This is a genomic window from Oceanobacillus sp. FSL K6-0127, assembly GCF_037983385.1.
GTDB lineage: Bacteria > Bacillota > Bacilli > Bacillales > Amphibacillaceae > Oceanobacillus > Oceanobacillus profundus.
In genome coordinates, this window is sequence record NZ_CP150287.1 from 3,863,986 (window position 1) to 3,979,328 (window position 115,343).

The 115,343-nt window shown below is 38.5% G+C and carries 102 protein-coding genes, 20 tRNA genes, 3 rRNA genes and 1 pseudogene (2 of these 126 only partly in view); 31 read left to right on the plus strand and 95 right to left on the minus strand.

The genetic code is table 11. The features are described 5' to 3' along the window. From MHH64_RS18835 to MHH64_RS18885, 11 genes are all read left to right on the plus strand, one after another. Positions 1-905, plus strand: partial view of a DNA polymerase IV gene (locus MHH64_RS18835; RefSeq protein ID WP_303447486.1) — the 3' portion only. It extends 346 nt beyond the left edge of the window; 905 of the gene's 1,251 nt are visible here — the last part of the coding sequence; the start codon falls outside the window, past its left edge; the stop codon is at positions 903-905. Positions 906-1,028: 123 nt separating this feature from the next. After that, positions 1,029-1,472: a hypothetical protein gene (locus MHH64_RS18840; RefSeq protein ID WP_340002206.1), complete on the plus strand. Its 444-nt coding sequence runs from the start codon at positions 1,029-1,031 to the stop codon at positions 1,470-1,472. A gap of 340 nt (positions 1,473-1,812) precedes the next feature. Beyond that, positions 1,813-1,998: a hypothetical protein gene (locus MHH64_RS18845; RefSeq protein WP_095313259.1), complete on the plus strand. Its 186-nt coding sequence runs from the start codon at positions 1,813-1,815 to the stop codon at positions 1,996-1,998. 12 nt (positions 1,999-2,010) lie between these two features. Continuing rightward, a complete protein-coding gene (locus MHH64_RS18850) occupies positions 2,011-2,265 on the plus strand; it encodes a spore coat protein (RefSeq protein ID WP_095313261.1) in 255 nt (84 codons plus the stop codon). Positions 2,266-2,450: 185 nt separating this feature from the next. Next, positions 2,451-3,335 carry a LysR family transcriptional regulator gene (locus tag MHH64_RS18855; protein ID WP_095313263.1) on the plus strand — a complete coding sequence of 295 codons (885 nt, stop codon included), beginning with the start codon at positions 2,451-2,453 and terminating at the stop codon, positions 3,333-3,335. Between the two features lie 255 nt (positions 3,336-3,590). After that, on the plus strand, positions 3,591-4,379 hold the full coding sequence (locus tag MHH64_RS18860; RefSeq protein ID WP_095313265.1) for an amino acid ABC transporter ATP-binding protein: 789 nt from the start codon (positions 3,591-3,593) through the stop codon (positions 4,377-4,379). A 26-nt stretch (positions 4,380-4,405) separates the two neighbouring features. Further along, positions 4,406-5,083: an amino acid ABC transporter permease gene (locus MHH64_RS18865; RefSeq protein WP_340002207.1), complete on the plus strand. Its 678-nt coding sequence runs from the start codon at positions 4,406-4,408 to the stop codon at positions 5,081-5,083. A gap of 21 nt (positions 5,084-5,104) precedes the next feature. Beyond that, positions 5,105-5,896 (plus strand): transporter substrate-binding domain-containing protein, encoded by a 792-nt coding sequence (locus tag MHH64_RS18870; protein WP_340002208.1) that lies wholly within the window; start codon positions 5,105-5,107, stop codon positions 5,894-5,896. Between the two features lie 18 nt (positions 5,897-5,914). Beyond that, positions 5,915-6,646, plus strand: coding sequence for a glucose 1-dehydrogenase (locus tag MHH64_RS18875; protein ID WP_095313271.1), 732 nt, complete (start codon positions 5,915-5,917; stop codon positions 6,644-6,646). Positions 6,647-6,665: 19 nt separating this feature from the next. Then, a complete protein-coding gene (locus tag MHH64_RS18880) occupies positions 6,666-7,508 on the plus strand; it encodes an amidohydrolase family protein (protein WP_118890329.1) in 843 nt (280 codons plus the stop codon). Between the two features lie 37 nt (positions 7,509-7,545). Further along, complete coding sequence (locus tag MHH64_RS18885; protein ID WP_240033864.1) at positions 7,546-7,800, plus strand: glutaredoxin; 255 nt, start codon at positions 7,546-7,548, stop codon at positions 7,798-7,800. Positions 7,801-7,939: 139 nt separating this feature from the next. Here the strand turns inward: MHH64_RS18885 and ssuE are convergent, their stop codons facing one another. From ssuE to MHH64_RS18955, 14 genes are all read right to left on the minus strand, one after another. Continuing rightward, positions 7,940-8,473 (minus strand): NADPH-dependent FMN reductase, encoded by a 534-nt coding sequence (gene ssuE, locus MHH64_RS18890; protein ID WP_251659421.1) that lies wholly within the window; start codon positions 8,471-8,473, stop codon positions 7,940-7,942. A gap of 62 nt (positions 8,474-8,535) precedes the next feature. After that, positions 8,536-8,793: a glutaredoxin family protein gene (locus tag MHH64_RS18895; protein ID WP_095313277.1), complete on the minus strand. Its 258-nt coding sequence runs from the start codon at positions 8,791-8,793 to the stop codon at positions 8,536-8,538. Between the two features lie 10 nt (positions 8,794-8,803). Further along, positions 8,804-10,135 carry an LLM class flavin-dependent oxidoreductase gene (locus MHH64_RS18900; RefSeq protein ID WP_340002209.1) on the minus strand — a complete coding sequence of 444 codons (1,332 nt, stop codon included), beginning with the start codon at positions 10,133-10,135 and terminating at the stop codon, positions 8,804-8,806. 17 nt (positions 10,136-10,152) lie between these two features. Further along, a complete protein-coding gene (locus tag MHH64_RS18905; RefSeq protein WP_118890327.1) occupies positions 10,153-10,932 on the minus strand; it encodes a transporter substrate-binding domain-containing protein in 780 nt (259 codons plus the stop codon). A gap of 150 nt (positions 10,933-11,082) precedes the next feature. Continuing rightward, positions 11,083-12,087 carry an LLM class flavin-dependent oxidoreductase gene (locus MHH64_RS18910; protein ID WP_118890333.1) on the minus strand — a complete coding sequence of 335 codons (1,005 nt, stop codon included), beginning with the start codon at positions 12,085-12,087 and terminating at the stop codon, positions 11,083-11,085. A gap of 549 nt (positions 12,088-12,636) precedes the next feature. Continuing rightward, the gene (locus MHH64_RS18915; RefSeq protein WP_340002210.1) at positions 12,637-13,698 is read right to left on the minus strand and encodes a tartrate dehydrogenase; all 1,062 of its coding nucleotides are present in this window, start codon (positions 13,696-13,698) and stop codon (positions 12,637-12,639) included. A gap of 170 nt (positions 13,699-13,868) precedes the next feature. After that, positions 13,869-14,543 (minus strand): GntR family transcriptional regulator, encoded by a 675-nt coding sequence (locus MHH64_RS18920; protein ID WP_340002211.1) that lies wholly within the window; start codon positions 14,541-14,543, stop codon positions 13,869-13,871. Between the two features lie 180 nt (positions 14,544-14,723). Then, entirely contained in the window at positions 14,724-15,368 is a 645-nt protein-coding gene (locus MHH64_RS18925; RefSeq protein WP_340002212.1) for an SDR family oxidoreductase, read from the minus strand. Between the two features lie 227 nt (positions 15,369-15,595). Further along, positions 15,596-17,023: an MDR family MFS transporter gene (locus MHH64_RS18930; protein WP_340002214.1), complete on the minus strand. Its 1,428-nt coding sequence runs from the start codon at positions 17,021-17,023 to the stop codon at positions 15,596-15,598. 214 nt (positions 17,024-17,237) lie between these two features. Then, complete coding sequence (locus MHH64_RS18935; protein ID WP_118890323.1) at positions 17,238-18,116, minus strand: TetR/AcrR family transcriptional regulator; 879 nt, start codon at positions 18,114-18,116, stop codon at positions 17,238-17,240. 442 nt (positions 18,117-18,558) lie between these two features. Continuing rightward, positions 18,559-20,010, minus strand: coding sequence for an aldehyde dehydrogenase (gene aldA, locus MHH64_RS18940; RefSeq protein ID WP_340003288.1), 1,452 nt, complete (start codon positions 20,008-20,010; stop codon positions 18,559-18,561). Between the two features lie 397 nt (positions 20,011-20,407). Then, positions 20,408-20,674: a hypothetical protein gene (locus tag MHH64_RS18945; RefSeq protein ID WP_340002215.1), complete on the minus strand. Its 267-nt coding sequence runs from the start codon at positions 20,672-20,674 to the stop codon at positions 20,408-20,410. A 285-nt stretch (positions 20,675-20,959) separates the two neighbouring features. Beyond that, positions 20,960-22,675, minus strand: a complete 1,716-nt coding sequence (locus MHH64_RS18950; protein ID WP_340002216.1) for a GMC family oxidoreductase — start codon at positions 22,673-22,675, stop codon at positions 20,960-20,962. 37 nt (positions 22,676-22,712) lie between these two features. Next, complete coding sequence (locus tag MHH64_RS18955) at positions 22,713-23,492, minus strand: gluconate 2-dehydrogenase subunit 3 family protein (RefSeq protein ID WP_340002217.1); 780 nt, start codon at positions 23,490-23,492, stop codon at positions 22,713-22,715. 393 nt (positions 23,493-23,885) lie between these two features. On the opposite strand from MHH64_RS18955, the gene MHH64_RS18960 reads away from it, so the two are divergent. Beyond that, a complete protein-coding gene (locus tag MHH64_RS18960) occupies positions 23,886-24,206 on the plus strand; it encodes a hypothetical protein (RefSeq protein ID WP_340002218.1) in 321 nt (106 codons plus the stop codon). Positions 24,207-24,278: 72 nt separating this feature from the next. On the opposite strand, the gene MHH64_RS18965 is transcribed toward MHH64_RS18960, so the two are convergent. The 3 genes from MHH64_RS18965 to MHH64_RS18975 all read right to left on the minus strand — a co-directional run bounded on the left by MHH64_RS18965 (position 24,279) and on the right by MHH64_RS18975 (position 27,018). Then, a complete protein-coding gene (locus MHH64_RS18965; protein WP_303447475.1) occupies positions 24,279-24,995 on the minus strand; it encodes an RluA family pseudouridine synthase in 717 nt (238 codons plus the stop codon). A gap of 278 nt (positions 24,996-25,273) precedes the next feature. Next, a complete protein-coding gene (locus tag MHH64_RS18970) occupies positions 25,274-26,416 on the minus strand; it encodes a glycosyltransferase family 1 protein (RefSeq protein ID WP_340002219.1) in 1,143 nt (380 codons plus the stop codon). A 59-nt stretch (positions 26,417-26,475) separates the two neighbouring features. Further along, entirely contained in the window at positions 26,476-27,018 is a 543-nt protein-coding gene (locus MHH64_RS18975) for a phosphatase PAP2 family protein (RefSeq protein ID WP_095313306.1), read from the minus strand. 315 nt (positions 27,019-27,333) lie between these two features. Between MHH64_RS18975 and gvpQ the strand changes: the two genes are divergently transcribed. The 11 genes and pseudogenes from gvpQ to MHH64_RS19030 all read left to right on the plus strand — a co-directional run bounded on the left by gvpQ (position 27,334) and on the right by MHH64_RS19030 (position 32,891). After that, positions 27,334-27,903, plus strand: a complete 570-nt coding sequence (gene gvpQ / locus MHH64_RS18980) for a gas vesicle protein GvpQ (protein WP_095313308.1) — start codon at positions 27,334-27,336, stop codon at positions 27,901-27,903. Positions 27,904-27,955: 52 nt separating this feature from the next. Then, on the plus strand, positions 27,956-28,231 hold the full coding sequence (gvpA, locus tag MHH64_RS18985) for a gas vesicle structural protein GvpA (protein WP_095313309.1): 276 nt from the start codon (positions 27,956-27,958) through the stop codon (positions 28,229-28,231). 74 nt (positions 28,232-28,305) lie between these two features. After that, positions 28,306-28,584 (plus strand): annotated as a pseudogene (gene gvpO / locus MHH64_RS18990) (gas vesicle protein GvpO); the annotation flags it as partial. 19 nt (positions 28,585-28,603) lie between these two features. Further along, complete coding sequence (gvpN, locus tag MHH64_RS18995; protein WP_251659394.1) at positions 28,604-29,518, plus strand: gas vesicle protein GvpN; 915 nt, start codon at positions 28,604-28,606, stop codon at positions 29,516-29,518. Between the two features lie 5 nt (positions 29,519-29,523). Continuing rightward, positions 29,524-30,291 carry a GvpL/GvpF family gas vesicle protein gene (locus MHH64_RS19000; RefSeq protein ID WP_095313314.1) on the plus strand — a complete coding sequence of 256 codons (768 nt, stop codon included), beginning with the start codon at positions 29,524-29,526 and terminating at the stop codon, positions 30,289-30,291. Then, positions 30,288-30,545 carry a gas vesicle protein GvpG gene (locus tag MHH64_RS19005; RefSeq protein WP_095313316.1) on the plus strand — a complete coding sequence of 86 codons (258 nt, stop codon included), beginning with the start codon at positions 30,288-30,290 and terminating at the stop codon, positions 30,543-30,545. Before MHH64_RS19000 ends, MHH64_RS19005 begins: the two co-directional genes overlap by 4 nt. A gap of 9 nt (positions 30,546-30,554) precedes the next feature. Then, positions 30,555-31,358: a GvpL/GvpF family gas vesicle protein gene (locus MHH64_RS19010; protein WP_340002220.1), complete on the plus strand. Its 804-nt coding sequence runs from the start codon at positions 30,555-30,557 to the stop codon at positions 31,356-31,358. A gap of 14 nt (positions 31,359-31,372) precedes the next feature. Then, entirely contained in the window at positions 31,373-31,621 is a 249-nt protein-coding gene (locus MHH64_RS19015; protein WP_095313319.1) for a gas vesicle protein, read from the plus strand. Next, positions 31,611-31,931 (plus strand): gas vesicle protein K, encoded by a 321-nt coding sequence (locus MHH64_RS19020; RefSeq protein WP_340003289.1) that lies wholly within the window; start codon positions 31,611-31,613, stop codon positions 31,929-31,931. The genes MHH64_RS19015 and MHH64_RS19020 overlap by 11 nt, the downstream gene beginning before the upstream one ends. Positions 31,932-31,974: 43 nt before the next feature. Next, positions 31,975-32,295 (plus strand): gas vesicle protein, encoded by a 321-nt coding sequence (locus tag MHH64_RS19025; RefSeq protein WP_118890314.1) that lies wholly within the window; start codon positions 31,975-31,977, stop codon positions 32,293-32,295. A 32-nt stretch (positions 32,296-32,327) separates the two neighbouring features. Next, positions 32,328-32,891: a YtxH domain-containing protein gene (locus MHH64_RS19030; protein WP_340002221.1), complete on the plus strand. Its 564-nt coding sequence runs from the start codon at positions 32,328-32,330 to the stop codon at positions 32,889-32,891. A 207-nt stretch (positions 32,892-33,098) separates the two neighbouring features. On the opposite strand, the gene MHH64_RS19035 is transcribed toward MHH64_RS19030, so the two are convergent. After that, the gene (locus MHH64_RS19035; protein ID WP_340002222.1) at positions 33,099-33,329 is read right to left on the minus strand and encodes a KGG domain-containing protein; all 231 of its coding nucleotides are present in this window, start codon (positions 33,327-33,329) and stop codon (positions 33,099-33,101) included. 590 nt (positions 33,330-33,919) lie between these two features. Between MHH64_RS19035 and MHH64_RS19040 the strand changes: the two genes are divergently transcribed. Genes MHH64_RS19040 through MHH64_RS19050 form a run of 3 tightly spaced genes read left to right on the plus strand, consistent with a single transcriptional unit; the run spans position 33,920 to position 37,447 of the window. Further along, positions 33,920-34,915: a TAXI family TRAP transporter solute-binding subunit gene (locus MHH64_RS19040; RefSeq protein WP_340002223.1), complete on the plus strand. Its 996-nt coding sequence runs from the start codon at positions 33,920-33,922 to the stop codon at positions 34,913-34,915. 19 nt (positions 34,916-34,934) lie between these two features. Beyond that, a complete protein-coding gene (locus MHH64_RS19045) occupies positions 34,935-35,444 on the plus strand; it encodes a DUF1850 domain-containing protein (protein WP_095313328.1) in 510 nt (169 codons plus the stop codon). Then, positions 35,441-37,447, plus strand: coding sequence for a TRAP transporter permease (locus MHH64_RS19050; protein ID WP_340002224.1), 2,007 nt, complete (start codon positions 35,441-35,443; stop codon positions 37,445-37,447). The genes MHH64_RS19045 and MHH64_RS19050 overlap by 4 nt, the downstream gene beginning before the upstream one ends. Before the next feature lie 185 nt (positions 37,448-37,632). Here MHH64_RS19050 and MHH64_RS19055 read toward each other — a convergent pair whose 3' ends face one another. The 3 genes from MHH64_RS19055 to MHH64_RS19065 all read right to left on the minus strand — a co-directional run bounded on the left by MHH64_RS19055 (position 37,633) and on the right by MHH64_RS19065 (position 39,572). Next, entirely contained in the window at positions 37,633-37,974 is a 342-nt protein-coding gene (locus MHH64_RS19055) for a general stress protein (RefSeq protein ID WP_095313330.1), read from the minus strand. Between the two features lie 156 nt (positions 37,975-38,130). Further along, a complete protein-coding gene (locus MHH64_RS19060) occupies positions 38,131-38,289 on the minus strand; it encodes a hypothetical protein (protein WP_158586302.1) in 159 nt (52 codons plus the stop codon). Between the two features lie 20 nt (positions 38,290-38,309). Continuing rightward, entirely contained in the window at positions 38,310-39,572 is a 1,263-nt protein-coding gene (locus MHH64_RS19065) for a hypothetical protein (protein ID WP_095313331.1), read from the minus strand. A gap of 188 nt (positions 39,573-39,760) precedes the next feature. Between MHH64_RS19065 and MHH64_RS19070 the strand changes: the two genes are divergently transcribed. After that, positions 39,761-40,435 (plus strand): DUF421 domain-containing protein, encoded by a 675-nt coding sequence (locus tag MHH64_RS19070; protein ID WP_340003290.1) that lies wholly within the window; start codon positions 39,761-39,763, stop codon positions 40,433-40,435. 79 nt (positions 40,436-40,514) lie between these two features. On the opposite strand, the gene MHH64_RS19075 is transcribed toward MHH64_RS19070, so the two are convergent. The 18 genes from MHH64_RS19075 to MHH64_RS19160 all read right to left on the minus strand — a co-directional run bounded on the left by MHH64_RS19075 (position 40,515) and on the right by MHH64_RS19160 (position 59,794). Next, positions 40,515-41,807, minus strand: coding sequence for a YhfT family protein (locus tag MHH64_RS19075; RefSeq protein WP_118890308.1), 1,293 nt, complete (start codon positions 41,805-41,807; stop codon positions 40,515-40,517). Between the two features lie 17 nt (positions 41,808-41,824). Then, positions 41,825-42,184 (minus strand): DUF2620 domain-containing protein, encoded by a 360-nt coding sequence (locus MHH64_RS19080; protein WP_118890307.1) that lies wholly within the window; start codon positions 42,182-42,184, stop codon positions 41,825-41,827. Next, the gene (locus MHH64_RS19085; protein WP_095313337.1) at positions 42,181-42,564 is read right to left on the minus strand and encodes a PRD domain-containing protein; all 384 of its coding nucleotides are present in this window, start codon (positions 42,562-42,564) and stop codon (positions 42,181-42,183) included. The genes MHH64_RS19080 and MHH64_RS19085 overlap by 4 nt, the downstream gene beginning before the upstream one ends. Before the next feature lie 41 nt (positions 42,565-42,605). Further along, positions 42,606-43,679, minus strand: coding sequence for an amidase (locus tag MHH64_RS19090; protein WP_095313339.1), 1,074 nt, complete (start codon positions 43,677-43,679; stop codon positions 42,606-42,608). Between the two features lie 86 nt (positions 43,680-43,765). Continuing rightward, entirely contained in the window at positions 43,766-44,935 is a 1,170-nt protein-coding gene (locus tag MHH64_RS19095; RefSeq protein ID WP_095313341.1) for a YhfX family PLP-dependent enzyme, read from the minus strand. A 15-nt stretch (positions 44,936-44,950) separates the two neighbouring features. Continuing rightward, the gene (locus MHH64_RS19100) at positions 44,951-46,159 is read right to left on the minus strand and encodes a phosphopentomutase (RefSeq protein ID WP_340002225.1); all 1,209 of its coding nucleotides are present in this window, start codon (positions 46,157-46,159) and stop codon (positions 44,951-44,953) included. A 12-nt stretch (positions 46,160-46,171) separates the two neighbouring features. Further along, a complete protein-coding gene (locus MHH64_RS19105; RefSeq protein WP_340002226.1) occupies positions 46,172-47,281 on the minus strand; it encodes an aminotransferase class V-fold PLP-dependent enzyme in 1,110 nt (369 codons plus the stop codon). Between the two features lie 10 nt (positions 47,282-47,291). Beyond that, positions 47,292-48,176, minus strand: coding sequence for a phosphotriesterase-related protein (locus tag MHH64_RS19110; RefSeq protein ID WP_340002227.1), 885 nt, complete (start codon positions 48,174-48,176; stop codon positions 47,292-47,294). Between the two features lie 59 nt (positions 48,177-48,235). Continuing rightward, on the minus strand, positions 48,236-49,162 hold the full coding sequence (yhfZ, locus tag MHH64_RS19115; RefSeq protein ID WP_340002229.1) for a GntR family transcriptional regulator YhfZ: 927 nt from the start codon (positions 49,160-49,162) through the stop codon (positions 48,236-48,238). 99 nt (positions 49,163-49,261) lie between these two features. Beyond that, entirely contained in the window at positions 49,262-50,623 is a 1,362-nt protein-coding gene (locus MHH64_RS19120; RefSeq protein WP_340002230.1) for an FAD-binding oxidoreductase, read from the minus strand. A 289-nt stretch (positions 50,624-50,912) separates the two neighbouring features. Beyond that, a complete protein-coding gene (locus MHH64_RS19125) occupies positions 50,913-52,760 on the minus strand; it encodes a DUF1343 domain-containing protein (RefSeq protein WP_340002231.1) in 1,848 nt (615 codons plus the stop codon). A gap of 36 nt (positions 52,761-52,796) precedes the next feature. Further along, the gene (locus MHH64_RS19130) at positions 52,797-53,150 is read right to left on the minus strand and encodes a PTS lactose/cellobiose transporter subunit IIA (RefSeq protein ID WP_118890300.1); all 354 of its coding nucleotides are present in this window, start codon (positions 53,148-53,150) and stop codon (positions 52,797-52,799) included. After that, a complete protein-coding gene (locus MHH64_RS19135) occupies positions 53,147-53,896 on the minus strand; it encodes a carbohydrate deacetylase (protein WP_340002232.1) in 750 nt (249 codons plus the stop codon). Before MHH64_RS19135 ends, MHH64_RS19130 begins: the two co-directional genes overlap by 4 nt. Next, on the minus strand, positions 53,896-55,188 hold the full coding sequence (gene celB, locus MHH64_RS19140; protein WP_095313353.1) for a PTS cellobiose transporter subunit IIC: 1,293 nt from the start codon (positions 55,186-55,188) through the stop codon (positions 53,896-53,898). Before celB ends, MHH64_RS19135 begins: the two co-directional genes overlap by 1 nt. 24 nt (positions 55,189-55,212) lie before the next feature. After that, complete coding sequence (locus MHH64_RS19145; RefSeq protein ID WP_340002233.1) at positions 55,213-55,515, minus strand: PTS sugar transporter subunit IIB; 303 nt, start codon at positions 55,513-55,515, stop codon at positions 55,213-55,215. Between the two features lie 32 nt (positions 55,516-55,547). Further along, positions 55,548-56,846 carry a 6-phospho-beta-glucosidase gene (locus tag MHH64_RS19150; RefSeq protein WP_340002234.1) on the minus strand — a complete coding sequence of 433 codons (1,299 nt, stop codon included), beginning with the start codon at positions 56,844-56,846 and terminating at the stop codon, positions 55,548-55,550. A 150-nt stretch (positions 56,847-56,996) separates the two neighbouring features. Continuing rightward, a complete protein-coding gene (locus MHH64_RS19155; RefSeq protein ID WP_340002235.1) occupies positions 56,997-58,910 on the minus strand; it encodes a BglG family transcription antiterminator in 1,914 nt (637 codons plus the stop codon). Positions 58,911-59,065: 155 nt separating this feature from the next. Beyond that, complete coding sequence (locus MHH64_RS19160; protein ID WP_340002236.1) at positions 59,066-59,794, minus strand: HAD family hydrolase; 729 nt, start codon at positions 59,792-59,794, stop codon at positions 59,066-59,068. Between the two features lie 199 nt (positions 59,795-59,993). Between MHH64_RS19160 and MHH64_RS19165 the strand changes: the two genes are divergently transcribed. Further along, the gene (locus tag MHH64_RS19165) at positions 59,994-60,296 is read left to right on the plus strand and encodes a PepSY domain-containing protein (RefSeq protein ID WP_205126996.1); all 303 of its coding nucleotides are present in this window, start codon (positions 59,994-59,996) and stop codon (positions 60,294-60,296) included. Positions 60,297-60,505: 209 nt separating this feature from the next. On the opposite strand, the gene MHH64_RS19170 is transcribed toward MHH64_RS19165, so the two are convergent. The 46 genes from MHH64_RS19170 to MHH64_RS19395 form a co-directional block, all read right to left on the minus strand. Then, positions 60,506-60,596: transfer RNA gene (locus tag MHH64_RS19170), tRNA-Ser, on the minus strand. Positions 60,597-60,599: 3 nt separating this feature from the next. Continuing rightward, positions 60,600-60,674 (minus strand) — tRNA-Asn (locus tag MHH64_RS19175). 10 nt (positions 60,675-60,684) lie between these two features. Further along, positions 60,685-60,758 (minus strand) — tRNA-Arg (locus MHH64_RS19180). Positions 60,759-60,824: 66 nt separating this feature from the next. Beyond that, positions 60,825-60,898 (minus strand) — tRNA-Ile (locus MHH64_RS19185). A gap of 15 nt (positions 60,899-60,913) precedes the next feature. After that, a tRNA-Gly gene (locus MHH64_RS19190) sits at positions 60,914-60,987 on the minus strand. Between the two features lie 16 nt (positions 60,988-61,003). Further along, positions 61,004-61,089 (minus strand) — tRNA-Tyr (locus MHH64_RS19195). 9 nt (positions 61,090-61,098) lie between these two features. Next, positions 61,099-61,174: transfer RNA gene (locus MHH64_RS19200), tRNA-Phe, on the minus strand. A gap of 25 nt (positions 61,175-61,199) precedes the next feature. Further along, positions 61,200-61,292 (minus strand) — tRNA-Ser (locus tag MHH64_RS19205). 20 nt (positions 61,293-61,312) lie between these two features. Continuing rightward, positions 61,313-61,386, minus strand: a tRNA-Ile gene (locus MHH64_RS19210). Between the two features lie 22 nt (positions 61,387-61,408). After that, positions 61,409-61,484 (minus strand) — tRNA-His (locus MHH64_RS19215). Between the two features lie 25 nt (positions 61,485-61,509). Next, a tRNA-Met gene (locus MHH64_RS19220) sits at positions 61,510-61,586 on the minus strand. 10 nt (positions 61,587-61,596) lie between these two features. After that, a tRNA-Ala gene (locus MHH64_RS19225) sits at positions 61,597-61,669 on the minus strand. A gap of 90 nt (positions 61,670-61,759) precedes the next feature. After that, positions 61,760-61,833: transfer RNA gene (locus MHH64_RS19230), tRNA-Arg, on the minus strand. A gap of 81 nt (positions 61,834-61,914) precedes the next feature. Continuing rightward, a tRNA-Leu gene (locus tag MHH64_RS19235) sits at positions 61,915-61,996 on the minus strand. Positions 61,997-62,004: 8 nt separating this feature from the next. Further along, positions 62,005-62,077, minus strand: a tRNA-Lys gene (locus MHH64_RS19240). Positions 62,078-62,090: 13 nt separating this feature from the next. Next, positions 62,091-62,166: transfer RNA gene (locus tag MHH64_RS19245), tRNA-Thr, on the minus strand. A 3-nt stretch (positions 62,167-62,169) separates the two neighbouring features. Next, a tRNA-Asp gene (locus MHH64_RS19250) sits at positions 62,170-62,246 on the minus strand. A gap of 90 nt (positions 62,247-62,336) precedes the next feature. Then, positions 62,337-62,413, minus strand: a tRNA-Met gene (locus tag MHH64_RS19255). Positions 62,414-62,441: 28 nt separating this feature from the next. Continuing rightward, positions 62,442-62,517: transfer RNA gene (locus tag MHH64_RS19260), tRNA-Val, on the minus strand. A 4-nt stretch (positions 62,518-62,521) separates the two neighbouring features. Next, positions 62,522-62,596, minus strand: a tRNA-Glu gene (locus MHH64_RS19265). 129 nt (positions 62,597-62,725) lie between these two features. Beyond that, a 5S ribosomal RNA gene (rrf, locus tag MHH64_RS19270) occupies positions 62,726-62,841 on the minus strand. Positions 62,842-62,906: 65 nt separating this feature from the next. Next, a 23S ribosomal RNA gene (locus MHH64_RS19275) occupies positions 62,907-65,825 on the minus strand. A 258-nt stretch (positions 65,826-66,083) separates the two neighbouring features. Continuing rightward, positions 66,084-67,645: ribosomal RNA gene (locus MHH64_RS19280) — 16S ribosomal RNA — on the minus strand. Together the 16S, 23S and 5S rRNA genes with 20 tRNA genes alongside form the textbook arrangement of a ribosomal RNA operon. A gap of 772 nt (positions 67,646-68,417) precedes the next feature. Continuing rightward, the gene (locus MHH64_RS19285) at positions 68,418-69,092 is read right to left on the minus strand and encodes a serine/threonine protein kinase (protein ID WP_095313905.1); all 675 of its coding nucleotides are present in this window, start codon (positions 69,090-69,092) and stop codon (positions 68,418-68,420) included. Between the two features lie 297 nt (positions 69,093-69,389). Then, the gene (locus MHH64_RS19290) at positions 69,390-71,939 is read right to left on the minus strand and encodes an EAL domain-containing protein (RefSeq protein WP_340002237.1); all 2,550 of its coding nucleotides are present in this window, start codon (positions 71,937-71,939) and stop codon (positions 69,390-69,392) included. Between the two features lie 637 nt (positions 71,940-72,576). Further along, positions 72,577-73,407, minus strand: a complete 831-nt coding sequence (locus MHH64_RS19295; RefSeq protein WP_340002238.1) for a glycerophosphodiester phosphodiesterase family protein — start codon at positions 73,405-73,407, stop codon at positions 72,577-72,579. A 197-nt stretch (positions 73,408-73,604) separates the two neighbouring features. Next, positions 73,605-74,906, minus strand: a complete 1,302-nt coding sequence (locus tag MHH64_RS19300) for a S8 family peptidase (protein ID WP_303451320.1) — start codon at positions 74,904-74,906, stop codon at positions 73,605-73,607. A 289-nt stretch (positions 74,907-75,195) separates the two neighbouring features. Beyond that, the gene (locus MHH64_RS19305; protein ID WP_340002239.1) at positions 75,196-76,863 is read right to left on the minus strand and encodes an alpha amylase family protein; all 1,668 of its coding nucleotides are present in this window, start codon (positions 76,861-76,863) and stop codon (positions 75,196-75,198) included. A 171-nt stretch (positions 76,864-77,034) separates the two neighbouring features. Beyond that, on the minus strand, positions 77,035-77,748 hold the full coding sequence (locus MHH64_RS19310) for an alpha/beta hydrolase-fold protein (protein WP_340002240.1): 714 nt from the start codon (positions 77,746-77,748) through the stop codon (positions 77,035-77,037). Between the two features lie 20 nt (positions 77,749-77,768). Beyond that, positions 77,769-79,337, minus strand: coding sequence for an FAD-dependent oxidoreductase (locus tag MHH64_RS19315; protein ID WP_340002241.1), 1,569 nt, complete (start codon positions 79,335-79,337; stop codon positions 77,769-77,771). Between the two features lie 39 nt (positions 79,338-79,376). Beyond that, positions 79,377-80,897 (minus strand): DUF4127 family protein, encoded by a 1,521-nt coding sequence (locus MHH64_RS19320; RefSeq protein WP_095313894.1) that lies wholly within the window; start codon positions 80,895-80,897, stop codon positions 79,377-79,379. A gap of 15 nt (positions 80,898-80,912) precedes the next feature. Beyond that, entirely contained in the window at positions 80,913-82,580 is a 1,668-nt protein-coding gene (locus MHH64_RS19325) for an ROK family protein (protein ID WP_340002242.1), read from the minus strand. A gap of 62 nt (positions 82,581-82,642) precedes the next feature. Further along, a complete protein-coding gene (locus MHH64_RS19330) occupies positions 82,643-83,467 on the minus strand; it encodes a carbohydrate ABC transporter permease (protein ID WP_340002243.1) in 825 nt (274 codons plus the stop codon). 302 nt (positions 83,468-83,769) lie between these two features. Beyond that, positions 83,770-84,672: a sugar ABC transporter permease gene (locus MHH64_RS19335; protein ID WP_340002244.1), complete on the minus strand. Its 903-nt coding sequence runs from the start codon at positions 84,670-84,672 to the stop codon at positions 83,770-83,772. Between the two features lie 62 nt (positions 84,673-84,734). After that, positions 84,735-86,057 carry an extracellular solute-binding protein gene (locus MHH64_RS19340; protein ID WP_095313888.1) on the minus strand — a complete coding sequence of 441 codons (1,323 nt, stop codon included), beginning with the start codon at positions 86,055-86,057 and terminating at the stop codon, positions 84,735-84,737. Positions 86,058-86,704: 647 nt separating this feature from the next. After that, positions 86,705-87,952, minus strand: coding sequence for a lactate racemase domain-containing protein (locus tag MHH64_RS19345; protein WP_340002245.1), 1,248 nt, complete (start codon positions 87,950-87,952; stop codon positions 86,705-86,707). Positions 87,953-88,114: 162 nt separating this feature from the next. After that, complete coding sequence (locus MHH64_RS19350; protein ID WP_340002246.1) at positions 88,115-89,104, minus strand: hydroxyacid dehydrogenase; 990 nt, start codon at positions 89,102-89,104, stop codon at positions 88,115-88,117. Between the two features lie 248 nt (positions 89,105-89,352). Beyond that, complete coding sequence (locus tag MHH64_RS19355; RefSeq protein ID WP_095313884.1) at positions 89,353-90,039, minus strand: FadR/GntR family transcriptional regulator; 687 nt, start codon at positions 90,037-90,039, stop codon at positions 89,353-89,355. A 70-nt stretch (positions 90,040-90,109) separates the two neighbouring features. Beyond that, positions 90,110-91,465 (minus strand): glucarate dehydratase, encoded by a 1,356-nt coding sequence (gudD, locus tag MHH64_RS19360; protein WP_303448710.1) that lies wholly within the window; start codon positions 91,463-91,465, stop codon positions 90,110-90,112. 197 nt (positions 91,466-91,662) lie between these two features. Continuing rightward, positions 91,663-93,126, minus strand: coding sequence for an alpha-ketoglutaric semialdehyde dehydrogenase GucD (gene gucD / locus MHH64_RS19365; protein WP_095313881.1), 1,464 nt, complete (start codon positions 93,124-93,126; stop codon positions 91,663-91,665). Between the two features lie 9 nt (positions 93,127-93,135). Then, positions 93,136-94,071, minus strand: a complete 936-nt coding sequence (kdgD, locus tag MHH64_RS19370; protein WP_095313880.1) for a 5-dehydro-4-deoxyglucarate dehydratase — start codon at positions 94,069-94,071, stop codon at positions 93,136-93,138. Positions 94,072-94,175: 104 nt separating this feature from the next. Further along, positions 94,176-95,708, minus strand: a complete 1,533-nt coding sequence (gene garD, locus MHH64_RS19375) for a galactarate dehydratase (protein ID WP_095313879.1) — start codon at positions 95,706-95,708, stop codon at positions 94,176-94,178. A 49-nt stretch (positions 95,709-95,757) separates the two neighbouring features. After that, the gene (locus MHH64_RS19380; RefSeq protein ID WP_303448716.1) at positions 95,758-96,774 is read right to left on the minus strand and encodes a mannonate dehydratase; all 1,017 of its coding nucleotides are present in this window, start codon (positions 96,772-96,774) and stop codon (positions 95,758-95,760) included. Positions 96,775-96,938: 164 nt separating this feature from the next. Further along, positions 96,939-97,946 (minus strand): tripartite tricarboxylate transporter substrate binding protein, encoded by a 1,008-nt coding sequence (locus MHH64_RS19385; protein WP_095313876.1) that lies wholly within the window; start codon positions 97,944-97,946, stop codon positions 96,939-96,941. Between the two features lie 54 nt (positions 97,947-98,000). Continuing rightward, the gene (locus MHH64_RS19390) at positions 98,001-99,506 is read right to left on the minus strand and encodes a tripartite tricarboxylate transporter permease (protein WP_316246668.1); all 1,506 of its coding nucleotides are present in this window, start codon (positions 99,504-99,506) and stop codon (positions 98,001-98,003) included. Positions 99,507-99,527: 21 nt separating this feature from the next. Then, positions 99,528-100,043 carry a tripartite tricarboxylate transporter TctB family protein gene (locus MHH64_RS19395; RefSeq protein ID WP_340002248.1) on the minus strand — a complete coding sequence of 172 codons (516 nt, stop codon included), beginning with the start codon at positions 100,041-100,043 and terminating at the stop codon, positions 99,528-99,530. A gap of 296 nt (positions 100,044-100,339) precedes the next feature. On the opposite strand from MHH64_RS19395, the gene MHH64_RS19400 reads away from it, so the two are divergent. Continuing rightward, the gene (locus tag MHH64_RS19400) at positions 100,340-100,507 is read left to right on the plus strand and encodes a hypothetical protein (RefSeq protein WP_158586299.1); all 168 of its coding nucleotides are present in this window, start codon (positions 100,340-100,342) and stop codon (positions 100,505-100,507) included. Between the two features lie 244 nt (positions 100,508-100,751). Here the strand turns inward: MHH64_RS19400 and MHH64_RS19405 are convergent, their stop codons facing one another. After that, positions 100,752-101,651: a glycine betaine ABC transporter substrate-binding protein gene (locus tag MHH64_RS19405; RefSeq protein ID WP_340002249.1), complete on the minus strand. Its 900-nt coding sequence runs from the start codon at positions 101,649-101,651 to the stop codon at positions 100,752-100,754. A 574-nt stretch (positions 101,652-102,225) separates the two neighbouring features. Between MHH64_RS19405 and MHH64_RS19410 the strand changes: the two genes are divergently transcribed. Continuing rightward, positions 102,226-102,546: a hypothetical protein gene (locus MHH64_RS19410; RefSeq protein WP_240033853.1), complete on the plus strand. Its 321-nt coding sequence runs from the start codon at positions 102,226-102,228 to the stop codon at positions 102,544-102,546. Between the two features lie 132 nt (positions 102,547-102,678). On the opposite strand, the gene MHH64_RS19415 is transcribed toward MHH64_RS19410, so the two are convergent. From MHH64_RS19415 to MHH64_RS19435, 5 genes are all read right to left on the minus strand, one after another. Further along, positions 102,679-103,251 (minus strand): signal peptidase I, encoded by a 573-nt coding sequence (locus tag MHH64_RS19415; protein ID WP_340002250.1) that lies wholly within the window; start codon positions 103,249-103,251, stop codon positions 102,679-102,681. After that, entirely contained in the window at positions 103,245-103,568 is a 324-nt protein-coding gene (locus MHH64_RS19420) for a hypothetical protein (protein WP_340002251.1), read from the minus strand. The genes MHH64_RS19415 and MHH64_RS19420 overlap by 7 nt, the downstream gene beginning before the upstream one ends. 97 nt (positions 103,569-103,665) lie before the next feature. Beyond that, entirely contained in the window at positions 103,666-104,232 is a 567-nt protein-coding gene (locus MHH64_RS19425) for a TasA family protein (protein WP_340002252.1), read from the minus strand. A 124-nt stretch (positions 104,233-104,356) separates the two neighbouring features. Further along, positions 104,357-107,776, minus strand: coding sequence for a phosphodiester glycosidase family protein (locus MHH64_RS19430; RefSeq protein WP_340002253.1), 3,420 nt, complete (start codon positions 107,774-107,776; stop codon positions 104,357-104,359). Positions 107,777-107,901: 125 nt separating this feature from the next. Next, the gene (locus MHH64_RS19435) at positions 107,902-108,492 is read right to left on the minus strand and encodes a CalY family protein (RefSeq protein ID WP_340002254.1); all 591 of its coding nucleotides are present in this window, start codon (positions 108,490-108,492) and stop codon (positions 107,902-107,904) included. Between the two features lie 615 nt (positions 108,493-109,107). On the opposite strand from MHH64_RS19435, the gene MHH64_RS19440 reads away from it, so the two are divergent. Further along, entirely contained in the window at positions 109,108-110,298 is a 1,191-nt protein-coding gene (locus MHH64_RS19440; RefSeq protein ID WP_340002255.1) for an endonuclease, read from the plus strand. A gap of 293 nt (positions 110,299-110,591) precedes the next feature. Here MHH64_RS19440 and MHH64_RS19445 read toward each other — a convergent pair whose 3' ends face one another. From MHH64_RS19445 to MHH64_RS19460, 4 genes are all read right to left on the minus strand, one after another. Then, entirely contained in the window at positions 110,592-112,058 is a 1,467-nt protein-coding gene (locus MHH64_RS19445) for an alanine/glycine:cation symporter family protein (protein WP_118890215.1), read from the minus strand. A 153-nt stretch (positions 112,059-112,211) separates the two neighbouring features. Next, the gene (locus MHH64_RS19450; RefSeq protein ID WP_340002256.1) at positions 112,212-113,708 is read right to left on the minus strand and encodes an aldehyde dehydrogenase family protein; all 1,497 of its coding nucleotides are present in this window, start codon (positions 113,706-113,708) and stop codon (positions 112,212-112,214) included. A gap of 22 nt (positions 113,709-113,730) precedes the next feature. Beyond that, positions 113,731-114,624, minus strand: coding sequence for a 4-hydroxy-tetrahydrodipicolinate synthase (dapA, locus tag MHH64_RS19455; RefSeq protein WP_340002257.1), 894 nt, complete (start codon positions 114,622-114,624; stop codon positions 113,731-113,733). A gap of 28 nt (positions 114,625-114,652) precedes the next feature. Continuing rightward, positions 114,653-115,343: the 3' portion of a proline racemase family protein gene (locus MHH64_RS19460; protein ID WP_340002258.1), read on the minus strand. It continues 266 nt past the right edge of the window; the window shows 691 of its 957 coding nt (coding positions 267-957); its start codon lies beyond the right edge, outside the window; it ends in the stop codon at positions 114,653-114,655.

The window sequence follows — 115,343 nt, forward strand, 5'->3', positions numbered from 1 at the left end:
TTTGGATTACCGTAAATGGCCTGCAAAAGCTTTTCGGAAGTCGTCAGGAGATTGCATACAAGATACAGCGTGACATATTGGACCGATTTGGAATTACTTCTTCTATTGGGATTGGGGATAATAAATTTCTCGCAAAGGTCGTCATGGATTTACACGCTAAAAAAACAGGGATTGCAGAATGCAAATACGAGGATGTACCAGAAAAACTCTGGCCAACTCCTGTTCAAAACATTTGGGGAATCGGACATCGAATGATGAAGAACTTACACCGCATGGGAATTGTCACACTTGGGCAAATCGCCAATTATAAACTAGAGCTTTTACAAAAACGCTTTGGCGTCATGGGAGAACAACTCTATTGGCATGCATGGGGAATTGATTTAAGCCCTGTTTTTGGCGACTTCACAAAACAAGAGCAAAAAGGATTCGGACATGGCATATCTTTGCTTCGGGACTACACGAGAGAAGAAGTTTCTTACTGCATTCTTGATCTTTGTGAGGAAGTATGCCGCAGGGCTCGCACAGCAGGAACGGCAGGAAGAACCATCCAGCTTAGCATTTCCTATTCAAAAGAAACAGCTGGTGGATTTTCACGTTCCCGATCGATTGATATCCCTACCAATGTGACCATGGATATGTATGGAGTTTGCATGCAATTATTTCAGGAATTTTATGATGGAAAAAGCATGATTAGACATGTATACGTCACCTTAACAAAGCTATTCGATCAGACCGATGTCCAGCTCGATTTATTTGAGGATCGCGCAAAGAAAAATGACATCGGCTATGTAATGGATGCGATTCGTGATAAATACGGATCCACTGCTATTCTCCGCGCTTCCAGTTATACAGATGCAGGGATTACGTTGGAGCGCAGCAAGAAGATTGGTGGGCATTATGCTTAGGAATCTCAAGGGACAGCTTAGCTTGTTCCTCTTCCCCACTCTATTAGAAATTTACACTTTACTGAAACTTCCCGCCTTTCCTTTTCGTATTATAGATATAAGGAAAATAATGGAGGTGAGGACATGGAATTATTCGTGAAACTGATTTTTGCAGCAATTATTTACGTATACAGTTATCGGTTTATTATCACGCTAATCAAAATGAAGCAAGAAATAGTATTTCCTGCTTCGATCGAGGAATTTAATACCATTCGAAAACACCCGGAAAAACCTGTATATCCTCCTACCTACTCAAAGCAAAAAACTGGGATTATGATTTACGCTTTAACACTTATTTATTTAACCGCGATGCTCATTGCAAGCTATTTTTTTGATTTATTTTGGTCTATATACCTACTACTCATCCTTCCAATTTTCCATCTGTCTGACCTTTTCAATATGTTTGTGTTCGTACAGGATGGAGTCTTATGTGGCGCGCGCTTTGTCCCATGGAGGAAGATTAAATCATTTGAGTTTGTACTTATCGATGTGAATCACCGATTATGGATTTTCCAAGGATGTGAATGATCAATATGAATTGAAAATTAAGACACGTTTTGCCATCTTAAGTTGTGTTGTCACTTCCAACGAAATGAAGGAGCGATTAAGGTATTTATTAGAGGAACAAAGAATCAACGAATTGAGCTTGGGAAAAGATATAATTTACTGATATAACGCGATATTGGGTAGACAGGAATCCCAATACCGCGTTTTTTCCTTCCATTGACAGCTAATCAATCTCTACTCAAATAAACTTACCTAAGACGAACTTACCACTATCAAACGAAAAACAGCTATTCCGGATAGAAGAATATCCAAACTTTTACTGGTTAAACTAACGATGAATCCACTCGAAAGGAGCTTTTGCATGAATCAATTAACACAAACCGAACTAGAAAATTTACGAAAAATGATTGGTGAACATGGAATGATTGCGAACAAATTAGAATCCTACGCGGCATCTGCAACAGACCCAGAACTAAAAACGATTTTACAACGAGACGCACAATCTGCAAGGCAGGCACAACAACAGCTGTTACCATTTCTACAATAGGAGGAAAGAAGCATGCTACAAGATAAAGATATTGTGAACGATTATTTAAATGGATTAAATGCAAGTCTAAAAAGCTATGCAGGCTATATAAGTGAAGCAAATAATTCGCAACTCAGACAAACACTTGTGAGTTTACGTAATGGAGACGAATCCCGCCAACGGACCGTGTATAGCTATGCACTGCAGAATGGTCATTATAAACCAGCACAACCCGCGACACCTGAAGAGATTCAACAAGTAAAAACGGAACTAAGCTCAGGTCAATAACTATTTATACATGGAAAAGCATTTATTTTCTTGAATCGCAGAATATCCTTTTCACCATAAAAATCGGCAAATAACATATTTGCCGATTTTTATTTTCCTTCTCCGTTCCATCTTACCAGTGACATTCCCCTCCCCTATATATATAATGTTGATAAGATTACTAAGAATTAAAGGAGACTTAAATCATGAATATCGAAAACATCGAAGCCTTTGTGTTAGTGAATCACTTTGGCAGTATCAACAAAGCCTCCAAAGCCCTGTTCTTATCACAGCCATCCGTGACAGCACGAATCCAAACGTTGGAGCGGGAGTTAGATACGAAGCTTTTCGATCGGGTTGGCAGGCAGCTCGTGATCACAGAGCAAGCAAAGGAATTCCTTCCTTATGCTGAGCAAATTATTCAATACTATAAAACTGGCAAGAAACAATTAAAAGTGAAAGAATTATCCGATCAGTTAATAATTGGATGCACAGAACTCGTATCCAATTACTTAATTCCAAAAGTCATACCCGCTTTTACAAAGAAACATCCGGACGTGCAACTAAAGCTGGTTACAGGGTCAAGTGATGCCATTCAAAATAAAGTATTGAATCGTGAAGTTGATATTGGTTTTGTCAGGAATAGTTCTCATCCGCTTATTACATCTGAAAAAGTATTGGAAAGTCCAATCAACCTGTTTGTACAGCCTCACCATCCTTTTGCAAGCTTTGATTCAATTAACATCGAAGCATTAGCACAAGAACCGATTATCTTTTTTGAATGTGGATCATTAGATTGGTCCATGATACGGAATCTATTTCAAAACCTAAGTGTCAAACCTATTATCCAATATGAAGTAGATAATATGGAAACTGCAAAAGGCTTGATGGTAAGTGGAACGGGCATTGGTTTTCTCCCAGAAATCAGTGTACGTAATGAACTGGCCCGTCAAGAACTAGTTCATGTGAATTTACCTTTTGTATCAAATCTATCGCTGAAAACAAACATGATTTTTTACACAGAAGAAACACCAAACTATTATACGGAATTACTAGAAATCGCTAAATTAGAAGGAAGCAAGAGAAACTGAAGCAGAGAAATGCACATTCCAGATCTAAATTGAACCAAAAGAACAGTTTAGGCATATATGATAAAAGCTGAGTTATCAATTCACACCACTATCCGCCTAACTATATAGAACCTTTCTATAAGGGAGACCTTATTTTTCTATAAGGAGAGTTATTGTTAGATTAAGTTACGCGTGATATACTAATCGATAATCTCAAAACCAACTAAAACCCTAGGAATAATCAAAGTTATTCATAAAGCGGAGGGATGAAATACGATGATAAAGATCTCAAATATAAAGAAAAGCTTTAAAAATAATATTGTTTTAAAGGATATTAGCTTTCAAGTGACTGAGGGTGAAGTGGTAGCCATTATTGGTCCATCTGGCTCTGGAAAGTCGACATTGCTCCGCTGTATCAATTTCCTAGAAAAACCTGATTCTGGAAAGATTGAAATCGGTGATGTAACAGTGGATACAACGAAGGCAACCAAATCAGAAATACAGAAATTGCGCATGCAAACATCGATGGTGTTTCAACACTACAACCTTTTTAAAAATAAAACAGCTCTAGAAAATGTAACCCATTCATTAAGAGTCACAAAGAAATTAAACAAAAAACAAGCGGACGAAATCGGACGTCATTTATTGAATCAAGTTGGACTTTTAAGCAAAGCAGATAGCTACCCGATCTCCCTATCTGGAGGACAGCAGCAGCGAGTTGGCATTGCGCGGGCATTAGCGGTAGGTCCCAACGCCATTCTATTCGACGAACCTACTTCTTCGCTGGATCCAGAATGGGTTGGTGAAGTACTGCGTGTCATATCCAGTATCGCCAATAAGGAGAAAACAATGATTATCGTAACCCACGAAATGAAGTTTGCCAGGGAAGTCGCAGATAAAGTCATTTTCATGGATGATGGTTTAATTGTAGAGCAAGGCACACCTGAAGAAATTTTTGATAACCCGCAAAATGAGAGAACAAAGAAATTTTTACAGAACTATCAAAAGCACTCCTCCGTGGAGTTAGATAAGGATATAGAAAATGGCAAATTTGCTCTTCTATAACTACAAGAAAGATGGCGGTGTCTTATATGAATTTTGATTTTGGGTATATGATTGAAATTATTCCTGAGCTATTAAAATATGTACCAGTTACCCTATATATATCAATCGTTTCCATGCTGTTTGCTATTATAATCGGAATCTTCCTTTCTTTAATTCTAGTGAATCGAATTCCAATTTTACAGCAATTATCCAAGGTGTACATTTCCTTCTTTCGAGGGACTCCACCACTCGTGCAGCTTTTAATGATTTATTTTGGCTTGCCACAATTAGTCCCCGCGCTTAATTCAATTAGTGCTACAACAGCTGCAATTATTGCATTTAGCTTAAATGTTTCAGCATACCTTGCAGAAATCTTTCGGGCTGGGCTGGAGTCTGTAGATAAAGGGCAAGCAGAAGCTGCATTAACGGTAGGTATGACGTACCCCCAAGCATTACGAGGAATTATCTTGCCACAAGCCGCACGAAATGCGATTCCTGCAACAGGAAATACATTTCTCGGTTTATTAAAAAATTCCTCACTCGCATTTACCATTGGTGTAACAGAATTACTCGCCCAAGGAAAGCTACTTGCAACAGCTACGCTTAATTTTTTTGAAGCTTATATGGCAGTTGCACTTATTTATTGGGGACTAACCGTTGTATATAGCGGCTTACAATCCTGGTATGAAAACCGTATTAGTAAACCTTACGTAAGAGAAACTTAAGTTGTTGGAGGATACATGAACATGAAAAAACGAATGATTTTAATTTCCGTCCTAATATTACTCTTTTTAAGCGCATGTGGACAAAACACAGATAACGGGTCAGCAGGAGATGATACTGTAATCAAGGTGGGCGCAACACCCGATGGCTATCCACAATATTTCTATGAAAATGAAAAATTAGAGGGCTTTAGCGTTGATATGATAGAAGCTATTTTCGCTGAAATCGGGTATGAGGTTGAATGGGTCGTTACGGACTGGACTGGTGTGCTCGCTTCCTTAGAAACCGGGAAAATTAATACGGTTGCGAACTTTGCACAAACACCAGAAAGAGAAGAAAAGTATTCCTTTACAGAACCCTACTACTATTCCAGAGCTGCTCTTGGAGTAGCACAAGATAACGACACGATACAGTCCCTAGAGGATGTTAAAGGTAAGCAAGTTGGAAATGTAACGGGATCCAATTATCAAAATGTATTAAAAGAGCAGGATCCAAATGATGAAATAGAAATTATCAATTATGAAACACCAGATGTTATTCATCAGGATGTTGCATCAGGTAAAGTGGATGCATTTGTAACTGGAAGAGAAATCCTGTTAGCACAAATAAAAGATAAAGGAATCCCATTGCAGGTGGTTGGGGAAGCATTTGGAGAGAAACTAGTCTCCCTTCCATTTGCCAAGACAGATGAAAATAAAGCGCTTATTGCTGAAATTAATGAAGCAGTAGAAACATTAAAAGCTGATGGTACATTTCGAGATTTATCGATGGAATGGTTTGGTGAGGATGTAACGATCAGTCAAGACGAACAATAATTACTTGGGGGATTTTGCATGGGGAGAGTAAGCGGTAAGGTAGCAATAGTAACAGGCGGGGCATCCGGCATGGGTGCCTCCCATGTCAGAAAGCTCATGACAGAAGGTGCGAAAGTAGTTTTCACCGATGTCGCCACTGGGGAAGGAAAAGCATTACAAGCTGAGCTTGGAGAGGGGGTATTGTTTTTACAGCACGATGTAACAGATGCTGCACGTTGGGAGCAGGTCGTTGCAAAGACAGAGAAAACATTTGGCCCAGTGAATATTCTAGTAAACAATGCTGGAATTAATTATAGCGAACATCTAGAAAACTTCCCTGAAGAAGCCTATCGAAAGGTTATTGATGTTAACCAAACAGCTGTTTTCTTAGGAATGAAAGCTGTCGTCCCTTCAATGAAAAAAGCAAAGCATGGTTCCATTATAAATATTTCCTCCATTGGTGGCTTAAGAGGAAGAACAGCAGGCATTGCTTATGGAGCTTCTAAATTCGCTGTGACTGGAATGACAAAGGTAGCGGCATTGGAGCTGGGACAGTATCAGATTCGTGTGAATTCCATTCATCCCAGCCTAGTAAATACAGGCATGTTTTCCGAACAAGCCGGTGGAGACGCAGTGGCAACTGACCGCCCGTTGAACAGGGTGCTAACAAAAGAAGAGGTATCCAATCTCGTTCTTTATCTCGCCTCTGATGAATCCAGTTATACAACTGGGGCTGAATGCGTCATTGATGGTGGTTTGACCGCAAGATAAGAAAGGAGGATACAAGCCTATGGTGATTGATTTTAAAATGAAAGCACCGATTCCAAAGTGGGAAGCAATGTTTGAAAACGGCAAGACAGCATTACACGGCGTTTTTCATCAATTGGAAAACCTTGCACCAACAAAGTCTTCTACTGTTACAGATGTACTAAATGAGATGGATGAGCAGGGAATTAGTTATTCGGTAATTCTCGGTAGAAATAATGAACAAGGAAGCTCAAATGAAGAATTGCAAGCTTTCTTAACAAGCCCTCAAGGGGAACGATTCTTCGGCTTTATCGGGATTGAAGATATGACAGTCGATGAAGCTGTAGCTACCATTCACCGATATGGGAAAACTGGTGTTTTTCATGGGGTTGCAGCAATTCCATCAAAAATCAAACCATTAACCCCGATAGGCGATGAAAGCTTAGATCCCATTTTTGAAGCTTGTTTAGAATACGACTTCCCTTATTGTATAACATTAAGCTTGCTCATCTCGCTGACAAGTGAAGCACCTGATTATGATTATATCCATCCAAAGCAGCTTATTCGTGTAGCAAAGAAATATCCAGACTTAAAAATTATTATCTCGCATGCAGCATGGCCATTTGTTCAAGAATCTATCGCAGTTGCGACACATTTTCCAAACATTTACTTATGTCCCGACTTTTACCTCACCTTCCCTGGAGGCAATCAATACATAGAAGCTGCAAAGTCAGGATTGGAAAATCAACTTTTATTTGCAAGCTGTTATCCAAATGTTCCTTATGCTTATGCGATAAAGCATTATCAAAGCTATGAATTAGCACCTGAACTTTCAGCAAAGATTTTCTATGAAAATGCAAAACGTTTGTTAAAAATTGATATATGAAAAAATTCAATAAAAGAAAGGAAGAATTAAAATGGCAATTAAAGATTTGAACGTAGTCGTTTGGTCCAAACAAGGTTGCAGTTACTGTGCGGAGGTAAAGCAATATTTAAATGAAAAAGGCATTACATACAAAGACATTGATGTAACCGATCATGATGACAGACGTGACATTCTAGAAGTAAAATACGGTGTTCGACACGTACCTGTCGTGGAAATTGGTCAAGAAAACCAGTATGAAGCGATTACGGAAATAGGTGTGCAATATATTGAGGAAGCGTTGAAAAATAGATAACAAACCGTTCTCCTGCTTGTCATTCGGGCAGGGGAACTTTTTTATGTCTTTGTGAAATTGCAAGATGCTTTTTTTATCCTGCTTTTACTCTTTCCCTCTCCAACAAAAAAAGATCTACTAAAAAGTAGACCTCCTCTAACTAAGCATGTTCCTTCCGCTTCACTTTCCCAAAAAAATAATCAAGCTGTTTTTTCGTTCGATTCAACATATCCACATCTAAAATCGGATTATCACTTGTTTTATCTATCTCACTGTCTTGAAAGTAAAGGCCCTTTAAATTATGACCTTTCACAGTGGCCAGCAACGGTTTCAAAGCATACTCCAGGGCCAATAAATGGGATAGGCTCCCCCCGGTCATCACAGGTAGTACATGGGTATCCTGTAAAATATCCTGTGGCAGCATATCGAACAATGCTTTTAATACGCCAGAGTATGAAGCTTTGTATACCGGGGATCCAACAATTACACCGTCTGCATTTTCCAAATCATTGGCGATTTCCTTGATTTTAGTGCTGTTGAAGTTTGCAAAAAGTAAGTCCTCCGCATCGACATCCTTTACAGAAATATGTTTAACGGAAAAACCTTCTTGCTCGGCAAGCTCGCCTAGATAGTAAAGAATTCGCTCTGATCTCGACAGCGATGAAGGACTTCCCGAAACAATTACAATATTCATATTACGCACAACCATCCCCCTCTCTTAAACAGTAACCCTATCAACAAATATGGGTACTTCGTTTAATTACTCGCTAATGTCTTCTCTAAATGTTCAATACCAACTTCTGTCACTGCTTCATATGCATTTCCTTGGCCGATTTCCACAACTGGAACATGGCGTATCCCATATTTTGCTTCTAAAATATCTCTTCGATCATCATTTTCTGTGACATCGATCGTTTGATAAGGTAACCCTTTTTCCTCTAAATACGTTTTTACCTCATTACAATAACTACAACCCTGTTTAGACCAGACTACGATAGATTGATTGTTTGGCATGCTTTATCCCTCACTTCGTTTTGATATGTTCTTTTTTATAGCGATTTTCAATAAAAGGCAGCCCTAAATTTCCTCGTAATGTATCACTTTCATAACCGCGATTATAGTAACCTTTTTCCACTAAAATTGGAACAACATGCTCGAGAAAATCTTCATACTGCTTTCCAAGTACATACATGCTCAATACAAAGCCATCTGCCGCATCCTGATCAACCCATTCGATCATTTTGTTCGCTACTTGTTCATACGTACCGAAAAATTCATTTTTAGGAGTTGCTACACGTAATGCTACCTCTCTTAACGTTAAGTTCTCATCTTTTGCCATTTTTTTAATCTCATCTGTTGTCGATTGAAAACTGTTTTTCCCGACCTCACCAATGTCCGGGAATGCCTCATCAAGTGGAAACTGACTGAAATTAAAATGGTCAAAGAAACGCCCTAAATAATGCAAAGCTTCCTCAATACCAATTAAATGCTTAATCGCATTGTATTGCTCTTCTGCTTCTTCTTCCGTTGCACCAATGATTGGAGACAATTGTGGTAAAACAGCAATCGCTTCTCGCTTTCTACCATATTCTGCCGCCTGGTTTTTTAATGTACGATAATATTCCTGCGCACTTTCCAATGTCGATTTATTCGTAAAAATAGCTTCCCCATGTTTGGCAGCAAATGCAATTCCAGTCTTTGATGATCCTGCTTGGAAAATAACTGGCTGCCCTTGTTTAGAACGTTCAATATTTAATGGACCTTGTGCCGTAAAAAATTCACCATTATGATTCAAACGGTGCATCTTATCCTTGTCAAAAAATTGCCCTGTTTCACGATTTCTTACAAATGCAGCATCTTCCCAAGAATCCCATAATCCTTTCGTAACTTCTAAATACTCATCTGCCATTTGATATCGTAGCCGATGTTCTGGGTGGTTCCCTTTATTAAAATTCGATGCAGTTCCTTCCAAGGGTGATGTAACAACATTCCAACCAGCACGCCCGCCTGAAATTATATCTAAGGAAGCAAATTGACGTGCAACATTAAATGGCTCACTATACGTTGTCGAAATCGTCCCAACTAATCCAATATGTTTTGTGACCGCTGCAAGTGTCGATAACAATGTCAACGGCTCAAATCGATTTAGAAAATGAGGAATCGATTTTTCATTAATGTGTAGTCCATCCGCAATAAATACAAAGTCAAATCCAGCTTGCTCTGCTTTATGCGTCACTGCTATATAATGATTTAAATTAATACTTCCATCTGCCGGCACATCCTCAGATTTCCAAGAATTCATATGGCCACCGGGACCTTGTATTAATATTCCAAGTTTCATATTTTTGCTAGTCATCTTTCCACTTCCTTTTCTTATTCTTCTAGTAAATCGATATCAAACCATTTTAAAGATATCTCGGAAAATGCTCCATTCTCTTTTAGTTTCTCGATTGTTTGGTTAATCTCTGAAATTAAAGCATCATTTTCCTCAGTTTTTTGAAATGGTAAAGCAACCGGTTGGTCCCCAAATGGTTCACCTACAATTTGTAATGGAATGTCTCTTTCACTAATTTGTGCCATCAATTGCTCCCTGCCGTATATAAATCCATCTACTTTTCCTGTAGCTACATCTGTATAAACCACATCAACTGATTCATAAATGACCAGTTCATAATTTTCTTCTGGGTAATTTTCTTTTAATACATTTTCAAAGTTAGTTCCCATAATACTAGCTAGTTTTTTCCCTTCTAAATCATCTAATGACTGAATGTTAGCCCCATCTTTCGCTGTAGCAATTACTGCTTTCGAACTGTAATAAGGATCTGTGAAATTATATGTTTTCGCTCTCTCTTCTGTTGCTGCAAAATTAATAGCTGTATCGACTTTTCCAGATTGTAAATTTGCCAGTACCCCATTCCAATCCGTTATAACCCATTCCACTTCATAACCCATATCTTTAAAAATAGCGTTGAACACATCGACAACAAAGCCTTTAAATTCTTCATCTTCCTTAAAAGTATGTGGGTAACCATCAGGTACAGCTCCAACTGTAATGACTTTATCTTCAGTTGAACCTTCACTACTGGAACTTTCTCCACACCCCGCAGCAAAAAATAGGAACACAGCTGACAAGAATATCACTAATTTTTTCATTTATTCTTCTCCCCTTGATCATGAATAACTTAAAACTTGGTACAGTTACACTGTTATACCAGCCTTGTAATTGAACTACTTCCTACATCCAATTACAGCATAATTTAAAACACTAGCCCTGCCCTTATTTATACAAATACCAAATTACGTTTAGTTTTTATTCAATAGCGGAACCGCCAACTGACTTAATAATTCAAATGATTTCAAGCGCTTTTGTTCATGCTGAATGGGTGTATGCAGAATAAACTCATCAATCGCATAAGCAGCTGCTAATTGATCTAACTCCCCTTTTACAAATGCAGGACTTCCTGCAATCATATCCACTTCTTGCTCTTTAACTTCAAAGGATTCCCTCGTTTGTTCCCGGAATAATTCCACTTGTTCAAGCGACTGAACCGATAGTGAGCGACCACTTTCAAGATGGATTTTATAAATTTTATAATGTCGTGCCTCTTCCTCTGCTTCTTCTTGCGTTACCGCAGCGAAAGATGCAATTGCAACAATAAACTTTCCTTCTGGATAAATATTCCTGTACTCCTGTACAGCTTCCCGAAGAATGTCATCATTCCCATTTAAAAAACGCGCAAATACAAAATTTGCACCCTGCTCTGCAGCAAGTCTAGCACTGTTTGAACTTGCTCCTAAAAGGAAAACAGGCACCTTCCTCTTTGGCTTTGGCAAAGCCTTTGCACCATATAATGCATGATCTTCGGGCAATGCATCATGAATGAATTGATTAAGTATGGTAAAACGTTCATCAAAATCGATATCACTACCCGCTGCCCCGTAACGCAAAGCCTTCGTTGATAAAGAAAAACCACCCGGTGCTTTTCCTACCCCTAGCTCCACTCTTCCTGGAGTAAGTGATGATAAAAGCTGGAAGTTTTCTACTACTTTATAAGGGCTATAATGCTGCAACATCACACCACCTGAGCCAATTTTGATCGTAGTCGTTTTTGCTAATAAATGAGAAATAAGTACTTCAGGTGATGTACCCGCAAGGTCAAGTGTCTGATGATGTTCAGAAACCCAAAAGCGTTCATATCCCCATTCTTCTGCCTTTTGCACGAATTGAATCGTGCTTTCTAATGCATCTTCAGCCGACTTCCCTGAAAAAATCGGACTTTGATCAAGTATCCCTAATTTATATGACATTACTTTCTCCCCCATATTTTAGCTTCCTATTGCAGAACTATTCTCATCACGCTGCTGGAAACATGTCTCCTTATTCATGCCAGTATTTCTATGAAAATTCTTGAATAACTTTTTTGTCCTTTCCTTCGTTGGGTCATCAAAAGTTACCTGTGGTGCTCTTTACTATGCATCCACCAACCTGCCATGAATAATACTTTATTCGCTGTTCCTTTTTTCGTTCTAAGTATATATCAGTATACCAATTAACTTACCCGGATTAATAAATTGAATTAAGTATAGCATCTTATTATAATTGCTACAATAGACGGGGTTATAAGTATTTCTTTGTTTACTTATAGGGAAGTTCTATATGGATTTGTCCAGATAAAATAAGGTTAAAGAGGGAAACTCATTCCACAAATGCTTTTCTTACTCCATAACGAAAATTAGCATGATGTTTTCTAATATCCGCTTCTGTTCCACCTTATAGAGAACATTTACACATAATTAGAAATAGGAACCTATCTTTATCATTCAATAGATTCCTAAACTAATGTGTTCTTCAAGATATTAAGCTCTAGCTTTTAACCGACTAATAATTTCCTCCGTAACTTCTGTGGTCGTATGTTTTCCACCGATATCCGGTGTGACGATTCCGTCATTCGTAACACTTTCAACCACATCTAAGAGAACGGTTCCAATCTCCTCCTCACCCATGTGGTCGAGCATCATTTTAGCTGTCCAGATTTGCCCAATTGGATTGGCGATGCCTTTTCCAATAATATCTGGAGCTGACCCATGAACTGGTTCAAACATGGATGGGTATTTTCCATTCACATTGATATTTGCAGCAGGTGCAATTCCGACACTCCCCATGATCGCTGCACCAATATCAGTCAAAATATCGCCAAATAAATTACTGGCAACAATAACATCAAATTTATTTGGACGCGTAACAAAGAAAGCTGCCAAAGCATCGATGTGCTGAGAGTCCGTTTGGATATCTGCATAATCTGTAGCAACATCGTTAAACACTTCATCCCAGAACGGCATCGTATGGACAATCCCATTTGATTTTGTCGCACTCGTCACATGTTTATTCCTTTTTGACGCCAAATCAAATGCATAGCGCATTGCACGTTCGGTTCCTTTTCGAGAAAAAATATTGTTCTGGATGGAGATTTCATCTTCTCCACGAAGAATTCTCCCACCAACCTCACTGTACTCTCCCTCACTATTTTCTCGGACAACAATTAAATCAAAGTCCTTAGGGTTAACGAGTGGAGATTTGATACCACGCAGAACCTTTGCTGGTCTAATGTTAATTTGTTGCTCAAACTCGCGGCGAATCTTGATCAAAAGCCCCCACAATGAAGTATGGTCTGACACGAGCTTACTATTACCGACAGCCCCTAAGAAAATGGAATCAAAGTCTTTTAATCTTTCTAATCCATCTTCAGGCATCATCACGCCATGCTCCAAATAATACTCACAGCTATATGGAAACTCCGTGAGCTCGAATGATAATCCACCATGAATCTCTGATACCGTTTTCAAAACAGCTGTAGCAGCAGGAACAACTTCTGTACCAATTCCATCTCCTGGAATCGATGCAATCTTAAATTTCTTCATTTTCGCAGCCTCCTACATTTAATTCCTCAAAAGTCGTCGGTCGACTCTTTGAATTTATTTTAACTATATAATAAAGTCTGTCTTTTAGCAATCATGGATTATATTCACCAAAATAAAAACTGTACCCTATTAGGGCACAGCTTCATTGGCTTATATAAGTTAAATTCTACTCATAGATTTCTAGTTGAATCCATCATAATTTGAAGTAAATGTTTCAAATCACGTTCTAAATGGTTGACCATCTCGGCAGAGGCGTTCGTTTCATCTCTTTCTTTCATATAATAGAAGATTCGACGATGTTGTTCCAAGATTTCCACGGCCCGCTCATTACCCTGGAAGTTTAATATCCGATAATAATTAATTAACCCCTTTAAATCATATACTTGTTTTTGCAAGCGGTTGTTTTTCGTATAGGTAAGAATTAATTGATGAAATTGTTCATTAAGGAAGATAATCGAATTGGCTTCCATCTTTTTATTAATAGCAGCTTCGGTTTCAGCTAATATGGCTTCTATTTTTGAAAGCTCGTCATCTGTCGCAAGTTTCGTTGTCAGATTAACAGCGAAGGATTCTAGCGCCATACGGCAATAATAAATTTCCTCCACATCTGTAATGGTTGGCTTATAAACGAGCATTTTAGATTTATCAGCAACTAGCAGTCCTTCTTTTTCAAGAATTCGTACTGCTTCCCTAATAGGACTCTTACTGACATTGTACTCTTTTGCTAACTGGGTTTCGTTGATGTGTTCCCCTGGTTGAAATTTCCCATCAAAAATCATTTGTCTGATCATACGATAAAACTGAATATAATAGGGTTCCTTTTTCTCTATAAACAATTTGATCATTCCCGTCATCTGCATGAATTGTTTGTGGAACTAGATTCGTGTATCTAAGGAAAGTAATATTCATTACCTTCCTTTCTACTATATCCAGATAAGACCAAGTATTCAACTTATGAATCCCGTATCCCTTTTAAAATATGAAGGAATAGCACGGAGCTTTTTCAGTTCTACTTGAACTACCGCTTATACAGTCTCTAATACTTCTCCGACCTCTTTCTCACCTTCTATTACCTCAAATGTTTTCCTGTACGTGTTGTTGCGATCAAGCACATCGACAAGAATATGTGCTACATCAGCTCTTGGAATGGAGCCATCACCAATGTCGGGGAATTCATGTGAAATCTTAATTTCCCCTTTTGCTTCATCGTTAGATAAAGGACCAGGACGAACAATTGTATAATCAAGATCCGTTTGCTGGAGATGGCGATCCGCAACTCCCTTGGCAACCATATAATGTTTGATTTTATCTTCTTGTTCATCTGGATTGGCAGAGCCAACTGAACTTAACTGAACAAAGCGCTTGACTCCTTTATCCATAGCATAATCTACTGCTTTTATCGAACCATATAAATCAACAGTCATTGTTTTATCTGCACCAGTTGAACCGCCGGAACCTGCTGCAAAGATCACTGCATCCACATCGTCAAATGCAGAACTGAAGTCTTCTTCAAGGTTGGCAAGCACGACATTGTCTGCTCCGATTTCTTTTAATTTATCTACCTGTTCTTCTTTGCGTACCATTGTCGTAGCCTTATGATTTGAATCAGCCAGTTCTTTCACAATCTTCCTGCCAACTTGTCCATTCGCTCCAATAACGAGTACGTTCATATTATAACCTCTCCTTTATAATGATATCTGTTTAAAATGTTCCCTCTCACCAGTTTGCAAAACATAGCGAGGAAGGTTTCCCTATTTGTTCTGCTTTTAAAATAAATAAGACGCATGAAATCTGATTTAAAATCCTGATTTCATGCGTCTTTTATTTTCATGGTTGAATCGAAAACCAGTTATTTTTTCTTACCTCTCAGTGTTTTTGGATGGCAATAGATTATTTTTTATCTCGGCCTAATATCATCAGGATTCTCTGGACGTGAGTTTTTAATAAAGAATGCCATGATTAATGCAATAACAGCAAAAATTGCTGCAACGATAAAGGAGATATTAACACCATGCAACATTCCAGCAACCCCCTGATCTGGAATGCTATTACTTGTCATTACCGTTACAAGAAGGGCGGTACCAACAGATCCTGCAACCTGTCGCATGGTATTGTTCATTGCTGTTCCATGCGGAATTAACTTGGTTGGAAGCTGGTTCAATCCAGCCGTCGTCACCGGCATCATAACCATAGAAATACCAAACATCCTTATCGCGTTAACAGCTGCGATATACGTGAATGTTGTCTCTTCTGTAAAAACCGCAAACATAAATGTTGTAATGACGAGAATGGTCACCCCTATAATGGATAGCCACCTTGCTCCAAATTTATCAAATAAACGTCCCGTAATAGGGCTCATAATCCCCATTAACAGAGCGCCCGGCAACAATGCTAATCCAGACTCTAACGCAGAAAAACCGAGCATATTTTGCATCATTAACGGCAATATAACAGCAGCACCGATCATGGCAATAAATAGCACCATACCAAGGACTGTCGTTATTGTAAATACACTATATTTAAATACCCGGAATTCCAGAATTGGTTGTTCTAACTTCAACTGTCTGAAAATAAACCACACGAGAGCAAGTGCACCAATGAGAAGCGATAAGACTACCTGCATACTTGTCCACCCACTATTACCAGCGGCGCTAAATCCATATAACAAACCACCAAACCCTAAAGTTGATAAAATAATGGATAAGATATCAAGCTTAGGGAATGTCCTATTGGTAACATTTTTAAGCAAAAGATAAGCAAAAATGATATCTAAAATGACAATCGGAAGAATTATATAGAATAAACTTCTCCAAGGGAAATGATCGACAATCAAACCGGATAAAGTTGGGCCAATCGCTGGGGCAAATGCAATAACCAGGCCGAACATGCCCATTGCTGACCCACGTTTTTCAATTGGAAAAATCATGAACATGATTGTTTGCATTAATGGCATTATAATTCCTGCACCAGCAGCCTGGAGAACGCGCCCGGCCATTAAAATAGAGAAAACCGGAGCAATAGCACACATTAATGTACCTAAACCAAAGATAGTCATTGCAGTGAGAAATAATGCTCGGGTTGTAAAACGCTCAATTAAAAACGCTGTAATTGGGATCATAATTCCGTTTACAAGCATAAAAACAGATTGCAGCCACTGAGCGGTATTCGCATCCAGCTGTAAATCCGCCATAATATGGGGTAAAGCTGTAGCTAAAAGTGTCTGATTCAGAATCGCAACAAAAGCTCCAGAAAGCAATACAGCAATAAGTGGAGCTTTATTGAATGCAGGTTCATCCGGTTGTGCGCCGGACTGATTTTTAACCATAGTATTAAAACCTTCTTTCTTATTTTAAACGAATATTTAATTTACAAAAAATAGGATAGGGTACAAAATTTATAGAATAACCGCTTTAACATGTAACGGCGAATAGGAACTAACGTATAGTTTATGAATATCACTCATTTTTAAGCACCATGAATTCATAAAGATAAAAGGTCGGATTCTTTTAAACTATAGAATCCAACCATTTTTGTTTATTCTATAAACTGTCTAGTACTTGCCATGCCATTTTAACAATTTGACTTATTTCAAGCTCATAACTTGAGCCTTCAAAAACATGCTTCAGTGATAATAATACACTTTCCAGCAAAAAAAGACGCGGATTTTCTGACTGGAACTCCTTAAGCAAAAACTGAACATACTCATTATTTTTCGCTTTTTCTTCCTTTTCCAGCTTCTTAGTAAGGTTACTTAATCTAATAATTAATTGTTGCTTCATCTCCATATAATCCGTTGATAAACTGTCAATCGTTAAATCCAGCCAATTTTTTGGAAAAAAGGCTTTTTTATTTCCCTCACGAATGACAGGTTTCAATTGATCAAGCGCAAACTGAACAACCGTTTCGGTGGCCATTTCTGTATTCGCACCCAAATTCCAAACACGTATGATCTGATGAATGCAGCCAGTTAACATGACAGCATGATCTACCGCGTGGCGCGCCTCTTCTTCACCAAAAACATCAACCAGTCTTTTAGCAATCCAGTTCAATTCCTTTGTTTGGTTCTTTTTAAAGAATGCTTTTAAGTCATTATCATCTGAACATGCAACTGAACCAAAAATAGCCAGCAAATTGTGGTAACGGTTCATATCTAACCGAACAGCAATTTGTGATACGAGAACATTTTCGTCTGCTTTATTTTCGCCTTGCGCAAGTTCAATCCGTCTTCGCTCTGCTTTTTCGTTAACTGTTTCTAATATGGCAATCAGACATTCATTTTTTGAAGCAAAATAATTGTAAAACGTCCCTTTCGCAATTTGCGCTTCATCCAGAATGTCCTGGATCGATGTTTGGGCAAATCCATTTTCGGAAAACAATCGATGTGCTGCATCGGTTATTTGTTTTTTACGCGGATTCATTATATCACCTTCTGTACCACTCGTCTATTTTATTTTACAACTAAAACCCTTTAATATCAACCACTTTTATTTAAAACGTTTAGACCAGATTATTTTTTTAGACTTGAAGTATAAAAAAATCCAGGAAATTGAAGTAATATGGTAACAGAATGATATTCTAATATATTGTTGTCACATCTATTTTTGTTAACCAAACAACCTCGTTAACTGCTGTATTAGGAGAGATTTGACGACGCTTTTAACACCTCAATTTGATAGAGATTTTATTGAACAATAACGATTAACATATGTAAAACCTTTTAAAAATTTTGATGTCTAAGCAACCCTGAAAGTCAATTTAACATTGATATAACAACGAAAATGGCATACGTCATTTCGTATGCCATTGCCATTTATTCATTATGCATCCTCAAAAAAGAATAAAATTGTCCCAAGTGTATTCCTACTGTTTATCCTTGTTATATTGCATGTAAACTACATGGGTGACAAGAAAATCTTCAATACCATGTTTTCCGTCTGTTCCGCCCAGGCCGGATTTTCTCATTCCTGCATGATATCCCTGTACCGCCTCAAAGTTTTCACGATTGACATATGTTTCACCGAATTTCAGCTCATTAATTACACGCATGGCTTCATTCATATCTTCTGTATAGACAGAAGAAGAAAGACCATAAACCGTATCATTACCTTTTTCGATTGCTTCATCAAGTGTTTGAAAGGTATCAATTGGGATAACAGGTCCAAAAATTTCCTCCTGCATAATATCGGATTCATGTGTCACATTCGTTAAGATTGTCGGCTTATAAAAATAGCCATTGTCCTGATTTGCACGTTCACCGCCAATAACTACTTCAGCGCCGTTCTCTTTCGCTTTTTGCACCATATCATCCACTGTTTTAAGCCGGTCACCGCTAATTAGCGGACCAATATCTGCTTCCTTGTTTTGCCGTGGATTATCAATTGTCTGACTTTCAAACCTTTCCTTCAATTTATATATAAAGGTGTCCGCAATATCTTCCTGAACATAGATGCGTTCCGCGTTTGTACAGGCTTGGCCATTGTTGGCAAGGCGGGATGTCGTAATATTTTCAGCAGCTACTTCCAGATCTGCATGTTTCGTGACAATAGCAGGTGCTTTGCCACCTAATTCTAGATTTACTTTCGTAATATTGGATGCAGCTGCTTCCATTACCTTTGTCCCCGCTGCAATGCTGCCGGTCATGGATATCATCGCAACTTTTTCATGGCTTGCCAATGCATTCCCAACCTCTGAACCAGTACCAGTCACAACATTGTACACACCTTTAGGGATTTCCTTCATTTTATCAACTATCTTCGTAAATTCCATTGTTGTATTTGGTGTTTTCTGACTTGGCTTTAGAACAAGCGTACAGCCAGTGACAAGTGCTGATGCCACTTTTCTGGCAAGAATGAATACCGGGAAATTCCATGGTACAATACCAGCTACAACACCAATCGGCTTCTTATAAATATAGATATTTTCATTTGGACGATCGCTCGGAACAATGTCACCCTCTATCCGACGTGCCCATTCCGACATATAATGAAAATAGTCAATCGCCAGATCTACTTCACCTTGCGCAAGGTCGTAATTTTTACCTTGTTCCTCCTGAAGCAAATCAATAAAGGTATCACGTTTCTCCTGAATCGCGTCACCTAATTTACGAACGATTTTCCCGCGTTCAATGTTTGGTTTTAATTCCCAGGATTTTTGGGCATCAAAAGCTGCTTGGACAGCTCTATCCACATCTTTATCTGTACCTCTGGGAGCTTGAGAGATTACCTCTTCTGTAGCCGGATTGATAATATCCAGCCATTCGTTCCCTGTAGAGTCTGTATACTTACCTTCAATATAAAGTTGATGTTTTTTCATCATAACGAGCCTCCTTGCAATTTAATGATGACTACCTATTAATGGATATTCCACTTATTTTTTGCAGTTAAACTAGTACAGTTTTTTTAGATTTAAATATTGTTAAAATATAAAATTGAACCCTTTTAAAAGAAATAGATATTCTATATAATTACTACCGAAGGAGAGGAAAAAAGGCTTTACCTGTGCAGATCAAAAAAATACTGAAATTGAGCTAAGTAGGCTTAATTCGTACTGAATTAAATGAAACAAATGAAAACCCACAATTCCCCCCTAAAATAAACGCTACCTTCACATTTCCATAGATTTCTAAAATGAATGGAATTGTGAAGGTATATTGAATAAATCCTATCAGCTGTTTCCCCTACAAAATAACCTTTTATCTACTCCCAAAGCTTTACTCCGCACCTCTGTCACTGTCGAATTCTAGATCCTCTCCCTTTTGTAACTCTTGATCTGTTTGATCAGGGTCTTCATCATGGATAAAGGATTTGTTTTCTTGATTCTCTTTATCCTCCAGGTTCGCATCATTTTCATAATGGGTTGGGTTATTCTTTACATCATTCTGCTGCTCATTCGAATCGTTATTATCAACGGTACAAGCTGATAATAAACTTAACGAAACCAAACCAGAAAAGGTTAAAACTTTCCAATTGACTCTCATTATATGTACCACCTTACTTTTCATTTTTTAGAGGTTGTTCAAAAAGTCCTTTTAGTTAACATTAATATGTCCCTAAAATGACAATCATAATCTTGAATCATTCATCCATTTATTTGGTGATATTGTTGTTTTAAAGGAAAATACCTGCTCCACAATAGAAGGCAGGTATTTTAATCCCTTTATATAATGGAGAGGAATACTCCTACCTAAATATGAGAGCTTACTTAGGTGAGGTCAACTAACAAATAATCAATAGCAATGAAAGAAACAACGGATTAAAAACACTTAAACAAGAGAGCCGCCTTGCTTAAGGTACGTTTCAATTCCTTCTGCAGCTCTATAAGATAAAGCACCTAATGTACCAGTCGGATTGAAACAACTATTATGAGGAAATGCTGAAGCCCCGACGACAAATACATTTTCAGCATCCCACATCTGTTGATAAGAGTTAATTGCTGACGATTCAGGTTCAGCCCCCATAATGACGCCCCCAGTATTATGGGTGTTCGTATCGACGTTTACGTTGAAGGGTGCTTGTTCACCAACTGTATCTATATGATCTGGACCCATCTCTTCAGCGATCGATCTTGTAACTTTTGCCATGTACTTCACTAACGCTTTGTCTTGTTCTGTATAATCATACGTTATACGCAATAACGGCATCCCGTATGCATCTTTATAAGTAGGATCCAAATCAATATAATTTTGCCGGTGAGGCATACTGGCACCTTGTGATTTGACCTGGAGGATACTATTTGTGTACTTAATCGATTGTTCCTTAAATTCTTTTCCCCACGAAGGCGTTCCAATTGGCACGTTATTATTGGCAATTGGCCGGTTCCCGTATTGTGTAGAACGGATTCCTGCTCCGTGAATAAAGTTCTCATTCGCATGGTCGAAATTATCACCTGTGAATTCGGGAATTTCAATCCCCAATGCCCCAGCACCAGCATATAGATTAAATTCTCTATCATTATAAAATAAAGTAGAGTACCCGGAACTTACTTGGTAACAATAGTTTTTGCCAATAACACCTGTCCCGTCTGCTGGATTATACGGTTTACCGAGTCCAGAATTAAGCAGAAGTCTTGCATTATTAAATACATAGCTTGCGACGACCACTACTTCTGCAGGCTGTTCAAATTCCTCCCCGGTAAGTGCATCCACATAAATAACACCAGTAGCTTTCGTCCCATCATTTAAAATTCGCGTTACATTAGCATGTGTACGCAGGTCAAGGTTACCCGTTTCTTGTGCAACAGGCAGAACAGTTACAACCGGGTCCGCTTTTGCGCCATACTCACAACCAAAGTTTTCGCAGTACGCACAGTATTGACAAGCTGCACGTGCAATTCCATCTGGGTTTTCGTAATTCTCGGATAAATTCGCAGAAGGCATCATATAAGGTTTGTAACCAAGTTTTTTGGCTGCCTTTTCAAATTCCTCTAGTACGGGTGTTTTTAGCATTGGTTTGGTTGGATAAGGATTTGAACGGTGACCATATAATTCAACCGTCTCACCTGAAATACCGGACATTTTTTCAAAGGTATCGTAATATGGTTCTAACTCGTCATATGTAATGCCCCAATCCTGAAGTGGATAATCAGCTTTGATTTTGTTTTTCCCGTATCTTTCTTCCGTCATTGTTTTAATCTCAAAATCGTATGGAAGAAAACGATATGTTTGTCCATTCCAATGGCTACCTGCGCCTCCAAGGCCATCCCCAACAATAAACGTACCATATTGGCGCATTGGGAGTGCTCTCATCTTGCTGTTATTACGATGTGTAACGGTTTCTTTGGATAAGTCTTGCATTAATTCTTCTCGATGCTGGAAGCGGAGTTCGTCATGGACCATAAGATAATCACTCATCTTCCTCTCTTTCCCTCGCTCGAGTCCGACGACTTTGATTCCAGCCTTTGTTAGTTCAGAGGCAATAATCCCCCCTGCCCAACCCATTCCAATGACAACAACAGGTTCTTTTGGTAATTTTGTAGCCATGTTTCTCAACCCTTTCTATTTTTGAACAACCTATTTCTTATGAATGTCCCATATGACTCTGGAGGCTGTTTGGTTCCAGTTCAACAAAATCCTTTTTTTGGATTTCATTGATATAACCCATTCTCGTACCAGGATACTTTCGCATTTCCCACCCCAGCATCTCTTTATTGCCACCATACATCGGATCTGCATAAACACCCTCCAGCGTTAACTGTCTGAGCAATTTGAAAAACTCAGTTGTAGAAACACCAGAAATCGAACCTGCTTTGCCTTCCTCAAAAGCAGCTAAAACGTCGTCTTGCTCTCCTGCCTCTAAGTCTAGAAACTGCCTTTCATAATTTTCGTTGCTGTAATTATCCAGTCTTTTTAAACCTAAGCGGAATAAATCTTGGCGTAATAGTTTGATTTGTTCACCTTGTGTTGGTTCAGGTTTATAAAATGGACCCAGCCGATAATCCTTTGCATTTACTCCCCATTGACTAGCAAGTTGATGATCAATATATATCGCAGCATTCAATTCCATAGCACCAGGGCCATTCTCACCCTCTGGAAAAATACGTTCCACCGCTGCATTTGTTGTTTGATATTCATCTGGGGTAAAAAACATTAAGGCAACATTTGGATTAGCAACTTCAGCGACCGGCGGCGGAGTTGGTTCTGTTTGCACCTCCCCACCCCTTAAATTGCCAAGTAAGCCACCAAATGTCGCACCAATTGCAATCCCACCAACTGTTAATCCTGAATTTTTTAAAAAGGCACGTCTTGTACTATTTGTATTTGCTTGTTTTGTTATTTGATTGTTCTCCTTTTCCGTCACCATAATCCCTCCTAATATATAAAGAATAAGTAAATCCAACACATTTAGAGCTACACCATATTCTTATCTCAGATTGATAGTCTTTACGGCAAGTTCCCTTCATGATATAGATTAAGAAAGTTTCTTTCTTATCTGCACACAACGTCAATGTGGATGTGTTTTATACTTTTTTCCATAATTATGTCCAAAACTCGAGGTGAATAAACTTAATGCTATACCGGTAAATGTTTTTTTTGCAGGAATGTATATATTCATAACACTTCCTAATTTAGGTATAAAATGCATTGCCACTAATTTAAGATATGGTATCTAATTTCCCAAAGGTATAATATGAATTTAGATATCATGCACGATTTCCGTGCTGAAAAAAAGAAGATATAGATGGTTGAGGCGATGAGTTTTATTGTTAAGGAAGAGCTCAAGGGAATTTATCAAATTATCGAAATTTTAGATGGTCTCGCTATCGAAATAGCAACAAAAAATGCCAAGGAAGAGGAAGTGATTCCGAAGGAGAGTATTCGGGTATTGGCGGCAGAAACTTCTCAGGCAGAGAAGGAAGTAATGAAGTCGCCATTCAAACTGCACTCTTTACTAAAAAAGGATGCTAGCGAATCATTCGATTTGCATTTGACCTTGCCAGGACTCATAATACGGCTGAAATTACAGATGCAATTATTAAGAATTGAAGTAAGAGTAAGATTGAGGTGTGAATAAAAGTCTAACTTTTTTGTGCAAAATAAGTATTTTATCATGCGCTGGAATCTATTCCAGCGCGATTATTGTGTTTTAGTAGATTGCTAAATTCAAATTACCCTTTCCTTTATGAATATCTTTCCAAACACTCCACGGATAACGCTCTTCTGGCGGAGGGCAATGAACCTCTATCATTTCTTTTTTTACCGGATGCTCGAATCGTAATAAATTTGCCCATAGCGCGATTTGCTGTCCAGGTCGGTTAACCTTTTGTCCATATTTTTGATCACCAAATATTGGGGTTCCATTAGCAGATAGCTGAACACGTATTTGATGCGGCCTTCCTGTATGGAGCTGAACGGACAACAAACTTAAATCTTCTGTCTTTGCGATCATTTTATAATCAAGCACCGCTTTCTTAGCCTTTTGGTGATTGGCTGCTACCGTATAAACTTTGTTTTTACGAGTGTTTTTGAAGAGATAATGCTCCAATTTTGTCTCTGCTTGTATCGGCACCCCTCTTACAACAGCCATATATTTTCGTTCGATTGCTTGTCTCCGAACTAAATCCGACATTCGTGAAGCTGCTTTGGAGGTTTTAGCGAAAACCATCGTTCCACCAACTGGGCGATCCAAACGATGCACTAATCCAAGAAAAACATTTCCTGGTTTTTGATATCTATTTTTTAGGTCCTGTTTCAGCATCGACAAGAAGTCATTATCCCCTGTTCGATCTGCTTGCACCGGGATATTTACTGGCTTTTCTACAAGCAACAGATGATTATCCTCATATAAAACTGAAATTTCCACACATACCAATACTCCTTAACCCATGATGTTTCACATTCTAATTTTCATTTATCAAGAGACGACGAATTGATCACCCCAATTAAAACAATTAACCTACTACTCTAGTATGGTTCAATTCGAATGTCAAGGGTGGCAGTTTAAATTGGTTCTGAACAACTGTCAGCTTCTGAGCGTTTATCTCATGAAAAGAAAAAAGAGGCTAAACTCATCATGTATGAATTCAGCCTCTGATCCAGTATTTCGTTTTAATACGAAAACTGGGCATATTACCTATACTATTAAGCAAGCACTCTATAACCAGCTTCCTGTACCACTTGTTCATACTCTTCTAAAAGCCCATCAAAAATCGCATCCCAAGCTTGCGTTTTCGCATATTTTTTTACCTCTAATCGCATTGTTTCTCTCTCCACCCGATTGGAAAGCATACGAATTATCGCTTCCGTAAAAGCATCATTATCCTTCTCTTCACATAAAATTCCTGTTACGCCATCCTTAATAATGGTTCGAACGCCACCAGCATTAACACCAATTACGGGTGTTCCGCATGCCATCGATTCTAGTACAACATTGCCGAAGGTTTCTGTGGCAGAAGGAAAAACAAATAAATTCGCCGCTGCATAAATTTCTGCTAAATCCTCTCCAGTTATATAGCCTGCAAACGTCATGTTTGTCGAGGCAGTCTGTTCCATTTCATCTTTTAATGGTCCGTCACCCACTATTAGCCAGTGAACATTATCGATTCCTTTTTGAAGCAGCTTTTTATTAATGTCTGGCAGTAAGTTAACATCTTTTTCTGGTGAAATTCTTCCAACATATAGCAGAATGTATTTTTCTTTAATCTGATATGCATCTCTAACACGCTGCTCATTATAGTTACTATGATACATTGATATATCTACACCGCGAGACCAAATCGATAAATTTGTAAATCCACGCTTTTGTAATTGTTCTTTTGTATCTGTTGAAGGAACAAAAATTTTCTTTAACGGGCGATGAAACCAGTGCATATATTTCCAAAGTACCCTTGATAAAAATTGCATATCATAATAGGCCAAGTATTTATCAAAATTGGTATGGTAGGATCCTACAACCGGGATGTTTAACTTTTTCGCGTAATGCAGTCCACAAAGCCCCATATTAAATGGAGTAGCAACATGAATAATATCAGGCTGAAATAGCTGTAATTCCTCTCTTACATTTGACATTTTCGGCAATGCTAATCGACATTCTTGATATAGAAAAAAAGGTAAGCTAAGAAAACGATGAACATTACTTGAATATAAGTCTTCATTCGAACTTTTAGGTGCAAACACGCGGTATTCAATTCCTTGTTCATCTAGATATTCCGTAAAGCGTTTTAACGTTTTAGCGACCCCATTCACTTCTGGTGCAAAGGTATCTGTAAAAATAGCAATTTTCAAGCCCATCCACCCCACATTAAGTTTTTAAAAATTAACATGTAAATAGGTATAAACGACTTTTATGACAAGATAAGCATACGAATAAAAGAAAGTGATAACATGCCTACTGTTGTCCCAAATAAACACCCTACAAGTACATCTGTAGGATAATGAAGCCCTAAATAAATCCGCGATAATCCAACAGCAATGCCCAATGGCAGTAAAACGGTGGTCATTATAGGATAATAAAATATAAATGGAATTATGATTGCAAATATTGCTGTTGTATGTCCTGAAGGAAAGGAGTGATCCTGTAATGGATTTTCCATAACATGTATTTTTTCTAAGCTTACATATGGTCTTTTGCGAGGAAACAGCTTTTTTAGAAGTGCAACTGGAAGATGACTAAGTGTTAAAGCTACTGCACTAGCAATCGCAAGTAATTGAATCGTTCCAGAGGTGAAAAGCATTAGAATTAGTACGGTGGCTATCGTAAACCTTGCACCACCAAAATGCGTAACCGTTCGAAAAAAGGTGTTCACATACTTTCTTTCAAAGTATTGGTTTAACAAACGAAACAAGTGAATTTCAGTTGTATAAAACCAATTTAAGAACTTGACCATTCTGTTTATCCCTCCATTAATTTATTCGTACCCTCATATCCATTTTAATGAATGAATATTTAGTCAATAATAATTTAATGTAAATTTATTTATATTTATAGGACAGATTTGCAGGACTTCATAATTTTAATACAAATGTAATTTTTGTAATTCTAGCTCCCATATAAAGCAGTATGCTTCAATTCTTTCATACCTCTATTGTTACAATCCTCCCATTTTCCGATACCAAGTTAAAATTACCGAGTTTCTTATACGTATGGAAGGGTATTTAATTGCAAAGCCAATACAATTTGGCCCCTGCTAAGGAGGTTTTCTATGGAAACACCGAAGAAAATAATCGAAAAACCCGGTGTACAAGCTTCATTTATTGCTGGTGGGATTACTTTTTTAGCTACTACTGCACCTTTTTTACTCCCTAAAGTAAGAAAAGGGATTCGCATTGCAATGCCAAAAGTAAAAAACATAATCAAACGAGCAGACGATCCGACGGAAATCAAGCAAGCAGTAAAATCAGAAATGAAAGACGAAATGGCTGAACAATTCCGTAATAAGCTAACAGAAGGCATTCAATCCAAAGCGCATGAAGCTGCAGAAAAGCTGAAGAAAAAGAAAGATGAAAATGCAAAAAAGATTCATGCTAATGCAGAAAAAGCAGAAAACAAAATGCAGCATGCGCTCTTACAGGTGAAGGAAAAAGTAGCTGGTGCCAAAGAAACTGGACAGAAATTCCAGAGCAAATTAAGAAAAAGGACAGGATCAGACTCAAGTATTCGTGGTGTGAATCACATCAAGGGTGTAAGTCATATAAAAAGTGCTGCATCTATTAAAAGCTCTACGAAAATTAAAGGTCCAAGAAGTATTAAACATTATGCAGACGTTAAATAATGCAAAGCTTAATCGTAAGTAAATTCAACATCCAGAAAGGAGCATGTTATAAATGGCTATTCAAAAGTCAACCGATAGTTCAAGTTTAGCAGAGGTAATTGACCGCATATTAGATAAAGGGATTGTAATTGATGCTTTCGCAAGGGTTTCCGTAGTAGGGATTGAATTAATTACCATTGAGGCACGAGTTGTTATTGCGAGTGTCGATACATGGTTACGATATGCAGAGGCCGTTGGTTTATTGCAAGATGACTTTGAAGAAGATGGTCTCTCAGATCGTTTATCTGCACGCGGAGATAGTTTGGAGTATCAAGAGGAAGAAGCATAACGTTTAACTTACAAACTGGAATTAGAATATCGTACATGTTCTAATTCCAGTCATACTTACAACAACAATATAAGGAAGTGAAACATATGAAAATAATGGAGGAAGTAAAGCAGTTTTTTAACGATAATATCGCCCCTCCACATAAAATAATTTCTGTGAAAAAACAAGAAGAAAATGGCGAGAGCAGCTGGCGGGCATTAGTAGAAGTCATCGAGGAAAAAGAATATATGAAAAAATATGCCAATGACCAAATGATTGGATTATACGAAGTTTTTCTCGATACGGAATCCGAGGTTACCGGATTTTCAAGAATCAGTCTTCGGTTCCGAAGTGATTTAGAGGAACAGGCTTAGGTGAACGGGAGGATTAAACATGACCGATGACACAGAGACAAGCCAAACTAGCTTATATGAACATTCAGCTTACTACAAAGGGATTATTAAACGGTCATTACGATATCTGGATACCGGCTATCCCCTCCATTTCACTGGTCCTTCGGGAATTGGCAAAACAACACTCGCTCTTCATATAGCGAAACAGAGAAAACGTCCCGTCATGTTGATCAATGGAAATAAAGATCTCTCAACAGAAGATTTTATTGGTGCTTTTACAGGTTATAAACGCAGAAAATTAAAGGATAATTATGTTCGAAGCGTTCATAAAATCGAAGAAAATGTTACCGAATCCTGGTCAGACGGTCGGTTACTGGAAGCAGTGAAAAAAGGTTACACACTTGTATATGATGAATTTACACGTTCCAAGCCAGAGATTAATAATATATTTTTACCTATTCTGGAAGAGAAGATTTTACCTCTCTATGGAACCAAGCAAAAAAGATCCTTTATAAAAGTTCACCCGGATTTCTCCGTTATCTTTACTAGTAATCCTGTAGAATATGCTGGTGTCTATAAAACCCAGGATGCTCTGCTGGACCGGATGGTAACACTGACACTTGGTTCGTTGGAAAAAGAAGCTGAAATTACAGCCGTAATCAATAAAACAGAGATTGAGCGGGAAAAAGCACAAGCAATCGTTGAATTTATGATGAAAATCAGGAAACTTTGTCATACGAGTCAAGATTTTCAAGGGCCTTCATTAAGAGCATCCATCATGATAGCTGAATTAGCAAAACGGTATGACATACCAATTAACGGTTCAAATGAAGAGTTTAATCAGTTGTGTTTTGACATTACATGGTTCCCTCTTCAGGCATGTATGGAAGACAAGCATAAACAACGGGCGAAAAGGCAACTCGTACATGAATGCAAAAAAATTACGTTAGGGTGAATGAAATGAGTGAAGAGCAAGGAATATATGTTTTTTGTGGTATTCAGACAAATAATGAAACAACGTTTGGAACCATTCATTTTGAAGGACAAGAAAGAGAGATTTACACCGTTCATTATAAAGACGCAGCAATGGTTGTCACACGAGCTCCTATGAAAATCTATCATCCTAGTAAAGAAAATCTAATGATGCATCAAGAAGTGCTTTCAAGGGTAATGGAAACAATGGACACAGTCGTACCAATTAGTTTTGGAAATTTATTTCAAACCGAAGAAGATGTCATCGCCTTAGCTGAAAGCCTCTACCCTCAGTTGTTGAAGATTTTCCCTCAAATTAAAGGGAAAATCGAGGTTGGTTTAAAGGTTGTCGGCAAGAAAGATTGGCTAGAGAAAAACATCATGCAAAATGATGATGTTATGAAGAAAAAACAGGTAGTTCGTTCCAAATCTGAGGCTGCCGGATACTTTGATCGGATTCAACTTGGGGAGATGGCGAAGAACTTCTTTCAATCGCTGCAGAATGAAATCAAATCAGAAATACATGATTCATTAGTACCTCTTGCTGAAGCGAATGAAATCAATGATCCAATCGGTGAAAAAATGCTTCTTAATGCAGCATACCTGATAGACCGTGATAAAGAGGCAGAATTCGATGAACATGTAAATAAACTTCATGATAGATGGCAGGATAAAGTGGAATTTAAATATACAGGACCATGGCCAGCGTATAACTTTATCAATATTAAATTGAAAATAGAGGAACCCTCGACATGATTCAAAAAATCTTCACTTCGCCGATAAACTTAATTGTAAAAATTGGGGAAAAGGTTCAAGAAGAAGTGGAAAAAGAGCTATACGATCTGGAACATATCCAAAAGAAATTGATTCACCTGCAGATGATGTATGAGCTTGAAGAAATTGATGAGGATTCTTACAAGCAATCAGAGAAAGAACTGTTAATACGTTATGAGATTGCTAAAAAACGAGAAATGGAACAAATAAATGAGTTAACAAAACGAAAAAAGTGAGGATGGAATATGGAGAAATTAATCTATCTATATGGAATTATACCAGCTGGCGGAATAGATGCGGCTCCCCTTCCCTCTCTTAAAGGGTTAGATGAGAAGTCGCAGATTTATAGACTTCCATTCGAAAATGTCGAAGCAATTGTCTGTGAGCTAGATCCAGTGGAATACAGTGAAAAGGAGCTCGAAAAAAAAACAAATGATGTAAACTGGCTCCATCAGAAAGCATTTCATCATCACGAAACATTGATGAAACTGTATGAGCGATATCCCATCATACCGATGAAATTCTGTACCCTCTATTCTGGTCTGGAAAGTCTAAAAAACACAATCAATACCCATCAAAAGCGTATGCTTCAATTACTTGATAACATCGCTGATAAAGAAGAATGGATATTAAAACTCTATTGTGAGCGAGATAAAATAAAAGAAATAGTGGCGTGTAATAATGAAACAATAGAAGCTAAAAAAGAAAAAATTGCTGCCATGTCACCAGGTCGACAATACTTGGAAAAAAGAAGGCTTGATCAACTAATTGATCAAGAGACAGAGAAAGAAACACATGTCTTTTCAGAAACGATTCATGAGAAACTAGCAGCATTAAGCGTCGACCACGAAGTGAAAAGAAATTGGAATAAGGATGTAACTGGCCGTCAAGAGGAAATGTGCTGGAACAGTGTCTATATGGTGGATAAATCCGAAATAACCAACTTTAAATCTAGCATTAAAGAGCTACAGGACAAATGGGCAGAATCAGGCTGGTACTTCGAGGTTACAGGACCATGGCCATCCTACCATTTTGCCAGAATTAGCTAGTTTGGAGGATACACATGGAATTGGAAAATAAAGAGGTTGGTCTTATTGATATACTCGATGTAGTTCTGGATAAAGGTGTAGCAATTAAAGGAGACCTCATCCTCTCTATCGCTGGAATCGATTTAGTCTATCTTGATTTGCGCGTATTGATTTCATCGGTTGAAACACTAATTGAGTCGAATAAGGAAACTGCTGAAAAATTATCATCGAAACAATTTGATTATGAAAAGGAGGAGTTGGATCGTGTCATCCATCAATCTTAATAATCAACCAGCATCTCTAGCAGGTCTTGACCATCGACCAGAAAAAAGCGGACGTATTGAACTTGACCCAGAAGGTGCTGAAGAAGGTCTTGCCCAGCTCGTCCTTACCGTCATCGAGCTATTACGTCAACTTGTGGAAAGACAAGCAATTCGCCGCGTGGACGGAGGGAATCTGACGGAAGAGGAAATTGAAAAACTCGGTGTAGCGTTAATGAATTTAGATATGAAAATGGAAGAATTAAAAGAAATTTTTAATTTTACAGATGAAGATTTGAACGTTGATTTGGGTCCATTAGGAAATTTACTATAGGTTGAATGAAAATTGAAACAGGATTTCACAGGGAGGGTAAGACATGGCTAATGGAAACTCCCCACAAACAACTGGTGGGTCCAGTAATTTGGTTGACGTTCTCGAAACAGTATTGGATAAAGGGGTTGTCATTGCGGGAGATATACGGGTAGGAATTGCAGATGTGGAACTGCTTTCCATCAAAATCAGATTAATTGTCGCATCCGTTGATAAAGCAAAAGAGATTGGAATGGACTGGTGGGAAACAGACCCATACCTAAACTCGCAAGCAGCGTTGCAGGAACAGGATAAATTAAAAGAGGAAAATCAAAAGTTACTCGAGCGATTGGAAAAATTGGAAGGTAAACTGTCTAGCGATAGCTAGCAAATCAAAAAATTTACTAGGAGGAATAAATCATGACTGAACAAAACAAACAGGATACTCAAGATAATAGCAAGGAATCTGATAAAGTTTATACAAAAAAAGATGTTATAAGAGGTGGTATTATCGGTTGGGGAATCGGTGTTGCTACCACCCTATTACTCGCTCCGAAATCCGGAAAAGAGCTGCGCGGAGATATTACCTATCAAGTAGGCTCTGCTAAAGATAAGGCAGTAGATAAATCACGTGAAATCAGTGATTCAGCAATGGATAAATATGCTGCTATCAAAGAAAATGCCACCAATAAAACAATAGAGCTAAAGGACAAGCTTAATCCTGCAAAGAACACGTCGTCCAATGAAGCTAAATTGGATGAAGAAGATCCAAAAAACAATTCTGAGTCACAATCTAATAGAACAAAAGAGAAACAAAATCCAAAGGATGAGCAGAAGGACAAACAAAACCCGTCTGCAAGTTCAAATAAGAAAACAGAAGCTAATTCAAAAGCCGGTTCTTCCAGCGCTAGAAGAACAGCTGCAAAAAGAAGTTCAGGCACTACTCCAAAAACACGTGCCAAAACAGCTTCAGCTTCAAAATAATAAAGGTCACTAAAACGTAAAGAGTAAGAAAAGGCAGCCAACTATTGCGGTTCCCTTATAGATCAGAGACTCATAAAGCCCGGTACAGTCATTCGACCTCTCCACTTTGTGAGTCTCTGTTTTGCTATGCGAGGTTACATCGTAAATAGACAAAAAGGAAAGGGTAGATCCCCTCTCCTTCTTTACCATACATATTAAAGTTTTTAGTTATGAATTGTTGCTGTTGTTATTGTTATTGTTCCGTTGACGCGCACGTGCATTGCCGCCCTTTTCACCAATTTCTTCAAAAAATTCCTGGTCATGATTCTTAGCGGTTGCTTCACCGCCTTTTTGACCTATTTCTTCATAGAATTCCTGGTCATGATTTCTTGCGGTTGCTTTACCGCCTTTTTTGCCAGCTTGTTCACGAGACATCTTACCATTATTGTTCTTAGCCATGTTAATAGCTCCTTTCAATAGTTGATATTTTTGCTCGTACAGTAGTTGTATTCCACGTAGTCTATTACCTAAACATGAATAACAGCTTTTCATGGGCTTGTATTCCAATTGTAACGTTCTTATTACATCTGTTCATTTCTATACCTGCATTCGAATGATTTACAGTAGCTAACTCTTATTCTTTTCTTTTCATTTCTATTTTCAAAAATGATTTAAACACTGGATGTCTCAACGTTAAGCTCTCCATCCATAATCATGATGTTCTAATATTGAAAGAAAAACATAACATATAATTATCAACAAAATATATAATACAAGCTGCCTAATCTGTCAGTTCTTCTTTCCGAAGTCTTCCCACAGATAAGATCCAGTTCAAAGACTTTTTATAGTCTTCTTTGAACTGGACTTTTTATTTAGAGTAAAAAAATTATTGTTTAAATTCATACATGATTTGAAAGTTTTTCAAATGAAAGCATAGAGTCTAAACATAGGAGGTGTATAACTATTTCCAGTATCCATATTTTACTAGACACATTGTTGTACGATGATTGTTTCTTAAGTAAAGCTACTTAACCATTGGAGGTATTTTAATGAAAAAAATTTTATCCATCTTCGTGTTCGTATCCATATTTATGATAATTTCCGCGTGTAATAATAATAGTAATTCTGATCCTGCTGGCGAAAGCGGAAATGCTGAAGATGTATTAGACGGTGAGTTTATTACGATTCTTACAGGTGGTTCATCTGGTGTGTACTACCCGCTAGGAGGAACATTAGCGAATATCTTCCAAGATTTAGGTGCTAATGCGAACAGCCAATCTACAGCAGCGTCTACAGCAAACGCAACAACCCTTAACCAAGGAAATGCAGAAATCGGATTTTCGATGGGAGATGCAGCTCAGGATGCTTATGAAGGAGTTGCTAGCGCTACAGAAATAGGTGCTCAGGAAAACATCCGTACACTTGCCTCTCTCTATCCGAATTATTTACAAATTGTAGCGACTGAAAGCTCTGGCATTAAAACAGTTGAAGATTTAGCTGGAAAAAGAGTTGCTGTTGGTGCGCCTGCATCTGGAACAGAAATCAGTGCGCAACGTGTGCTGGAGGCATACGGAATGACATACGATGACATCAACGCCGATTTTCTTTCCTTTTCTGAAGGAGTCGAAGGGATTCAAAATGGAAATATCGATGCAGTCGTTATTTCTTCTGGATTGCCAAATGCCGGTGTGCTCGAGCTTCAGACAACACAGGATGTTGTAATTGTAGAAATTGCTGAAGATATCATTCTCGGAATGCAAGAAGACTATCCTTCCTTTTTTCCAACAACTGTACCAAAGGATATATATGATATGGAGGAAGATGTATCAACCATAGGTGTTAACAATGTTTTGTTGACACATAGTGAAGTTTCAGATGATATGGCCTACGCAATGGCTAAAGCTATATTTGATAACCTTGATCAATTACAGAACACACATAATGCGGCTAACGATATCACATTAGAGAATGCATTACAAAACCTGCCAGCACCACTCCATCCTGGTGCAGCTAAATATTTTGAAGAACAAGGGATAACAGAATAAAAGCGGAAGTTTTGGCTAAATGATTAAAAAAATAACGCTGATACTTGCTATTCTGCTGGTTGGATTCGGGATCAGCGTGATTCCCGTCCAATCAGGTATTTTATTAACGGATGGAGAAGAAAATCCATTACTTTTTCTGCCTTGGGATTCGGATAAATTAACAATCGGGTGGAGACATTCTGTTGAATTGACACCTTGGAAGGAAACATATCGAATAATCGAAAATGGAAATCTAAGTCTTGAGTCTACATTGTACAAGTCTTATGGGGCAGGGACTCCAGATACAGATGGTAAAGTAGAATTTCTTCCGAATGGATTTATCCAAGTTACTGGAATAGATCGGGTTATACCCCATTATTCCCTGTTCTATGTCGCGATTTCAAACTATTATCTCGAAAACAATGAACAAAGGTATCCGTTATCCGACTACGTTCCGGAAGACATAAATATCCAAATCCACTATGAACAAATACAAGTCTATAAATGGCTACTGTTAAGGATATTCAATAAGGAGGTATCCCTCAGGTGAGTAATTCCATTAAAAAAAATGAAAAGTCACTAGAAGAGCTTGCGGAAAAGGACGTGCAAGGAATCACTCGTGAAGAATTATCAGAAGAAGAAAAACAAAAGATTGTTGAAAAATACGATTCAGAAGCCAGGTTCCGAAAATTGAATATACCTTGGATGGCCAGGCTTGTTATGATTATCTCAGTTTCCTTGGCCCTATTCCACTTGATTACTTCATTTACAGGACCCTTAGTTACACTACAACACCGCGCATTACATACGGGAGTAGTAATGGCTCTTGTATTTTTACTGTATCCCTCACGTAAAAATGCACCACAGACTCGTGCAACAATCATTGACTTTTTGCTTGCTATCCTATCGATTGCAACCATCGTTTATATTTTCACCGATTATATGGGGATTGTAAATCGAGCTGGATTGCCAAGCCAAAACGATATTATCTTCAGTTTACTAATGGTTCTGCTTGTCCTTGAAGGTGGACGGCGAGTAGTTGGGAATGGACTGACCGTTCTTTGTACCTTGTTCCTCTTGTATGCCTATTTCGGTCCATATCTCCCTAGAGTAGTTGCCCATCGCGGATACCAAATAGACGACATTGCTTCTTACTTGTATTTAACAACAGAAGGTATATTCGGGACTGCAATAGGTGTTTCTGCTACCTATATTTTCTTATTTATCTTGTTTGGAGCATTTTTAAATCGCACCGGAATGGGACAATTATTTAATGATTCCGCAATGGCTATTTCTGGACATACTGCCGGAGGTCCCGCGAAGGTTGCCGTTGTTTCAAGTGGTTTTCTTGGTTCTATTAATGGTTCTGCCATTGCGAATGTCGTAACGACAGGTTCGTTTACGATCCCACTAATGAAGAAAACCGGATATTCCAAAAATTTTGCAGGAGCTGTGGAGGCAGCAGCCTCTGTTGGTGGTCAGATACTTCCACCGGTAATGGGAGCGACTGCCTTTATTATGGCAGAAACGTTAGGGATGCCATATGCGCAAATTGCTATCGCAGCCATTATCCCTGGGATTTTATATTACATGGGCGTTCTTACAGTTGTTCATTTACGCGCCAAAAAACTTGGCTTAAAAGGATTATCCCGAAAAGAGCTTCCGAGAATGAAAGATGTTTTAAAAGAACGAGGACATTTGCTAATTCCACTTATTATTCTCATTTATATGTTATTTGGTGGGTTTACACCCATTTACGCTGCAGCATGGGCAATCATTTCGACTGTAGTCATTTCTTTACTAAGAGCAACAACGCGAATGAATCTGAAAGGCCTTTTTCAAGCGCTGGAAGATGGAACACGCAGTGCACTTGGTGTTGCGATGGCCTGTGCGATGGTCGGAATTATTGTAGGTGTAGCCTCTTTAACAGGATTTGGCTTAAAAATGACCTCGGCAATTCTTATTCTTGGTAACGACACACTTATTTTGACATTATTCTTTACGATGATTGCGTCCATCATTCTGGGAATGGGGCTACCTTCTATACCTACGTACATTATTACGTCCTCCATGGCAGCACCAGCGTTGGTACAGTTCGGTGTCGAGCCTTTTGTATCACATATGTTTGTTTTTTATTTCGGTATTTTGGCAAACTTAACCCCTCCTGTAGCCCTAGCAGCATTTGCCGGCGCAGGACTGGCAGGTGGAGAACCAAATAAAACTGGATTCATATCACTGAAACTCGCAGCTGCTGGGATTCTCGTACCCTATGTATTCGTTTATTCGCCTGAGATGCTGATGCAAGATGCTGACGCTTTAAGTATCCTATTGATTGCGATTACAGCAATTATTGGGGTTATGGCATTAGCTATCGCACTAGAAGGATACTTGCTGGAAAATTTAAATTGGGTATTAAGGGTGATTTCAGCAATAGCTGCTGTCGTATTGGTAATACCGGGGATGTTGTCTGATGCTATCGGTATCGTTTTATTCGCAATTGTCATTGCCACTCAAATTATCAAAAGAAAAAGGATGACACAAGCAGAAGCTTAGTTTGCCTAGATTATGATGAGGTCAAATTATTTTACGGAAGGTCGTCATCCATGATGATTAACGGTAACAAGCAAAATAATCGAATTTCTAAACGGCATAGATATTATCCTCAACAAAAAGCTGAGTGAGCAAGAACCTTATGCATACTTGCTCACTCAGCTTCTATATTTTTCTATTAATTTTTATTATGAGTTGTTGCTGTTATTTCTCCGTTGGCGTGCACGGGCATTACCGCCTTTTTCACCAATTTCTTCATAAAACTCTTGGTCATGGCTTTTTGAAGTTGCTTCTCCACCTTTTTGACCAATCTCTTCATAAAACTCTTGATCATGATTTTTGGCGGTTGCTTCTCCACCTTTTTGACCGATTTCCTCATAAAAGTCCTGGTCATGATTTTGAGCAGTGGCCTTTCCGCCTTTTTGGCCGATTTCCTCATAGAACTCTTGGTCATGATTTCTTGAGGTTACGTTTCCACCTTTTTTTCCTGCTTGTTCACGAGACATCTTACCATTATTGTTTCTAGCCATTTTCTAACAGCTCCTTTCAATAGTTGATAGTCTTGCTCGTACATTAATTGTGTTCCACGATAGAAATTACGTAAACATGAAAAATAGTTTTTAATAGGTTTGTATTCCGATTGTAATATATTTCATGCGCTACCTCTTAGTGGTGAAGTGTAAAATCTACTTCTTTTTATTTTTCCCATTCAATTTATCAAATACTTTTTCTGTTGCTGTTTCTTTTTCCTCTTTTTCTTTATCTTCCAATTCAAAGTCGAGGCGATCCTCTGTCGGCAAACTAAAAAACGAATCCTTTGATGACTTCTTTTCTTTGGAAACCATAAGCTCATTCCTTTCTGATTTTAAAATCGAGCATTAATTTCAGAATTCACATAGTTTTTCCGTTTCATCCATACAAACCCATCACCTTTTGTAATGACAGCTACATCAATTGGTGGACCAACAGACTCTGTTGCTCTTGTCACTCGTCTTTTAAAGGAAGTAAGACTAATAAGCATTTCTGCCATATCGGCCAGCTCTTCTTTTGGCAAGGATCGCACAACACCAAGTAATGGCTCAACATAATTTGTTTGCTGGTATTCCTTTACTGCATCTTCTATCGACTCATACACTTCTTTACCCAAGCTTTGCAGTTCTGTAACTTGTTCCTCGGTAAAATCTATCGATACATGCTTTTGAATTTGCTCTGGATAGTCTTTTAACACGTTAGCAATAATGTCAAAGATAACATCTTCCATATTCGGTTCCATTCCGCCTATGAATGAATCGACCATTTCTCGTTGCGCAAAAGCGGTAACAGCAGCTGTTCCATCCATTTTATCTGTCGTATAGCTAATTCTTTTTTCCTTTAGCTTTTTGTATTTCAATTGGTCAAATACAAAGCCTTCTAATCGGTAGTTTAATAATTGCGGAAAAATTTCTTCTTCGCCATATCCAGCAATTACAAATCCAGTACTTCCTACACTGAAATAATCTTTCTTTGCTGCTTCAAAAGCAAGCTCGTAAAATGTTTCCGTCAGTTCACTGGGGATTTCATACGTAATCAGCTCATCTTTAATCTCATCAATAACAGAGCCGAATTTTTCTTTAAATGCACCATAATTGATCTCCAAAAAGGTTTTTCTCTCCTTTTGGTACGATTGTATATTCTCATTTATACAGTCAACTAACCATTCCGTTACTTTTTCAGCGGAAATGCCCCCATCTTTATTCCTTTCATGCCTGATTATGTCCTCCACTTCTTTTACAATACGCTTTAGATTGTCAGAAAAAATGCGGTAAATGACTATTTCTTCTACATTTTCATTTTTAAATCGCTCATCTTGTCGTAAAAAATTAAAAAAGTCCTCCACATAGTTGGTTAAATTAGCGAATTTCCGTTCACCAAGATTATCGCGATACGATTTAATAATGACATCCCAAGGCACTTCCATAAACGATGCAGCACCATAAACCATTATTCCGATTGGATGTTCACTTGATAAGGAGAATAATTTGTTTGCTGTATTATAAACCTTTTGTACACCGTCTCTGCCACTTGTGATTGCACTATCAGCAGCCAACGAAATACCTTGTTTATTCATTATTGCTACCTCTGCTGTCATATGTTTGCCTCCTTTTTCTTACTATGTATGTATCACGAATCAATGAATATGAAACGAAATCGATTATGCTTCTATCATGAAAAGCAGCTAATAGACTTCAGGATTAAGAAACAGAAGAAAGGGTAATACAACATTAAACTAACTAAGCATTTCAAAAGGCGGGATGAATCATAGAAACTTCCATAAGCATAAAAGTAATTTGCGGACTTTTAGCTTTGCTGCTTGTTGTCCGTCTCTTAGGAAAAAAAGAACTCTCACAAATAACACCATTTGACCTTGTCTATCTATTAGTTCTTGGTGGCCTGCTCGAGGAATCTATTTATGATGATCTGGTAACTGTATGGCAAGTACTGTATGCGATAGGATTATGGGCGGCTTTAATTTATATAATAGAACTGATTGTACGAAGATTTGACAGAATGCGAACGGTTATTAAAGGGGAACCTTCTATTATCATAAAAGATGGAGAACTGGATGTAAAAACACTGAAAAAGAACAAACTAGAATCCGAGCAGCTCCGAACAATGCTGAGGCAACAAGGTATATTTTCTTTACAAGAAGTAAAATACGCAGTTCTGGAGCCGAGCGGACAATTAAGTGTCTTGAAAAATGAATTATCATCCCCAGTAACTGCCGAAATGCTATCAATTAAACCCAAAAAGGCTACTTTAACTCATCTACTTGTCGATGAGGGAAGGATCGAAAAGAAAGCATTGAAAAATATCCAAAAAGACGAAAGATGGTTACGAGCTCAATTGGCTGAAAAGGGTTATAAGGATTTAAGCAAGATTTATTATGCTGAATGGTCTAGCGTGAATGGGATTGTTGTTAGAGGGGTAAAAAGGGATGACGCAGCTTTATAGCACAAAGAGAGTTAGCATAAGATTTCCATAATGAATAAAACAAGACAAGGCGCATTGCACCTTGTCTCGCTTCCCTACCTTATTGAGGTATATTCATAACTCCAAGCAATACTAAAATATTAACAATAATCCCTACTGCTATTGCCCCCACTGGCCCTACTGCTATTCGAACGATTGGACGCCCAGCAGCTTCATTCAACAGATAGAATCCAGCAATAAAGAAGAAACCAAATCCTGGTGCAATCATATTTGCAGCATTCGCACCACCAATTAGTAACGCAACTTCAAGTAATTTGGTCATGGCACTGCGAATGTTCTCTCCAGAGTTACGGACACCCGGATATTTATCTAAGAATTTAGCAATATAACTCAATAGCATTACTTCCGCAAAAATTACGACGGCACCAATAATAACTGCTAACCACACATTTGGTGCAAATAAACCAACGACGAAAATCAAGGTAAATCCAACTGGACTATAAACACCAGTTGCTATTGCCGTACTTGCAACTAATGGAATAAATCCAATTGCTCTTGCTGCTGCAGCAATTCCAGCATCCGTTTGTTTGCCTTCTGCAAGTAAGTTAAGTGAAATCGGATCACCAGCCATCAATAATAGATTGGTAGCTCCAGCAATTAAAGCACCGATAATCATAAAGTACACAACATTTTTCTTAATACGTAATACTTTTTCACTAAAAACAGAGGCTAAATCCACAGAGGACCCTTCTTCTGCTTTTTCTCTCATTGCGTAAGCAAATAAGAAAATCATACCGACAATTAAAGCCATACCTTCTTGGTTTAATGTAATCACATTATCACCAATTGTAAGTAGTCCTTGTTCATTTACAAATACGGCTAGCTGTCTAACAATAGCTGCTACTGCAAAAGTTAAAATACCTTTTTTAATACTGAATTGCAACGCAACTGCCAGTGCAGGGAAAGCCATAAATGTAACAACCACAGGAGTCCCAACCTCCCCAAGTGGCTCAAGGAAATTAACTGGAAGGTATTCAAATAATTTAACAAATCCTTCAAGACCAGTTAGAAGTCCCCAGCCATACAGACCACCGATGATTGCTGCAATCGGCGTACCCCACTTGTTCTTAGGTGTTATTAGTCCAATAATATCGGTTCCCAATAAAATACTGTGGATTAAAATAATACTTGCTGATAAGGTAAATGGTATCCCAAACCCAATTACCAAACCAAAACTCATAGCAAATGCAGTTAAACCAAGTTCTCTACGTTTTAAGCTTCCATCAATATGTTCTGAAACAATTGGTCGTAAACCATCATTAAATACCGCAATATTTTGATTCGCTAAAATAGCAGCCACTGCACCTATTAATATGACAAACAATGTTTCCATTTATTTGTCCTCCTATTCTATGAATTTGTTTTAATCGCATTTAATATCATTGGTACTGCTGTCTCAACGTGATCACCTGTAAACCCAAAAGCCTTTTTTCCGTTCTTGACTGCTTCTATAACATTCTCTTCTTTAGGCTTTTTCCCTGGCATTGATACAGTTTCACACTGTTTTCTTCCAAGCATTGCAATCGCCATAGCTAATGCTCCACCACCACCTGTATGGCAAGCACCAAAGTAGTAATCTGCTTTACCTGTTTTCATTTCCATTGCCGCTTCTAAGTCAGATTTGACAACGGTTTCAATTGTAGGATCCAACTCCTTTATTAATCTTTCAATCTCTTTTTTCTCCACTTGCCCACCAATAACAATTTTCATCGTAACTCCTCCTTGTATAAATTCGTATTTAATACTGTTACATAATGCATATAAAGAAATTTCTTTTCTCCCTGTGGTAAAGGTTGACTCCACTTATCCTCAATCATTGCGACTTGCTCTTTGGCTAATCCAAAATGCTCTGATTGTTCCACTTCACGCATTATTTCCCCTGCTGGTTCTTCTACTTCCTCTCCTGCATCAATTCTTGTAAGTGCCATTGGCAGGTGGGTAAAGAGCATCTCAGCTTGGTCAATATCCGTTTTATTAACAACCCCCATGATTTGCGTGAATGCCTGTAAGGCAACTTCATGTGCAGTATTAGAAATTACCTTTTGCTCGAGCAAAAGTTGTAGCCTTTCCTTATAAGCCTGTAAATTCATAAAAACACCTCCAATTCTTCTAATTGTATGATGAATAACCACTACCAAAAATCTAACCGCGAAACGTGCTGATCATTTTCCAGGTAGTATCTTCTCCAAACCTCCGGCAAATGAATAGCTCCCTCCAACTGCTGGGCTAAATCAAAAGCGTATCCACAATGAGCAATTCCGCTTTTGGCAATTATCGTGATGCCACTAGCCAACGTACTTGTAGGAACAGTAATAGCTGTCGTTTGACACATATTAGCAGCTCGAATAAGGTATTTACCATGGTTTTTGGTTAAATTTATACCTGCTTCTCCAAAATGCTGTGGGATGGTTTCCCCATATCCATATACGTCAACAGGTCCTTCACAGGTAAGAATCATATCCGCTTGTCTCTCTTGCAAACAATAACGAATGACGTCAATAGCTGTCTTTCTCTCATCAATTCCATTCATATCAATCTCTTCGATTTGATAGTTGCTCAATTGAATAGAAGCTAAGTGTTCCATTACTTTATCATGCATATCTATCTGATCGGGACCGATTATAGATCCCTTTTTAGGAATTACAATTTTTAACCTTTTCTCTGAAGATGGCGTTAACTTTTGTTCAAGCATGCATTCCATTACTTCTTTTAACATCGAAATACGCTTTGCAATGACACCTATACTCCCTGTAAATTCATATTGGTCAGTGGACAGCTTTTTATTTTTTACAAACAGCCCAGTTCCTGCACCAATTATGGATGGAAGCTGGCAGCTCATTGCAGGAGCAAGCACAGAACCACCACCGTCTGTACCTATAACAAAATCGTTGATTCCTTTTAAAATATTAATAGGTCCACCACTAGTTGAACCGGTCATAGCGCGATACGTTAATGGGTTTATTAAATCCGTATCTATTGCTCTCCCCTTATCAGCAGATTTATCAATGGTTAGCCAAGCAAAATTCGCATGTGTCCGAACCTGCCGGATTATGTTTTCCGGAATTTGACTCGTATTCTTTATTCCGAAATAGAGCATATTCCTATTTTTATCCCTTATTTCATTCACTATCATTGGATTAACTGCAATTACAGATCTGCCTATTTCTCCTTTTGCTAGCTGGATTTTATCTATCAGGCCTGGCATGATAGCTCCCTCCATATTTTCTTCATAACAGGTTATTGTTGTAATACTTACCATTCCTTTCATTTATAGATTTCAAAAGCCATCATTTATTCGTCTATATTATTAGTTGGAATGACATGTCCTACTGAATCATAAATCCCTAAAAGCTTTGGATCATCATTTATATTTTCAACGATTGCTATCTGGGCATTTGTTACAAAAACCTGTGTACGAAACGCATAAATAACGGTATCGCCAACATGTACATCCTCGGTTTCCAATGTTCCATAATAATCAATATTTGCTGGGTCATTTTCAATCACTGAAACTCTTTGCAAATTCCTTTTATCCGTTGCAACTAAAGCACCCTCCATACGTGATCGTGGATAGAAGCCACCTCCAAACACATATGCCTGGTGATTATATATATGAGATACCTCGGTTACATAAACCATCGATGGCTTTTCAGGCAGGTCACCCGAGGCATGTAAAGGAGTCGTGCCAGTCATAGCATGACCCGGCTCCCCTTGTGTAGCGCCATTTTCTTTTAATAGTTTCATCGTAGCTGTAGAGGTGGCACTTGGCATATTCATCTCTAAGTCATGGATACCTTTTTCAGCTAACAATTTCTTTGCTTGTTGCATCGTTAAAACGTTTTGTGTTACCTGTGGTGAATTATCCTTAATTAATATACATGGGAAACTCGTTAATCCTGCGATTTCGATACCTGTTAATCGCATTAAATTTTCCACATCATGATGCAGTTGGGATAATGTAAATCCTCCATTTTGTCCGTTATACAAAAAATCCTCTGTATCGGCAATTCGTAAATATATTTTCTGCTTTTTATTCATTTGTACCGCAACTTCACTAATCTGACATGCATTTTCATAACTAAAAACGGTTACAAATTCTGGTTCTAATTGCAAGATTGTACGAATCATCCCCTTTGGAATTTGCACCAAATGTCCAACATGGCCAATTTTAATGCCATATTGATTTAATGTAATTGCTTCCCAAGGATCTACTGCTACCGCTTTCTTAATACCAGCTTCAACAATAGCCTTAGCAACTAATTCATTTCTGCCAAACTGTTTTGTCATAAACAATAATTCAATATCCTGTTTTTTGGCTTCTTTGGACAACAGTTGAACATTATGCTTCACCATATCTAAGTCCAGTACATATGTGTTCGGCGAAATTAGTCCTTGCTGATGAAACTCAATCGCTGTTTCAATTAATTTTCTATTCTGTTTTAATGTTGCATCTAAGAACATACGAAAACCTCCTCTCTACTTTATTAAAGGAAGAAATGACGTACCATTTTCTGTCCTATCCAACCCTAAATAGGCTGCACCTGTAGCTGCAATATCAGATAATGTCTCTCTTTCCCCAAGATATTTAGGCTCCTTTTGCTTCTGATACGCTAATAAATACGTTTTTTCTCGGGTATGCTGATTATGACCAATCGTTGGGTCATTCCCATGATCAGCACTCAATATTAAAAGATCTTGTTCCGTCATTTTTTCGATAATTTCTGGTAAATAGCGATCGACTAACTCAATCCGATCTGCATACCGTTCAGGGTTTTGAGCATGCCCTGCTAAATCTGTTTCCTGAATCGTGGCTGCAATTACACCATGCTGCACATGGTCCATTTCGTTTATAATTTCCTTCATGACTTGTTCTGTATCAACTCCGGGTAATTTTGTAGCACCTTCACAATAAATGACATCCTGCATTTTCCCAACTAGCGATACATCCAGACCAGCTTTTTTTGCCAGAGTAGGTAGTTGATATTCAGGTGATATACCGTATCCTAAATGACGTACCTGATACCCTTGTTTATAGATATTTGATTTTGGTGAGTTTACTCCTACTAGGCCATCTTCTCTTCTCTCTACTGATTTTCGTAAATGCTGGGGTGTTACATTTTCTCCACCGAGTGCAATAACACGATTAACCTTCACCTGTTTACGTACACATTGGCCAATTCTTAATACCTCTTCAAAGGATATATAATCAAGTGGTGCGGTTACATTATAAATTTGACCAAAGTCCGTTTCGATATTGTCCGCAACAATAACTAAATCATCTACTAATAAATAAGCTAGATTAGCATCTGGTATTCTCACATTATATCCTTCTTTTTCCAATGCTCGCTTTACCTCTTCCATATTGTCAATAAAGGGTGCTAAATATGTTTTCTTCGGTTTAGAGCCCATGATTTCATTATGACCCTCAAAGCTATCCGCTCCGTTATGCATCAAATTTAAGCAACCATAGCTGGCAAGTTGATTCTCACCTGTCTTTAAGGCTGGATGATTCACAATCTTGTTAATCCCTAGTTTCTCCAGGGCAGGGATTTGTATGGATGGAACCGCATCCATAATATGATAGAATGTATTCGCTCCTATATCCTGTGGGTGGTAGTATTTGGCGTCCTCCATATACCCAACACCTAAGCTATCTAGGATGATTATTATAACTCTTTTCTTCAAGCTAATTCCTCCCTATTTACTTCGCTGCTTTGCTTGCTCAATGGATAAGGTAAGGATTCTAATAACGGTATCAACTCCACTTCGTAAAGGATTTATCCGAATCATCGTTTTCTCTAATGATGGATCAGAAGCTAAAAACGTACCAGACACCTTATAGAACATTGGTACAAATTCATATTTCGATTCTGCTCCTACTGGATTCGGTGCAGCCCCAAGTTCATTAGCATGATGAAGTACTTGATCTGCAATTGGTTCGTCGAATTCCACCAGTAGTACCTTCGATTGAGCATTTGCGAGAAAGGCGCTTTTCACACCAGGGATAGCTCCATGGTTAAGCTGTTTGACTAATTGCTCATTAACTCCAGCTTGAATTGCTAACATGACAGGTGCATAAATAAGACCTCTTAATGCTTCTAATGCTTCATATCCTTGAATTTGACTTCCACCAGAATAGTTAAATGCTTCTATCTTTTCGATCAAATCTGCTTTCCCTGCGATTAGACCTACACCTTCTGGCCCTAATAACTTAAACAGAGAAAAGGTAGATAAATCAGCTCCGATTTGTGCTCCAATCTGACCAACTTTCATCGCAGCATAGTTATCATCCGTAATAATAGTCAGAGATGGCTCAATCGATTGAATAACTTCAATTATTTCGGCAAAATCATAATGATCATTTATTTGCTGACGCGTGTGTTGGATCAGTACACCTTTTAGATCAGGATGTGCAGCAATCCCTGCTTTGATTTCCTCATGTTTATGGAAATCAACTGCAATCGGAATTATCCCCATTGATTCTAAGGTTGTTTTACTAGTTGGATAGATAGGAGCGTCATGCACTAAAATTTTATCATTCGGTTTTAAGAAACTCATAAAACCATAGCGTAATGCACCGGTTCCAGCTCCACGTACTAGTTTCGCCCGCTCAACACCAAAGAACGCTGCTAATACTTCCTCTACCTTTTTGGTATAAGTCGGTTTATTCAAGCCCTTTACCACACCCAAATCACCAAGCGAAAGTATCTCGTCACCTCTAAAGTGCTTTGTAATCACATCGATTAATAAAAATTGTCTTTGCTGTGCTTCCTCTAAGGAAATACTTTTTAGTGGACTTGTTTGCATTAAAATCACCTTAGCCTTTCATAAACGTGATTGGATTTTTTACCAGCAATTTATCAATGGAAGCTTCTGTAATTCCAGAACGTTCCAGCATCGGAATAAATGCATCTAATAAATATGCATAGCCAAGTCCACCTTGATACTCTAAATGTGACTTTCTTGTTATATCCATTGATAAAACGACTTGATCCATGTAGCCTCTTTCTTGTATTTCCTTTAATATATCTGCTCGCACTTGATCCGGCATATAATTCTCTTTGCCGATTGTATCAAATTCAACATATGCTCCTTCTCGCAACATGTGGAGAATATAGTCTCTATCCCCGGTTAAATCGACATGTCCGATAATAACTCTGCTTAAATCAATCCCATTTTCTTTGAAAAATGCTACCTGTTCATGACCTAGTGTTCCTAAAGTCGTATGCGTTGTAATCGGCTTTCCTGTTTCTTTATGTGCAATAACAACCGCTTCAAATACCTTTTTTTCTGTCTCCGTCCATTTATGATGGCTCGTGCCAATTTCTCCAATGATTTCAGCCTTTACAGACGTTCCTTTTATACCCTCATTTATGTCTTTAATCATTCTTAACGCAAGCTCTTCCCTTGTTTCCCTGAATACTTGAATCGGATAAAACTTCTCCTGGTAAAAGCCAGTTGAAGAAATTATATTTATACCACTTTCTTCGGCTACTTTTTGGACATAGGGAATATTTCTCCCCATTCCAAAGTTCGTTACATCAATAATGTTACGAACACCTTTATCATATAGCTTCGTATATTCTCGAACTGTTTCCGAAAATACATCCAGCTGACAATCTTCATTATTTTTAATTTCCGATAGATCAATCGTTGTATGCTCGTGCATATAGGTAATTCCATCTACTAACAACTGGATCACTCTCCCTTAAGTGGGACAGGGGATAGATTCCTGATTTCTCTGTTCCTGTCTGCACATTGTTAATACCGTGGAATTTTATCCCCTGACTCAACTTGCTTTTGAATTTCTAAAATGCTTTTTATTACAACAGTCCCCCACTTTTCAGCAATTTCTTGCTCTCTATCACCATCGATTATAATAACTGCTTCTGATGTTTCTTCTGCTATTTTCTTGGCTTCCGGCAATTGGAAATCTATTGCTTTAAAAGATTTTGTTATTCGTTTGTCATCTATACTCCAGATAGCAGCATCTAATTGCTTCGAATCTAGCATATCTAAAAGTTGCATATAATTAATATGCACATACTCTACGTCCAGCCCCTTGAATTCATTGAACGTTAATTCTTTCTGGTCAGGTGAATCCATATCGACTCCTACTCGCATTCCATTTCGAATCGAATTTTCATGTTGATCAGCCAAAAAGATTTTATGTGCTGATACATAGCTATTAATGCCAAATTCCTTCATGATTTTTAAGTTGGGATAATTCGATAAGCTATTAACTGCTGTCATCTTCGAAACAATTGAAAAATCACTTCGCTTTGTGCGGATAGATTCAATACGGTTTAAACCTCCACGCATGTAAGATAAATTAATTCTTTTGCCAGATAATTCAAAGGCTTCCACCATGCCAGTGGCGAGCCCTTCATATTTTCTTGAATATGGCAGCGGCATGGAACCAATCAATGGTGCTATACCAGCGATTTCCTGCAATAGCTCTATATCTTTATCTACTAGATATGTTCCTAGATGCCCTCTTGCCTCCAGTCGAATTGCTTTTAATTCTTCTAATAAACCTAGCGCAATTTGTACGGTTCCTCTACCGATGGATAACTTCACACTATAGTCAGTAACTCTAGGAATCTTATTACCAATCTCCACGTCTAATAATTCTTTTGCAATATTTTTGGCCGTTAACCCATTTTTTGAATATAATTTTTCCCACATATCATTACCTCAAATCAATATACTATTTTTTGTATATTATAATTATAAGCGTTTACAACAGGTAAATCAATGGGTTTATCGAATTAAAAAGTTCCTATATTAAAATAACTTCCCTGGATTTAATCTGGTATTTGGATCAATCGCATTTTTAATTTTACGCATCAAATCCAATTCTACAGGATTACGCATTTTTTCTAGATAAGGTTTCTTTATAATGCCTATCCCATGTTCAGCTGAAGGTAATCCACCCAACTCATTAACTTTTTTATAAAGATCTTCTAATAGAGCTTGTCGCCTTACCTGCCAGGTTGCTTCATCTAAACCTTCCTTCATTAAAACAGTATGGATATTTCCATCCCCTGCATGCCCAAAATTGATTACTTTCAAGCCATACTTTGCTTGTAATTCTTTTGTATAATCAATCATCTCACTAAATCTATTAATCGGCACAACTTCATCTAACATTTCATATTCTGTAAACTGCATAAGCGCAATCAGTATATTATCTCGAAGTAACCAAGCCTTTTCCTCTTCTTCTTGGGTAAGTAAAGGAATAATTTCTGCTGCTTGACCTTTTAAAATATTATTCACAGTATTAATCTTGCGAAATACAGTCTCCTGTTCATTACTATCAATTGTCATTAAGACATATGCTTCGCCCTTTTGACTTTGTAATAAAACCTTTGTATATTTTTCACTATATTCAATCGTTCCTCTTTCAAATAATTCTAATGCTGCTGGCTCGATGCCATTTTGAAGAATAGTTAATACACCATTTGTCGCATCTTTTAATGTATGAAAAGCCAATAGAACCGATTCTTTATATTTTGGCAGCGGTAACACTTTTAATTTGATTTTCGTTGTTATTCCTAATGTCCCCTCTGAACCTATAAATAAGTTCTTCAAATCGTATCCAGAACTGCTTTTTATGTTTAAACTTCCCAGTGTAACCTTTTCTCCTTCTGGCAAGACAACTTCCAATTCACGAACATAGTCTTTCGTTGTACCATATTTTACTGCTCGCATACCGCCTGCGTTTGTAGCAATATTACCTCCAATAGTAGAGTTTTTTGAGCCCGGATCTGGTGGGTAAAAATAACCTCTATTTTCAACAAATGCTTGAATTTCATTTAACTGCACTCCTGGTTCCACAGTTAATGTCATCGTCTCTTCATCTAATGCTAGAATGCGATTCATTTGATGAACATCAATAATTAATTCTCCTCCGTTTATTGGAACTTGAGAGCCTGCTACACCTGTACCAGCTCCACGAGCAATAATGGGGATATTTTCTTTATTAGCAAACTTGACTAAATCGATTACTTCTTGTGTTGTATTGGGAAGCGCAACCGCATGTACAGTAGCAACTTGTTTATAAGAGAAATCCGTTTTGTATACATCAGGAACTTCCGTTTCCAGGAATAGACGTTCTTTATCGGTTATGATATCTTGCAATTGCATTTAGATCCTCCTCTTCTTTCTATAGATTTTTAGATTAATTTCTTAGATTGCAATATACTAAATTTCGTATATTTATATTGTAAACGTTTTAGTTTTATTTTGCAAATAGAAGAGGGGGACATACAATATCCTTAGCTCCAGTTTGTCTACTCCATCATCTTTGAAAACGCTGCTTTCTCTAAGCTCTCTATACATATTATTTAATTGCAAAAAAGTAGCCTTGGATATTAGTCAAGACTACTAATTTTTTATAAATCAAATTGATTTGAGATTAAAACTTTTCAAGATGTTAATGCCTTAAATCAAATACAATTCTCCCTGCATAATCAGGTCTTTCATAGTCAACTTTGTCAACCTTCAGATTAAATTCACTAATAAACATTTCGTCCTTCAAATAATAATCAATATGGTTAATCACTGGGCTATTTTCTACTAAAATAGTTCCACCCTCATCATTCAATTCCCTACCAATCTCTGCATAAGGGATCTTTAAAAGTAATTTACCGGTGACTTCCTCTACTTCATAATGATTAACAGTTTTATTTAAATCGACAACAATTCGAGAATAATTTGAATGAATACCATACCGAATATTTTCAACACGTGTAGCCGATACTTCTACCGTGCGTGATGCAGTAAAATCATCATAGGTAGCCACTACCTCACCTATACCTCCAGATGTAGCGTAAAAATTTCCATCTTCTACATATCCAATATCATTTGTGACTTCCCATTCAATATCTTTTGGTTTAATATCCAGCCTTTCGCCATTTTTATCAAATCCTTTTAGTGTTAATTCTACCATTTCGCCTGGTGAAGCTGCCAAATCCAATGGAAAAATGCCTAGAGCTCCCCGCTCTTTATATGGCTCTGCATCCTCTGGGTATGGATTATACAATAAATAGTTGTTGCGGACATCTACAATCCAATTATTGAGTTCGTCCTCCCAGGAACTTATAATACGATTAACTGGTTCATTATCCAAAATCATTTTAGGAACATCTGGGTCACCAATTAGATTTGCATAACTGGGAGTCATTTCAAATTCCTCCGGGTTCTGGTCGCGCATAGCGTCTACTAAATTCAGTCCCAGAGATACGAGATTAATTGCTGAAGGTTCATCTATATGAATTTGCACACCACCTACTAGTTCACCTTCATATTTTCCAAACATCGGAGTAAAGTAGGCTGGTCTGAAGGTAACCCCGGCAAGGCCTCTACTATACATTTCTTCTGCCAATGCTTCACCATTGATCCATGGTGCTCCCACCAACTCAAAGGGTTTCGTAGTGCCAAGTCCCGTTGACAAAGAAGTATCATCCAATAATTCTGTTCCTGTATAAAGATATGCGGTTTCCTTTGTGGGAATATTAGGGGATGTCATAACCCACGGTAGACCAGTATCCTCAAAATGCATCGACCGTTTCCACCCCTTCATTTTGGCTACTTTTAAGTTCAGGCCCATGCTGTATTCATGATTCCACATTGTAGCTAGTTCGCCAACAGTCATTCCATGTCTAACCGGTAAGAGAAACCTCCCCATAAAACTTACCGTGGATTCAGATCGTAGTGGCCCTTCGACCTTTTCTCCACCAATTGGATTTGGACGATCAAGAACGATGAGTTCTTTATCAAATTCTGCTGCTGCTTCCATTGCAAAGCCTAGTGTATAAATATAGGTGTACACATTGGAACCAATATCCTGAATGTCAAACAGCAATACGTCAACGTTTTCTAGCATCTCTTCCGTAGGTTTCCATGTTGGACCATATAAACTATAAACTGGCAGCCCCGTCTTCTCATCAACATAGGAATCAACATACTCCCCAGCTTCTTGGTCACCACGTATTCCATGCTCTGGTCCGAACAATGCAGTTAAATTAATCTCTGAATGGTTATACAATAGGTCAATATCACTTACAAGATTACGATCAACTCCAGTCGGATTTGTTATTAATCCAACCTTTTTATCTTTGACCCAATCGATATGATCTTCTAAAAAAATTTCAATTCCAGGCGTCACTCTCGATTTCTTTTTTGTAACATTATTATTTTCCTCTGCGCTAGATATAGTTATCAAGGATGTCGTAACTAACATAAATGCAACAACTGTAATAAAACTTTTAATATTCTTCATCAGAAACACCCCTTTATTTTTAAAATTGAGTTTGTTCTATAAGCCTCCGATCTTTTCCACGACAAGTTCTATTTTTTCTTCTAATTGATGTTGTTTCCGATACATCATGATTAACTCTTCTATAAGATTTTTTTCTGCCATTACCGTCATCAAATGGTCCTGTGCATGTATCAATAAGACAGGCAAACGCTCTAGATTAAATTTGGCATCCTCATGGATAAATTTTGTTTGGAATTTATGAGCTTTCAGTAGTTCTAAGGTGGCTTGATTCATTTTTGATTCCGTTTGTTCAAATGCTCCATTTCTTGCATTCTGTAATGCCTCATGCATAAGTGATTTGGCATCACCCGCGTGTAAGATAATATACATAGAAAATTCTTCAATTTTCATTTCGCAGCCAGCCCCCCATAATTGATTAATTCAATGGCATGCTTCTGTAAACACTGTTTTAATCTGTTATCAACAAGTATCCCCAATTCTTTCATTCTAGTAAGATTGTAGCTACTTGTTTTCATTAGCCATGGATCCAAGAATGCAGGGTGGCACATAACTTCAGTAACACCAAGCTTCATTTCAGAAATAATTTTCATCATATATTTCAATGAAACATGTTCCTCTCCGTAAAAATCATAATGAAAATAATCACTAGCAGTTACCTTACTCCCCGGTAGTTTCTTCTCAGTAAATGTCCGAACAGGCAATTTGTACTTTTGCCCAATTTCCATTACTGCTTCCCAAGCTTCAGGGATATGAAGATGCATATGATGATGACTGTCAATATGCGTCACCTGGCCATTCCATTTATAAAGTAAATCAAGCTGTGCCTGAAGTTCCTTTTTAATATCTTGTCTTTTTGCAGATTGTATAAGTTCTTCTCCTTTTAAAAAGTCACCATTTTGATCGAGCAAACTATTTACGTTAGCAGAAATAGGTTTACCAAAATCTAAAACAAAATGTAGGCCAATACCAAGATTCGGAAAATGCTTTGCCTCTGCTAAACTCTCTTTAGCAAATTCAGTATTTACCATTACGGTTGTACTTGTAAGAATACCATGTTGATATGCATAAAGAATTCCTGCGGTAATCCCTGGAGTAAGACCAAAATCGTCAGCATTTAATATCAAAGATTTCTTCATTATTTCTTGTTTCCTGCTTCTTCTTTTGTAGCAGCAGCTACGTCTAAAGTAGATTCTTCCTGTAACAGCTGTTTATCATATAATCGAAAGAACGGATAATAAATAAACAAAGCCACTATAATATTGACAAGCATTAATACTCCACCACGCCAATCACCTGTTGTAAGGATTCCAGAAATAGGAGGTGGTGTGGTCCATGGCACAATAATATAGGGCTTACCAACAAGTCCTATCGACATTGCAAAATACGTTAAGAGACCAACAACTAATGGAGCTAGAATAAAAGGAATCACAAGAATTGGGTTCATTACAATTGGCGCACCGAATACGACGGGTTCACTAATATTAAAAACACTTGACCAAATAGAACCTTTTCCTAAGCTTTTCAGATGTTTAGAGCGTGCACGCCATACAAACAATATCGTTAGAGAAAGCACCATACCACAACCACCAACAGCCCACCAAATTGCCATAAATGGCTGACCAATAATGTAGGGTAGTTCTTCGCCAGCTTGTTGTGCTGCCACGTTTTGTTCCGTTAGACTGTACCAGATTGGAGCCATAATACTAGCAACAACGGATATACCATGTATACCAAAAGCCCACAATAAATGAATGAGTAAAATAGCAATAATCGCTCCCCATATGCTACTACCCACCATTTCTAAAGGTTCCCTTAGTACAGCACCAACCACACCATGTAACGATAGATCAAACGTAGATTTCAATAGAAGATCGAGGCCCCAGACAATGGAAATTATCGCTGCCCCCGGTATAAGAGCAGAAAAAGCACGCCATACAGATGGCGGAACTCCCTCTGGCATTCGTATAATAATATTTCTTACTTCAAAGAAACGATAGACTTCCACTGTAAATAATGCGATAAGAATAGCAATAAACAATCCCTGACTTCCCATTAAGCTTAATGGAATATTACCGTCTTCTGTAAGTGGAGTGGCAACAAAGAAGGCAGCTAAACTAAGTACACCTGAAGACAGCTCATCCATTCCGTAACTTTTTGCAAGACTATATGCGATTGAAAATACTGCTACGAGCCCTAATAACCCGAATGTTGCATTTACTGGAATATTTAATGCAGGGGCATATGGTGACATAAACTCGGACCATGCAGGTACTGGTGGAGAAGAAATAATCAAAAAAAGACTACCAATAATCAATAGTGGCATAGTTGAAATGATTCCATCTCGTATTGCCTTTAAATGTCGCTGTTCCGCCAACTTTCCGGCAACGGGCATGAAATATTTTTCCATAAACGCATTGAACCCATTCATTGATTTTCCCCCTTTTTTTAGAAACTAATTCATTAATTCCATTGCTTGTTCCAATACTTTGTCTCCGTTGATTGTGCCATATGCTCTCATATCTATAATGCCTATTGGTACATTTGCTGCTTCAGCCTTACGAAAAAGTTCATTTTTTTTGTAGCGAATTTGCGGGCCAAGTAAAATAACATCTGCAGTTTTCAAATGATCTTCCAAATAATCCACAGAATGTGCTTCTATTTTCACCTCAATCTCCTTTTCAGTTGCAGCTTTTTTCATTTTTTCTACTAATAAACTCGTACTCATCCCTAAAGCACATAGTAAAGTAATTTTCATAGAGTCCATCCTTTCTTCAATCAATATAGTTGCTAACTAAACTGGGGTAAATAATGTTTATTCGCAGTTAACATCTCTTGTAAAATTTCTTTTGAACGATTTGCTGATGGAATTAATGGATGTAGTATTAATGCTTGTAATGCAATTGTTTTGTTACCAGTAACTGCAGCTTCTACCGTAAGTTCTTCATATGCCTTAACAACTTGAAGAAGTCCCCGTATTTGCGGTGGAACAGCCCCTATTTGAATTGGTGTAATTTGATGTTTTTCTACGACACAATTTGTTTCAACGCTCACATCATCAGGTAAACAAGATATGGCTCCATTATTCCTCACATTTAAAGTGTGAATCTCCCTCGTATTCAAATGAATCGATTTGATTAGATTTATGGCGGCCTCTGAATAATAGGCACCACCTCTTTGCTCCAATGCTTTTGGTTTTTCTTTCAGGTTTTTGTTTTTATATAGATCAAATAATTCCTTTTCAATTCGTTGTACTTCGTCTGCACGAGTTTTATTTTGTTGATATTCTTCTAACTGCTTTTCAAGAATTTGGTCTGTTAGATAATAATATTTATGATAACCACACGGTAAGGACCCGAGTGATTGAAGGAAATCTAAATCCCAGCCAAAAGATGGAATATTTTTTGCCTCATAAACATCGGATTTTCCAGTTAAAATATCTTCTAATCTTGACTGCCCTTTTATATACAATTCTGTAATCCATATTAAATGGTTTATTCCGATAAAATTAATACTCACATCACGTATATCCACACCATAAGTTTTAGCGAATTTTTTATAATAATTAATCGGATTATTGCAAAGCCCAATCACTTTTACATTGCTGTGTTTTAATATAGCTTCCGTAACAATGCCAGCAGGATTTGTAAAATTTAATAACCATGCTTTAGGAGCAAGTTCTTCAATCTCTCTACATATATCTAGAATTTCTGGAATCGTTCTTAATGCCTTCATAAAACCGCCTGCTCCAGTTGTTTCTTGCCCAATGACACCATGTTTAATAGAAATATATTCATCTTTTTTTCTCATCTCTAGTTGACCCACTCGTATTTGGGTAATAATGTAATCCGATTCTTTAATAGCTTCTCTTCGATCGAAAGTCGCTACGATCTTAATCGGGCTTTCCGCTTTGTCTACCATTCTCTTGGATAAGCTTTCTATAATAGATAATTTTTGTTGACCCTCTGGAATGTCGACTAGCCAAACCTCCGATATATTCAGTAACACCTGATTGTTAATAATTCCTTCTAATAACTCTGGTGTATAGGAAGAGCCCCCTCCAATCACCGTTAATTTCATTGGGCTCATTACCTTTCATCCCCTTCTTTTAATCAATTCTGTATACTTCATTTTAAATGGTAAACGCTTTCATTAGTAGAGGGATATTTTCCTTTGACAGTGGAAAAAGTAAGTTTCATTTCAGGCAAAAAAAAAGCGAACCATTTGTTCCCCTAGTTTTTAAACAGTGTCCATTAAAGTCCTAAACTGTTCAAAGGACGTACATTCCAAAAGTTGTAAAAGAAGTTTCATATTATCCAGTAACCTAACCAAGATTTGATACATTTCACATAAGTCCTGATTGCCTTTTTTAATATTTATTAAAATGACTATCTGAACTTGCTTATCTCCCCATAAGATAGGTTTATTTAAAGTTGCAATCGACCAAAATGTACTTTTTGTTTTTGGTTCGAGTGGATGTGGAATTGCGATCAAATTCCCAAAGCTTGTAGGGGCATACCGTTCCCTTTGTAAAACCGAATCAACATAGTCTTCATCTATCTTATAATCTTCTAATAATTTATCACATAGATACCGAATTACTTCTTTTGGTGTCTCAAAATCCACATTTAAAAACGTATAACGCTCTAAAAGGTAATTATTAATAATGGATGCACCTTTTGATAATACACTTTCAATTTTGTTAATATCCTTCCTACTCAATATGGTATTTACATAAATTACCGGGACATCTAATGCTTCCTGGATTGGAATCGTTGAAACAATAAAGTCGACTTCTTTAAGTGATTGTTGATTTAAATTATAATATTCCGTTGTTCCAATAACTTCAAGATCGTCCCTAAATTTGTCTTTTAGTTTGTATAACAGTAACTGTGCACTTCCTAATCCTGATCCACACACTATTAAACATTTCCTCACATTCCTCGTCTTGTTTTTAAGCCTCTCCTGAGCTGCTTCTATATGAAGAGCCAAATAACCAATTTCATTCTCATCAATAATCAACTCATATTTCTCATATAAAATATCCTTAGCTGCTAATGCAGCTTCAAATGATAGCGGATACTTTGTCTTTATATCTTCCAACAATGGATTTCGAAGGTTCATTTGATATTTATAACGATTAATTACTGGTTTTAAATGGAGGCTTAATGCTAAAAGCAAATCTTGGTCTTCAGAAAGATTAAAATTGTAGTTCTTATCAATCCGTTTCACTATTTCTTTTGATAATCCAAAGATTTCTTCGTCTATAACGGATAGAGCTTTTGCTTTTTCATCTGAACTTTCCATTCGTGTCCCGAGAAGATGGATAGCTAAGTACATGATTTCCTTCTCATTAAAACACACCCCAATTTCTTCAACTTGCTTTAAAATCTGCTTCGCAACTATAAATTCTTTCTTAGACCTTATTTCCTGCGATTCTTCAAGGAAGTTTTCCATCGCATGATTTTCTCTTATTCGTCTGCATGCTATAGCAACATGCATTATTAAATTGTGCAAACTAATATCCGAAATGATAATTTTGTGTTGTCTTATATTTTTTAAGATACTATTCTTAATAACTTTCAAATCTTCCTCTGGTAGAATTATATGCCAGGCAGGAGATTCCTCTATTAATTCTTGGTTTTGATTAAAGATATATTGAGAACTACAATATCTGATTTTGGTTTCGTCACCAATAACTTTTAATCCATAATATGGGCGATTAATCAGTTTTAAGTTATAAACTTCTAGTATTTTACGAACGTTTTTTAAGTCTCCTTGTAAAGTTGAACGACTTATAAATAGTTTTTGCTCAAGTTCCTGTATCTTAATATAATCGGAACTCAATAATAAACTTTCAATTAAATATTTCACACGATCTCCAGGATGAGAAGGAATTGCTTCACCTTCTTTTCTCATGTTTTCATCTAAAAATTTATTTAGTTTTTCTTCATCCTCAACCTTCAGCTTGTATCCTTTTCCTCGGAAACCGACTATCTGCATATCAATTTTCTGCAAAAAGTGATTTAATTCTTTAATATCATTTCGAACTGTTTTTGAACTCACTTGCAGATTAAGCGAAAGTTGCGAACTACTCATGGGCTCATCCGAGGAAATTAGCAATTGAAGAATACTCTGCAATCGATTGTCCAACGTGATTACCCCTTTTCTAATTATTTAATATAATCTGAATATAATTTATACTATAGCAGATAGAAAGGTTTTGGTACATGAATATAATCTTTAAAGAAATAGATGTTTTCAAATAAAAAAGCCCACAAACTCTATTAGAGATGTGAGCGAAATATTTAGTTAACTATTGCATCATTACATAACAACTCATCTGAAAATAAGTCCAATAACTCTCTCGCACTATACACTACCTTATCTGGTTTAATAGTACCCTCCGGCATATCTCGCTTTCGATGGTTCATCCACACAGCATGCCAGCCCACTTGTTTTGCACCAACAATATCATTTGCAAACGAGTCCCCAATATAAACCGTTCTATTCTTGTCCAACACAAGTTTATGCTCAAGAAATTCGAACGCTTCTTTGGATGGCTTCGCGTGACCAATGGCACTTGAAATAAACATATTTTCTTTAGAGATCCACCTATCTAACCTTAATTGTTTAATTTTCATCGATTGATGCCCTTCTGCTCCATTTGTTAAGACAGCAACATGCTTATTATTGGCTATGAGAATATCCATCAGTTCCATAACTTCATCAAATAACGCTATCTTTCGCTGTTCAGCTACATAGGCTTCTTGAAAATCTATTGCTTGTTGCTCCGTCATTTCAATACCAATCTCCGTACATGCATCCTTAATCCGGCGGATATGCATTTCCTGAACGGTTAGTTTCCCTGCTACTTGATCGTCAAATAATGCATCGCTGTATTTGCGACTTATGATATAAAAATTATTTAATTCCTCATCTGTAAAAGGTACATCAATCATTTTCTTACATGTATTTTTAAATGATGCTGCTTGATCGTACAATGTATCATCTACATCAAAAATAATCGTATCCATGCTATCGACCTCCATTACTATCATACTATATTATAAAAGACAGGAGAAGCGCTGGATATATTCCATTATTGATCAAATGTAACGCAATAGTTCGGTTAAACTAAAATAGGCTTCTTCACTATTTTATTCGGGCATCAACACAGACTCGGGACATATGCATAAAATGTGACTGAATGAATTCAAAGAAGGAGCATGATACATGATGCATCGAAATTGGAATTACCAAAATCTATATAACCAGCCTCAACACCACTGGCAAAATCAAGGATGGAATGACCAAATAAATTACAACCAATCCCCACAGTTTCAACGTCAAATCACTATTCAAGAAGCAATAGATATTGCACTTGCACAAGTACCTGGTCAAGCTGTTAAGGCAGAATTAGACACAAAACAAGGTGTAAGGGTTTATGAGGTGGATGTTATAACTGCCCAAGGAGTAAAATATGAAATAGCAATAAATATGAATACTGGAGAAATAGTTGAAATAGAGTTAGATTAATCGGTGGGATGAGGAATGGAGTTATGCTCTTTTCCTCATTTTATATGTAATTGTGTATGAATTACTTCAATCAGTTTGGAAAAGATTTAAAAGTAGTGGACCTACATAATTGTGGAGTGATATTTCATTATATAGTTAAGGGGATAACAGAATTTAAACCTATGATAAAAAAACAAACCAAAATCCTTATCACTTGGTGAACCAAATACTGGCGGAGAAGGAGGGATTTGAACCCTCGCGTCGCTTACACGACCTACACCCTTAGCAGGGGCGCCTCTTCAGCCTCTTGAGTACTTCCCCAAATGGCTCCACAGGTAGGATTCGAACCTACGACCGATCGGTTAACAGCCGATTGCTCTACCACTGAGCTACTGTGGAATAGTTTATACGCGCCCTAGAGGATTCGAACCTCTGACCCACAGCTTAGAAGGCTGTTGCTCTATCCTACTGAGCTAAGGGCGCAAATGTAAAAGTATATAATAACATACAATTGTATGGAATTTAATCCAATGTAAGAATATATAGGAATGGGCCTGAGTGGACTCGAACCACCGACCTCACGCTTATCAGGCGTGCGCTCTAACCAGCTGAGCTACAGGCCCAAAGAAAAGGGTAATTGGAGCGGGTGAAGGGAATCGAACCCTCATCATCAGCTTGGAAGGCTGAGGTTTTACCACTAAACTACACCCGCATTGTAATATATAATATGGTGGAGGGAGTAGGACTCGAACCTACGAACCCGATGGGAGCGGATTTACAGTCCGCCGCGTTTGGCCAACTTCGCTATCCCTCCACATTATAATGGTGGCTCGGGACGGAATCGAACCGCCGACACACGGATTTTCAGTCCGTTGCTCTACCGACTGAGCTACCGAGCCAATTATTTAATTAACTATTTATGTATGGAGGAGGTAGAGGGATTCGAACCCCCGCGCGGTTTGACCCGCCTGTCGGTTTTCAAGACCGATCCCTTCAGCCAGACTTGGGTATACCTCCACATTACGGTGAACTTATAATGGACCCTGCAGGATTCGAACCTGCGACCGATCGGTTATGAGCCGATAGCTCTAACCAACTGAGCTAAGGGTCCTAATATTTTCTTCATAATATAATGGGGCGACCGGTGGGGATTGAACCCACGTATGCCGGAGCCACAATCCGGTGCGTTAACCACTTCGCCACGACCGCCATTATACAATTATTTAATTTTGAATGGTAGCGGCGGAGGGGATCGAACCCACGACCTCACGGGTATGAACCGTACGCTCTCGCCAGCTGAGCTACGCCGCCAATATTCAAATGGAGCCTAGCGGGATCGAACCGCTGACCTCCTGCGTGCAAGGCAGGCGCTCTCCCAGCTGAGCTAAGGCCCCATGTAGAAAGATAATCGGGAAAACAAGGTTCAAACTGCAATACCTTGGTCCTGAACCAAGGGCTCTACCAAGCTAAAGTTCCCGGAATAACGCGCCCGAGAGGAGTCGAACCCCTAACCTCTTGATCCGTAGTCAAACGCTCTATCCAATTGAGCTACGGGCGCCTATAGTGCTGAGTAAGAAAATTGAAACGGCAAGATAATGCTCTACCGCTGAATTACTTATACGCTTGACAAGTAATAAAATGCGGGTGAAGGGACTTGAACCCCCACGTCCGAAGACACTAGATCCTAAGTCTAGCGCGTCTGCCAATTCCGCCACACCCGCATATGAGATGAGCCATGAAGGATTCGAACCTTCGACCCTTTGATTAAAAGTCAAATGCTCTACCAACTGAGCTAATGGCTCCTACTGTAATAAATGGTGCCGGCCAGAGGACTTGAACCCCCAACCTACTGATTACAAGTCAGTTGCTCTACCAATTGAGCTAGGCCGGCATCTGGCGGTCCGGACGGGACTCGAACCCGCGACCTCCTGCGTGACAGGCAGGCATTCTAACCAACTGAACTACCGGACCAATAATAATAATATATGTTAAAACTAGCGGATACATTTATCCAGTATTTCTAGCTTTAGCTTATTTCAAGTTAATTTAATTTTATATTTTTGGTTGCGGGGGCAGGATTTGAACCTACGACCTTTGGGTTATGAGCCCAACGAGCTACCAGACTGCTCCACCCCGCGGTATGAAATAAAGTATTAAGATGAAATATGGTGGAGGATGCAGGGCTCGAACCTGCGACCCCCTGCTTGTAAGGCAGGTGCTCTCCCAGCTGAGCTAATCCTCCATATTGGTGACCCGTACGGGATTCGAACCCGTGTTACCGCCGTGAAAGGGCGGTGTCTTAACCGCTTGACCAACGGGCCAGGTAAATTTTCCCAAGTATAAACAAAGAAATAATTTCACAGGTAGATTTCAAAAGTTAAACTTCGAATCCACGATCAATCGACAAATAGTCGTTGTGCTACCATTTAGGTACTGTGAAATAATCTTTTGCCTGGCGGCGTCCTACTCTTGCAGGGGCAAAGCCCCAACTACCATCGGCGCTGAAGAACTTAACTTCTGTGTTCGGCAAGGGAACAGGTGTGACCTCTTCGCTATTGCTACCAGACCTATTTTTTTTAGGTTTATACCTTAAAAACTAAATAAGAGTAAACAAGACATCAAATAAAGAATTTAGTTAAGTCCTCGATCGATTAGTATCCGTAAGCTCCACGTGTCACCACGCTTCCACACCGAACCTATCAACCTCATCGTCTCTGAGGGATCTTACTCACTCGAAGTGATGGGAAGTCTCATCTTGAGGGGGGCTTCATGCTTAGATGCTTTCAGCACTTATCCTTTCCACACGTAGCTACCCAGCGATGCTCCTGGCGGAACAACTGGTACACCAGCGGTGTGTCCATCCCGGTCCTCTCGTACTAAGGACAGCTCCTCTCAAACTTCCAACGCCCACGACGGATAGGGACCGAACTGTCTCACGACGTTCTGAACCCAGCTCGCGTACCGCTTTAATGGGCGAACAGCCCAACCCTTGGGACCGACTACAGCCCCAGGATGCGATGAGCCGACATCGAGGTGCCAAACCTCCCCGTCGATGTGAACTCTTGGGGGAGATAAGCCTGTTATCCCCGGGGTAGCTTTTATCCGTTGAGCGATGGCCCTTCCATGCGGAACCACCGGATCACTAAGCCCGACTTTCGTCCCTGCTCGACTTGTAGGTCTCGCAGTCAAGCTCCCTTGTGCCTTTACACTCTACGAATGATTTCCAACCATTCTGAGGGAACCTTTGGGCGCCTCCGTTACCTTTTGGGAGGCGACCGCCCCAGTCAAACTGCCCGCCTGACACTGTCTCCGAACCGGATCACGGTCCTGGGTTAGAATGTCCATACAGCCAGGGTGGTATCCCACGGATGCCTCCACCGAAGCTAGCGCTCCGGTTTCCAAGGCTCCCACCTATCCTGTACAAGCTGCACAGACATTCAATATCAGGCTACAGTAAAGCTCCACGGGGTCTTTCCGTCCTGTCGCGGGTAATGCGCATCTTCACGCATAGTATAATTTCACCGGGTCTCTCGTTGAGACAGTGCCCAAGTCGTTGCACCTTTCGTGCGGGTCGGAACTTACCCGACAAGGAATTTCGCTACCTTAGGACCGTTATAGTTACGGCCGCCGTTTACTGGGGCTTCGGTTCAAAGCTTCGCCTTGCGGCTAACATTTCCCCTTAACCTTCCAGCACCGGGCAGGTGTCAGCCCCTATACTTCGCCTTTCGGCTTCGCAGAGACCTGTGTTTTTGCTAAACAGTCGCTTGGGCCTATTCACTGCGGCTCCATGTAAATGAAGCACCCCTTCTCCCGAAGTTACGGGGTCATTTTGCCGAGTTCCTTAACGAGAGTTCTCCCGCTCACCTTAGGATTCTCTCCTCGCCTACCTGTGTCGGTTTGCGGTACGGGCACCTATGATCTAACTAGAGGCTTTTCTTGGCAGTGTGAAATCCGGAACTTCGGTACTAAATTTCCCTCCCCATCACAGCTTGAAATTGCCAGACGGATTTGCCTATCTGACTTTCTCACTGCTTGGGCGCACATATCCATCAGTGCGCATTCCTTATCCTACTGCGTCCCCCCATCGCTCAAACAATCATGAGGTGGTACAGGAATATCTACCTGTTGTCCATCGCCTACGCCTTTCGGCCTCGGCTTAGGTCCCGACTAACCCTGAGAGGACGAGCCTTCCTCAGGAAACCTTAGGCATTCGGTGAAAGAGATTCTCACTCTTTTTTCGCTACTCATACCGGCATTCTCACTTCTAAGCGCTCCACCAGTCCTCACGGTCTGACTTCACAGCACTTAGAACGCTCTCCTACCATTGTTCGTAAGAACAATCCGCAGCTTCGGTGATACGTTTAGCCCCGGTACATTTTCGGCGCAGAGTCACTCGACCAGTGAGCTATTACGCACTCTTTAAATGATGGCTGCTTCTAAGCCAACATCCTGGTTGTCTGGGCAACTCCACATCCTTTTCCACTTAACGTATACTTTGGGACCTTAGCTGGCGGTCTGGGCTGTTTCCCTTTCGACTATGAACCTTATCACCCATAGTCTGACTCCCAAGTAAAAGTAACTGGCATTCGGAGTTTGACTGAATTCGGTAACCCGGTGAGGGCCCCTAGTCCAATCAGTGCTCTACCTCCAGTACTCTATTTCTTGAGGCTAGCCCTAAAGCTATTTCGGAGAGAACCAGCTATCTCCGTGTTCGATTGGCATTTCACCCCTACCCACACCTCATCCCCGCATTTTTCAACATACGTGGGTTCGGGCCTCCAGTCAGTGTTACCTGACCTTCACCCTGGACATGGGTAGATCACACGGTTTCGGGTCTACGACCGCATACTCATTCGCCCTATTCAGACTCGCTTTCGCTGCGGCTCCGTGTCTTCCACTTAACCTTGCATACGATCGTAACTCGCCGGTCCATTCTACAAAAGGTACGCCGTTACCCATTAACGGGCTTCGACTACTTGTAGGCACACGGTTTCAGGTTCTATTTCACTCCCCTTCCGGGGTGCTTTTCACCTTTCCCTCACGGTACTGGTTCACTATCGGTCACTAGAGAGTATTTAGCCTTGGGAGATGGTCCTCCCGGATTCCGACGGAATTCCACGTGTTCCGCCGTACTCAGGATACACTCCGGAGGGAATTCTTTTTCAACTACAGGGCTGTTACCTTCTGTGGCTGACCTTTCCAGGTCGATTCATTTAAAGAATTCCTTGGTAACTCCGAGTGGAGTGTCCTACAACCCCAGAAAGCAAGCTTTCTGGTTTGGGCTCTTTCCGTTTCGCTCGCCGCTACTCAGGAAATCGATTTTTCTTTCTCTTCCTCCGGGTACTGAGATGTTTCAGTTCCCCGGGTCTACCTCATGCACCCTATGTATTCAGATGCATGTACTGTTCCATTACGAACAGTGGGTTCCCCCATTCGGAAATCCCCGGATCAAAGTTTACTTACAACTCCCCGAGGCATATCGGTGTTAGTCCCGTCCTTCATCGGCTTCTAGTGCCAAGGCATCCACCGTGCGCCCTTATTCACTTAACTAAGTTACAGTAAATAAGCGTACTAATTTATTAGCCTTGCTTTTATTTAAAAATATTGATGTCGTTGTTACTCTTATTTAGTTTTCAAGGTACAAGCTTCCACAGGATGTGGTGACTTCTGTGTTCGTCACAGGACGTGACGGGTTTTAACAGAAGATCCTTCAATCCTTTGAGAGATCTTTTTTACTCTCTCAAAACTGAACCAAACAACACAGTATGCCCTTCCTACCCGAAGGTAGGGTTCCGTAATAATCCTTAGAAAGGAGGTGATCCAGCCGCACCTTCCGATACGGCTACCTTGTTACGACTTCACCCCAATCATTAGTCCCACCTTCGGCGGCTGGCTCCAAAAGGTTACCTCACCGACTTCGGGTGTTACCAACTCTCGTGGTGTGACGGGCGGTGTGTACAAGGCCCGGGAACGTATTCACCGCGGCATGCTGATCCGCGATTACTAGCGATTCCGGCTTCATGTAGGCGAGTTGCAGCCTACAATCCGAACTGAGAATGGTTTTATGGGATTGGCTTGACCTCACGGGTTCGCTTCCCTTTGTTCCATCCATTGTAGCACGTGTGTAGCCCAGGTCATAAGGGGCATGATGATTTGACGTCATCCCCACCTTCCTCCGGTTTGTCACCGGCAGTCACCTTAGAGTGCCCAACTGAATGCTGGCAACTAAGATCAAGGGTTGCGCTCGTTGCGGGACTTAACCCAACATCTCACGACACGAGCTGACGACAACCATGCACCACCTGTCACTCTGTCCCCGAAGGGAAAACTCTATCTCTAGAGGTATCAGAGGATGTCAAGACCTGGTAAGGTTCTTCGCGTTGCTTCGAATTAAACCACATGCTCCACCGCTTGTGCGGGCCCCCGTCAATTCTTTTGAGTTTCAGCCTTGCGGCCGTACTCCCCAGGCGGAGTGCTTAATGCGTTAACTTCAGCACTAAGGGGCGGAAACCCCCTAACACCTAGCACTCATCGTTTACGGCGTGGACTACCAGGGTATCTAATCCTGTTCGCTACCCACGCTTTCGCTCCTCAGCGTCAGTTACAGACCAGAGAGTCGCCTTCGCCACTGGTGTTCCTCCACATCTCTACGCATTTCACCGCTACACGTGGAATTCCACTCTCCTCTTCTGTACTCAAGTCCTCCAGTTTCCAATGACCCTCCACGGTTAAGCCGTGGGCTTTCACATCAGACTTAAAAGACCGCCTGCGAGCGCTTTACGCCCAATAATTCCGGACAACGCTTGCCACCTACGTATTACCGCGGCTGCTGGCACGTAGTTAGCCGTGGCTTTCTGGTTAGGTACCGTCAAGGTTGGGTCAGTTACTACCCAACTTGTTCTTCCCTAACAACAGAGTTTTACGATCCGAAAACCTTCATCACTCACGCGGCGTTGCTCCGTCAGACTTTCGTCCATTGCGGAAGATTCCCTACTGCTGCCTCCCGTAGGAGTCTGGGCCGTGTCTCAGTCCCAGTGTGGCCGATCACCCTCTCAGGTCGGCTACGCATCGTCGCCTTGGTGAGCCGTTACCTCACCAACTAGCTAATGCGCCGCGGGCCCATCTGTAAGTGACAGCCGAAACCGTCTTTTATCTTCTCACCATGAGATGAAAAGTGTTATCCGGTATTAGCTCACGTTTCCGCGAGTTATCCCGATCTTACAGGCAGGTTGCCCACGTGTTACTCACCCGTCCGCCGCTCATTCCATAAACATCACCCCGAAGGGTTCTGTTTATTTCCTGCGCTCGACTTGCATGTATTAGGCACGCCGCCAGCGTTCGTCCTGAGCCAAGATCAAACTCTCCATAAAAGTTTGTAATACTTAGCTTTTGTAGAAGCTGACTTCTACTTGTTTTAAAAAGAAAAACGAGTTTCCTTTTTCTTGACATACTGGTTGTTTTGTTCAGTTTTCAAAGAGCAAATTTGTTTGCCGCCTTCTTTAAAGCGACTTTATTAATCTATCACAGATTAAAATATAATGTCAATAACTTTTTTGAATTATTTTCTTGTTCGCATTGAACTTTTTTAGCGACAAGAAATAATTTACCACACTATTAAACTAAAAGTCAACAACTTTTTTATTATTTTTAGCTCCGTTTTGTGGCGGGAATTTAATATAACATAGATAGACAGCTATTGCAATACTATTTATTATCGAGATTTAATATTCTTTGGTGGGATGCTGGGTCAACTTCTGTCCCTAGTCACTTCTATAGTTAAGATATGAAAGATCTAATGATATCCGATTAAATTGATATCATCTGTTCTTCTAAATGACTACAAGTTTTTTTGCAATAAAATGTAATCAAAACAAGCTGCTATTTTTACCTTTAACCGAAAAGTGAAGAAACACCAAAGTTTAATGGTAATTCTCTACTATTATTAACATGATAGTAATTCTCCTATATATAACATCTACCCGCAAAATAAGAGGATGATGAAATTTGTTTGGATGAGAAACCTGTCCCCTCCCCTTTTACATTCAATTAACTTGATCTCAATTGTTTTTTACAATCGTTTGATATATTTAGGCGCTCCTTACCCTTTCTCTTGAACTCCTTTCGTAATATCAACCTTGTGTCCTATTTTTTATACAGGAAATTTAAAATGGATTTTATAAACTCTTCATATGAAGAGAAATATTTATCTCGGTGATTATACCATTTTCGTACCGTGTTAACTAACCAGTAAGGTACAGAATGTCCATCAATTAAGTGATAGTATTGTTCATAGCCTTTCTTTAGATGCTCCCATCTGAAATCATTACCTGGCTGAATGTATTCAGAAACATCGAGTATTTTTGCTCTTCCGTTTTGAAGTAATATATTTTTTAAATGGATATCACGTGGGTTAAGACCCTTATTACGAACATATTCCCGGGCATCCTCCACATCATTTATAACTTGCTCTGGAATGTGAATCCCTTGTAAAACGCAGTCAAAGAGAGTCATCCCTTCCTCGTAGCTTAAAACGAGGTATTCATCATACGCAGCAAAACATGTTGAAAAGAAAGAAGAGTCATCTATTATCTGATAAACACCTGCTTCTACTTTAACTTTATCAATTTTGTCCTTTGCATATTTTTTAAACACATAAGCTGGAGCATGAATCGATTGAAAAACTGCCGCATCTGTACCTACACCAATACACTTCAAATCTTTAGCGCCCCCACTTATCGTGACAGGCTCATTATTAGGATTTGATGAAACAGTGATTTTGGAAAGAGAATCCTTCGCTATATCCCAGTCGTTTTCCATTTGACTTCTCCTTTCATTACATAGGTAGAAAATTACTTTATTAAGAAGCAAGAAAGAAATCTTAATCCTAGACATTCTTACCGAGATAAAACAAAATTAACCGTTTTGGAGTAAAAATGCAAAAATAAAACCGCATGAAATCAAGTTTTAATTGATTTCATGCGGTTTTTTCATTTTAATGAAACGATCTCGCAGGTTCTTCTTAGGTTTCGTTTTTCTAAACAGCTTCAGATGAAGCACAATTGAAAGAGTAACCAAAGATTCCATATTCAAAGTCTATGTTGGATTTTACTATTTTCACTTCCTAAAAAAACTATATTTATTTACTGTCACAAAACTAGAATCAGGAGGAGATGGATTTTTTCTTAATACAATAGCTAATCTATTAAGTATTTGCGTTAAATCAGACTGAACATTATCATCGAATATAAATTCAATTCCATACTGATATATCCCATATCTTATTTCCTTCATCCAGACAACTGTACCTTGCAGATTAACTATGTTTCCCAATATCTCTGCTTCAAATTCTAAAATAATGTCTTGATGGACAGTTAGCCTTATATCGGATAAAAACCGCAGACCACCTAATCCAATATCTTCAATTAGCACCTCTGCTTTTCCAAGTTCAACATTTCTTCCAAGAATACGTGTAAGTGTCATCGATCCTTTTAATGGAATATCAAGGTCAATCCTGAAATAATTTCTTCTATTATCAGTTACTTTTTCTTCATTGGATGGTGCTTCAACTTTGATTTTACTTTTTTGCAGAAGTGCAGCAAACGCTTCTGCTGAAACAGGCTTTGAAAATATATAACCTTGTATTGCGTTACAATTCATTTCTTTTAATAGTTCCACCTGTTCATTTGTTTCCACTCCTTCCGCAATAACATTCATATTAAGATGTTGAGCTAAATCAATAATTGTTTTTGTAATAAAATTGGTTGATTCAGAATCCTTGCGACTTAATCCATTAATAAATGTACGATCTATTTTTAATGTATCGATTCGCCCTTTAAATTTCTGCAAGTAAGAAAGTGATGAGTAGCCTGTCCCAAAGTCATCTAATGAAACCCGAATGCCCATCTTCTTAAAATCATCCAACATAGAGAGAATCATCGTTTCATTATCCAGAAGTGACGATTCAAGTATTTCAACTTCCAAGTACTTAGGGTCAAGTTTCGTCCTTTGTAAAATATTTGAGATATTAACAAGCATTTCTTTTTCCATAAAACGCTGTGCGGATAGATTGATAGAAATAGGGATAGCCGGCAACCCATTATCCTGCCATGCTTTATTTTGGATACATACTGTTTCTTTAATCCATTTGCCTATATCCACAATTAGCCCAGTTTCTTCTGCTAATGGTAAAAATTCATTCGGATTAACTAATCCCCATTCTGGATGATTCCAGCGAATTAAAGCTTCTGCACCGATAATTTGATTCGAATTTGTACATATTTTAGGCTGATAATACATTTCTAGCTGTTTCAACTTCAATGCCTTTCTAAGATCTGACTCAAGTGTAAAGGTTTTATATGTTTCTGCATCCAATGAGGAAGTATAAATTTGATATGTATTATTTCCTTTGCTTTTAGCCTTGTACAAAGCAGAATTAGCATGCTTGACAATTGTTTCATAATCCTTTCCATCATTTGGATAAAAGCTAATCCCAATACTCGTAGAAACAAAAAGTTCATAATTGTCGATATGAAATGGCTGATCGATTGATTCTATCAACTTTTTCGCATATGCTATAACCTGCTCTGAATTTACGATATTGGGTAATAAAATAACAAATTCATCTCCATCTACCCTTGTAAGAACCGCTTCATCCTCAAGCTTCTCTTTTAATCTATCGGAAAATGCTTTAAGTAGCTTATCACCGGTCAAATGACCCAACGTATCATTCACATACTTGAAACGATCTAAGTTTAAAATCATTAGCGCAAATCGTTTTTCTAGTGTATTACTAATAACGATTTCCTGTTCTATTTTCTCATTCAGAAATCTACGGTTTGGAAGCTTTGTTAATGCATCATGATAGACCAAGAAGTTATTCAACTCCTCAGCCTTTTTACGTTCCGTAATATCAATAATTGTCCCAATGATTGTTGAATAATTGTGATATAAAACCTTTTTCACACGGAACTCTACATCTATCCTACTCCCGTCTACTTTAATCATTCTGATGGATTGCTCAATACTTTCTTCCCCATCCATTAGATTATTAATTATAGATAGAAATATAGCTTGATCTGCTCGATGTATATAGTGGTAAATATCGAAATCCGAGCTAACATTTGATGAGTGTATACCAACAATTTCGGATAGCCTCGGATTCCCGTAAACTAATTTTTTATTTTGTCTAATAAAAACTCCGAAGCTAGATTCTTCAACGAGACTTCTAAACTTCAATTCCGATTCAGTCAGCTCATACTTCGCTGTATTCAATTCTGTCCGATCTTTAAATATCCCAAAAATACCAATCGTCTTTCCTTCTGATATGGCAGGAATAATATGTATTTCCACTTGAAGTGGAACACCATTTTTCTGAACGATAACAGTATTATCATGTTCAATTCTTCCAGAAAGGGTACTATTAAATAACGCTCTAAACTTAGGGACTTCACTTTTTAAGAGAATTTCTTCCAACGGGTATAATGCAATTTCCTCTTTTGAATAACCTAGGGCATCCGTAAACCCTTCATTTACTGATGCAATAACCCCCTCTTTATCTGCAAAAAAAACGATATCAGGATTATACGTAAACAAAGAACGAAAAAATAAATCTGTATCTACCACTTCATCATGATTCGATCGATCTTCCTTTAAATTATTGTCCATTTTCTTACCCCTTTATTTTTAGAATGATAATATTTTTCCTTACACTGTTATACTCCTTATTCTATGAAGTACATTTATTTCTGTCTTTCACACGACAGAAATGATGTACGATAATTAATGACAGCTATATCATTAATAATATTAATATATAGAATTATAACATTATTTTATAGATCTTATGCTCTATTTGATCAAAATTAACACTAGGTAAATATACTTACTGATTGTCCATTAGAAGATATGATTATGAGGTCAGCTCTTGATTCATGACCTCAAGTAGCAATACCTACGCCTCAAGCCATTGTATCGGCAGTCGGTTATGCCCCATCCATACTCCCGAGGCTTTTGGTACATCCTATATAATGGATGTATTCTTGCTGTTTTTTCAAATTATACCTTACACATTAAGCACTACACCACCACACAAAACAGCACACTCGCCAAGTGAGTGTGCTTATAAATTATTACCAAATCTTTAATCTGGTCTCTATTGGTAAACGGTCAGTAATTTATTTTCATATGATAATATATTTAACTCTTAACATTAAAAGCCTAATGTCCACTTTATTAAACACAGATGAATTCTACGCATTTATTCGAATATTCCATTACAAGATTGCTAACCACTTCAGATTCCTCAATTCTTCACCGGATGCCGGTAAACATACTCAGGAAAGTCCGTAATGATACCATCAACCTCAAGTTCAAATAAGTTATCTGCTTGCTCCTGAGTTCGTACAGTGTAAGCGTAAATTTCCATCCCAGCGAGATGAACACGGTCAACCAGATCTTCTGTGACAATATTCATATTTGGATTGAAAAAATCAGCATATGTTGCAAATTGTGCTAGCTGTTCATCCGTAACATCCGCCCATGTTAATCCAGCAAGAACCCCATGTGGGATATTTGGCAGAAGTTGCTTTGATAGCTGTACCGATTCATGATTGAATGACTGAATAATAATTTTACCGTTACTAGGCTTGTGCATATTACGCTCGATCAGAGCCTCAGCAACTTTTTCTTCCATGCCTGGATATAATTCAGGAGATTTTAATTCTATTAATATTCCTATCTTTCCGCGATATTCATCTATTATTTCCTCAAAAGTAGGAACCCGTTCACCTGCAAATTCCTCTCCGAACCAGCTGCCTGCATCCAATTGCTGAATTTCTTCTAGAGTATAATCTCCAACAAATCCATTACCATTGGTTGTACGATTTACGGTTGTATCATGAATAGCTACTAACCTTCCATCTCGTGTCATTTGAACATCAATTTCTATAAAATCAGCTTTCATTTCGAATGCCTTTTCAAATGCAGCCATTGTATTTTCTGATGCATGTCCTGAAGCACCGCGATGTGCAACATTAACCATTTCGCTTTTTCCATTCGATGCGAATACAGGAACTGCAAAAATAAACATAAAGAATATTGCCGACAATGCTAAAACCGTAAATTTTCGTATCATGAGCTGAATCTCTCCCTTTACCCGTATTTGTCTTTAATTATAGAGAAAATCTATTAAATGACTGTAAATTGCATGATAAAGAAATGTATGGAAATGCAAGATATTTGTAATGCTTCTAAAGACCTTCATAAAATCCCTTACAGCAAAAAGAGGCATAAAAAAGAGAGAACGATTTGTCCTCCCTTTTCGTTTCTTATTTAACTTTCCGGAATGGCTTCAGCCGGAGCTAAATAATTCTGTGCCATACGGGCAGCACTCTCCGCTTCAATATATCCCCATACATCATCTAGTGTTGGGTGAGAAGTTGCTTTTAGAATACTCTTAATATCATTTGGACTGAGACTCGGATTAGCCTCTAGCATTAGGGCAATGATACCCGCACAAATCGGAGTTGCCATCGATGTACCAGACAACTGAATATAGTTTTCGTCAATAACCATCTCCGGCAATTCAGATTCAAGCGCCGATCCCGGAGCTAGCAAGGAAATAATATTTGTACCTGGTGCATAAATGTCCGGTTTAACGAACGTATCAATTGTAGGGCCTCTACTAGAATAATCTGCTATCACATCATCTGCGCGCTCTAATGTGTTCTGATCATCCGTTGATCCAACTGTAATAATAAATGGGTCGATTGCAGGAGTGCTGATAGTTGCTGCAGAAGGCCCACTGTTTCCAGCAGCAGCACATACAACAATTCCTTCATGCCACGCAGATTGAGCAGCTAATGCTAATGGATCATCCCTGAACGATTCATAAGCAGGAGCTCCAAGTGAGAGTGAGATTATACGGATATTATGCTCCTCTTTATGATCGATGCACCATTCCAAGCCTTCAATAATGGTGGATAATCTCCCACTCCCTTGTTCATCTAAAACTTTTATTCCAATGAGTGAGGCTTCTGGTGCTGTCCCCACGTATTTTCCATTAGAGAGGCTTCCATTTCCAGCAGCGTCACCAGCACAATGGGTGCCATGTCCATTATCATCATAGGCTTCACTTTCACCGTTTATTAAATCTTGAAAAGCTATTATTCGATTTTCTGGATTGGTCAAGTCTTCATGTGGATGGATACCAGTATCAATTACAGCAATCGTAACGCCCTTCCCAGTTAACCCAAGCTGCTCTCTAACTTTCACAGCTCCTGTTTGCTCACAGGCAATATCCATAAAGGAAGTTACAATCCGATCATAAAAAATCCGATCTACTGCTTCATGATCTTTAATTTCTTTTATCCTATCTGGTGTTAAATGTCCTTGCATCGCATTTATACTTCGGAGTTCTCTACCTAGTTTGTTATGGGAGTCAGCATTGCATACTTTCAAGAGGTCGTCTTTTTTCCCTTGATCACAATTCTTTTTCAAATAAACGATAATGGGGATTTCCTTGTTGTCAGTTTCCTGTTTGGGTACTTTTCGAGAATTTCGTAATTGTTCCACTAAGCCAGGGTCAAGTTTACGTTCGGCATCTTCGAACCACACTTTTTTCCGATCGCTCATCTTACTCCTCCTCGTAAAAATGTTTTTTACCTCATTAATAGATTATCAGCGAAAAACAACTAAAACAATCAGACAAGTTTACTATTTTTGGAAAATTAAGATAAAAATCTAGTAATTTTGTTGGTAGTTTGAATAATACGAAGGGAGATACAAGCAAATATCAGCAGTTTATTTCCCTGCTTCTTTAAACTAGTACTCTTCTATAATGAACAAATAAAACCAAAACCTCTATCAGCGGAAATCTAAAAAATTTTCCACCAATTGAAGTTTTGGTCAAGGTCACATTATCTTACTTATCTTTGCGAATCATTTTCAATAGCCCAGGAATTTGATGTGGTGCTTTCGTATCTTTAGCAAACTCTTCTTCTATAATATCCCACCAACCATACATTTCTAGATATACTAAGTCGAATAACATAATCCCATGTGTGTTATCTTCTAATGTACGGATTGCTTTTCGGAATTGTTCTGGGTCACCTTCATATTGTTGAAGATAGAGAGAACCATATACTGGTGCAGCATAATCTACTACTTCCATTACGAGCTGTGCAGACCCTTCGACACTATACCAATACGGCAAGTCGGAAGCATCCGATTCTTCAATACTTACATCATAATAGTAATTACCGGTCATGAGGAAGTCGAGATATTCAGCATAACCAGTTTTATTGTAGTCTTCGCTAGCCCAATCATACTCTGGCTTGTAATCTTTGCTTGCCCAGTTTACCCCTTCATTATAGTAGAGTGGATACCAAGAACCAACATAGGTGGTAAACAATAAATCATCGTCATAAGAATGAATGAGATCTTCTGCATCTTTGAAGAAAGATTGGATATTATGTGCACGGAATTCAACCCATTCTTTATATAACGGTCCTTCAACGATTATCTGCTCTGTTCCATCTAACTGGATTTCATAGATGTCTTCTGGCCAATTAGTCACTTCCTCGCCAATATATTTTTCAAATTGCTCACGACTTAAATCACTAAAGTCAGCATGTTCATTCGAATATCTTGCTCTGTCAAGCACAATACCATCTAAATCATAGTTCGTAATTAGCTCTTCTATAATACTCAATTCATAGTTACGAACATCTTCCTGGATTGGATTTACAAACACTGAAGAAGAAGGATATTCTGAAGCTGGTATAATCCTCGTTTCAGACTCTTCATGTGCAACTGGATCACCAACCTTCAGATTTTCCAATACCCAAGTTCTTGCTTTTCCATGGGCAGATAACACGACACCATTTTCCGGAATTTCTAAAGCCTCTCCATTCGTAGCCACTCTGTCTTCGATTTGAGAGATTACGCCATCAACAACTTGAACTTCAACTCCCCAGCGATTAGAAGGGGAAACATCATATTTATCAGGAGTAAATAAAATAATTTGGTTTTCCCCTCTTTCTGTATTCACCCCATCTAATGGCACTGTCGCTCCATTTTTTGCCTCAACGATTTGTACGGCCGTATAGAATTGGGATTGCCATTCCGGATGATCAAAAGCTGGACCATCTTTATACGTGTTGTTTCCTTCTGAGAAAACATTGATATTCGCTAAAACTTCCAAACCGTACTTATCTGCTTCATCAAGAACTGTTTCCAGTAAATCATAGCCAGCTGGAAAATCGCCATAGTCGGCAATCTCCGCTGTACTCATATGTGGCGCAATATCACTGTCATAGCCGACGAAACCAGTATAATTCTTCACATCTAAAACAATGGTGTCGATATTCGCATTCGCTGTTTTTTCCACAATATTTGCTACCTTTTCAGGTGTATCTAGGTTGTGAATGTTTGCAGATAAATCATACCAAAGCACACGCCCTTTAATGTTTTCATTTTTTACAAGATTAGAAAGGACCTTCTCAAGGCCTCTCCCAGGTGCTGCTTGAATTGGGGTTGCTAACGTCAAAAACAAAACAATAGTCAGTAACATACTAAACCATTTTCTCATTTTCTTTACCTCCAAAAAAATTTATTAGCAACCTATTACGTTGATGGATGTTTTCTATTTATTTATCTCTATACAAACGACAAAACAAGCGAATACATCACCTCCTTTAAAGATGTAACCCGTTTGCAGTTCGAGCTGAGCATCACGCCAGGCCAAACTCCAAGAAACAAACTAAGAAGTAAAAAGGAAAAACTCTAACGCATTCATTAAATCCGACTTCCAAAAACGCCATTCATGCTTCTCTTCCTGCTCGGAATATACAATCCGTGCACCTTTTTTCACTAACATTTCGTGTAATTCTCGATTTCGAGTCAAAATATATAAGTTTTCATTTGTAAGCAACGAAACATATTCATCTTCGTATTTTCCAACAGTTTGATAAACGCGCCATTGCACATGCTTTAATTGTTCTACCATTTCAATATCCTTTTCGGAAACAGCTGCCGATTGCAACAAGAGATGTGTCCATGTCTCTGGACTCATTCCTGCAATGTTTAGCGATATATTTGCTGCTAATGAATCCCCTAGAAGACCACGACGGACTATCTTCCTACCGATTTCTACTTCCACTTCTGGTAAAAATTCTTCTGTCATAAAGGTGAGGTATTGTTTAAATTTTTTTCCCTTATGATGGTAGGCGTTCCACCTGTCCATCGAATTCCCTGGGTGCACAAGTATAAAAACTAACTTCCTAGCAATCTCTGGTTGTTTTTCCAATAAATTTTGGAATGCATTCTCTAATTCTCCAAGTTCTAAATAATCTTTTCCGTCCTGAACATATAGAAGATAAGCTTCCTCTGTTTCCTCGTCTGAAGTTAAAACGCAGTATTCATAATCTTGTTTTAATATATTGCTATGAAAGGTTTTTTTCGTTCGATTCAACAACGTATAATATCCTTTCTTTTTTAGAATTCCATCTCATCTGGCCAGTGTAGCTCGATACCTTTTTCGATTAATAACTGTTGATAAGCTTGTAAATGTTTCGAGTTTTGTCTAACTTCCTTTGGTTCAACCTCATTTGCAATGGCGTAAGCGGCTAAATATCCGACTGCCTCCCCAATATTCCATTCAGTAGGATGCAGTCTGTAACATCCATTGGTAATTTGCGTGGTTCCAATATTTTTACATGCTGGCAGTAGATTTGTTACGCGCAATGGAATCAATGCACCAAGCGGTATTTCATAGGGATAGGTAGGAATATAAAACGTGCGATTTGAGACAGTCGTATGGTGTAAATCAAGGTGATAGCTTCCTACGCCAACACTATCCGGATAGGTGCGAATGCTTTCCCGTAAATCTTTACTAACATCATTCTCTGTTATCGTATATTGCGCCTTTATTCTCCGCGACTCGCGAATATAAGGATATTTAGCAAGTCCGTCGTCCGTTCCCAAAACATCCATACGTAATCGTAAGCCTGGATAACCCTTCCCACCATCCAATCTTGGAGCCTCGGTTTGCAACCAATATAAAAGAGACAGACTTAGCTGCTTTGCGCCTTTTAAATGCTTTTCTCGCTCCTCTTCCGTAACATCAATAATCGAACCTAAAAAATAATCATTTTGCGGCCAATTTATTAGTGACACATCACCGTCATATATTGAATCTATTAAATGCGTAACGTCTAGTACCCTTCGATAAGTAAAAAGAGCTGGAATATCCTGTTCGTTAGGAAACAACGTGAACTTCTTCATCGTACTTGTATCCAAAGAATTCACGGCATACCAACTAAGTAATGGCCATTTCGAATAACTCGGAATATAGCGTTTCCAAAAATCATACTGGTCGGGTTTCTCAATAATACTATTCCTTTCTTTTAGGTAGTCGACTGCAAGTACATGTGTAACAGCCTGTACATCTTTTGAATCTGCCTGTAAAGGAGCATGCGGCTCGCCCGTTTCCTTCTGGGACTCAGCACCAATCACGTATTCTACCCCTGCAAGCGGAAGGACGTCGCCACACTCCGTAGCATCTAAAAAGTAGTTTCCAGTAAGTTCTGCCAGCTCTCCTTTTACATTATCTCGAATAACTACAGATTCTATTACTTCGCTACTTGTTTGGACATCAATAGGTTTATGGTTTAACAGGATACGAAGTTTTCCACTGTTTACATAAGGTGCTAACATATCCTCAAGTACCTGTAAAGCAACTTTTGGTTCATGTGAAAGACGACTAACCCATGCATTTCCGGGATTCAATCGTTCTTCCTTCATCGCCTTTTCTGTTAAGGCATAGTTCTGTTTATAATAATCTCGTACACGATTTCTAAAATGACGATAAGTAGTCGTACAACCGAACTCCTCAATCCAAGGATGCTCATCAGGCGGGACCGCTTGGCTTGTCAATTGGCCGCCGATCCAATCGGTTTCCTCCGTTAACATAACGGATAACCCCATTTTTGCTACCGACAATGCCGCAATGCATCCACCAAGACTCCCGCCGACAACGATGACGTCTGCCGCTTCCTTCCTCATCCCGTCAACTCCTTCCTTTTACAATTGATTGACTTGTAATTAAATCGTTTTCGTTTCCAGTTCAATACCGCATTCAAACATCCGATTCCACGGTGCATACGTTTTTAGCATTGCAATTTCGAATCCTTTAAAGCTATTCATCAATAAGTCGTTATAACGTTTCCATAAACGCTTATCTCGTTCTGCATTCACAAGGCTTGCTTTATCTTCTAAATCAAAATACGATAAATGATGTGTGGCAAGAAAATCTGCTAGCATCTCCATACGAATTTCGGCTTGATAAAAATAATCATCTAACAAATGATAAATTAAGTTTTGTTGGATTACAGTTTGGTCGCCATCCATCCCAATGACTCCTTGGGCAATCGTTGTACCAAGCGTATTACAATTTGTATTCCAGCCTTTATAAGAAAGTAATTTATCTAAAATTCCAGCTTCATCTAACAGTGTAATAAGCTGAGAATCACCACCATTTGCATATGCAGAATCTGCTACAACCACTTTTTTGCCTTCCTTTACATAAGAGGCAATCTGATCCACGAAATGCAATAAATCACGAAAGCTAGAATACGTTATGTCCTTCTTACCTTGGTCCCAAGCTTCTTGCATCACGCGACCTGGTGTATTATAGGCGAGAATTATATCCGCTTCTTCAGCTTGATCAACCAGCTGACAACCACTAGCTAAAACATGTGCCTTGAGACTCTCGGCAAAAGGGCGATCCTCATACATTGGAATAATCTGAGGACCTAATATGCTGCTCCAAATCGGATAAATTCTTGGCCTCTTCTGATAATGGGTATTATAAATTCGAGTGAGCAGGGTTGCACCAACCTCATCTGCACCGGGATAAATATGAACGTCGTTATAAAGCCTGAGCTGTTCACGTTTTACTGCGACAATAGCTTGGTCCCTTGCGGTGTAACCATATTCCGCACTATCATCCTGTGGAATTGCAAGAAAACTAATAACTCCCTCTTTAACTAATTCCAACATAGATTGATTGATATGCAGGTTAAAGCTTCGGCGATTTTCATAATCCTCCACATATTGCTTTGGGAGATTTTGCTGTATTGCTATAAGTTCAGCTGTTTCATCATCCGTTAATCCACTAACATTTTGCTTGTCTTCCAAATAAGCATGCAGGAAAATTTCTCTTCCCCACTCCTCATAATAGGTGGGCTCCTCATCACTAGAGCTATACTTAGGAGTGCGCATAATCATGTTAGATGCATAGATAGGTAATGCCGGATACTGTTGATGGAAACTTCGTAACCTTTCTATCCATTTCTCGACGGTTCCATCCGACAAATAATGAATACGAGACGGAAGTAATCCACCATAGACAAGCATATCGATACTAAGAATAATTGCATCCACCTCAGGAGCTGCACGCTGTATCCATTGCCACATCCCATCTGTATCGGCAGGTTGCTTTTTAAACCCAAACAGTACCTTAGGGGGTAACAATAAATCAATATCCTTCGCTGTAGCTGCGATTCGTTCTACAACATGTGTATTACAAGGTCGTTCGTCAATTGGAGTATAGATGATTTTCATTTACACACCTCTTTATTACATAACTTTCGTTTTTTTCAATGTTTGTATTTCCTTTAAAAAAGTATCAAGTAAATAAAATAAGGATACTTCACTAATCGAATGAGTAACTTTTCCTACGTCATTGCCGGAAGGGATAAAAAACGTAATATCTGCTCTTTCTGTTATCGGTGAATCCTGCTGGCTAGTAATTCCAATCGTTGTTGCATTACACTTCCTAGCAGCTTCAAGCATTTTTAGTACATTTGCGTTAAATCCTGAAATACTTAATCCCACTGCTAAGCAGTGCTGATCCAGCAAGTGAACTGAGCGATCCATTTGATAGCGATTGGAAAAAACGTCAACAGGTATGTGAAGTTCCATCATTTTATACTTGAGTTGATTCATAACATATTCCATTTCTTCAGATCCGTATAAAATAATGCGTTTCGCAAGCCTAAGCTGTGATCCAATTTCCCCAAAATCAACTGATTGGTTTAACGTATCGATTTTGTTCAAGATGTTAATATAGTCTTCTTTAATCTCTACTTGACTGGAATTCTCTGTTTTATCGTGAAGCCTTGTTCCAATCGTTGCTTCTTTTGCCATCATACGCAGCTGATTGTAGGAACCAATTTCAAGCTTCTTGCAAAATCTCGTAATCATCGATTCAGAAACATTGATTTTGTCGGCCATGTGAGAAATGGTATGATTAGGTACGTCGCTTAAATTCATCGTTACATATTTGGCTATGGCAGCTTCGCCCTTGGTTAATTTATGTTTATTTGATTCAATCATCGTCGTAATCCGATTAAAAGGTTGCAAGGATTCTTGAAGTAGGAAATGCCGTAATGCACCAACCATTCCTGCATCATTTAAATTCCCCGCAATTTCAATTTTCGTTTTATCTAGTAGTGCAGGTATAAGATCCTTCTTTAATTGCTTCATAATAAGCGGATAAAGATATTCCTTTTGATTGGTTATTCCTCCACCAATCACAATCATTTCTGGATTCATCATATAGGCAATCGTTGCCATCCCCTTTGATAAGTAATACACAAGCTGATTGATTTCTCTTATGCAAACCTCGTCTCCACTCAATGCTAATTTAAATATTTCCTTCCCATTAAGCTTATCCTCAGCAAAGCCTTTTTGCTTAGCCACATTTTTTACGAGAGTTCTTGTTGAAGCAAGTTCCTCAAATTGACTTCCTTCAATTGGAATATAACCAATCTCTCCACCACTATAGCTATGACCACTGTGCAGCTTATTGTCGATAACATAACTCCCGCCAATTCCTGTACCAATTGTGAGGCAGAACATGCTTTTAACATCTTTTCCTTTTCCAATCCAAGATTCTGCTAATCCCACACAATTTACATCGTTCTCCACTTCCACCTGTAATTGAAAATAAGTTTCCAACTCTTTTTTGATTTGCATTCCGGTATAATTTGGAATGAGGGAAGAGGCATATAGTATTTCCCCTTTTTTAGAATCCACCTGGCCAGCCGTGCTAATGCAGATTCCAGCAATAAGATAGGATTGAAGCAGTTCATCCCCAATCTTTTTTACTTTATTGATCACTTCTAATCCTCCTAAATCTGCCTCGGTAGGGACTTCATTTTTATAAATAATACTGCCATTCTCTTTGAGAACACTGTATTTGATTAACGTGCCACCTATGTCAAATGCGATAAATTCTCTCATTGTACCTCTCCTTACAAACTCGGATCACGTTATAGTGATCTGGCCAAATTTTAATTGTGCACTTATCCCTTAACTGCTCCATCCGTTTGTCCGGAAATAAAGTATTTTTGTAACCAAATAAAGATGAGCAGACTAGGTATCGTCGTTAAGATGGAAGCAGCACTTATTAATTTTAAATTACCCCCATCAAAGTTTTGTGACATTTGTGCTAACGCAATTGATAATGTATACATGCTGCTTTCTGTCGTGTTGATGAGAGGCCATAAGTAATCTCCCCATGTAAAGGTAAACGTATAGATTGCTAGCGATATTAACGTCGGTTTCACAAGCGGCATAGCAACCTTCCACCATACTTGAAAACGATTCGCACCATCCAGATACGCAGATTCCTCCAATTCTTTAGGTACAGTCAAGAATGCTTGGCGCATAAAATAAATACCAAATGCAGTCGAAACCTGCAGCACAGCTAAACCTACATAACTGTTTCGCAACCCAAGCTCACCTGCGATTTGAAATAGAGGTGCCATATATAATTGGAAAGGAACGGTCATCGTAGAGATGATAAGCGTAAGAACAATACTTCTTCCTTTAAAATTCATTCGGGCAAGTGCATACCCAGCCATACTGCTGAATAGTAAGTTAAACGGTACTGCAATGCCAGTTACGATGACAGTGTTTAAAAGGTAGCGTAAGAAATCAGTCTTATAAAATGCATCAACAAAATTTGAAAACGTTGGATTAGCAGGTAATATTCCATCATAGATTCCTTGTGTTGCAGGCTTTAATGCAATAAATAACGTATATAAAAACGGACCAACCGTTACAACACAAATTGCGAGCATGACAATATAGAGGATAATTTTCTTTGTTTGTGTCTTTGCTTTCACTTTCTTTCAGCTCCTTTTAGAGGTTGTTCAAAAAGTCCGGTAAAAATGACACTTCGAATTTCCTCGTTGGCGAAATAGGAACTTCTACTAAGAGCGCCCACGTCCTGTGGGCAACGTAGAAGTCAGCACATCCTGTGCAAGCCCGTTCCTCACGTATTAAGGGATTCAATGAACTTCTGTTAAAACCGTCCACGTCCTGTGGACAATACAGAAGTCACCACATCCTGTGAAAGCCCGGTACTCAAAGCTTCGCCGCCTTGAACTTCTTGGTCCTTTTTATCCTCCCTTTGAACACACACTTTTCAAGCCTTCAAATCATCTTCCCGACCACTTGTTAGCTTCATTTGAATGAGTGATCCAATAATGGCTAACAGTAATAAGACTAGTCCAGCAGCAGAAGCAATGGACACATCCAAATTCATGAACTTATCGTAAATATACATAACAAGTGTAGTAGTAGCCCCAGCTGGACCACCATTGGTTGTCAGAGCTATTTCTTCAAAGACTTTCAATCCGTTAATAATAGTTAGAACCGAAACCAATGTCATGGAAGGAACCATCATCGGTACCGTAATCTTAAAGAATTGTTGTATGCCATTCGCACCGTCAATACTTGCTGATTCATACACTTGTTTTGGAATAGATTGCAGGTTTGCTAGATACATAATCATATAGTAACCTAGCCCTTTCCAAACGGTAATAAATGCGACCGCGATAAGTGCTGTTGTTGTATTCGTTAAAAAATTCATTGGAGAATCAATTATGCCTAGTTTTACGAAGAAGTTGGATACCGTACCATCCTGGGAATAAAGCATTTTCCACATTAATGCGGCTACGACAATCGGCGTTACAACTGGTAAATAATAAAGCACCCGAAAAGCCCCAACAGCACGTATTTTTTGATTAACTAGAACAGCTAAAATCATCGGAAGAAATATGTTTAAAGGAAGAACAATGGCAACATATAAGATTGTGTTCACAAATGCCATCCAAAACATTTCGTCCGAGAATATCTCTTTAAAATTAGCAAAACCTACAAATTCACTTGTATCTGCAATAATCTTATAATCTAGAAAACTCCATTGAAACGCTTCTATAATTGGTATTGCTAAAAACGTTACTAATATCACAATAGATGGAAGTAAGAATAACCAAGGTGTAATAGCTGCTGTTAGACTCTTTTTGGAGAAAGGATGTCTACTCATTCATATCCCTCCTGAATTTAGAGACTAGCAAGGGCTGCTAGTCTCTTCAGTTTTGTAATGTATTAGAATGTTGGTGTTAAACCAGCCTTTTCAAAGGATGCATCCCATTTTTCTGTGATTTCCTGCAAGGCTTCTTCAGGAGTTATATCTCCTTGGATATTTTTTACAAATGCCATTTTAACTATTTCATAAAGTTCAGAAGAATTTTCTACCGGTGGAATAAGCACCTTCGAACGTTCAAGAGAAGTTGATGCTTCTAACATCCCCAACGCTTTAGGTGAGTCCCCTGGATTCGTAAAATATTCATCCTCCAATGATTCCGTTGTGGAAGGAAGTACCGTTCCAGCAACTTTTGCAAACTCTAATTGATTTTCTGCATTCGTAACAAATTCCGCTAATGCAACTGCCGCATCTGGGTTATCTGTTTTTGATGGAATAGAAAAATTCATAACAGCTACGTTCATTGGCGCATCTAAGGCATTTAATGGTTGACCAGCTTTTGCTGCATTATATACATCTGGTGCACCAGATTCAATCGGTCCCAAGAAGGTTACCCCACTTTCAAGGAGGGATACATTATTAGCCATAAATAGTTCTTGTGCAGTAGAGAAAGATCCTTCCGCATTTTCCTGTGGCATAATCCCTTCTTCATACATTTTTTGTGTTAGCGTAAAGAACTCAAGAATCTCTTCATTTTCAGTTAATAACGCTTTTCCTTCTTCCACAATCGGCTCACCATTCGCTATGGAAATCATCTTTTCGATTACCGTGTCACCTTGGTTGATGATTTGGTAGTAAGAAGGTTTACCTGTTGCATCTGTAATAGCCTTGGCTGTATCATAAATTTCCTGTGTGGTTTGAGGAGTTTCCGTAATTCCAGCTTGTTCGAAATGGTCATTATTGTACCAGCTTACCGTAGTTGTTAAATACCAAGGTAAGGCATATAAGTCTTCTTCAAAATACCCTGCTTCAAAAGGGCCTTCTAAATAGGAATTTTGGACTTCTTCACTTACTAAGTCATTTAACTCTAAAAGCCCACCTTGTGCAGCAATATTAATCATATAACGCGGTGCTAGGTTCACAACGTCTGGAACATCATCACCAGTTAGTGAAGTAAGTACTTTTTGTTCAATTTCATTTTGTGGAATATCTTCTATGATGACATCAACTTCTGGATGCATTTCTTCAAATGCTGCTTCTAAATCAGCAAAATAACTATCAAATGGTTCACCAGCCAATGAAGCAGTCCACATGGTCACTTCCCCTGAAAGTTCACCTGATGATCCAGCGTCTGAAGTAGCATTTCCTTCATCCTCACTACTACAAGCCATTAAGCCAACTAAAAGTAAAGCTGTAACTAATGCAAATGAAAGTCTCTTTTTCATTCTTTTTTCCTCCCTTTTAATTGTGAAAACGGAAATTGCCTCTTTATGAAAGCGTTTCCTTAACCTTTATTTTAATTGTTTGATAATTATATAGCAAGACTTTTCAGAAAAAATTTCTACTTTTTATCCTAATTTGAAAATTATTTCTATTAATTACTGTTTGCCTTCATTCAGATATATACGATATACAACTCTCTCTTACATACATTCTTAAAAAGCAACAATAAAATCAGATGCATGTAGAACTCATGCACCTGATTAGAATAATATTATGAATAACTCTTAATCCTTCACAACCATACCTGATGGATATCCGATATACAGCTGGAATTAAAACTAATTTAACCATTATTGTAAACAGCAGAAGAGATATAATCGCTGTCTCCATTGGCACCTGTTAATCAATTTCCAGTTGCATGCAAGCTGCGTGTACTGTTCGACCGTTTCTGCATCTTTCGTTTTCAAGCGCTGGACCTGGATAATAAGTTCTACTGGGTTTAACAATGGAAAGCTCACAAGATCTTAAACTCTACGAATCCCTTATCGTAACCTGCTTCAGTCGTTCCAACCCTAAATCCTCGTCATTTATTAAAAATCCTTTCTGACAAAACCATGGTAAAGACAAAAAATTCAGCTTCCATCCAATTTTACCAATTAATAATATGAGGCTCGCCAAGTATTTTAATATTTTCATTTTGTTTTGCTTCAGCCAATAGGCTCTCTGAAATATAAATTTCCTTTATATGGAGTGTATTTTTTATTCGAACTAGCCGCACTTTTGATGGATCAAATAAAGCAGATGTTTTTATTCCTGCTTTAACTGCTGATTCTGGAGTATTCATGAACATTGGAAACTTTACCACATCGGTTACAAGACTTGTAAGGGCATTGGCAAATCCTTTATCCCAGGCTGTTTTTTCAAATACTTTTCGAGTGGTTATATCCGCTAGACCTATTCCGTTTGCATTATGATGTGTTTGTTCAGTGAGATCCAAAACTATGATTTTTGAGGTTTTTTGATCTCCTGTTGCGTACGGAGTCGGATATCGCCCGGTGATATGAGGATCCATCCCGCTTCCTGAAATATCTTTTCCGAGCTCGTCCACCACGAGAACATCAATAGGATTAAACATTAATCTCGGCATAAGTGATTTGGCTTCAAGTAACAATTCAGGTTCAACTTCAACTATTTTTTCGGCAGGAACAGCTATAATTTTGGCCGGTCTGTCATACGCATTTTCAATTGTACCAAGCCCAAAGATTATAGGAGCGTTAGCTAAAGTTATTCTAGCCATTGCCGGTACATGTTCGGCCATATATTTGAAACTGTAAGAATGTGCAGCATCCGCCCCTTTTTGTTTGCCAAGACCAATCGTAATCATTTTTGCAAGACCACTCTCATGGGTACCACGAAAGGCAGTATGCGGTTTAATCCTTGCTATAAAGATAATTTTATCCGCCTCGTAAGCATTTTTATCGATATATATTGGTAACCCCTTTGGTAATCTACCTAATTCAACGACATCCATAGTAGATATAATCGGAGCTCCAATGAATTCCTCTATAACTCCCAGTTTCTCTAATACATCCCGTTGACCTTCTGCTGTTGCCCCTCCGTGACTACCCATAGCTGGTACAATAAATGGTAGCCCACCAACTGATTTAACAGCATTAACTACTTCCCTTGTTAAAATAGGAATATCCGCTACACCTCGGCTTCCTACGGCAATTGCAACGCGATCACCTTCTGTAATTCTAGATAGCACCCCTGCTTCCTTAATCGCATCATGTACAGCTTTGTCTACCTCTAAAATCTCGGGAGCGTAAAAATCTTGCTGCACTTTAACCATTCTAGGTAAAGGTATGTCTTTTATTAAGGTTTCAATAACACGCATGCCTGCCACCTCATTATCATTTGATTACTTCTCATAACACCATTCCTATTCGAATGTTTTATTCCTTCTATAGTCCGCGACATCTACAAGCATAGTGAACGACCTCTTCTTATCAACCCTGTTTGTACTTACATGAGAATTCTTTAGACGAATTTTAGTTGACTATTTGAATGCCTTACGTCTAAAACTCTTTTCAGTCATTTCCTGTTTATTCACCCAAAAATGCGGTTGTTCTTTGTTTTTAATTCGGACAATTTCCTTTGCACAATCTATTGACATTTCGTTCATTGCTTCGTTGGTTAATGCGGCTATATGTGGTGTAACTATAATATTATCAAGTTCCCACAAAGAATGATTCAAGCAAGGTGGTTCTTGTTCAAAAACATCTAATGCTGCCCCAGCGATAGACTTTTCTTTTAAAGAGGTTGCTAATACTTCTTCGTCAACCAACCCTCCCCTTGCAGCATTAATTAAAAATGCTGACCGTTTTATCCATCCGATTTTTTCTTTATTAAATAGATGATGGTTGGATGTATTGTAAGGTAAATGCAAGGATATAAAATCGGCTTGTTTAATCAATCTTTCCAAATCATTTTCAATAGAGATATAATCAATCATTGGTTGATCGATATAGGGATCGTATGCAATAACCTTCATCCCGAATCCTAGAGCACATTTTTCGGCTACCAACTTCCCTATATTACCTAAACCTAAGATTCCAAGGACTTTACCCTTTAGCTCTGTTCCGGGTGAAGTATTTCGTATACTAAAATCTCCCTCTCTAACTGCACGATCAACCTTATTTATTTGACGGGAAATGGAGAGTATCAATCCAACTACATGTTCAGCTACGGAATTAATATTAGCAGTTGGTGTATTGGTTACATAGATTTCACGATTCGTGGCTGCTTCTATATCAATGTTATCTAAACCAACACCGTACCGTGCTATAATTTTCAACTTAGTTGCGTTGGCAATTATTTCACTGTTTATTATGTTTGTTCTAAGCACTACCGCATCGTAATGTTGTATGGAACCCTTAAGTTCATCTGTAGTCATCTCCTGTTGCACATCAACTGTACAACCATTGTTTTCCAGATAATCAATACCTGCCTGCGCTATTTTCCTTGGAACTAATACGCTAAATTTCATTTTTCTCCTCCTAATTGCATTTCGTAAATAGTATGAATACACACAAATTACTTATTGGATAATTTACACTTCGGATGAATATACGTAGCTTCCTGATTTTAGGGAAACAATAATCTAAGAAATATACATATCTCCTCTTATTTCATAATTTCATACACCTAAACAACTTTTTATACAAAATGAAAACAGGATAATAAACTGTTCCTGTTTACATCCTGTATAGTTCTTCTAAGAAGCAATTATTCAGATTAGGTATTCAATATCTTGTTTCGAACAAAACTCAAATGTTTGTACATTTGTTTAAAAGCTTCATGGGGATCCCGCTTTTTTAAGGATTCATATATTGCAAGGTGATGTTCCATCGTAATCTCGGGTTCGCGATATTCAATTAAACTATCCGTTTTTTCATGTGTAATAAGAAGTGATGTGATCATACCTTCTAAAACTGGATTATTTGCACTAAGCGCGATAATTCTATGAAATTCTTTATCGTATTTACCATAGTTTGTATGCGCGTTTATTTTAATATCATTGATTGAATTATATAAACGATCCAATTGTTCATCCGTAATTTTTTCAGCCGCTATCGTCACAAGTCCTAATTCTAATGACATACGGGCTTCAAACAGAGCAGGTAAATTATTAATGGAGAGTGAGATCATCGCTGTAAATGGATTACTTCCTACCTTGTCATTTACAAACGTTCCTCCACGGGGTTTGCGAGTAATTATTTCCAATGTTTCAAGCGAACTTAATGCTTCCCGCAACACTGGTCTACTAACATCTAATTGCTTCATTAATTGCATTTCAGGTGGTAGCTTATCACCTGATTTTAATTGCCCACTTACCAAAAGAGCGACAATTTTCTCTAACACTTGCTGTGAAAGTGTACTCCTTTGTACTGTATCGACAAAATAATTTTCCAAATTAGTCATTCCTCCTCAAACACTGCTATCTATATATGTTTTCCAACTAACGAACCCTCTTTATTTTAACATTTTATTATCATTCTCTAACTAAGCAAGGTTTTTTATTATTAAATTCCCATCCAGGAATTAAATATTGCATGGCGATAGCATCGTCACGTCCCCCAAGATTTTGTTCATTATATAATTGATTTGCCTCTTTGATTTTTTCCATATCTACTTCTATACCAAGACCTGGTACTTGTGGCACCTCTATTTTTCCATCGATAATTTGAAAAGGTTGTTTTGTTAATCGTTGTCCATCTTGCCATATCCAATGGGTATCTATCGCTGTAATATGCCCCGGGGCTGAAGCAGCCACATGTGTAAACATCGCGAGTGATATATCAAAATGATTATTTGAATGGGACCCCCAGGTTAATCCCCATTCATTGCACAATTGCGCCACCCTAACTGATCCTTGCATTGTCCAAAAGTGGGGATCAGCAAGTGGTATATCAACCGCATTCAGCTGTATGGCATGTGCCATTTCTCTCCAATCCGTTGCAATCATGTTCGTGGCGGTAGGGATACCTGTCGCACGACGAAATTCTGACATTACCTCACGTGACGAATAGCCACCCTCGGCACCACAAGGATCTTCAGCATATGAAAGAACATCTTGCTGATTTTTACATAGATGAATTGCTTCATTCAATGACCAAGCTCCGTTCGGATCCAATGTGATTCTTGCATTGGGGAAACGTTTGGACAGTGCCTTTACAGCTAATATTTCTTCTTCTCCCTTTAAGACCCCACCTTTTAATTTAAAATCATTAAAGCCATATCGTTCATGTGCAGCTTCAGCAAGAGAAACGATTGCATCAGGGGTTAAAGCCTCTTCATGGCGTATCCTCATCCATTTATCTTTTGAATTGGGATTACTTACGTAGGGAAGATCTGTTTTCCGTTGATCACCGATGTAAAAAAGATACCCTAGCATCTCCACATGTGTTCTTTGTTGTCCATCACCAAGCAGTTCCGAAACTGGAACTCCAAGAAATTTACCCAATAGATCAAGCAAGGCTGCCTCCAGAGCGGTTACTGCATGTATTGTTGTCCTAAGGTCAAATGTTTGAGAACCTCTTCCACCCTCATCCCTAAAAGAGAACATTGTTCGAACAGTATTTAAAATATTATTATAAGCACCAATTGGTTTACCTATTACATAAGGTATTGATTCTTCAAGCGTTTGACGGATCGATTCTCCACCTGGAACTTCACCTACTCCTTTATTCCCATGATTATCTTCTAAAATTACAATGTTGCGCGTAAAAAAAGGACCGTGTGCTCCACTTAAATTCAATAGCATACTGTCATGACCAGCTACTGGAATAACGATCATTTTCTCAATTCGCAATGTATTAATTCTTTTTGGATATTCTGTACTTACCATACAGCATTCCTCCTATATTGTTAAAATTAGTTTTAATAGAAATTATTAAATTTTAAACGCTAATCGTTTATCGAATTCTAAAATATGTATTGCCTTTTGATCAAATGTAAGTGTAAATAAAAGGATGCCACTATATATGCTTTGAAACTTTAAAAAATGGGGAGTAAGCATAGCGTGCATAACTCCCCTTTCCATTATTATTTTACAAATACCGTTTTTATTGAAGTATAAAATTCTATCGCAGCCCGCCCTTGTTCACGGGAATGGGAACTTGATTGTTTCATGCCTCCAAATGGGGCTTGCAGCTCTACCCCAGCGCTTTCTGCATTGATTCTAACCAGTCCAGCATCCATTTCATTTATGAACTCCAACATATTTCGAACTTTCGTTGTAAAAATAGAGGCACTTAGACCATATTCCGAATCATTTGCCATTTCTAATGCCTCTTCGACTGTATCTACCTTCATAAGGGCCAATACTGGTCCAAAAATCTCCTCTTTGGCAATGATCATGTTCGTTGAAACCTCCTCAAAAACAGTTGGTTCCACAAAATAACCATTTGTTGTATCGGGGGTAGAAACACGCTTACCACCAAATATTAGTTTAGCACCTTCCTTCTTGCCCTTCTCTATATAGGAAAGTACATTCTCAAGTTGACCTTCACTAACAACAGGTCCCATCCAGTTACTTTCTTCCATTCCACTTCCGACAGTTATCTCAGCAACTTTTTTAAGAAGCTTTTCCCTGAATTCATCATAAACCCCGCTTTGAACGATCACTCGACTGGTTGCCGTACATTTTTGTCCAGTCGATTTAAGTCCTCCACTGATAGTTGCATCAACAGCAAGATCCAGATCTGCATCATCCGTAACAATTACAGGATTTTTCCCTCCCATTTCGAGTTGGTATTTAATTCCGCGATTCAAAGCCGCACTACCAATTTTTTTACCAACATTATTTGACCCAGTAAAAGTAATGCCATCAACCTTGTGATGTTCAGCCAACCCTTGCCCAATGACAGACCCCGATCCTGTCACCATGTTAATGACACCTTTTGGAAGCCCAGCATCATGAAAGCATTCAATAACTTTTGCACAAGTTACCGCTGTATCACTGGCTGGTTTAATTACTACTGTATTTCCATAAATAAGTGCCGGGGAGATTTTCCATATAGGAATCGCAACAGGGAAATTCCAGGGAGTTATTACCCCTACTACCCCAAGTGGCGCCCTTGTAGTAAACATAAGTGCTTCACTGTCCGATGACGGTATAACATCGCCTACAGATCGCATTCCCTCCCCCGCATAATAACGTAAAATCGCAACACCTCGTGCTGTTTCACCTTTTGCTTCAGCGAATGTCTTGCCCATTTCCTTCGTCATTGTTTCAGCTATACTTTCCAGGCGTTCTTCCATAACAGCAGCAACTTTAAACAGATAATCGCCTCTTGTACTTCCTGATAGCTTCCTCCAACCTTTTTGGGATTGACTAGCTGCAACAACTGCTTCGTCTAAATCATTAGCAGATGATAGTTGATAAGAACCTAAAACTTCGGCATTTCGGGAAGGATTTAAACTTTCTGCTGTTTTACCTGAATCAGATGCAATCCATTCACCATTAATATAGTTTAAATATGTCTTGGTTTTCGTTTCAGTAGTCATAAGAACCTCCTATTTTAATGTTGTTGCTGCTTTTGCAGGGTATTTTTGTGAAGCTTTATTAATAATTTCTTTTAGCTGCTCATAATGTTGATCCTCCACCTTGGCGACTGGTGCTCTTACATGTAAACTTACCGGAAGACCAATGGCTTTCATCCCAGCCTTAATAAGTGAAACCGCATATCCTTTCTTTTGACTTCTAATTCGATGAATCGGTAAAATAATTTCTTCATACAAATTGTGAGCCATCTCTTTATCCCCACTTAAAAGTGCTTCATAATACATCGCTGAAATATGAGGGATATAGTTGGATATTGCCGATGAATAGGATCTGAATCCAAGGTTAATATAGGCCTCCATCGTAACTTCTGCTAAGGGCATTCCGTTTATCCATGCAAGACGATCACCAAACAAATGTGTAAACTCTGCGATTTGTTCCATATTACCAACACCGTCTTTAAAGCCTATCAACTGCGGAAACTCACATAATCTCCTTAATGTATCCGCATTCAAAATACAGTTATCGCGGTTATATACAATAGCATTGAGATCAGTGTTTCCTATAATCTCACTCAAATAATTGTATAAACCGTCCTGTGACGGATTGATTAAGTATGGTGGCATGATCAAGTAACCATCTACCCCGAGTTCTTCGGAAATCTTTGTCTGTTCTAGAGCAGATGTGATATTGCCGCCTACACCTGTATAAAGTGGAACGCTCCCCTTTACTCTTTCAACAGCTACTTCTACTATTAACCGGTATTCTTCATTACTGAGAGCATGAAATTCCCCGGCCCCACATGCTACAAATATGGAAGATAGTCCTTCCTTTAGCAAAAAGTCAATATTGGCTTCTAATCCGTTTAAGTCTAATTTCCCTTGTTCGTTCATTGGTGCAACCGGAAAACCTAAGATCCCCGATGGGGCTTGTCTTTTCTTCGTAACCATATAAATTCCGACCCTTCTTCATTATAATTATGAATATTATGTTAATTATATTGTAAGACAAATAATAATAGATGTCAATCGCATTGACCGATTATTTATATTTATCATGTAACAGGAGATGGATTAAATAGTGCAAGATCATTGTGAATCCCCCATTTATCCGCCCATGTCTTTTTCGTTCCACTGGCAACCTCAAGAATATCCTTAAAAATCTCCCATCCTATTTCTTCTATCGTTGCTTCCCCATTGGCTATTTTCCCTGCATTTATATCGATGAGATCATGCCATTGTTCTTGCAAAGTATTTCTTGTTGAAACCTTCAGCACTGGGGCAATCGGCAGATTATAAGGTGTTCCCCGCCCTGTAGTAAATACTTGTAAATGAATACCTGATGCGAGTTGAAGTGTTCCGCAAACAAAATCACTTGCAGGAGTAGCAGCGAAAGTTAATCCTTTCTTCTTTACCTTTTCTCCAGGCGCAAGTACATCCGTTATTGGCAAGGTTCCCGATTTAACAATTGAACCTAATGATTTTTCAACGACATTTGATAAGCCACCCCGCTTATTTCCTGGAGATGGATTTGCACTTCGATCCGCCTGCCCTTTGTTCAAGTAATTGTCATACCACTTCATTTCGCGGATTAAGCTATCCCCCACCTCTTTTGTAGCAGCACGAGGAGTTAACAAATGAACCGCGTCTCTTACTTCTGTTACTTCCGAGAATAAAACGGTTGCTCCTGCTCTGACGAGAAGATCTGTCGCAAACCCTAACGCCGGGTTTGCAGTGACCCCGGAAAATGCATCACTACCACCGCACTGTACCCCGATTACCAAATCTGAAACGGAACAGACTTCCCTCTTACGTTTGTCTAATTTATCCAATCTTTCCTCTGCCATATTAATAATGGACTGGACCATATTTACAAATCCACTTTCGTTCTGTAAGGTCAAAATATTATCATTATCTTCTCCATCATTTAGACGCTGTGGTATTAGTTTTTCACAGCCCAATCCAATAATCATTACTTCTCCACCAAAGTTTGGATGTTTGGCTAAATTTTGTATGGTACGAATTGGTATTGTGGCATCAGGAGCATTGATGGCAACACCGCAACCATAGTTATGATTTAAAGCAACTACATCATCTACATTAGGAAAACGAGGTAACAAATCTTCTTTAATTCTTTTCACTGCGTATTCCAAAACACCCACTACACATTGAACACTAGTTGTTATACCTAAAATATTTTTTGTTCCTACACTTCCATCGGAATTGCGATAGCCAAGGAAAGTGAATCCTTCTTCCAATGGAGAAACATCTACTAGATTAGTAGAAAAAGGAAGATTGTCTAATCCTGGGGGAGAAGGCATATCGACTAAAGATTCCCTTATCCAGCTCCCTTTTTTTATATGATCTTTTGCATATCCTATCACTTCACCGTAACGGATAATTTCTTCTTCTGCCGCTATATTACATAATGCTACTTTATGCCCCTCGGGGATTCTTTCGTTAAGTGCCAAACCACATGAAAATTTGGCGCCTTTCGTTAGTCCCCCCGAATTTACGATAATTGCTGTATTATCTTTGGTACTCACTTTAATATATATAGGAGTATCAGTATCTAATTTATTGCCCATTTACTTCATTCCCTCCTCCTAAAATATAAATTACATTATCAAAACTACTTTATTTCCCCTCGAATTCAGTCAACGCTGCTAATAGTGCTTTTATATAGCCTATAGAATAGGAAAATCCTAAACTCGAAGCTTTCCAGCCAATATTGGAGTGTCCCCATCTATCATCCAGATCGGGTGTGTCCCCTGCCATTGTTGGTACGTGATCTGGATTTATGCATCCGTTGTAACCAACCTTCCTAAGTTCTAGCAACAATTTAAACATGTTCATATCCCCATCATCTAGTAGCGCCTCCTCAAAAGCTCCAGCAGTAGGTAAACTCCCCCTTACATTTCGGAAATGAACCAAGAATATTCTACCTTTGCGTCCAAAATGGTTGATTTCATCAAGAACGAGAGAGGATCCCCCTGCTTCTGCACGTGTTCCAATACAATATACTAACCCAACATTCTTATTAGGAAAATCATCGATAATACGGTGCAGTCCCAATCCTCCAAATGGTGAATCTGGATGTGGCGTATCAGAAGGATGCATTGCAATGTTGACATTACTATTTTGGGCTGCCGGGACAAGCTTTCCATATGCACCTTGAAAAGCAGCCCACCATTTCTCTAATTCTTCGAATGTAGGTGTTTCCGCCTTTTCTTTCATGATCCCAAGACTTTCCCCACGTGAAATGGCCCCACCTCGCTGTATTGCTTGATAGCTTTTAGATAAACCGTAAAACACATCGCCTTCAAACCGCTGTCTAACAATATCAATATTGGCTTCCCCAAAAGTCTTAACTGCATTAATGGAGTTTTCGAGTTCGCGTTCACTACCTGGACGATTTCGCATAAAGTTATCACTTAAGTTTGGTAGTGTAACCCTATTAATATCCATGCCATATGACCGTATTTTCCTTTGTAGTTCTAGTAATTTATCCAAGTCAGGATAGCCTTGCTCTTTTACTCCTGCAAATGAGTTACCTGCACCAAAATCGATGCAGTCTACACCCAGCTGGGACATTTGCTTTAAGTCCAACTCAGATAAATCTGTGGTATTCACAGTTACTGAAACCTTCATCATTTTGCGTCACCCCTATTTATTAGTTAGATAGATTCACTCGGTTTTATATTGATTCCTCGTTAGAGTAAAAATAATATTTTAACAGATCATAATATTCTTGAATATATTGGAATAAATTCCTAATTTATCAGCATCTTGATATTTCCCCACTCTATTTTTGGATATTAGTTATCTTCCTCTGATTTCTTATAAGCTTCTTGATAACTTGCATTGATTTCTTCTAGCTTTTTATTCGTCTCTTCGGAGTTTAAAAAGGTTGGACTAAGCCAAGAATTTTCAATCTCCTCTTGGTAATCTTCATTCGCAACTACCCGGTCCATTGCATTCGAAAATTTAGTTACTATTTCTTCTGGAGTATCTTTATGGAAACCCCAATAAAATGCTTTATCGATAACAATATCTACTCCCTGCTCTTTAAACGTCGGAACGTCTGGAGCTCCTTCAAGTCTTTCCTCACCCATTATTCCAAGAGGAATCATATCACCAGACTCAATATAGCCGCTAATTAATCCGAGTGATGTTGGAACAATATCCACACGTCCTCCAAGAAGTGCAGAGATCTTATCGGATGCTCCCCCAATATCAACGATGTTAAATTCTACACCGGTAAGTTCCTGAAATTGTAGTGTTTGAATATAAGTCATGGAACCTATTTCAGTTGCCATCGTTACCTCTCCAGGGTTTTCCTTTGCATATTCTATCAATGAAGGTAGATCATTAAACTTCGAATCTGCTGAAGTAACAAACGTATTAGATTGGTCTAATACCCCAACACCCGCCATTTTAAAATCGGTATAGGTGTAGTCTGTAAGCCCAAAGATATTATTCAGAAGCATAGAGTTATGAAAGGCTAGTACTGTATGTCCATCTGCTTTAGCATCCAAAACATTTTGCGTACCCGTTGCTCCTCCCGCACCAGTTACGTTTGATATAACAATGTTAGTGTCAAGTTCCTTTTCTAAATATTTGGCCATAATTCTTGTATTCAAGTCTGTATCTCCACCTGCCCCTGCTGGTACAACAACCGTAATTGGACCTGAAGGATAGTCACTTGCCGGATCATCTTTAGCATCTGAAGATCCATTAGCTGCGTTTTCAGCACAAGCTCCTAGAAGCACTAGTAATGCAATAAAAACAGAACCCAAAAGCGTTTTTCTTAAAAAGTTTCTCATAAATTTTCTCCCCTTATTTTTTATTTCAATGGGATTTACCCATAAAAAGTGGATTTAAGTACCGGTTTTTTCTAAGTTATCGGTGGACTCTTGCTTTTTATTTTTCTTGTTTTTATATATCGCAAAAATCAATGAAACTATCGTGATTGATAGAAAGGTTGCTGCAATTGGCGAAGTTAGAAATGGCATAAAGTCACCTTGCGATAGCATCAATCCCCTTCGTAAATTTGTTTCTAAAAGCGGACCAAGAATGAACCCTAAAACTAAAGGAGTCAATGGAAACCCAAATTTAATCATCAAATAACCTATTACACCAAAGAAAATCAACGCTCCTACATCAAACAATCGATTATTAACTCCGTAAGCACCAACTACACAAAGAACGAGGATAATCGGCAATAGTATATAGCCTGGAATACTTAATAGCCGTACAAATCCCTTCATACCTAAGAACAAGAATAGAGCCATAAAAACATTCGCAATCAGTAAAGCAGCAAATATACCATAGACTATATCCCCACTATTTTGTATTAACAAAGGACCTGGCTGTAAACCATGTAATACGAGTCCGCCCAAAAGCATTGCAGTTACAGTATCACCTGGTATTCCAAGAGAAACGAGTGGCACAAGCGCTCCCCCTACAGCAGCATTATTCGAAGATTCGGAAGCAACGACCCCGTCAGGAATCCCAGTGCCAAATTTCTCAGGCTTTTTGGATGAATTTTTTGCGGCAACATATGAAATGATATTAGAAGTTCCACCGCCAATCCCCGGGAGGATTCCAATCGCAATGCCAATGACACTTGACCTTAGAAAGTTCCATCCTTGTCCCAAGTATTCTTTTATACTTACCTTGTAATTTACCTTTTTTAAATTCGCCTTAACTGAACCCTTCATTTTCTTTTCCGCTGAAATAAAGATCTCAGATAAAGCGAACAGCCCAATTAGTACTGGTAATATATTAAAACCGGCATCCAAACTATGGAAGCCAAATGTAAATCTAGGAAATGCATCAATAGGTGCTGAACCTACCATCGCAAAAGCGATACCGAGTAAACCCGCCATTATCCCTTTTGATAATGAATTGCCAGAAAGACTTGCAATCAACGTTAAAGAAAAAATGACAATGGCAAAAAATTCATACGGACCAAATTGAAGAGCTATTTTGCCTAGTGGTGGGGCTATCATGATTAGAACAACAATACTCAATAATCCCCCTAGAAACGAGGAAACAATAGCAAAACTAAAAGCTTTCCCTGCCTCTCCCTTCTGAGCCATTGGATATCCATCGAAAGTTGTCGCAATGGACGATGGTGTACCCGGCAACTTTAAGAGGATTGCGGGTATCAATCCACCCGATACGCCCCCAATGTATAGCCCCATTAATAAGGACATTCCTGCAACTGGTTCCATTCCATAAGTGATTGGCAAACAAATAGCAACTGCCATTGTTGCTGTTAACCCAGGTATAGATCCAAATATTAGCCCTAAAAATACCCCTACTATAATAAGTAAAATAATGTAAATCGTTAATACGGATTCAAACCCTGCTAAAAGCATATCTAACACATGATAACCTCCTTAGCCAATAATTCCTGTAGGAAGCATGACATAAAATACGGAACGAAAAACGTAATAAATCAAGGTGGATGTTGCGATTGATAGAATAGCAAAAAGCCAGATTTTTCGATTTGACTTATGTGACAAAAGAAGCATTTGAAGAAATAAGTAAAGCGCTGTCATTATCAAGAAACCTAAGATTGGTATTAATACAAAGTAACCAATCATTAAACCCAATGTAATCATTACTGGAAGAAGGTTCTTTTTCTCGTCTTGGGACGCCGATTTCTTACCCTCTTCTTCGTCTGTCTGGTATGCACCTGTACTTTCTTTTTCGATTTTTGCCCTTTTTAAACCATTTACGATGATGATAATACTCAAAATCATCATCATAGATGCAATAATCTTCGGCATAAAGTCTGGACCTACTTGGCTTTCAGTAAGCGCTTCAAAACTGAACGTCGCCAAAAACATGGTAACGCTTACAATCAGGAGAAAAAAACCAGAAAAAACATCTTGATATTTCACTGCCATCATCTCACACACCTTCCGTTTAATAATATGTAATTTTCACCCAATTTTTATAATTCATATTGTAAGACAAATTATATGGATTGTCAATAATAAAATCTAACTTTTATGCAAGTTTACTAAGATTAAAAATATTTTGCTTACTTTCAAAAAACAATTATGAAATCGATTCACTTGTATAAACTATAGCAGTAATAGGTTCATGGAATATCGAGACTCCATGCAATTTTCTATTAATGAAGATAGCTATACATAACTTCAATCTCCCTGGAAATAATATTCATACAAGGAGGCCTCCATTTATGAAGAAAAAACCAACTAAAACAGAAGAAGCAAATATTGAGCTGAATAAAGCATTTTATGGAGAAGAGCAAAAAGAGCCAGATTTGGATCCATTAATAAACAATAATAATATTGCTTTAGTTCTCAATGATAGTAAAAATAATGATAAAGATAATGAAGACATGTAGTCTTTATTATTGATATTGCAATGAATCCGGGCAGGTTTATATTTTAAATGATGTTACTTGATACTTAAAAAACCGCTCTCAGTAAGGACTCGGCTCCTACAATATAATGTTCTCGTCATCGGGGTGATTCATACAGTGAGGGGTTTCCTGCTCACTCTGAGCTGTGCCTGTCTAGCAATTTAATAATCCACATTACTTTCCTGACAACAAAAAAGGCCAGGTATCACTACCTAGCCTTCATGCTTTATTTTGTTGGCAAGTCTTCAATACTGTCAATATCCATATATTCAGGAACCACAAACCCTTGCTGGGCACCTTCTAAGCTCGGTCCTAAATCAACAATTTCATCTTTATATTGCTCCGCATAAGATGCTGCACCTACTGGAAGCCAAGCGATTAACATCCCATCTACTTCCCCTACTGAAAGACTTTCAAATGCGATTCCCATGTCAAGCGGGGTTAATTCCACCGTATAGCCCAATTCTTCAAGCACAAGTGCAACCACATTTGTTGATGAAAGTTCCGTATCCCAGTTAACATAGGCCAACTCGATTGTCTCATTTTCAACTGTGTCAATGCCTTCTGTCCAAGCATCAACTTTGTCACGGTTATCTGCAATCCATTCCTCGGCTGCTTCTCGTGGTTCAACGTCCTCATTTTGCCCAAACTTTGCCATCACTTCATTCATATCGGGCACTTCCCAATAAAAGTTGTCCAAAAGCTTGTATGCTGATGGATGCTCTTCCTCAAGACCTTGTCTTACCATCGTATGAATATTTTCTGATTCACCCAGTGTTCCTTGTGGATCCTTCAAGAATTTCAAATCATATTCGCTGAACATCCAATGTGGCTGCCATAGTGTGACAACAATCGGTTCTTCATTTTCAAGCGCAGTTTGCAATTCGGTAATCATCGCAGGTTCAGTACTTGGTAACAAATCCAGATCCAAGTCGTATGCTTCAACTGTTTCCTCTGCGATGGTCATTGTGCCGGATCCTGGTTCAATCCCGACAATTTCTGAAATGTCAGCTGCTGCATTATCTTCTTCTGAGTTATTATCGCCAGCCTCTCCCTGACATGCTGCTAATATCATTAATATACTTATGCTTATGAAAGCAATGTCTTTCTTTACTATCTGTTTCATTATTATAGCAGAACCCCTTCTCTATTCAGTAAATTTAAATAAGACAAACTTTTTCGACCAACATTAAGTAATAATAAAATAGAACAAATTTTATAGCAAAGCTCTTAAATCGTGATTATCAGCCATTTTCAGGACTCAGGTTCACCCACAGGGATTATGGTCGGGAATGGTTAAAATTATTAGTGTGTTTGAATATTACAAAAAATATTCACTACTAAAAATAGGAACTTGAGACCAACATATTAATAATATGTACTTTCTAATCGGAAATAACTAATAATACTGGTACTGCTAAGTGATCAATTAATTGAATATTTCTCAATACTTCCAGCATGATTACCAATACTATCTTCTAACAACTGGAATAGTTAGCCACGATTGGGAGTTGTGTTAAATAGTGCATAAAAGGGCCAAACGAATTCAATGTATTATTTTAGCTATTTTACAAAGGGTAATAGTGTAAAACCATATGAGAGGAGGAGTTTCCCTGAAATTTTCTATGCGGGGGGATGCACATAAACTCTATCTTCGACTAAAAGAGATGCCAATTGAAGACATAAAAGAGAGCCGATATTTGAAGGAACCGGCATCCATAAAAGAATTTTATCAGTTGCTCGACAGTGAAACCCTAAAATTAATTTATTACCAAATCGTAAAGGAAAAGAGTGGGATTGGAATCATTCCAATTTTTGCTACAGCTATACCATGGCTACTCTTTCTCTTTGCGAATCCATTGGAAAACTTTCTCTTTCACGATGGAAGTTCAAATTGGATGATCTTCTCCATTATTTACTTAATATTACTCACGATTAGCCTGATTCTGCATTTTAAAGAAAAGGCATGGGCGGGGGTGCACACGGAGATTATCCAAGATATTCTAGCCAAACGAGACTAATCGCAGACTTCAAAAAGCAATCCGATTCTTTGCAGACGTTCGAAAAGGTAGGGGCTTCGCCAGCGAGTACTTTGAATCGGATTGCTCAGTTATATAGAAATTTAATTGCCGTTTAAAACATGACTAACACGTTCATTCCGCATTATCCACAAAATGTTTTGTTCTATCATCCAGTTGCCTCAGAATTCTCCAAATAGTGAACACAGCGTATCCAACCATAAGTATACCAGGTATGACCATAAATAATATATATCCGTTGGGGGATTGGACAAAATTAATGACATAGCCGGCATACGGAATCGTTAATCCAGAATACAGCCCAACAACATTCTCAGCTAATACCGGTGCCGAATCTGTCGCATTATTATTATCCCCTTTTGTAATATAAACCGTACTGCTGTCTGTTAATGCAATATCAGAAATACGGTGGGTAATTAAATTATTTTCTTCTCCAATAAATGTAATTACATCACCTTCCTGTATATGAGGTATCTTTTCTCCCTTGACTGACTTTATTGCGATGAGGGATCCCGTTTGAATACTAGGCTCCATAGATCCCGACAAAACAGATTTCAATTGATAGCCGAATATTTCCGGCTGCTCTCCGGTAATTTTAGCAGGAATAACCAATATGGTTACACCTATTAATAAAATAAATAAAACACCTGTCACTATCCTGTTGGTCCATTTTAATAGCATCAGCATTTTTCACCTTCTTGCAATAATTTTTTCTCTTCTGTATTTCCATTTACCGGTAGTTCCTCAGAAGATTCCTCCGAACAGTTCGTCTTCACAATGCCGCTCATTTTTTCTTTTACACTATGTTCATTAGTTTTTCTACTATCCCAAGCACCTATGGTTACCTCTCCATCTACGCTATGGTAGTAATGAAAGAATGAATTGGTATTGCTAGATAGATAGCTTGTAGACAAGAAAAAGACATACAAGCTTATAAAAGCCTTTAAAACAATTAGCGAAGCTTTGTTCCTTGATTTGCCACGATATTTAAAAAGCCATCCCATATTAATCCCCTCTTCCTCATGTCGCCTTACATGGCAATAAAATATACTTGACGAGGAAAAGCTGGATTAAAAATAATTCCCTTATTCCATCAATGCTTTATTCAGCATCTGTATTACCACTTATCTGGACTGCCTCAAATTCCCAATTGAATTTTAATTGATCTGTCTGAAAATGATTTTGATTTTCTCCATTATCCACAAAGGTAATTCGGATTGTGAATTCTTTTGCCGTGCTTCCAGCCGAAAATTCCTTTGTGATTTGCTGTGGGCTAAGGCTTAATTCCGCGAGCGTTTTTTTAAATATTTGTGTCTCTTCTCTGCCCTGATTGGATAACAGCTCAACAATGAGGTGATTTCCGAGGTCATCACCATTATTTGGTTCACCATTGTCCATGATTTCATAAGAAGTATGTAACGTAATATCTCCCATGTCCACACTTCCTTCATTGGTAAGTTTAAATTGAGTTTCCTGTATATCTCCTGGAACTAGATTCTCAATATGAAAAATCTCTTGTTTATTTAACCCAAGAACCAATGAACCATTTGTAATCGTATTATTAGTGGATACAACAGAAGTAAAATAAGCACTCGTGCCTCCGGCTATTAAACTTATACCAAGTATAGCTAAGAAGCTGCTCATGATAAGCTTGCCTTTTATACTCACTTCAGCCCCTCCTTAAAATGGTAGTCCGTGAGACTCCCACCTCTTTTCAAATTTATAGGTGGGAGTCTAGCTTACGGACGCGTTAGAAAGCAGCTTTCCCTAATGCAATTGACCATTTATGTTCTTACTCGTTAATCTGAATTTTAACTTCAGATTCCATCTGATTGGATTGAACTTTTAATGTAACCTCACCTTGTTGTAATGCACGAAGATTACCTGTTGTATAATCAAATACGGAAGTATATTCTCCAGATCGAATCGCTTCGTTAGATTCTTCACTGTTACCTACAAAAACATTGTCACTTCCTGACCAGTTTACACTTGCTGGGTATCGAAGCGGGAAGTTAATCCCTCCAGGTTGATGTCCGGTAGCTTTTACTTCAATCGTTTCACCTACGGCTAATTCTTCAGGTGCATCAACCGTTATTTCTTCAAGTAATGGATTTACTTCTGTTCTAATCCAATCTGTCTCTTCAGGACTTTGAATACCCCTTAATAATGAGGATTCATTTTCGACACCAAACATAGTCCAACCAAGGATTCCTCCATTATCAGGAGTACCATAAGGGTCTTTCCCCGCTGTTCCAGTCACAAAATATGGTACGCCATTGACCCGATTCACATTAAAAGTTGAGGCATGTGAAGAAATAAAAATTGCTCCTTTTCCTCCAGATGTCATTCTGAATTCAGATAGCCATTTTTCTACAAGCGCAACTTCTTTTCTGTCACTTAATTGACTAGCATCTGTTGGCATCGGATCATTAGTTGGATGGTGGGAAAAAACTACTGTGTTACGAACTTCTGGATTACGTGCAGCCTTATTTAACGTGGCCTGTAATTCAACTAATTGTTGAAAGTCAGAAGCTCTATAGCTCCCTGCCGAGGAATTCAACATCACAAATTGCACTCCATTATGAACGAATGATTGACGCGTTTCTCCAAATACTTCTTCAAAATTGGTTAAATTCCCCGTACCCATCATTTCATGGTTTCCTGGAACGTAATAAATCGGAAAACGATCACCAACTTCTTCTTCTAAAACTTGTTTCGCCAATTGAAAATCCTCAGGGTATCCTGTATCTACAAAATCACCGTTGATTACTAAAAATTCAGGGTCCGCTGCTACTATTTGCTGTAACGTTTCACGAGTTCTTTGCAATACATCACTGTTTGGATTTGCTGCAACGAATTGCGTGTCCGAAATAACAGCAAACTTCCAGCGATCTTCACCAAATTCATCATTTTGAATCACAAGTGGGTCTGTTGTTATTTTTTCTTGTTCGGGTATGTCTACTTCTGGTGGTACCTGTACAGTCAACTCATCAAAGATCAAACTACCTGCATATTGCTGACTTTGAACCGTTTCGACAGGGTATATTCTCCACAATTTGACTGGATGTTGCACGCCCGCTGGTAACGAAGCTTCAACATATTTCCATCCTGTCCAATCTACTTCATCAGCTAGGTTTATTACATATTGAGTATTGCTGGTATCTCTGAGAACCGCACGAAGCCAAGCCCCGTTTCCATCTCCGTGAATCCATAAACCAATTTTTTGCGTGTTCGCCGGAAGCTCCAGATCAGGAGTTGCTTGCAAGTATGCTGCGCGAGTTGCAGTAGTCGTACTAAAATCATAGTTTAATTGAATTGCATTACCTTCTCTGCCCTCCACTTCCTCTATAGAAGCCCCAACACTGGATGGATGTTTTTGAACACTCCAATCAGAAGAATCTTCGAAACCCGACACAACTTCCTCTTGAAATCCAATGGTAACAGGCAGATAGAATTTTTTATCTAAAACTGCTATGGTAATCGTTGTCGAAGCCCCATCTTGTTTTGGATTTACTGTGAAGCTTGCATCTTCATTGTTTGTAACCTCAATTACAGATTCATCATAATCTAATTGAATATCCTCTGGTTCAATAGGTGCAGCATAACCATTTTCATCAAATCCAATCACCGAAAAAGTATCGGGTTCTTCTAGAACTGTACTTATTCTGGATTCAGTTGCTTCAATTCTCTTTAAATCTCCTAAAACCTGAATTCTGCTTTCTGATTCAATATTACCTTCCTTCGCTTTAGCTACAGCAAGACCAGTCTTACTTGCGGTAAATACTCCCTCTTCGTTAAATGTGCCAAACTCACTTGGATAAGTTTCCCATTGAATATTCTCAGCAGACACAGCGTCATAAGCATCATCAAATCCCTTCACTGTGAAGCTCCTTGTTAATTCAGGGAAAACACGATAAGCATTTTCATGCTGCATAACTGTATCAACATTTAAACCTGTTAATTGTCCATTTTCTTTAGCAGTAAAAATACCGATACCATTTGGCACCGAACGTTCCACACCATCAGATGGATTGTTTTTCACTTCTGCTTCATTCTCTCCGGGCATCCTTGAAGTAAGTGTTGAGGAACCACCACCATCAAGATTTAATGCTTGATACGATCCGATTTCTTTCATGAATTCAGCCATCTCATATAAAGTCATCCCTCTGCTTGAACTTTGACGCCCATCAACCAATACGAGATACATCGTCCCACCATCTTCGGAAAATCCTACAGCCGTTCTAGGCGCAAGTGTTTCGTCATCAACATCTTGCAAAGCACCCTCTTTTACAAGTGTTGGATTACCGCCAATGGCAAATGCATACTCCCCATCCCCATTTGTTTTCGGTGCATCTTCAACTGTTACGGAATCTCCAACCCGCATTTCTTTTAAAGTATCTGTCCCATTTCCCCTACCAATTAATATATTCCTATTTTTTGTGATTTCATCATCTGAGATTTCACTGCCAGTTTTCACAACTTCCCCTTCTTCAATAATCACTTCATAAACATTTGGATCCCCATGAACTGCTCCTTCCCTTGATGCTTGTCCCCATAAAGCATTATATAAACCGATGCCATTCTCTGGTATTGTATTCTGGTTGTAGGAAGCTAGTTCGTGTTCTTGCTCATTAAATGTAAAAGTACCTTCGAGGAAAATAGCAGCTATCTCTCCAATCCCTTCTGTTGTAACCCCTGCAGCCATTTCTCTTCCATTATTAGGACCTTTGATTATTTCATAATCCTTAATTTCAATGCCTAACGGAGCTTGAGTAGAATTAATATCAAAAAAGTCACCATTTACACTCGCAATAGCTCCTTCGCGTTTGGTTACTTCAGAAATTGGTTCTGATGCTGCCACTACTCCGTCTGCTGTTAAAAGATCAAGAGAAACAGCTTCATTTTTGAGATCAATCTCTAACATTTCACCATTAATCCACCCTCGAGCATCAAGCATTTCAAATGTAGTAAATGTAACTCCTTTACCAATCTGCTCCGATTCAGATTTTGTTTCAATTCGTTCACTTTGTTCAATTTCTGTCAGTATCTGGGCTTCATTTTCTTTTGATGATTGCGGCGTTTCCTTGCTTTCTATCATTATGTTTCCTGAACTATTTGACTCCGTATTTGCAGCATATCCTACTATTCCTATAGTTTGAAAGGTTAGTAGAAATACAAACGACAAAGCCAATATTTTTTTTACAGAATGCATGATTTTCACCCTTCATATTGAAATTATGATTCCCCACTTGTTCGATTCTTCGGTAGCTGCATTTCAAAATTATTAACTTTTGTTTCGCATCCTTTTACCGAGCTTTTTGAAAACATATTGATAGCTTATCTATCTTCACCAGCTGTTTGAAAAGATTCAAATGTCCATGTCAAGTCGAGTGAATCCCCTTGAAAAACATTCTGATCCTCACCATTGTCAACAAAATTAAATTTGACACCGAAGTCATGTACGGAACCAACAGGCATTCCTTTTTCGCCATACCAAGGATACATAATATGCTGATCAATAGCCTCTGGAGTCATTTCAACCAACTCAGAAACAGTCGTCTTGTAAATAATCTCATCCGAGTTGTTGTTATTGTATAAAAATTCGACTTCTATATGTTCGCCAAAATCTTCTTCTCCGTTGTCATTCGCTGCATCCGTTACAGAATAAGACGTTTCAAGTAAAACCTTTTCTATGTCTAAACTCCCATCATTTGTGAGTTCAAAATTACGATAAAACGAATCACCTGGCTTAATATTTTCAACATTAATTATGGTTGTTGGATTAACACTTAAATCCAGGGTACCTGCAGAAAAAGTATTGCTAGTTTCATCTGTATCGCTAAAATAAGCGAAAGTACCACCAGTGATTAATCCGACACCTAAAGCAAATGCAGAAATTCCTGTTATCAATTGTTTTTTTACTCCCATCTTCTTTTCCTCCTGATAGTGTAATAGATTAGGGATTTCCAAAGACTACTCACTTCCATTGACTAAGCTAATGAAATCTCAACCTGTAATTCCTATAAGCATCACATCCTTCGAGAATAAACTAACTTTCAATTCAAATTGAAGTAATCGCTTTCGCTTTGTACCAGACTTTTTGCACAGAACTATTTTCGTATTCCTCTGTAATTTTAGACATTTACTATTAACTAAACGTTAATCAAAAGATAAAGAATTGTAAGATAAAGCACGATTTTAGTAGTGATTCTATATGCCCAACAATAAAGAGAAACAAATAAATAGTAAGTTTCAGATATCAATCATTTTTCATTTGATAAAAACTAGAAGTAATCCTGTACGCCAATTTCACTTCTTCGTATTTGGTTCATTTCATTAATTAAATGATAAAAAAAGAGCAAGGAACAGCATTTTATTTACTAGGTTTTATACAGTTGTTTGTAGCAATGAAACTACTAAACCCATATTTTTGACTACGACCTATCTCATGTTTTTTGTTACAACAACTTTATACTTGAGTAAAGCTAACTTTATAACTGTGTTATATAATACAGTTGAACCAACCAAAAGGAGGAGAATCAATTGCAACGTAATCAAAAGAGAATATTGATAGCTGCTGTCTTATTGCTTGCATCTGTACTACTCTTTATCAAACCGGTAACAAATACTTTCGTGAATGCAAACACAGGTGACGGATCAGTCTCGTCCCCATATACAGTCACACAAGCTATGGCCAATCAAGATAACTCGACTAAAACGGTTGAGGGATACATTGTTGGTCAACCAGTCTCCACAACTTCAGTCATCAAGTTTAATTTCCCTAATAATTATGCTTTTGCATTAGCTGATAGTCCTTCTGCAACGAACATAGAGGAAATGATTTATGTTCAAATACCATCTTCATTCCGAACTTCATTTGGACTGCAATCCAATCCTTCCTTATTAGGAGAGAAAATCAAAGTAACTGGTACACTAACAAACTACTTTTCTCATGCTGGAATAAAGAACGGAACTGCTTTTGAACAGCACGAGGACGGTACACAGCCACCAGAAACAAACCCAGATCCAGAGCCTGAAACTCCAAGCCCGGGCGACTATTATGATGCTACGAATGGTAAATCAGGAGAACAATTAAAATCTGCTCTGCACGACATCATTGATGATCATACAGAAATCTCCTATTCCAATGTTTGGGAAGCACTGCGTGAAACAGATGAAGATCCAAGTAACTCGAATAATGTAATCCTTCTTTATACTGGACGTTCACAAGGAAAAAATGAAAATGGCGGAAATGCCGATGACTGGAATCGCGAACATGTTTGGGCAAAATCTCATGGAGATTTCGGTACATCGATGGGGCCTGGCACTGACCTTCATCATTTAAGACCAACAGATGCTTCCGTAAACAGCTCCAGAAGCAACCTCGACTTTGATGAAGGCGGCAGTGAGCATACAGAGGCAGCTGGAAACTATTATGACTCCGATTCCTGGGAACCAAGGGATAGTGTAAAAGGTGATGTAGCACGAATGATTTTTTATATGGATGTACGTTATGAAGGTGATAGCGGTGAACCAGATTTAGAATTAAATAATCAGGTCAATAATGGTTCTGCACCATACCACGGCAAGCTATCTGTATTGCTGGAGTGGCATGAGGAAGACCCGGTTGATGATTTGGAAAGAAGAAGAAACGAGATTATCTACAACGATTATCAGCATAATCGTAACCCGTTTATTGATCACCCGGAATGGGTAGCGGAAATTTGGGAATAGAAATAATTGGAAGATAAACCGTTGCATTGCGTTGACTTTTCAGCTAAGTTAGGTGTCCTTATACTAGGTAGATGGAAAGATACATCTAAAATAGAGCTAAAAGAATGTCGTGTTTTAAATAAATCAATATCATAACTTTATGTCCACATTGATATTTAATAAAAAAAGCGTGGTATCTTCACCAAAAACTAATGAATGATACTACGCTTACTATTATAATTTATTCTGGGGTTTCTCCTAGATCCTTTAAGTTTTTTCCTTAAAAATGTATCGTCTCCTCTGTTTCCAACTACTTACCCAACTTCCTTCTTACCTTTTGAATTGCTCTCTTTCACTTTCTTTTCCCAGAAATCAGCACCTTTAATACCAAGTTTAATTGGATCAAAGACTGGGTCAATTCCTGCCTTCTTCTGTATTTCATAATCTTTAAATACTTTTAAAGCCGTCTTAGTTAGAAATAAAATAGCCACTAAGTTAAGCCAGGCCATGCTACCGAAGCCTAAGTCGCCAAGTGCCCATAACAGGGATGCATTTTTAACACTTCCAAAGTAAATCATTCCTAAGAAAATAATCATTAGGCCTAACTTTAACCCTTTTAGATTTCTCTTTCTACCAAGGTAAATGAGAGTTGTTTCAGAAATATAGTAGTAAGCCATCAGTGTTGTAAAGGCAAAGAAGAAGATAGCAATCGCAATAAACAAACCGCCAAATCCAGGGATAACACTTTCAACAGCCGCCTGTGTCCACATTGGTCCGGCCTCAACACCTGAGATATTCTCTACAATTGGCTGCTGCCCTTCTGGTGTAACGCTGTACATACCAGTGATTAGAATCATAAGCGCAGTAGCTGTACAAACTATGATGGTATCAATATAGACGGAAAATCCTTGAACAAGGCCTTGTTTAGCTGGATGGGATACATTCGCTGCGGCTGAACTATAGGTTCCTTCCCCTACACCAGCAACGTTAGAGAATACTGCTCTTTTAACGCCCCATGCAATAGCTGCACCGATAATTCCGCCAAACATTTCATTCGCTCCAAATGCACTTGAAATAATCAACCAAAGCATCGCTGGAATTTCTGTCGCATTTGCAAATAAAAGAATGAAAGTGATAATTACATACCCTAAAGCCATGAAAGGAACAACTTTTTCCGAAACAGTAGCAATTCGCTTAACACCGCCAAAAATAATGATGGCAAGTAATGCAACAAGAACAATGCCAGTAATGCTTTTATTAAGACCAATTGTGTTTTCGAATCCAACAGCAATTGTGTTGGCCTGAATACCAGGAACTAAAATTCCGTAACACAGGGTAACAACAATGGCAACAAGCACCCCGAACCACTTCATATTTAATCCTTTTTCAATAAAATAAGGGGTTCCTCCTCGGTATTGATTACCATCTTTTACTTTATAAACCTGAGCAAGAGTGGATTCGATAACAGCACTTGCGCCTCCTAATAAAGCCATGACCCACATCCAAAAAACTGCTCCCGGACCACCAAATGCAATCGCAGTGGCGACCCCGGCAATATTTCCAATACCGACCCGGCCGGCTAACGCCATAGAAAACGCCTGAAAAGAGGTCACACCCGATTCGGAGTTACCTTTTTCAAAAAGAAGCTTAATCATTTCCTTGAAATATCTAACTTGTACAAAACGCGTCAAAATGGAAAAAAACAATCCTGCACCAAGTGCAAACGCCACCAAACCAAGACTCCAAACCATACCCGAAGCTTTACTCACCAACTCCTCCATCTTATCCCTCCTCACAATTAAATAGTTTCTCTCTTTATATCTTGCAAAATATTAATCATTTTCATATAAAAAGAGAGGAGGTGGTATGAAACTATGAAACAGCCCCACTCCACCGCCTCCATACGAACTGTATCCGGTTATTATTCTAGAATTCTAGTTATTCTGCTTGATGTTAACAAATACACTTTTAACTTCCGTATAGTTTTGTAACCCATACTCTCCACCCATTTCTCTGCCAATTCCTGATTGTTTGTAGCCGCCAAAAGGCATTGTTTCCCATTCAAGACCAAAATCATTAATCCAAACAGTACCTGATTGAAGCTTCCCAGAAATATAATGAGCCTTTTTAATGTTTTCTGTCCAAACACTTGCTGCTAAGCCGTAGTCACTATCATTAGCTCGCTTAATAACTTCTTCAATCGAATCAAATACGAAAATGGACATGACCGGGCCAAAGATCTCTTCACGGGCAATTACCATATCATCTTCTACATCAGCGAAAATAGTTGGCTGTACAAAGTATCCTTTTTCAAATGCCTTCTCACCGCCTGCGACAAGAAGTGCCCCTTCATTCTTACCTTCTTCAATATAGTTAAGAACCGTTTGATGCTGTTTAGCTGAAACAAGTGGACCCATTTCCGTTCCAGGGTTCATTCCATCACCTAGCTTCAGTGCTTTTGCCCGCTCTGCAAATGCTTCCACAACACGGTCATAAATATTTCGCTGTACAAATACACGCGTACAAGCACTGCAGTTTTGCCCATGATTGTACATCGTTCCGTTAAATGCCCCTTCAATTGCTTCCTCAAGATTGGCATCATCTAAAATAATCGCTGGCGATTTTCCGCCAAGTTCGAGCGTAATACCTTTAATTTGGTCTGCAGCTTTTTTCATGACTTCTTTTCCGACAGCTGTTGAACCAGTGAATGCTACCTTGTCCACGTCTTTATGCGTAATGATTGCTTCCCCCGCTATACTTCCTGTTCCAGGAACAATATTCACAACTCCAACTGGAAATCCAGCTTTTTTAAACAGCTGTGCTACATAGAGAAGAGATAACGGTGTTTCAGTTGCTGGCTTAATAACAACCGTACAGCCAACAGCAAGTGCAGACCCGAGCTTCCAACCTGCCATGGCAAGCGGGAAATTCCAAGGAATAATTTGACCTACCACTCCAACGGGTTCGTGTACCGTATAGGTTACATAATCCTTGGAAATTTGAGTGGTTTTGCCAAATATCTTCGTTGCCCATCCAGCATAATATCTAAAATGCTGAATCGTTCCATCAATATCATCTTCCAAAGCAATCATGTAGGGCTTTCCGTTATCCAATGATTCCAGCTGTGCAAGTTCTTCTCTATTTTCTTCTAAAAGATCCGCAAACTTATAGATTAGATGGGAGCGTTCAGCTGCCTCCATTTTTGTCCATTCGCCTTCATCAAATGCTTTTCTTGCTGCAGCTACGGCCACGTTAATATCTTCCTCCTGCGCTTCACTTACTTCTGTGATGACCTCTTCATTAGCAGGATTAACAACAGAAAACGTTTTACCACTAATCGCTGGTACATACTCCCCATTGATATATAATCCTTTGATTCCTTTCAAAAATTCTTGTACTTTCGGTTTCAAATTATAGTTTGTCGCTTGCATGTTCTCGCTCCTTCACTAATTTTTAGTTATTTACGGTTTCTAAACTTGCCAGTAATTCCTTTAGCTTCTCATCTTCCTCTGGAGATAGACCTAAACGAGGGAATCTTGCAGGACCGCCAGCATTACCGGTTAATTCCATCGCTCTCTTCACGATTTGCACATACTTTCCTGATCCTTCAAGGAACGTACAAAGCGGTAAAATTCGATCATTGATTGCCCATGCTTCTTCCAACTCACCTTTTTGGAAATGGTTATACATGTCTGTAACAAGCTTTGGCACGATATTACCTGCAACAGAAATCCATCCAGTTGCTCCAACGAAGTAAGACTCCATCACAAGTTCTTCAGCGCCGCAGAATACTTCAAAATCCCCCTTGCCTTTTCGTGCAAGATCTCTTACCTTGTCAATTTCACCGCTTGATTCCTTAATAAGACGGACATTTTCACACTCCTTACCAATCTGTAGCATTAAATCTGTACTCATATTCACACCAGAAGTAAATGGGTTGTTATAAAGCATAATTGGTAGATTTGTAACACGAGATACTTCTTTAAAATGATGGTACATTTCATTTTCCTTTGGTTTCATATAGTAAGGTGGAATGATTAGCGCACCAGCAGCTTCATGAGCTTCAGCCTGCTTTGTATATTCAATTGTTTCTTTTGTTGTTTCAGCAGCAGTACCAACAATAACAGGAATACGGCCACCTACTTCCTCCATAACAGTTGCTACCATTTGGAATTTCTCTTCTTTTGATAGACTGACAAATTCACCCGTACTTCCGTTGATGACGATACCTGCTACACCTTGGTCCACGAAGTAATGAACATTATTCTTTACACCATCCCAATCGATTTTCTGTTCCTGTGTCATTGGCGTAATTAATACTGGATATGCCCCTCTGATTGTAGTCATTCTATTTTCCTCCTGTTTAATTAATTTCTTATTTTAATAAAAACCCTTCAGATAATGGATCTGTCGGATCTAAAACATATGTCTGTATACCTGTAATAAATCCGCGGGCTGAAAAACTAAAACTGTAATCGCATTCATTTTTTTTAAAAAGTTCTCCTGCCAGTCTTGCATTAAATATACCTTCATTTTCAATTTGCCTACCTGAGTATATATCGCCATTTTCTAATAAGTAACTACCACACGCAGCTAGAGTACCAAATCCTGGAGAGCGTACAATATAACGATCCGGACGGAATGTTACTGTTTTGATTCTTCCACTACTTAATTGTGAATGATCCAGTAAAATGATTCGGTTAAAATCATGGCTTTCCTCTCCTAAGGCTTCGATTACCTTTTTCCCCCATTGGTTAATTTCAGGAAGGTTCTCTATCTCCATATCAAAAGGCAGCCCCACTTTATCAAAAATCGCATAGAGATGGTCGGCTTGAACAAAAGTAACCTCTGTCTGTAAATCTAAATAAGAGATTGGAACATGGTTTTTTACAACCTTACATGGCCCGCTCTTTAATGAAACAACTTTCACTTCATCGTCTTTTATAGTAGCCCAAACCGTAACAACACCGCTTACGGTTTCAATGTTATATTCAGCTGAAGGTTTTGCTTTTAACTGACCGGACTCCAGCAATGCAGTTATGACAGCAACAATTCCGCCATATTGC

What these genes read in the sequence shown, in the direction of transcription:
- MHH64_RS18840 (WP_340002206.1), top strand. Translation starts at nt 1,029, where the DNA reads ATGGAATTATTCGTGAAACTGATTTTTGCAGCAATTATTTACGTATAC.
- MHH64_RS18845 (WP_095313259.1), top strand. Translation starts at nt 1,813, where the DNA reads ATGAATCAATTAACACAAACCGAACTAGAAAATTTACGAAAAATGATT.
- MHH64_RS18850 (WP_095313261.1), top strand. Translation starts at nt 2,011, where the DNA reads ATGCTACAAGATAAAGATATTGTGAACGATTATTTAAATGGATTAAAT.
- MHH64_RS18855 (WP_095313263.1), top strand. Translation starts at nt 2,451, where the DNA reads ATGAATATCGAAAACATCGAAGCCTTTGTGTTAGTGAATCACTTTGGC.
- MHH64_RS18860 (WP_095313265.1), top strand. Translation starts at nt 3,591, where the DNA reads ATGATAAAGATCTCAAATATAAAGAAAAGCTTTAAAAATAATATTGTT.
- MHH64_RS18865 (WP_340002207.1), top strand. Translation starts at nt 4,406, where the DNA reads ATGAATTTTGATTTTGGGTATATGATTGAAATTATTCCTGAGCTATTA.
- MHH64_RS18870 (WP_340002208.1), top strand. Translation starts at nt 5,105, where the DNA reads ATGAAAAAACGAATGATTTTAATTTCCGTCCTAATATTACTCTTTTTA.
- MHH64_RS18875 (WP_095313271.1), top strand. Translation starts at nt 5,915, where the DNA reads ATGGGGAGAGTAAGCGGTAAGGTAGCAATAGTAACAGGCGGGGCATCC.
- MHH64_RS18880 (WP_118890329.1), top strand. Translation starts at nt 6,666, where the DNA reads ATGGTGATTGATTTTAAAATGAAAGCACCGATTCCAAAGTGGGAAGCA.
- ssuE (WP_251659421.1), bottom strand. Translation starts at nt 8,473, where the DNA reads ATGAATATTGTAATTGTTTCGGGAAGTCCTTCATCGCTGTCGAGATCA.
- MHH64_RS18895 (WP_095313277.1), bottom strand. Translation starts at nt 8,793, where the DNA reads ATGCCAAACAATCAATCTATCGTAGTCTGGTCTAAACAGGGTTGTAGT.
- MHH64_RS18900 (WP_340002209.1), bottom strand. Translation starts at nt 10,135, where the DNA reads ATGACTAGCAAAAATATGAAACTTGGAATATTAATACAAGGTCCCGGT.
- MHH64_RS18905 (WP_118890327.1), bottom strand. Translation starts at nt 10,932, where the DNA reads ATGAAAAAATTAGTGATATTCTTGTCAGCTGTGTTCCTATTTTTTGCT.
- MHH64_RS18910 (WP_118890333.1), bottom strand. Translation starts at nt 12,087, where the DNA reads ATGTCATATAAATTAGGGATACTTGATCAAAGTCCGATTTTTTCAGGG.
- MHH64_RS18915 (WP_340002210.1), bottom strand. Translation starts at nt 13,698, where the DNA reads ATGAAGAAATTTAAGATTGCATCGATTCCAGGAGATGGAATTGGTACA.
- MHH64_RS18920 (WP_340002211.1), bottom strand. Translation starts at nt 14,543, where the DNA reads ATGATCAAATTGTTTATAGAGAAAAAGGAACCCTATTATATTCAGTTT.
- MHH64_RS18925 (WP_340002212.1), bottom strand. Translation starts at nt 15,368, where the DNA reads ATGAACGTACTCGTTATTGGAGCGAATGGACAAGTTGGCAGGAAGATT.
- MHH64_RS18930 (WP_340002214.1), bottom strand. Translation starts at nt 17,023, where the DNA reads ATGGTTAAAAATCAGTCCGGCGCACAACCGGATGAACCTGCATTCAAT.
- MHH64_RS18935 (WP_118890323.1), bottom strand. Translation starts at nt 18,116, where the DNA reads ATGAATCCGCGTAAAAAACAAATAACCGATGCAGCACATCGATTGTTT.
- aldA (WP_340003288.1), bottom strand. Translation starts at nt 20,010, where the DNA reads ATGAAAAAACATCAACTTTATATTGAAGGTAAGTATACAGACTCTACA.
- MHH64_RS18945 (WP_340002215.1), bottom strand. Translation starts at nt 20,674, where the DNA reads ATGAGAGTCAATTGGAAAGTTTTAACCTTTTCTGGTTTGGTTTCGTTA.
- MHH64_RS18950 (WP_340002216.1), bottom strand. Translation starts at nt 22,675, where the DNA reads ATGGCTACAAAATTACCAAAAGAACCTGTTGTTGTCATTGGAATGGGT.
- MHH64_RS18960 (WP_340002218.1), top strand. Translation starts at nt 23,886, where the DNA reads ATGAGTTTTATTGTTAAGGAAGAGCTCAAGGGAATTTATCAAATTATC.
- MHH64_RS18975 (WP_095313306.1), bottom strand. Translation starts at nt 27,018, where the DNA reads ATGGTCAAGTTCTTAAATTGGTTTTATACAACTGAAATTCACTTGTTT.
- gvpQ (WP_095313308.1), top strand. Translation starts at nt 27,334, where the DNA reads ATGGAAACACCGAAGAAAATAATCGAAAAACCCGGTGTACAAGCTTCA.
- gvpA (WP_095313309.1), top strand. Translation starts at nt 27,956, where the DNA reads ATGGCTATTCAAAAGTCAACCGATAGTTCAAGTTTAGCAGAGGTAATT.
- gvpN (WP_251659394.1), top strand. Translation starts at nt 28,604, where the DNA reads ATGACCGATGACACAGAGACAAGCCAAACTAGCTTATATGAACATTCA.
- MHH64_RS19000 (WP_095313314.1), top strand. Translation starts at nt 29,524, where the DNA reads ATGAGTGAAGAGCAAGGAATATATGTTTTTTGTGGTATTCAGACAAAT.
- MHH64_RS19005 (WP_095313316.1), top strand. Translation starts at nt 30,288, where the DNA reads ATGATTCAAAAAATCTTCACTTCGCCGATAAACTTAATTGTAAAAATT.
- MHH64_RS19010 (WP_340002220.1), top strand. Translation starts at nt 30,555, where the DNA reads ATGGAGAAATTAATCTATCTATATGGAATTATACCAGCTGGCGGAATA.
- MHH64_RS19015 (WP_095313319.1), top strand. Translation starts at nt 31,373, where the DNA reads ATGGAATTGGAAAATAAAGAGGTTGGTCTTATTGATATACTCGATGTA.
- MHH64_RS19025 (WP_118890314.1), top strand. Translation starts at nt 31,975, where the DNA reads ATGGCTAATGGAAACTCCCCACAAACAACTGGTGGGTCCAGTAATTTG.
- MHH64_RS19030 (WP_340002221.1), top strand. Translation starts at nt 32,328, where the DNA reads ATGACTGAACAAAACAAACAGGATACTCAAGATAATAGCAAGGAATCT.
- MHH64_RS19035 (WP_340002222.1), bottom strand. Translation starts at nt 33,329, where the DNA reads ATGGCTAAGAACAATAATGGTAAGATGTCTCGTGAACAAGCTGGCAAA.
- MHH64_RS19040 (WP_340002223.1), top strand. Translation starts at nt 33,920, where the DNA reads ATGAAAAAAATTTTATCCATCTTCGTGTTCGTATCCATATTTATGATA.
- MHH64_RS19045 (WP_095313328.1), top strand. Translation starts at nt 34,935, where the DNA reads ATGATTAAAAAAATAACGCTGATACTTGCTATTCTGCTGGTTGGATTC.
- MHH64_RS19055 (WP_095313330.1), bottom strand. Translation starts at nt 37,974, where the DNA reads ATGGCTAGAAACAATAATGGTAAGATGTCTCGTGAACAAGCAGGAAAA.
- MHH64_RS19060 (WP_158586302.1), bottom strand. Translation starts at nt 38,289, where the DNA reads ATGGTTTCCAAAGAAAAGAAGTCATCAAAGGATTCGTTTTTTAGTTTG.
- MHH64_RS19065 (WP_095313331.1), bottom strand. Translation starts at nt 39,572, where the DNA reads ATGACAGCAGAGGTAGCAATAATGAATAAACAAGGTATTTCGTTGGCT.
- MHH64_RS19075 (WP_118890308.1), bottom strand. Translation starts at nt 41,807, where the DNA reads ATGGAAACATTGTTTGTCATATTAATAGGTGCAGTGGCTGCTATTTTA.
- MHH64_RS19080 (WP_118890307.1), bottom strand. Translation starts at nt 42,184, where the DNA reads ATGAAAATTGTTATTGGTGGGCAAGTGGAGAAAAAAGAGATTGAAAGA.
- MHH64_RS19085 (WP_095313337.1), bottom strand. Translation starts at nt 42,564, where the DNA reads ATGAATTTACAGGCTTATAAGGAAAGGCTACAACTTTTGCTCGAGCAA.
- MHH64_RS19090 (WP_095313339.1), bottom strand. Translation starts at nt 43,679, where the DNA reads ATGCCAGGCCTGATAGATAAAATCCAGCTAGCAAAAGGAGAAATAGGC.
- MHH64_RS19095 (WP_095313341.1), bottom strand. Translation starts at nt 44,935, where the DNA reads ATGTTCTTAGATGCAACATTAAAACAGAATAGAAAATTAATTGAAACA.
- MHH64_RS19105 (WP_340002226.1), bottom strand. Translation starts at nt 47,281, where the DNA reads ATGCAAACAAGTCCACTAAAAAGTATTTCCTTAGAGGAAGCACAGCAA.
- yhfZ (WP_340002229.1), bottom strand. Translation starts at nt 49,162, where the DNA reads ATGTGGGAAAAATTATATTCAAAAAATGGGTTAACGGCCAAAAATATT.
- MHH64_RS19120 (WP_340002230.1), bottom strand. Translation starts at nt 50,623, where the DNA reads ATGCAATTGCAAGATATCATAACCGATAAAGAACGTCTATTCCTGGAA.
- MHH64_RS19125 (WP_340002231.1), bottom strand. Translation starts at nt 52,760, where the DNA reads ATGAAGAATATTAAAAGTTTTATTACAGTTGTTGCATTTATGTTAGTT.
- MHH64_RS19130 (WP_118890300.1), bottom strand. Translation starts at nt 53,150, where the DNA reads ATGAAAATTGAAGAATTTTCTATGTATATTATCTTACACGCGGGTGAT.
- MHH64_RS19135 (WP_340002232.1), bottom strand. Translation starts at nt 53,896, where the DNA reads ATGAAGAAATCTTTGATATTAAATGCTGACGATTTTGGTCTTACTCCA.
- celB (WP_095313353.1), bottom strand. Translation starts at nt 55,188, where the DNA reads ATGAATGGGTTCAATGCGTTTATGGAAAAATATTTCATGCCCGTTGCC.
- MHH64_RS19145 (WP_340002233.1), bottom strand. Translation starts at nt 55,515, where the DNA reads ATGAAAATTACTTTACTATGTGCTTTAGGGATGAGTACGAGTTTATTA.
- MHH64_RS19150 (WP_340002234.1), bottom strand. Translation starts at nt 56,846, where the DNA reads ATGAGCCCAATGAAATTAACGGTGATTGGAGGGGGCTCTTCCTATACA.
- MHH64_RS19160 (WP_340002236.1), bottom strand. Translation starts at nt 59,794, where the DNA reads ATGGATACGATTATTTTTGATGTAGATGATACATTGTACGATCAAGCA.
- MHH64_RS19165 (WP_205126996.1), top strand. Translation starts at nt 59,994, where the DNA reads ATGATGCATCGAAATTGGAATTACCAAAATCTATATAACCAGCCTCAA.
- MHH64_RS19285 (WP_095313905.1), bottom strand. Translation starts at nt 69,092, where the DNA reads ATGGAAAACGACTGGGATATAGCGAAGGATTCTCTTTCCAAAATCACT.
- MHH64_RS19290 (WP_340002237.1), bottom strand. Translation starts at nt 71,939, where the DNA reads ATGGACAATAATTTAAAGGAAGATCGATCGAATCATGATGAAGTGGTA.
- MHH64_RS19295 (WP_340002238.1), bottom strand. Translation starts at nt 73,407, where the DNA reads ATGATACGAAAATTTACGGTTTTAGCATTGTCGGCAATATTCTTTATG.
- MHH64_RS19300 (WP_303451320.1), bottom strand. Translation starts at nt 74,906, where the DNA reads ATGAGCGATCGGAAAAAAGTGTGGTTCGAAGATGCCGAACGTAAACTT.
- MHH64_RS19305 (WP_340002239.1), bottom strand. Translation starts at nt 76,863, where the DNA reads ATGAGAAAATGGTTTAGTATGTTACTGACTATTGTTTTGTTTTTGACG.
- MHH64_RS19315 (WP_340002241.1), bottom strand. Translation starts at nt 79,337, where the DNA reads ATGAGGAAGGAAGCGGCAGACGTCATCGTTGTCGGCGGGAGTCTTGGT.
- MHH64_RS19320 (WP_095313894.1), bottom strand. Translation starts at nt 80,897, where the DNA reads ATGAAAATCATCTATACTCCAATTGACGAACGACCTTGTAATACACAT.
- MHH64_RS19325 (WP_340002242.1), bottom strand. Translation starts at nt 82,580, where the DNA reads ATGAGAGAATTTATCGCATTTGACATAGGTGGCACGTTAATCAAATAC.
- MHH64_RS19335 (WP_340002244.1), bottom strand. Translation starts at nt 84,672, where the DNA reads ATGAGTAGACATCCTTTCTCCAAAAAGAGTCTAACAGCAGCTATTACA.
- MHH64_RS19340 (WP_095313888.1), bottom strand. Translation starts at nt 86,057, where the DNA reads ATGAAAAAGAGACTTTCATTTGCATTAGTTACAGCTTTACTTTTAGTT.
- MHH64_RS19345 (WP_340002245.1), bottom strand. Translation starts at nt 87,952, where the DNA reads ATGCGTGTTATTGAAACCTTAATAAAAGACATACCTTTACCTAGAATG.
- MHH64_RS19350 (WP_340002246.1), bottom strand. Translation starts at nt 89,104, where the DNA reads ATGAAATTTAGCGTATTAGTTCCAAGGAAAATAGCGCAGGCAGGTATT.
- MHH64_RS19355 (WP_095313884.1), bottom strand. Translation starts at nt 90,039, where the DNA reads ATGACTAATTTGGAAAATTATTTTGTCGATACAGTACAAAGGAGTACA.
- gudD (WP_303448710.1), bottom strand. Translation starts at nt 91,465, where the DNA reads ATGGTAAGTACAGAATATCCAAAAAGAATTAATACATTGCGAATTGAG.
- gucD (WP_095313881.1), bottom strand. Translation starts at nt 93,126, where the DNA reads ATGACTACTGAAACGAAAACCAAGACATATTTAAACTATATTAATGGT.
- kdgD (WP_095313880.1), bottom strand. Translation starts at nt 94,071, where the DNA reads ATGGTTACGAAGAAAAGACAAGCCCCATCGGGGATCTTAGGTTTTCCG.
- garD (WP_095313879.1), bottom strand. Translation starts at nt 95,708, where the DNA reads ATGGGCAATAAATTAGATACTGATACTCCTATATATATTAAAGTGAGT.
- MHH64_RS19380 (WP_303448716.1), bottom strand. Translation starts at nt 96,774, where the DNA reads ATGATGAAGGTTTCAGTAACTGTGAATACCACAGATTTATCTGAGTTG.
- MHH64_RS19385 (WP_095313876.1), bottom strand. Translation starts at nt 97,946, where the DNA reads ATGAGAAACTTTTTAAGAAAAACGCTTTTGGGTTCTGTTTTTATTGCA.
- MHH64_RS19390 (WP_316246668.1), bottom strand. Translation starts at nt 99,506, where the DNA reads ATGCTTTTAGCAGGGTTTGAATCCGTATTAACGATTTACATTATTTTA.
- MHH64_RS19395 (WP_340002248.1), bottom strand. Translation starts at nt 100,043, where the DNA reads ATGATGGCAGTGAAATATCAAGATGTTTTTTCTGGTTTTTTTCTCCTG.
- MHH64_RS19400 (WP_158586299.1), top strand. Translation starts at nt 100,340, where the DNA reads ATGAAGAAAAAACCAACTAAAACAGAAGAAGCAAATATTGAGCTGAAT.
- MHH64_RS19405 (WP_340002249.1), bottom strand. Translation starts at nt 101,651, where the DNA reads ATGAAACAGATAGTAAAGAAAGACATTGCTTTCATAAGCATAAGTATA.
- MHH64_RS19415 (WP_340002250.1), bottom strand. Translation starts at nt 103,251, where the DNA reads ATGCTGATGCTATTAAAATGGACCAACAGGATAGTGACAGGTGTTTTA.
- MHH64_RS19420 (WP_340002251.1), bottom strand. Translation starts at nt 103,568, where the DNA reads ATGGGATGGCTTTTTAAATATCGTGGCAAATCAAGGAACAAAGCTTCG.
- MHH64_RS19430 (WP_340002253.1), bottom strand. Translation starts at nt 107,776, where the DNA reads ATGCATTCTGTAAAAAAAATATTGGCTTTGTCGTTTGTATTTCTACTA.
- MHH64_RS19435 (WP_340002254.1), bottom strand. Translation starts at nt 108,492, where the DNA reads ATGGGAGTAAAAAAACAATTGATAACAGGAATTTCTGCATTTGCTTTA.
- MHH64_RS19445 (WP_118890215.1), bottom strand. Translation starts at nt 112,058, where the DNA reads ATGGAGGAGTTGGTGAGTAAAGCTTCGGGTATGGTTTGGAGTCTTGGT.
- MHH64_RS19450 (WP_340002256.1), bottom strand. Translation starts at nt 113,708, where the DNA reads ATGCAAGCGACAAACTATAATTTGAAACCGAAAGTACAAGAATTTTTG.
- dapA (WP_340002257.1), bottom strand. Translation starts at nt 114,624, where the DNA reads ATGACTACAATCAGAGGGGCATATCCAGTATTAATTACGCCAATGACA.